This is a genomic window from Bradyrhizobium sp. SZCCHNR1051 (genome assembly GCF_032489615.1).
GTDB lineage: Bacteria > Pseudomonadota > Alphaproteobacteria > Rhizobiales > Xanthobacteraceae > Bradyrhizobium.
On sequence record NZ_JAUEYJ010000005.1, the window covers coordinates 227775 to 338444 of the forward strand.

Annotated in this window: 90 protein-coding genes and 4 pseudogenes (1 of these 94 cut by a window edge); 40 read left to right on the forward strand and 54 right to left on the reverse strand. The window is 63.4% G+C overall.

Annotation, left to right across the window (positions count from 1 at the left end; genetic code table 11):
- A protein-coding gene (locus tag QW868_RS07980; RefSeq protein WP_315715101.1) for a DEAD/DEAH box helicase crosses the window boundary here: on the forward strand, positions 1 to 2256 show its 3' portion. Its footprint begins 747 nt before the window's first position; the window shows 2256 of its 3003 coding nt (coding positions 748–3003); its start codon lies beyond the left edge, outside the window; it ends in the stop codon at positions 2254 to 2256.
- Positions 2257 to 2296: 40 nt separating this feature from the next.
- On the opposite strand, the gene QW868_RS07985 is transcribed toward QW868_RS07980, so the two are convergent.
- The 3 genes from QW868_RS07985 to QW868_RS07995 all read right to left on the reverse strand — a co-directional run bounded on the left by QW868_RS07985 (position 2297) and on the right by QW868_RS07995 (position 5281).
- Positions 2297 to 4345: a 3'-5' exonuclease gene (locus QW868_RS07985; protein WP_315768071.1), complete on the reverse strand. Its 2049-nt coding sequence runs from the start codon at positions 4343 to 4345 to the stop codon at positions 2297 to 2299.
- A gap of 341 nt (positions 4346 to 4686) precedes the next feature.
- The gene (locus QW868_RS07990; RefSeq protein ID WP_315715099.1) at positions 4687 to 4953 is read right to left on the reverse strand and encodes a conjugal transfer protein TraD; all 267 of its coding nucleotides are present in this window, start codon (positions 4951 to 4953) and stop codon (positions 4687 to 4689) included.
- A 1-nt stretch (position 4954) separates the two neighbouring features.
- A complete protein-coding gene (locus QW868_RS07995) occupies positions 4955 to 5281 on the reverse strand; it encodes a conjugal transfer protein TraD (RefSeq protein ID WP_315715098.1) in 327 nt (108 codons plus the stop codon).
- A 171-nt stretch (positions 5282 to 5452) separates the two neighbouring features.
- Between QW868_RS07995 and traA the strand changes: the two genes are divergently transcribed.
- The 3 genes from traA to QW868_RS08010 all read left to right on the forward strand — a co-directional run bounded on the left by traA (position 5453) and on the right by QW868_RS08010 (position 10011).
- On the forward strand, positions 5453 to 8464 hold the full coding sequence (gene traA, locus QW868_RS08000) for a Ti-type conjugative transfer relaxase TraA (protein WP_315715097.1): 3012 nt from the start codon (positions 5453 to 5455) through the stop codon (positions 8462 to 8464).
- A 128-nt stretch (positions 8465 to 8592) separates the two neighbouring features.
- Entirely contained in the window at positions 8593 to 8808 is a 216-nt protein-coding gene (locus tag QW868_RS08005; protein WP_315715096.1) for a helix-turn-helix transcriptional regulator, read from the forward strand.
- A gap of 921 nt (positions 8809 to 9729) precedes the next feature.
- Entirely contained in the window at positions 9730 to 10011 is a 282-nt protein-coding gene (locus tag QW868_RS08010) for a hypothetical protein (RefSeq protein WP_315715095.1), read from the forward strand.
- Between the two features lie 218 nt (positions 10012 to 10229).
- Here the strand turns inward: QW868_RS08010 and QW868_RS08015 are convergent, their stop codons facing one another.
- A complete protein-coding gene (locus tag QW868_RS08015) occupies positions 10230 to 10823 on the reverse strand; it encodes a hypothetical protein (protein WP_315715094.1) in 594 nt (197 codons plus the stop codon).
- Positions 10824 to 11164: 341 nt separating this feature from the next.
- Here QW868_RS08015 and QW868_RS08020 point away from each other — a divergent pair, with 341 nt between their 5' ends.
- The 4 genes from QW868_RS08020 to QW868_RS08035 all read left to right on the forward strand — a co-directional run bounded on the left by QW868_RS08020 (position 11165) and on the right by QW868_RS08035 (position 15956).
- Positions 11165 to 12559: a hypothetical protein gene (locus tag QW868_RS08020; RefSeq protein ID WP_315768075.1), complete on the forward strand. Its 1395-nt coding sequence runs from the start codon at positions 11165 to 11167 to the stop codon at positions 12557 to 12559.
- Positions 12556 to 13101: an adenylyltransferase/cytidyltransferase family protein gene (locus QW868_RS08025; RefSeq protein WP_315715092.1), complete on the forward strand. Its 546-nt coding sequence runs from the start codon at positions 12556 to 12558 to the stop codon at positions 13099 to 13101. The genes QW868_RS08020 and QW868_RS08025 overlap by 4 nt, the downstream gene beginning before the upstream one ends.
- Before the next feature lie 79 nt (positions 13102 to 13180).
- Complete coding sequence (locus QW868_RS08030) at positions 13181 to 15088, forward strand: PEP-utilizing enzyme (RefSeq protein WP_315715091.1); 1908 nt, start codon at positions 13181 to 13183, stop codon at positions 15086 to 15088.
- Positions 15054 to 15956, forward strand: a complete 903-nt coding sequence (locus QW868_RS08035; protein ID WP_315715090.1) for a DHH family phosphoesterase — start codon at positions 15054 to 15056, stop codon at positions 15954 to 15956. The genes QW868_RS08030 and QW868_RS08035 overlap by 35 nt, the downstream gene beginning before the upstream one ends.
- Here QW868_RS08035 and QW868_RS08040 read toward each other — a convergent pair.
- Positions 15949 to 16260, reverse strand: coding sequence for a LexA family protein (locus QW868_RS08040; protein ID WP_316230325.1), 312 nt, complete (start codon positions 16258 to 16260; stop codon positions 15949 to 15951). The genes QW868_RS08035 and QW868_RS08040 overlap by 8 nt on opposite strands.
- Positions 16261 to 16301: 41 nt before the next feature.
- Here QW868_RS08040 and QW868_RS08045 point away from each other — a divergent pair.
- Both QW868_RS08045 and QW868_RS08050 read left to right on the forward strand, forming a co-directional pair.
- Positions 16302 to 17464, forward strand: a pseudogene (locus QW868_RS08045) (IS630 family transposase).
- Positions 17465 to 17701: 237 nt separating this feature from the next.
- A complete protein-coding gene (locus QW868_RS08050; protein ID WP_315715089.1) occupies positions 17702 to 17980 on the forward strand; it encodes a hypothetical protein in 279 nt (92 codons plus the stop codon).
- Positions 17981 to 18658: 678 nt separating this feature from the next.
- Here the strand turns inward: QW868_RS08050 and QW868_RS08055 are convergent.
- From QW868_RS08055 to QW868_RS08155, 21 genes and pseudogenes are all read right to left on the reverse strand, one after another.
- On the reverse strand, positions 18659 to 20017 hold the full coding sequence (locus QW868_RS08055) for a tyrosine-type recombinase/integrase (RefSeq protein WP_315715088.1): 1359 nt from the start codon (positions 20015 to 20017) through the stop codon (positions 18659 to 18661).
- A 430-nt stretch (positions 20018 to 20447) separates the two neighbouring features.
- Positions 20448 to 21164 (reverse strand): annotated as a pseudogene (locus QW868_RS08060) (transposase); the annotation flags it as partial.
- A gap of 111 nt (positions 21165 to 21275) precedes the next feature.
- Positions 21276 to 21611 (reverse strand): annotated as a pseudogene (gene tnpA, locus QW868_RS33525) (IS66-like element accessory protein TnpA); the annotation flags it as partial.
- A 325-nt stretch (positions 21612 to 21936) separates the two neighbouring features.
- A complete protein-coding gene (locus QW868_RS08070) occupies positions 21937 to 22716 on the reverse strand; it encodes a GntR family transcriptional regulator (RefSeq protein WP_315797241.1) in 780 nt (259 codons plus the stop codon).
- Positions 22717 to 22728: 12 nt separating this feature from the next.
- A complete protein-coding gene (locus tag QW868_RS08075) occupies positions 22729 to 24006 on the reverse strand; it encodes an MFS transporter (protein ID WP_316161359.1) in 1278 nt (425 codons plus the stop codon).
- Positions 24007 to 24288: 282 nt separating this feature from the next.
- A complete protein-coding gene (locus QW868_RS08080) occupies positions 24289 to 25647 on the reverse strand; it encodes a sigma-54 dependent transcriptional regulator (protein WP_316230300.1) in 1359 nt (452 codons plus the stop codon).
- An 18-nt stretch (positions 25648 to 25665) separates the two neighbouring features.
- A complete protein-coding gene (locus tag QW868_RS08085) occupies positions 25666 to 27525 on the reverse strand; it encodes an ATP-binding protein (protein WP_316230301.1) in 1860 nt (619 codons plus the stop codon).
- A gap of 162 nt (positions 27526 to 27687) precedes the next feature.
- A complete protein-coding gene (locus QW868_RS08090) occupies positions 27688 to 28401 on the reverse strand; it encodes a GntR family transcriptional regulator (protein ID WP_315735411.1) in 714 nt (237 codons plus the stop codon).
- Positions 28402 to 28660: 259 nt separating this feature from the next.
- Complete coding sequence (locus QW868_RS08095) at positions 28661 to 31567, reverse strand: helix-turn-helix transcriptional regulator (RefSeq protein WP_316230302.1); 2907 nt, start codon at positions 31565 to 31567, stop codon at positions 28661 to 28663.
- Between the two features lie 814 nt (positions 31568 to 32381).
- Entirely contained in the window at positions 32382 to 37892 is a 5511-nt protein-coding gene (locus tag QW868_RS08100) for a hypothetical protein (RefSeq protein ID WP_316230303.1), read from the reverse strand.
- A 284-nt stretch (positions 37893 to 38176) separates the two neighbouring features.
- Positions 38177 to 39226: an EscU/YscU/HrcU family type III secretion system export apparatus switch protein gene (locus QW868_RS08105; RefSeq protein ID WP_316230304.1), complete on the reverse strand. Its 1050-nt coding sequence runs from the start codon at positions 39224 to 39226 to the stop codon at positions 38177 to 38179.
- A complete protein-coding gene (gene sctT / locus QW868_RS08110; protein ID WP_315751851.1) occupies positions 39223 to 40041 on the reverse strand; it encodes a type III secretion system export apparatus subunit SctT in 819 nt (272 codons plus the stop codon). Before sctT ends, QW868_RS08105 begins: the two co-directional genes overlap by 4 nt.
- A 51-nt stretch (positions 40042 to 40092) precedes the next feature.
- Entirely contained in the window at positions 40093 to 40362 is a 270-nt protein-coding gene (sctS, locus tag QW868_RS08115) for a type III secretion system export apparatus subunit SctS (protein WP_315715074.1), read from the reverse strand.
- Positions 40363 to 40386: 24 nt separating this feature from the next.
- Positions 40387 to 41034, reverse strand: a complete 648-nt coding sequence (gene sctR, locus QW868_RS08120) for a type III secretion system export apparatus subunit SctR (RefSeq protein WP_316177741.1) — start codon at positions 41032 to 41034, stop codon at positions 40387 to 40389.
- A 9-nt stretch (positions 41035 to 41043) separates the two neighbouring features.
- Complete coding sequence (sctQ, locus tag QW868_RS08125; RefSeq protein WP_315735423.1) at positions 41044 to 42111, reverse strand: type III secretion system cytoplasmic ring protein SctQ; 1068 nt, start codon at positions 42109 to 42111, stop codon at positions 41044 to 41046.
- Positions 42108 to 42560 carry a hypothetical protein gene (locus tag QW868_RS08130; RefSeq protein WP_316230305.1) on the reverse strand — a complete coding sequence of 151 codons (453 nt, stop codon included), beginning with the start codon at positions 42558 to 42560 and terminating at the stop codon, positions 42108 to 42110. The genes sctQ and QW868_RS08130 overlap by 4 nt, the downstream gene beginning before the upstream one ends.
- A 32-nt stretch (positions 42561 to 42592) precedes the next feature.
- Positions 42593 to 43936: a FliI/YscN family ATPase gene (locus QW868_RS08135; RefSeq protein WP_410051284.1), complete on the reverse strand. Its 1344-nt coding sequence runs from the start codon at positions 43934 to 43936 to the stop codon at positions 42593 to 42595.
- Entirely contained in the window at positions 43936 to 44553 is a 618-nt protein-coding gene (gene sctL / locus QW868_RS08140; protein ID WP_316230307.1) for a type III secretion system stator protein SctL, read from the reverse strand. The genes QW868_RS08135 and sctL overlap by 1 nt, the downstream gene beginning before the upstream one ends.
- A complete protein-coding gene (locus QW868_RS08145; RefSeq protein WP_316230308.1) occupies positions 44550 to 45212 on the reverse strand; it encodes a SctK family type III secretion system sorting platform protein in 663 nt (220 codons plus the stop codon). Before QW868_RS08145 ends, sctL begins: the two co-directional genes overlap by 4 nt.
- A gap of 63 nt (positions 45213 to 45275) precedes the next feature.
- Positions 45276 to 46088 carry a type III secretion system inner membrane ring lipoprotein SctJ gene (gene sctJ, locus QW868_RS08150; protein WP_316230309.1) on the reverse strand — a complete coding sequence of 271 codons (813 nt, stop codon included), beginning with the start codon at positions 46086 to 46088 and terminating at the stop codon, positions 45276 to 45278.
- A gap of 47 nt (positions 46089 to 46135) precedes the next feature.
- Complete coding sequence (locus tag QW868_RS08155; RefSeq protein WP_315812127.1) at positions 46136 to 46573, reverse strand: hypothetical protein; 438 nt, start codon at positions 46571 to 46573, stop codon at positions 46136 to 46138.
- A 351-nt stretch (positions 46574 to 46924) separates the two neighbouring features.
- On the opposite strand from QW868_RS08155, the gene QW868_RS08160 reads away from it, so the two are divergent.
- From QW868_RS08160 to QW868_RS08195, 8 genes are all read left to right on the forward strand, one after another.
- On the forward strand, positions 46925 to 47512 hold the full coding sequence (locus QW868_RS08160; RefSeq protein ID WP_315735438.1) for a nodulation protein NolW: 588 nt from the start codon (positions 46925 to 46927) through the stop codon (positions 47510 to 47512).
- A gap of 61 nt (positions 47513 to 47573) precedes the next feature.
- Positions 47574 to 47786 carry a hypothetical protein gene (locus tag QW868_RS08165; RefSeq protein ID WP_315715064.1) on the forward strand — a complete coding sequence of 71 codons (213 nt, stop codon included), beginning with the start codon at positions 47574 to 47576 and terminating at the stop codon, positions 47784 to 47786.
- Positions 47787 to 48049: 263 nt separating this feature from the next.
- The gene (locus QW868_RS08170) at positions 48050 to 48565 is read left to right on the forward strand and encodes a hypothetical protein (RefSeq protein ID WP_315775768.1); all 516 of its coding nucleotides are present in this window, start codon (positions 48050 to 48052) and stop codon (positions 48563 to 48565) included.
- A gap of 516 nt (positions 48566 to 49081) precedes the next feature.
- Positions 49082 to 50071: an FHA domain-containing protein gene (locus QW868_RS08175; RefSeq protein ID WP_315784308.1), complete on the forward strand. Its 990-nt coding sequence runs from the start codon at positions 49082 to 49084 to the stop codon at positions 50069 to 50071.
- Between the two features lie 69 nt (positions 50072 to 50140).
- Entirely contained in the window at positions 50141 to 52141 is a 2001-nt protein-coding gene (locus QW868_RS08180; RefSeq protein ID WP_316230310.1) for a flagellar biosynthesis protein FlhA, read from the forward strand.
- Between the two features lie 76 nt (positions 52142 to 52217).
- A complete protein-coding gene (locus QW868_RS08185) occupies positions 52218 to 52910 on the forward strand; it encodes a tetratricopeptide repeat protein (protein ID WP_316177761.1) in 693 nt (230 codons plus the stop codon).
- 62 nt (positions 52911 to 52972) lie between these two features.
- Positions 52973 to 54259, forward strand: a complete 1287-nt coding sequence (locus QW868_RS08190) for a type II and III secretion system protein family protein (RefSeq protein ID WP_316230326.1) — start codon at positions 52973 to 52975, stop codon at positions 54257 to 54259.
- 23 nt (positions 54260 to 54282) lie between these two features.
- Positions 54283 to 54903, forward strand: a complete 621-nt coding sequence (locus tag QW868_RS08195; protein WP_316177765.1) for a hypothetical protein — start codon at positions 54283 to 54285, stop codon at positions 54901 to 54903.
- A 288-nt stretch (positions 54904 to 55191) separates the two neighbouring features.
- On the opposite strand, the pseudogene QW868_RS08200 reads toward QW868_RS08195, so the two are convergent.
- A pseudogene (locus QW868_RS08200) lies at positions 55192 to 55613 on the reverse strand (tyrosine-type recombinase/integrase); the annotation flags it as partial.
- A gap of 216 nt (positions 55614 to 55829) precedes the next feature.
- Between QW868_RS08200 and QW868_RS08205 the strand changes: the two are divergent.
- Positions 55830 to 56504 carry a hypothetical protein gene (locus QW868_RS08205; RefSeq protein ID WP_316177767.1) on the forward strand — a complete coding sequence of 225 codons (675 nt, stop codon included), beginning with the start codon at positions 55830 to 55832 and terminating at the stop codon, positions 56502 to 56504.
- Between the two features lie 13 nt (positions 56505 to 56517).
- Here the strand turns inward: QW868_RS08205 and QW868_RS08210 are convergent, their stop codons facing one another.
- The 4 genes from QW868_RS08210 to QW868_RS08225 form a co-directional block, all read right to left on the reverse strand.
- A complete protein-coding gene (locus QW868_RS08210) occupies positions 56518 to 57714 on the reverse strand; it encodes an acyl-CoA dehydrogenase family protein (protein ID WP_316177769.1) in 1197 nt (398 codons plus the stop codon).
- A gap of 105 nt (positions 57715 to 57819) precedes the next feature.
- Positions 57820 to 58833 (reverse strand): formamidase, encoded by a 1014-nt coding sequence (locus QW868_RS08215; protein ID WP_315735457.1) that lies wholly within the window; start codon positions 58831 to 58833, stop codon positions 57820 to 57822.
- Between the two features lie 133 nt (positions 58834 to 58966).
- On the reverse strand, positions 58967 to 59530 hold the full coding sequence (locus QW868_RS08220) for a TetR/AcrR family transcriptional regulator (protein ID WP_316177771.1): 564 nt from the start codon (positions 59528 to 59530) through the stop codon (positions 58967 to 58969).
- A gap of 13 nt (positions 59531 to 59543) precedes the next feature.
- Positions 59544 to 60005 carry a nuclear transport factor 2 family protein gene (locus QW868_RS08225; RefSeq protein WP_315756784.1) on the reverse strand — a complete coding sequence of 154 codons (462 nt, stop codon included), beginning with the start codon at positions 60003 to 60005 and terminating at the stop codon, positions 59544 to 59546.
- A gap of 275 nt (positions 60006 to 60280) precedes the next feature.
- On the opposite strand from QW868_RS08225, the gene QW868_RS08230 reads away from it, so the two are divergent.
- Both QW868_RS08230 and QW868_RS08235 read left to right on the forward strand, forming a co-directional pair.
- Positions 60281 to 61870, forward strand: a complete 1590-nt coding sequence (locus QW868_RS08230) for an ATP-binding protein (RefSeq protein WP_316177773.1) — start codon at positions 60281 to 60283, stop codon at positions 61868 to 61870.
- 89 nt (positions 61871 to 61959) lie between these two features.
- Positions 61960 to 62520, forward strand: coding sequence for a hypothetical protein (locus tag QW868_RS08235; protein ID WP_315775777.1), 561 nt, complete (start codon positions 61960 to 61962; stop codon positions 62518 to 62520).
- A 27-nt stretch (positions 62521 to 62547) separates the two neighbouring features.
- Here QW868_RS08235 and QW868_RS08240 read toward each other — a convergent pair whose 3' ends face one another.
- Together QW868_RS08240 and QW868_RS08245 are read right to left on the reverse strand one after the other, a co-directional pair.
- Positions 62548 to 63909 carry a UDP-N-acetylglucosamine-peptide N-acetylglucosaminyltransferase gene (locus QW868_RS08240; RefSeq protein WP_316230311.1) on the reverse strand — a complete coding sequence of 454 codons (1362 nt, stop codon included), beginning with the start codon at positions 63907 to 63909 and terminating at the stop codon, positions 62548 to 62550.
- A gap of 153 nt (positions 63910 to 64062) precedes the next feature.
- Positions 64063 to 64326, reverse strand: coding sequence for a hypothetical protein (locus QW868_RS08245; protein WP_315775779.1), 264 nt, complete (start codon positions 64324 to 64326; stop codon positions 64063 to 64065).
- A gap of 331 nt (positions 64327 to 64657) precedes the next feature.
- Between QW868_RS08245 and QW868_RS08250 the strand changes: the two genes are divergently transcribed.
- Positions 64658 to 65479, forward strand: a complete 822-nt coding sequence (locus QW868_RS08250) for a porin family protein (protein WP_315773282.1) — start codon at positions 64658 to 64660, stop codon at positions 65477 to 65479.
- An 80-nt stretch (positions 65480 to 65559) separates the two neighbouring features.
- On the opposite strand, the gene QW868_RS08255 is transcribed toward QW868_RS08250, so the two are convergent.
- From QW868_RS08255 to QW868_RS08295, 9 genes are all read right to left on the reverse strand, one after another.
- Positions 65560 to 66684, reverse strand: coding sequence for an ABC transporter permease (locus QW868_RS08255; protein WP_316230312.1), 1125 nt, complete (start codon positions 66682 to 66684; stop codon positions 65560 to 65562).
- A gap of 3 nt (positions 66685 to 66687) precedes the next feature.
- Positions 66688 to 69447: a ribosome-associated ATPase/putative transporter RbbA gene (gene rbbA, locus QW868_RS08260; protein WP_316230313.1), complete on the reverse strand. Its 2760-nt coding sequence runs from the start codon at positions 69445 to 69447 to the stop codon at positions 66688 to 66690.
- Positions 69444 to 70544 carry an HlyD family secretion protein gene (locus QW868_RS08265; protein WP_316158643.1) on the reverse strand — a complete coding sequence of 367 codons (1101 nt, stop codon included), beginning with the start codon at positions 70542 to 70544 and terminating at the stop codon, positions 69444 to 69446. The genes rbbA and QW868_RS08265 overlap by 4 nt, the downstream gene beginning before the upstream one ends.
- Positions 70545 to 70700: 156 nt before the next feature.
- Positions 70701 to 72644, reverse strand: a complete 1944-nt coding sequence (locus QW868_RS08270) for a tetratricopeptide repeat protein (protein WP_316230314.1) — start codon at positions 72642 to 72644, stop codon at positions 70701 to 70703.
- A 69-nt stretch (positions 72645 to 72713) separates the two neighbouring features.
- Positions 72714 to 73457 (reverse strand): di-trans,poly-cis-decaprenylcistransferase, encoded by a 744-nt coding sequence (locus QW868_RS08275; RefSeq protein WP_315756775.1) that lies wholly within the window; start codon positions 73455 to 73457, stop codon positions 72714 to 72716.
- A 36-nt stretch (positions 73458 to 73493) separates the two neighbouring features.
- The gene (locus QW868_RS08280) at positions 73494 to 73874 is read right to left on the reverse strand and encodes a transcriptional regulator (protein WP_315735483.1); all 381 of its coding nucleotides are present in this window, start codon (positions 73872 to 73874) and stop codon (positions 73494 to 73496) included.
- Positions 73861 to 74478 (reverse strand): hypothetical protein, encoded by a 618-nt coding sequence (locus tag QW868_RS08285; protein ID WP_316230315.1) that lies wholly within the window; start codon positions 74476 to 74478, stop codon positions 73861 to 73863. Before QW868_RS08285 ends, QW868_RS08280 begins: the two co-directional genes overlap by 14 nt.
- Positions 74479 to 74619: 141 nt before the next feature.
- A complete protein-coding gene (locus QW868_RS08290; RefSeq protein WP_315735488.1) occupies positions 74620 to 74913 on the reverse strand; it encodes a DUF3551 domain-containing protein in 294 nt (97 codons plus the stop codon).
- A 201-nt stretch (positions 74914 to 75114) separates the two neighbouring features.
- Positions 75115 to 76089 (reverse strand): tripartite tricarboxylate transporter substrate binding protein, encoded by a 975-nt coding sequence (locus tag QW868_RS08295; protein ID WP_315773292.1) that lies wholly within the window; start codon positions 76087 to 76089, stop codon positions 75115 to 75117.
- 112 nt (positions 76090 to 76201) lie between these two features.
- Here QW868_RS08295 and QW868_RS08300 point away from each other — a divergent pair, with 112 nt between their 5' ends.
- Positions 76202 to 76612 (forward strand): VOC family protein, encoded by a 411-nt coding sequence (locus QW868_RS08300; RefSeq protein WP_315775782.1) that lies wholly within the window; start codon positions 76202 to 76204, stop codon positions 76610 to 76612.
- A gap of 18 nt (positions 76613 to 76630) precedes the next feature.
- Here QW868_RS08300 and QW868_RS08305 read toward each other — a convergent pair whose 3' ends face one another.
- Together QW868_RS08305 and QW868_RS08310 are read right to left on the reverse strand one after the other, a co-directional pair.
- On the reverse strand, positions 76631 to 77959 hold the full coding sequence (locus tag QW868_RS08305; protein ID WP_316230316.1) for a DUF2330 domain-containing protein: 1329 nt from the start codon (positions 77957 to 77959) through the stop codon (positions 76631 to 76633).
- Positions 77956 to 78780 (reverse strand): RnfABCDGE type electron transport complex subunit D, encoded by an 825-nt coding sequence (locus tag QW868_RS08310; protein WP_316161273.1) that lies wholly within the window; start codon positions 78778 to 78780, stop codon positions 77956 to 77958. Before QW868_RS08310 ends, QW868_RS08305 begins: the two co-directional genes overlap by 4 nt.
- Positions 78781 to 78935: 155 nt before the next feature.
- Between QW868_RS08310 and QW868_RS08315 the strand changes: the two genes are divergently transcribed.
- Positions 78936 to 80510, forward strand: a complete 1575-nt coding sequence (locus QW868_RS08315; RefSeq protein ID WP_316230317.1) for an AMP-binding protein — start codon at positions 78936 to 78938, stop codon at positions 80508 to 80510.
- Between the two features lie 22 nt (positions 80511 to 80532).
- Here the strand turns inward: QW868_RS08315 and QW868_RS08320 are convergent, their stop codons facing one another.
- From QW868_RS08320 to QW868_RS08330, 3 genes are all read right to left on the reverse strand, one after another.
- Entirely contained in the window at positions 80533 to 81642 is a 1110-nt protein-coding gene (locus QW868_RS08320; RefSeq protein WP_315735500.1) for an HD-GYP domain-containing protein, read from the reverse strand.
- A gap of 218 nt (positions 81643 to 81860) precedes the next feature.
- Positions 81861 to 84143 carry a xanthine dehydrogenase family protein molybdopterin-binding subunit gene (locus tag QW868_RS08325; protein ID WP_316230318.1) on the reverse strand — a complete coding sequence of 761 codons (2283 nt, stop codon included), beginning with the start codon at positions 84141 to 84143 and terminating at the stop codon, positions 81861 to 81863.
- Positions 84140 to 84628, reverse strand: a complete 489-nt coding sequence (locus QW868_RS08330) for a (2Fe-2S)-binding protein (RefSeq protein WP_316230319.1) — start codon at positions 84626 to 84628, stop codon at positions 84140 to 84142. The genes QW868_RS08325 and QW868_RS08330 overlap by 4 nt, the downstream gene beginning before the upstream one ends.
- A 256-nt stretch (positions 84629 to 84884) precedes the next feature.
- Here QW868_RS08330 and QW868_RS08335 point away from each other — a divergent pair, with 256 nt between their 5' ends.
- Together QW868_RS08335 and QW868_RS08340 are read left to right on the forward strand one after the other, a co-directional pair.
- Entirely contained in the window at positions 84885 to 85241 is a 357-nt protein-coding gene (locus QW868_RS08335) for a hypothetical protein (protein WP_315812147.1), read from the forward strand.
- 32 nt (positions 85242 to 85273) lie between these two features.
- Positions 85274 to 85945 carry a dienelactone hydrolase family protein gene (locus tag QW868_RS08340; protein ID WP_315812148.1) on the forward strand — a complete coding sequence of 224 codons (672 nt, stop codon included), beginning with the start codon at positions 85274 to 85276 and terminating at the stop codon, positions 85943 to 85945.
- A gap of 161 nt (positions 85946 to 86106) precedes the next feature.
- Here QW868_RS08340 and QW868_RS08345 read toward each other — a convergent pair whose 3' ends face one another.
- The 3 genes from QW868_RS08345 to QW868_RS08355 all read right to left on the reverse strand — a co-directional run bounded on the left by QW868_RS08345 (position 86107) and on the right by QW868_RS08355 (position 88162).
- Positions 86107 to 86823, reverse strand: coding sequence for a polysaccharide biosynthesis/export family protein (locus QW868_RS08345; protein WP_315735510.1), 717 nt, complete (start codon positions 86821 to 86823; stop codon positions 86107 to 86109).
- Between the two features lie 180 nt (positions 86824 to 87003).
- On the reverse strand, positions 87004 to 87660 hold the full coding sequence (gene msrA, locus QW868_RS08350; protein ID WP_315735512.1) for a peptide-methionine (S)-S-oxide reductase MsrA: 657 nt from the start codon (positions 87658 to 87660) through the stop codon (positions 87004 to 87006).
- Between the two features lie 184 nt (positions 87661 to 87844).
- Positions 87845 to 88162 carry a hypothetical protein gene (locus tag QW868_RS08355; protein ID WP_315715027.1) on the reverse strand — a complete coding sequence of 106 codons (318 nt, stop codon included), beginning with the start codon at positions 88160 to 88162 and terminating at the stop codon, positions 87845 to 87847.
- Positions 88163 to 88520: 358 nt separating this feature from the next.
- Between QW868_RS08355 and rpsT the strand changes: the two genes are divergently transcribed.
- Positions 88521 to 88787, forward strand: a complete 267-nt coding sequence (rpsT, locus tag QW868_RS08360) for a 30S ribosomal protein S20 (RefSeq protein ID WP_315715026.1) — start codon at positions 88521 to 88523, stop codon at positions 88785 to 88787.
- Positions 88788 to 89326: 539 nt separating this feature from the next.
- Here the strand turns inward: rpsT and QW868_RS08365 are convergent.
- Entirely contained in the window at positions 89327 to 89647 is a 321-nt protein-coding gene (locus tag QW868_RS08365; protein WP_315735518.1) for a hypothetical protein, read from the reverse strand.
- 489 nt (positions 89648 to 90136) lie between these two features.
- Here QW868_RS08365 and dnaA point away from each other — a divergent pair, with 489 nt between their 5' ends.
- The 10 genes from dnaA (at position 90137) to QW868_RS08415 (ending at position 102925) form a co-directional block, all read left to right on the forward strand.
- Positions 90137 to 91576, forward strand: a complete 1440-nt coding sequence (gene dnaA / locus QW868_RS08370) for a chromosomal replication initiator protein DnaA (RefSeq protein WP_315735520.1) — start codon at positions 90137 to 90139, stop codon at positions 91574 to 91576.
- 324 nt (positions 91577 to 91900) lie between these two features.
- Positions 91901 to 93019: a DNA polymerase III subunit beta gene (gene dnaN, locus QW868_RS08375; protein WP_315735522.1), complete on the forward strand. Its 1119-nt coding sequence runs from the start codon at positions 91901 to 91903 to the stop codon at positions 93017 to 93019.
- A gap of 69 nt (positions 93020 to 93088) precedes the next feature.
- Positions 93089 to 93376 carry a GIY-YIG nuclease family protein gene (locus QW868_RS08380; RefSeq protein WP_316230320.1) on the forward strand — a complete coding sequence of 96 codons (288 nt, stop codon included), beginning with the start codon at positions 93089 to 93091 and terminating at the stop codon, positions 93374 to 93376.
- Between the two features lie 62 nt (positions 93377 to 93438).
- Entirely contained in the window at positions 93439 to 94575 is a 1137-nt protein-coding gene (recF, locus tag QW868_RS08385) for a DNA replication/repair protein RecF (RefSeq protein WP_315735526.1), read from the forward strand.
- A gap of 542 nt (positions 94576 to 95117) precedes the next feature.
- Positions 95118 to 97553: a DNA topoisomerase (ATP-hydrolyzing) subunit B gene (gene gyrB / locus QW868_RS08390; RefSeq protein ID WP_315735528.1), complete on the forward strand. Its 2436-nt coding sequence runs from the start codon at positions 95118 to 95120 to the stop codon at positions 97551 to 97553.
- A 173-nt stretch (positions 97554 to 97726) separates the two neighbouring features.
- Entirely contained in the window at positions 97727 to 99022 is a 1296-nt protein-coding gene (murA, locus tag QW868_RS08395; RefSeq protein ID WP_315715017.1) for a UDP-N-acetylglucosamine 1-carboxyvinyltransferase, read from the forward strand.
- A 179-nt stretch (positions 99023 to 99201) separates the two neighbouring features.
- Entirely contained in the window at positions 99202 to 99693 is a 492-nt protein-coding gene (locus QW868_RS08400) for a DUF2867 domain-containing protein (protein ID WP_316230321.1), read from the forward strand.
- A gap of 214 nt (positions 99694 to 99907) precedes the next feature.
- A complete protein-coding gene (locus tag QW868_RS08405; protein WP_315784365.1) occupies positions 99908 to 100303 on the forward strand; it encodes a DUF5071 domain-containing protein in 396 nt (131 codons plus the stop codon).
- Positions 100304 to 100344: 41 nt separating this feature from the next.
- A complete protein-coding gene (locus QW868_RS08410; protein WP_315784367.1) occupies positions 100345 to 100803 on the forward strand; it encodes a hypothetical protein in 459 nt (152 codons plus the stop codon).
- Between the two features lie 736 nt (positions 100804 to 101539).
- The gene (locus tag QW868_RS08415) at positions 101540 to 102925 is read left to right on the forward strand and encodes an MATE family efflux transporter (protein ID WP_315773303.1); all 1386 of its coding nucleotides are present in this window, start codon (positions 101540 to 101542) and stop codon (positions 102923 to 102925) included.
- A 5-nt stretch (positions 102926 to 102930) separates the two neighbouring features.
- Here the strand turns inward: QW868_RS08415 and QW868_RS08420 are convergent, their stop codons facing one another.
- Entirely contained in the window at positions 102931 to 104073 is a 1143-nt protein-coding gene (locus QW868_RS08420; RefSeq protein ID WP_315812153.1) for an FUSC family protein, read from the reverse strand.
- Between the two features lie 121 nt (positions 104074 to 104194).
- Here QW868_RS08420 and QW868_RS08425 point away from each other — a divergent pair, with 121 nt between their 5' ends.
- Positions 104195 to 105565: an MmgE/PrpD family protein gene (locus tag QW868_RS08425; protein ID WP_315797200.1), complete on the forward strand. Its 1371-nt coding sequence runs from the start codon at positions 104195 to 104197 to the stop codon at positions 105563 to 105565.
- Positions 105566 to 105573: 8 nt separating this feature from the next.
- Here the strand turns inward: QW868_RS08425 and QW868_RS08430 are convergent, their stop codons facing one another.
- A complete protein-coding gene (locus QW868_RS08430) occupies positions 105574 to 106971 on the reverse strand; it encodes a serine hydrolase (protein WP_316230322.1) in 1398 nt (465 codons plus the stop codon).
- Positions 106972 to 107112: 141 nt separating this feature from the next.
- Positions 107113 to 108189, reverse strand: a complete 1077-nt coding sequence (locus tag QW868_RS08435; protein WP_316230327.1) for a helix-turn-helix domain-containing protein — start codon at positions 108187 to 108189, stop codon at positions 107113 to 107115.
- A 140-nt stretch (positions 108190 to 108329) separates the two neighbouring features.
- Between QW868_RS08435 and QW868_RS08440 the strand changes: the two genes are divergently transcribed.
- Together QW868_RS08440 and QW868_RS08445 are read left to right on the forward strand one after the other, a co-directional pair.
- Positions 108330 to 109247, forward strand: coding sequence for a pirin family protein (locus QW868_RS08440; RefSeq protein ID WP_315735540.1), 918 nt, complete (start codon positions 108330 to 108332; stop codon positions 109245 to 109247).
- Positions 109248 to 109289: 42 nt separating this feature from the next.
- Positions 109290 to 110204: a phosphoribosylaminoimidazolesuccinocarboxamide synthase gene (locus QW868_RS08445; RefSeq protein ID WP_316230323.1), complete on the forward strand. Its 915-nt coding sequence runs from the start codon at positions 109290 to 109292 to the stop codon at positions 110202 to 110204.
- The last annotated feature ends 466 nt before the right edge of the window (positions 110205 to 110670 follow it).

Consider the following 110670-nt stretch of genomic DNA (forward strand, 5'->3'; position numbering starts at 1 on the left):
CGTGATCCCCTCAGCGACGCTTTGCTCTCCTCCGAAGACCATCGAGCTTTCCTCGAGCAGGCAATCAGAAAATCAGGTGCTACGAAGGACGCCTATGTGCTGGGAAAAAACCGTTACGTTCTAATCGATGCCGCGTTGAAACGCGCGCTCGACGTCGTAAAAGCCAAACGGAGTGGCCCTCAGGAAGAGCGCCTTGCGTTCCTACGCAATCCGCGTGCAGTCCTCTGCGAAGCTCTCGGGTCGGACACCGACGAAACTTCGACGGCCATCCTTTTCATCGACACAAAGAACTATTCCGACCGCGTCGATAGTCTGGGCATTTGGCAGCGGCCGTACCTGCCATGGCTCACGCGGGCACCAAATCAATGGCTACCCGAAGCCGGCTGGGTCGCCGACGGATCGCCGGTCGATCCGCCGCCGCTCAGCGTCGATGAGCTCAAGAAACTCGAAGACGAGGTGGAAGCGGCGGAGGCAAGGGGCGATCCACACGTCGTCATACGCGGCATCCCCATCCCCCTGGACGCAGCCCCGAAAGTCCTGGAGGACGAGCGACGACGGACCGCGACCGCAACGGATCACGTCAAAGTCGGTTCGGCCAAGGCCGACTCCAAGCCAGCGGAGCGGCTCGTACTGGTGATCAAGAAGACCAATTTCGATGGCAAGGACTATTTTCTAGCCTTGAGGCGCCGCGAAGCGCTGATTGAACCAACTCCGCCGACGGATCGTATGGGTCAAACACCGCTAAAACTTCACCAACACGAGGGTTTCCGCTGGCTGGTGAGTGCTTGGCGGGCGGGTTGGCCTGGTGTGCTCCTCGCGGATGATATGGGCCTGGGCAAGACTTATCAGACACTCGCCTTCCTAGCGTGGATCAAGAGCAATTCTCGGAACGCGAGACGACGCGGCATCGGGTCGGTGGCCGACGGGCCTTTACTCGTGGTCGCGCCCACGGCACTTCTCAAGAACTGGGAAAGGGAATGTGCCGAGCGCCTGTCGGTCGTTGGCCTCGGCCAGCGGATCGACGCGTACGGCCATGCGCTGCGAAAGATCAAGCTCGACCCTTCGCATCGCGACGAGCCGGGGGAGACACTCGATGTGGCGAAGCTGCGCGGCTCGGATTGGATATTGACAACCTACGAGACGCTGACCGATCACGAGCGCGCGTTTGCGAGAATACCCTATGCCGTCGTCGTGTTCGATGAAATGCAGAAGGTAAAGGCGCCGGACACGCTCAACACCAAGGCAGCGAGAACACTCAACGCCGACTTTGTCTTGGGATTGACTGGAACACCGATCGAGAACCGGATGGAAGACCTGTGGTGCATCTTCGACCGCCTTGTTCCGGGCTACCTTGATGACCTCAAGACCTTTTCGAGGACGTACCGTGAAGATGCGCCCGACAAGCTGACCGAGCTCAAGAAGGCGCTCGACACGCCAATTGACGGGGCTCCCGCGGTGATGAAGCGGAGGATGAAAGTCGACATTCTAGACGGCTTGCCCAACAAGCGCGAACAGAAATACGCCACCCCGATGCCTCCGGAACAGGCGCAGGCCTATCGCGAGCTGATCGCTGAAGCGCATAAGGGCGACAAACGGGCGCCCGGATTCATGCTTCGTATTCTGCACGAGATGCGCGGAATCTCCTTGCACCCGCACGATCCTGCCGGCGCCGACACGTCCGAGAGGCTGCGATTCGAAGCGTTCGCTCGCCAGTCGGCCCGATTGTCGACCACGATGCAGATCTTGCGAGAAATTGCGCAAAGACGCGAGAAGGCGCTGGTATTCATCGAAGATATCGCCATGCAGGAGGTCGTCTCGAAGGGCGCCGCAAGGTTATTCGACCTCGAACGTAGGCCAGCGATCATTAACGGTGGAACACCTGGCGAAAAGCGTTTGGCAATCGTCGATGCTTTCGAGCTATCGCGGGACGGTTTCGGTTTGCTCGTACTCTCACCGAAGGCAGCCGGCGTCGGTCTGAACATCGTCTCCGCCAACCACGTGATCCACCTAAGCCGGTGGTGGAATCCGGCCGTCGAAGATCAATGCAATGATCGTGTCTATCGCATCGGCCAGACAAAGGCTGTCACGATCCATCTGCCTATGGCGGTCCATCCCGACTTTCCGGGGGGATCGTTCGACGAGGCGCTTGATCGCCTCATCGAGAAGAAGCGCCAGCTTTCACGGCATATGCTGGCACCGCCAACGAGCCAAGGCGACGTCGAGACTTTGTTCGGCGGAGCGGTTCCGGGGTCGTAGACGCACCCCAGTGGGTGGAAACGCGGCGCTGCAGCGATGGCTACTTTGTAACGTGGCGGATGAAGCGTGAGGGCTCGTCTGACCACGAGACGAGCAGTTGGTCGCGCGCCCGCGTGCAACCGACATAGAGAAGGCTCAGCTCGCGTTCTTCGATTAGCCGTTTCGCCTCTGGCTCCTTCGCCGCGTCAAGCGCCTGGTGCAAGGGCAGTTGCGCGTCGTTGCACGACACGACGGCTACCGCTCGAAACTCGAGCCCTTTCGCAGAATGAAGCGTGGCCAGCGTTACGGTTCCCCCCTCAATCTCCTGATCCACCGACAGCCAGGCGCAGTTCAGGCCGACGCGGGCGAGTGCCGGTCTAGCACGCTCCTCCAGCGCTTTCCGGGTGCGGGCGAATATCGCGATCTCGGCTGGAGCGATGCCTCGCTCGCGGGCCGCCGCGAGCCAAGTTGCCAAAATTTCGATCTCGCCGGAAAGATCTGCCGCGCTCCTGATTTCCGGGTCCGGACCGCGCAACAAAGACAGCGTCTCGCGTTCCTCCGCTACGTCGTCTACCTCAGTCACGTGCGCCGGCAGAAGACCATTCGAGAAGCGGTGGATTTCGGCGCTGGTTCGGTAATTGACTTTGAGACGCTGCGCACGGCCGCGGACGTCGACACCAGCCGCAAACCAAGAGAACGGCCACCGAAAAATGCGCTGCCCGACATCTCCGGCGAAGAACAGTGCCCGTGGGCCCGGCGTCGCGAGCGCCGCAATGAGCCGCAACTCACGCGGCCCGAGATCCTGTGCCTCGTCGACGACCACATGCTGAAATGGCCGCGTACCCGCGGCATCGATGCGCTCCCGCAAGCGGTCGCAAACCTGGCCGAATGTGTGCAAGTTACGGGCTGCCAAGCCGCCAATCACGCCGGCGAACACGTCCCATAGTCGCCTCCGGATCCGTGACGACAGCGCCATACCACGCCCTATGCGTGGTATGTCGCGATAGCCCTCAAACGACGAAATGCCCCAGAAGTCGATCACCGTATCCCATTCGGCACGGAGAAATGGGTCGTCGAACGCGGCGTCTAGATTGCCGCGAGACTCGGCGATCAACTGATCGATCGTGCGGTCATCCGCGATGGTCAGTTTTCCGAAGCGTGACGCATGCCCATGCGCGTAGGCGTGAAGGTGGGCGACATCGACCCGAGCGCGCGCGCTGGAAGCAGGACCGAGCAATGTGTCCATGCCCTCCGACAGCCGCGAGGCCAGCACCTTTGAGAAGGTCGTTAGCAGGATGCGGCCGCCTTGCGACTGATGGGCAAGATTCGCGGCACGATGCATTGCCACGACGCTCTTGCCGGTGCCGGCGGCACCGCATACGCGTGCCGGTCCATTGAAATTCCGGACGACCGCTGCCCGCTGCGACGGGTGGAGAAACACCAGCCATTCGGCCCAAGGCTTTTCCAGCGCCTGCGCAAGTGCCTCCTCGTCAGTCGCCACCCAAAAACGGCGCTGCGCATCGGGATGGGAGAACGGATCAGCGATACTAAGGTCGGCCGGACGGGCAGCTGGCCGTTGTCCCGTTGCCAGCGCCCAGAGCGCCTCGCGAGCCTCCTCCGGCAAGCGAGGCAGCAGATCGAGGAAGCCGTCATCGTCGACACCGCGCAGGAGATCGAGATAGCTTGCAGGAACCCCAAGACTCAGCAGGTAGGCCGGATCCTCGTTCGCAAGAATGCCTGGACGTGGTACTTCTCGCGTGACGACCCGGATCTCCTCGCGGACAATCTCCGCGATCTCGACGATCTGCGCGGCGCCGGTGGTCGCGTGCACCTCGAACTTGCGTCGCTCCGCCCACGCATAGGCATCGTCATGATGCCCGACGTAGCAGAATATTGACCGACCGCCGTCCTTGAAAACAACGATCCTGAGATCGCGGTTGACCCGAACCGTCCAAAATCGCTTGTCGCGCGCCCGGTCAATCCGGTGCAGCGAAAGACCGGGCCGTGTCGCATCGGCCAGGTAGTCGAACGCAACCTGCTTCGCTGCCGCCTGCTCGGCGGCCGGCAGACGATCGAGGCTGCGATTGAATGTCAGGGCGAGCTCGAGCATCACACCGCAAACACCTTGAGCACCAAATCCCTATAGTGGTTGATCAACTTGACGGCAATCTTGCCTGTCTATCGGCACCCTCCGACGGTTGCTTTTAGGCTGGCGTGAAACAGTGTTCGACATTTGTTCCGGAATTATTGATCTCGGCTTCGCGAGCCTGCGCCGGACAGAGCAACGCCAAAGCGGATCGACGGCAAGAGCGGATTCCTTCTGCTGCGATCGCATTCGCAGATGAGTTTGGCGCATCGTGAATTCGGCCGCCGCCGCTTCCCGCACCAGTCGCATTATCCAGTGTCGCTCCGGGCGTGCAGTCGCTCAGCTGATATGCGATTTGTGGCGCGTCAGCGACGAACTGCTGGAACACTTCGATCTGTCTCCTTGTATGTTGCCGGGTCGGCCTCGAACGCCTGCTTCCCCTTTGCGGCCCACAGCGCTCGCGCCCGTTCGCCATGACTGCCTCTGAGCTTGTCGGCCATCCAAAGCAACGCGCCGAGGACGGTGGCCCGATCATCGCCGGTCAGGTCCACTATGCCGGCTTTGACGACGAGCCCGCCGAGTTCGATGAGTTGCCGCGTCCGCTTGCGGCGCTCGACCTGCCACGTGCGCATGTCATGCCGCGCCCTTGCGGACTGATGCCGGTTGCGCGCTGCCCGGTTGCGCCAGAGGGCCGTCCGTGTCGCGGACAGTTGCCGGTGCATTTCGCCGCGCTCGTCCCTGAAAAAACATGGCCCCGCGCCTGGCCCAAGCCTCCTTCTTTCCGGCATCTTTCGTCTCAGTCAGCACGATCAGGCCGCCCGCCAGTTCATCGACGCTGAGGCCATCTGCCCCGGTGGCGATGACCAGTTCACCGAGCTGCTGCACTTTACGGCTCTTGAGGTCACGCGCCTTGTCCCCAAGCGCCTTGAGTTCGGTATCAAAGTCCCGTGGTTTGCGCATCGTCGTCTCCGTCGGTGTGAATGGAAAAATGATAGTCGAGCATCCGACGCAATGCTGTAGGGTTGCCAGGATGGGCTGAGACGGTGCGGTCCCTCCTGAGATTTTTTCGAGGGAGGGCGCGCTTATACGTCGTTCCGACGTTCGCTTCGCCGTGTAGATGATCCGGTCGCGATGGCGATCTATCATCTTCACGTCAAGGTCATTGGCCGCAAGGCCGGGAGCAGCGCGGTGGCTTCGGCGGCCTACCGCTCAGCGTCGCGGCTGCGCGACGAACGGCTTGGCCGTGATCAGGACTTTTCCGGCAAGCGCGGCGTCGTCCATTCCGAGGTGTTGCTGCCAGAGTACGCGCCGGAGGCCTGGGCCGATCGCGAGCGGCTTTGGAACGATGTCGAGGCCTGCGAACTCCGGAAGGATGCCCAGCTTGCCCGCGAGGTCGAGCTCGCCCTTCCGCGCGAGATGAGTCAGGCGCAGGGCATCGAGCTCGCCCGCGACTTCGTTCGGGGCGAGTTCGTCGGCCTCGGCATGATCGCCGATCTCAATGTGCATTGGGACAGGGCCGAGGACGGACTGGCCAAACCTCATGCCCATGTCATGCTGACGATGCGCGCGGTCGACGAGAACGGCTTTGGCCGGAAGGTGCGGGACTGGAACCGCGCCGAGATGGTCGAGCGCTGGCGCGAACGCTGGGCCGAGCTCGCCAATGAACGGCTGGCCGAGCTCGACATCGATGCGCGGGTCGACCATCGGAGTCTGGAGGCCCAGGGCATAGCACTGGAGCCGCAAAGCCAGATCGGCGCCCCCGCCAAACGCATCGAGGTTGGGGGGATTGATGGCGAACGGATGGAAGCCGACCGCGCTGAGATGCACCGCGAGATCGCACGGAACAATGGCGCGCGAATTATCGCCGATCCCTCGCTTGGACTGGACGCCATCACCCAGCAGCAATCGACCTTCACACGCCGCGACCTAACAAGGTTTGCGCACCGGCACAGTGACGGCCTCGACCAGTTCAACCAGGTCATGAGCGCGATGCAGCGAGCGCCGGATCTGGTCGAACTCGGCAGGGACGGCCGCGGCGAGGATCGATTCACCACCCGCGGAATGATCGCGGCCGAACAGCGCCTGTACCGGGCTGCTGAACGGATGGCGGAACGAGAGCGCCATCAGGTTCGCGACGTGAACCGCCGAGCCGCTTTGGCGCGAGGGGGATCGCGCGGCCTGGTGCTTTCAGGCGAGCAGGCAGACGCGCTGGCACTCATCACGAACGGACGTGATCTCAGCGTCGTGGTCGGCCATGCCGGGACGGGAAAGAGCGCGATGCTGGGGGTAGCGCGGGAGGCGTGGGAAGCAGCCGGCTTCGATGTCCAGGGCGTCGCGCTGTCCGGCATTGCCGCAGAAAACCTCAAGAGCGGATCGGGCATTGCGTCGCGCACAATCGCCAGCCTGGAGCATGGCTGGGAACAAGGCCGTGATCTGCTCAGGTCGAGCGATGTGCTGGTGATCGATGAGGCCGGCATGGTCGGCACGCGCCAGCTCGAGCGCGTGCTGTCCCATGCTGCCGAGGCTGGCGCAAAGGTGGTGCTGGTCGGCGATCCGCAACAATTGCAGGCCATCGAGGCAGGCGCAGCGTTCCGCTCCATCCATGAGCGTCACGGCGGCGCTGAGATCGGTGAAGTACGCCGTCAACGGGAGGACTGGCAGCGCGACGCCACACACGATCTAGCGACCGGCAAAGTGGGCCATGCGCTCGAAGTCTACCGCGCTCACGGCATGGTGCACGAGGCCCAGACCCGCGAGCAGGCGCGCGGCGATCTGATCGAGCGCTGGGACCGCGACCGGCAGGCGTCACCGGACCGGAGCCGAATCATACTCACCCACACCAACGACGAAGTCCGCATCCTCAACGAGGCGGCGCGGGAACGGATGCGGGCTGCCGGCGATCTGGGCGACGAGGTGGGTGTAACAGTCGAGCGCGGTGCGCGAATCTTCGCGAGCGGGGACCGCGTCATGTTCCTGCAGAACGAGCGCGGCCTTGGCGTGAAGAACGGCACGCTCGGGACGGTCGAACAGGTCAGCGCGCAATCCATGACCGTACAGGTCGACGATGGTCGGTCTGTGCGCTTCGAACTCAAGGATTACGACCGGATCGATCATGGCTATGCCGCGACGATCCACAAGGCGCAGGGCATGACGGTTGACCGCGCCCATGTGCTGGCGACGCCCGGGATGGACGCCCATAGCAGCTATGTCGCCCTGTCGCGGCACCGCGATTGGGTGGAGCTGCACTATGGCCACGATGATTTTGCCCGTCAGGACCGGCTTGTCCGTGCCCTGTCGCGCGATCGCGCCAAGGATATGGCCTCGGACTACAACCGCCCCAATCCGGTCCAGAGCTACGCCGAGCGGCGTGGCATCACGCTCCGAGAGCGCGTGGCCGAGATCGTGCGCAAGGTCGTGGACGTGAAGCTGCGCGACATGTTCGACGGCCTGCGCGTCCTTGGAGACGTGCCCGGCCGGGATAGCGGGCGAAGACCCGAGCAGGGATCGCCGGAAAGGGAAAACAGCGCTACAGCCGCCGGCCGCCGCGGAGCCGAAATGCCGGCAAGGAACGTGGCGCAAGATCCCGAAGTGGAAGCGCGTCGCGGCCGGACCCGGGCGCTCGTGCGCCATGCCCGCGCCGTGGACGCGATCTTCAAGGCACAGGAGACGGGTGGCAGGGCCAGTCCCGAGCAGGTGAAAGAGCTGCAGAAGGCCCGCCAAGCCTTCGAAGAGGTGCGTCCGTTTGGCTCGCGCGATGCCGAGGCCGCCTACAAGAAGAACCCGGAGTTCGCCCGCGACGCGGCGGACGGCCGGGTCAATCGCGCCATCCGCGCGCTCCAGCTCGAAACCGAACTCCGAAGCGATCCGGGTCGTCGCGCCGACCACTTCGTCGAGCGATGGCGGAAGCTCGACCAGGCCAGCCATCGCCTGTACCAGGCGGGCGACTGGTCTGGCTACAAGGCCAACCGCTCGGTAATGGGCGACATGGCCAAGAGCCTCGAACGCGATCCGCAACTGGAATCTATCCTCGCCAACCGCAAGCGGGAACTCGGTATCGCGTTCGAATCAGGCCGCAGGCTCGGTCATGAATTGGCTTTCGCCCATGGCATCGACCTCGGCAGGGGCCGGGGCCTAGGAATTTGAATCATCTCGTTTGCCGCCGGCTCTACGCTATACCTAGCAACTTGCGAGATCCTCTTGTCCGTCCGCAGCCGCTAGGCCTCTCTGGTCTCATAAGCCCTCAACAACAGCCAGCAAGAGGCAGCGCGGCCATGCGCGAACCAGACCGTATCATTCGGCTAAAGACCGTCCTCACCAGGACTGGTCTGTCCCGATCTACCATCTACCGCAAGATCGCGGAGGGCACCTTCCCGGCCCAGCTCAAAATCAGCAGCAACGGCTCGGGCTGGCGTGAATCCGATGTCAACCGCTGGATCGCAGATCCTCTTGGGTGGCGTCCCGAGGGCGGGTCTCCAAGAGCCAGGTGACCCCTACGGCCCGTCCTTTAACCGGCGGCACGGCGTAGAGACTGTCGCTCACGCATCGTTTCTTCGTCCGCCCTTAATTCCGATCGCGAACCCTTCCTGCGCCAGTGTATCCGAAACCCCGAGTTCATCCCTGACGCTCTTCCATTTCCGCATCGACTACCACTCAGCTGTGCCTAGGGGAGCGGTAGTCTCTAAGTTCAGACCGAGCAACTTTGGAAATATTCGCCTCCGATCGGAGAAAGCGATCGAAAGGCCTCCAAGGATGCGCTGCTCGTCTTGTAGCCTGATAGGAAGTCAAGTGGCCAAAGATGCGATCAAAGTCGGCGGCACGACCCGTACGAGCTCTATGGTGAGTGATTGGGCTGTCACTATCGGTTGCAGCGACGCCGAGGTCAGGTACCACTTTGAGCGGAAATTGACCCAGGGGACGCGCACTTTCGATGGAAACGCTTCCTCCGGCTTTCGCGACAACGACTGCAACCGCCCAGACGCTACACCAGATTGTTTCCATATCCTTATCTCGTCCTACATCGCGCGCGTCGGTCGGATTGCCGATACCTACGGCCCTTACCTGCATGATGTCCGCCTGCGATCCACCTGAAAGCTCGACCCCATACCCTGGAGTAGCCAGCTTTCGGGGAACGCCCCGGCCGCCCGCGACCCACGCCGTCATCATTCCCTCGGAGGCCTCATAGCCGAGGCTCGCGAGCCCGTCCAAGACGGCGCGTCGCCGCTCCTCCGCGGCCATAGAGCGGACCTCCGGTCGGGCCACGCCCTCCCTTCGTCCCGCTCCCGCCGGCGCTCTCTCATCCTGATTGTCGCTGGGTTCTCACCTTGATTGTCGCCGCGCGCGCCTAGGCCGGTTTCATCTCCGACAGCTCGACATGGTCCCCAGCAAGGTCCCGTTAGAGGCGCTAGCTCGTGTCCGACTTTAATCGCAGCGCTGAGATCGAGAAGCAGACTGTCAGCACTAAGTGCCCGCCGGGCGCGTGGCTCAGCCTCGAGAGCCGCAATCCGGGCGGAAAAAGGACTCTGCTCGATCCCAAGGCCAGCAAGTTCGCCGAGGAGCTTGTCCACCTTCAAAAGAGCTTGGTCGTCGCCTGCGCCGCCTTGCTGGGCAGTCCACTCCTCGAGCGTGATACGATGGCCGGCGGCACCGGACCGATCGGCGAGCGCCCGCTGACGCTGGGTGACGCTGGGTGACGCCTTCGGAGCGATCCGCTGGCTGATGCAGCATTAGCCCCTTGTTAGCCGCCTTGTTCAGACTCTCAGTGATGCTGCGGGAGCCGTAAGCTCGCATCGAAGATCGACCGGAATTTCGATGTGTGAAGTTCCCCACCAGTGGCAGGGAAGCGGACTCGGCACGCCTCTGATCACCCTTGCGCTTCACTTCAGATTCCGTGGCCCTTTCGGCGCGTCGCTCAGTATTGGCGTTCAAATACGAGATTTCCGCAATAGCTTTCTGATTGAAGGTTCGTGAGCCTATCCGCGTCGAGCGCGCGGCCAGTTTCGCCGCGCCCGCCGATTATCCGATCGATATCCGACTGATCAATCGTCCCACTACGTTTGCAGGTCGAAGTCCAAATTTCGATAGTCGTCTCGAGGCGGGACAGGCTGCGGCGGCACATTGAGACAACTCCTGCACGGATAACCATCCGATTGACGACGGCGCCGCGCGACGCGTCGACCGTCTCCATGTACTGCAACAGAGGTCCGGCGTGTTTCCGCCGGTCGGCGGCGGTTGGCGCGACATAGCACTTCGAGTCAAACACGTCAGGGGGACGGCCCTGAGCGATTACTCCGGCGCCTACACGTCCGGCCATAAGGATCTCGCCAACAGCGTGGGCGCTGTAACGGTAAATCTCTGGTACCAGCCCAGCCCAATGTTCTGCAACGCCCGGCGGACTTACGGTTTTCAAGACGTTCGTGGCCAATTCCGCCAGATCAGGCAAAAATCCCGATTCAGATGGTCCACCCTGCGCGAGAAGCGACGAGATATGACTATTAGAAATCATCACAACTTCAGGTGTTTAACTTGCATCCCGGTTTCGCAAGACTTGACACTGCGTGCGTTCCGTATTGAGGTCGAACTTTCTCGGAATGCGTGTGTAAGGATATTTAGCCACGTTCAATACTAGGTCAGTGGGGACTGCCGCCAAACGTTTCGTCAGACACCGGCTAGGTCCAAATGGCTCCATGAAGCTCTGCAGCTCAGGCTAATGGCCAGCCTGCTGCTATGGCAATCCGCTCGAGTTCGTTGGAGCGTTGGACATTTGTGTGCTTCTGCCTGGTGAATCGCACGAAATCCGCACGCAGTTCGCATAGCCCCAGCACATAGATGGAGCATGATCGGACAATGGACCAGAAAATAGAAATCATGCGTGCTGACCCGGTGGTCGTCCGCAACGGGCAGAAAATAGAGATTACAGGACGGCAAAGGGAATTATTTCGTCTACTCATTCTCAACGACGGACGTACGGTTTCCAATGAATTGATCGCGCAATTGCGCGATACCGATATCGATTCTGCTCGCGGAAAAATCCGCGATCTACGTGAACAATTGCGCAAGATCGGTAGCGATGACCTGATACACAATGATCGATCCGCAGGCTACCGAGCATTGGTGAAGGGTTGGCACGTGGACGCCCATGAATTCCGGGATACCATTGATCCGATGCCCGGCGCGTTCGACGGCCAACTCGGCCAGAATATCGATTCCGAAAATGCCCGGCTCGATATTCCCAAACTGAAGCGCGTCCTTGCGTTCTGGCACGAGAACCCAGCGATTCATCTTCCGGTCGAAACCAATCTTGAATCCCGATTTGACTCGTTGAAAAAGAAGGCCGAAGACCGGCTCCTCATTTCTCAACTTTGTTCACAGCAGCAGGGATTGATACACGAGGCAATCCAAGAGCTAGAGCACAGGAGTCGGCGAGCTGCCGATGATATTACGTGGGAGCTACTGCTTTTGGCATATCATGCCACTGGCAAAAACTCACAGCTCCACTCGACGTGGCAACGCATAGTTGAACACTACGAAGGGCGGACGCCAAAGGCGCTCAGTAGCCTCAGACAGAGTATCGGAAACGGAAAATTCAAGAATCCCTTCCGCTCGAATGTAACGAGTCCTAACGAGTCGACTCAAGACGATGATGTCGCCGTGCAGGATAAAAACGCACAGACGCTTCAATCCCTTTGCTCGATGCTGGGAATTACCACAGCATCACAAATGCGTCTCCTTGACTCGCATTTGACGCCCCTAGCCTGCATCCGCCGCACGCGAAGTCGCCTCTATTTTTCCGGCGTTCTCGCCTCCAAGTGGGTTATTGAACCCGCGGTGCGCAGCAAATTCAACGAACTGCTGACACGGCTCGACAAGGATGAGGGTGACGTTCGGTTTCTCATGATCAACCCGAATGGAGACGGCTTTCGGCGACTGAACGAACTGCGCGAAGGCAACATATCGGCGGAGTCAATCGCACCAATGAAGATCCTGGCCGAAAGACACCGCAGCTTACAGGTTCGACTATATAACGGCCTACCGTCCTTTCGCATCGTTGTGATTGACGACGACGTGGTAAGTTTTTCGCCCTACCGGCTTGCAGCAGACGCCTATCTCGCAAGCAACCACGGCTGGGAGGCGCCTCACGTCGTTCTTGACCCTATGGCCACCTATCCGCTGGCTGAAGCATTTCTTCTTCTCTTCAATGAAACCTGGGCAAATGCGGTCCCCATCGGAGATGTCCTATGACGCACTATGGACTAGTTCTCGGTCGATTTCAGCCGCTGCACATCGGTCACATGGAGTACCTGGAGGCCGCAAAGCGTTCATGCGATCGCCTGGTGGTTGGCATAACCAACCCTGATACCTCGTCTCTAATTCATCACCAAGCTGATCCCAATCGTTCCAAGAACGAGAACAATCCATTCTCGTATTTCCTGCGATACGAAATGGTCGATCAGTCCCTTCGTGACGCTGGATGGCCGCCGGATTCGTTCGCAATTGTACCGGCCGATGTCGCTGACCTCTCAAAAGTCACGGCCTTTCTTCCGACTGCTACGCGAACGACCGTCTTCATCACGATCTATGATGCTTGGGGCGAGGAGAAAGCCCGCCGCCTCGAAGACCTCGGCTATAAAGTTGAAATTCTCTGGCGTCGCAGCATGTCTCAACGTGTCACATCGGGAACGGAGCTCCGCCGTCTGATGCAAGAGAACCGCCCCTGGCGCCAATTCGTCCCACCAGGGGTTGCCCTACATATCGATCGATCGGGTTGGCTTCCTTCTTCCTAAGAAGCTGCTCAAGCGTCCGAGAACACGAGCAAGCCGAACGAGGGACATCGTCACTAAAACTAGTATGTAAGGTGCTACAATGTACGAACTCGATGGCAGGACGCATTTACAACGCGAGCTGATAGGCGGCAAGGCCTTCTACCTAAATGAACTGATGTCTATCCGCGTGAGGGTGCCTCCCACTCTCGTGGTTCCTTGCGCGGACCGCGTTGTCGATCTCGATGCCATCGTAACCTGGCTAAGATCCAACGTCAGTCGAACAGTCGACGCCTGGCCTCTTGCGGTTCGCAGTTCGTCGGGGATGGAGGATTCCGAGAGCGAATCCAGGGCGGGGCATTATTTGAGCTTGCTCGGCACCTTTGATCGCGATGCGTTGTCCGATGCGATCGCGCGCGTAAGGCAATCGGGCCCTGCTATGTCTGTCATCGTGCAGCCGCTTCTCGCTCCCATCATTGCGGGCGTTGCATTTTCTTGTGATCCCCTTTCATATACGCGAAATGAAACTACCGTTGTTTGGACCCAGGGACTTGCAGATCGATTGGTGGCCGGCGATGAGACGGGTAATACGGTTATCATAAGTGCAGAGGACGAGATTCAAGTTGGCAGCTGGCCGATTGCGGTAGGCTTGCTCAGGCAGATCGCAGAATTTATTCGACGGATCGCGGACCTTCATCGAGCTCCAGCCGACATTGAGTGGGCCATCGACCAAGACCACGAACTCTGGCTGGTTCAGGCGCGCCCCGTGGTCTTGCCAAGTGACATTCACCTCTCGCTCGATAATTTGGATAGCTTTGCTCGCTTGCCAAATCTCGTGAAGCAGCATCCCAAGATTCGACTCCGAAGGCAGGCTTTCGAGCGAGGTGTCTTGATGGCACCCGCCATTGTCGAGTCATGGTCATCTTGTCCACCTCAAAGTCCACTTGCCGCGAATGACGATCTCGGCGAGCCGGCCGGCGTTAGCGTAGTTCTGCTACATCCCGAGCGCGTCCAGAGCCAAGTTGTACGCGAGTTCGCTTCCGTGCGGGGATCTGATGTGGACTTCTTTACGCGCGGTTGCCGGCGCTATTCTATTAGGCGCTATCCTCGTTCTATAGGTGTTTCTGCCGCAAAGGAGTCAGTGCTCAAGGCGGGTTTGGAGACTTCCTGGCTTTCAGTCGCCATTGTCCAAGCGGTATGGGACGCATTCGCGACTGGCATCATTCGACGCACCAATGATGGATACTTGATCGAGCTTGCACAGGGGCACTTCGTCCCCAAGGGAGTTGTTCCAACTTCGACGATCGTTCTTGACCACGAGCGCCACGTGATCTCGACGGTATGGCGGGAGCAACCGGCGGCCTATCGCTTTATCGATGGCCACGTTGTTACCGAAGCGCCACCGGAACACCAATTAAAACTTGATGGCACCGCACTAAGAACCATTGCTGCCGCCTTTGACCCACTTTTCGAATTGTACGGAGATGCAGCCTTGGAATTTGGGCTTTTAGAGGCGACGGATGGATTACGACCATACCTGATCGATGTCGCTGAGGGCGACACAGCTGGGTTGTCACTGGACATAGAACTAATCCGCTCTGGGGTTCTTTCGGTAGGAAAGTGCCGTGGCCGGATCCGCCGCGTCACTCTTTCCGCCATCGGCGCACTCGACAGCCACCTTCACGATCGACCCGAGGCGGCTCCCGTAACCGGGGATAACGTCGTCATCGTAGCAGAGCGCGCCTCAGTAGACTTGTTGCCGTTCGTCGGAGCCCCGGGAGTATCTGGCTTCATTTTTGAAAGAGGCTCTATACTTGCCCACCTTGCAGTCGTCTTGCGCGAGAAGGGAATTCCGGCCGTGGCGCTCGAGGACAACTTGTTGATCGGATCATTGCCAGACGAAGCGGTTGTCGAAATTGATGCCTCAGATCGCTCTTTGTCGAAAGCCGCAAGAGTAACCCTGCTCGGAGCTTCTCATGAATGCGATCATAGTTTCGTACTTCAATCCTGATCTAGATGGTGTGGCTTGCTCCATAGCCTTGGCGGCCTTAGAGTATCCGGCTTTGGCGGCCCGAGTTCTTGGAAATTTGGACCGCGAGACCAGGCTCGTGTTGGATACCCTAGACCTTCCTATACCACTTACCTTGACGGACTGGTCCAACGTCGAGGTCATCTGGCTCGTGGATACCCATCACCCCAAGCAGCTACCAGCGGGCTTTCCCGCACATTTGGTAACGCAGATCATAGATCACCACCCCGGCGGCAGTCCGGAGACCTATCCACACGCTGAGATCCAGAATGAAGCAGTGGGTGCTGCCGCCACGCTGGTTGCTGAGCGTTTCGAGCGCCGCAGTGTCAATATGCCAGCTGAAATTGCTGTTCTCCTGCAAGCGGCCATTCTATCAAATACGCTTGAATTTAGCGCGCCGGCGACCAGCAACAGAGATCGACGAGCGAACGAATCCCTTGCGCGGATTAGACCTCTTGATCTTCGGCTTCTTGACGGAATGCGGCAGATCCGACGCGAGAAAGTCTTGCTTGCTACGGATGTCCTTTTAAACAGCGACGCCAAGGTTTTCGAAACACGGCACGGACAGGTCGTTATTGCTCAGGTTGAGGCGCCCGGCGCTCTTCAGATACTATCGAGGCCAGACTTGATACCGGCGATGAGACAATTCGCTGCTTCTCGGAACACTGCGAGCGCAGTGCTCAATCTAGTTGATACTGAGGCCGGAAAAAGCGCGGTGCTAGCCACTGACGAGCAAGTGCTCGGCATCATCGCCAGCGCGCTTCGTTCACCCATAGACGCTCGAGCAGTCGTGAAGATGGATCGCATCCTGCAGCGCAAGACAGACATCATTCCATTCATCGTCAGCTAGCCATTTGTATACTAGTACCTCGACACAGAGGTTTTGACCGGTGATCGGGGTCCTGCAGGATCGGCAGGTCTTCGGGTGCGCGTAGGACTTGGATGCTGCGTGGGGTTCCCGGGGTTCTGCGAATGAAGCCGGCGCGCTCAAGTGTAAGGATCATTTGGTGCACGGTCGCCGGCGTGACGCCGAAATAGCGCTGGATGTCGCGTTCGGCCGGCGGCTGCCGGTTGACGCGGGTGTAGGCGTCGATGAACGCTAGATATTGGCCCTGCTTGGGAGTGAAGCCGGGCGGCTTTGCCAGACATTTGATTCATCGGCCGATTCAGCTCGGCCTCCAAGACGGAGGCCGCGATGAACATACGCTATCATGTCGATATGAGCAGCGCCGAGCGGGCGGAACTGGAGCTCTTGCTGGCTGGCGGCAGCCAGGCGGTCCGCAAGCTCAAGCGGGCGCAGATCCTGCTGGCAGCCGATGCCGGGATGAGCGACGACGACATTGCCACTAGCGTAGGCGTCGGTCATTCGACGGGGTATCGGACCCGACGGCGTTTCGTCGAAGGCAATCTGACTGCGGCCCTGAGTGAGGAGCCACGGGCCGGTGCGGAACGCAAGCTCACCGAGAAGCAGGAAGCGCTGCTGGTGGCCACCGCCTGCTCGAGCCCGCCTGCGGGGCGGGCGCGTTGGACGCTGGAGCTTCTGGCCGACGAGATGGTCAGGTTGACGTCCCACGAGAGCCTGTCGCGCGAGACGGTGCGGCGGGCGCCTAGCCGAGAACGATCTCAAACCATGGCGCAGGTGCATGTGGTGCGTGCCAAAGGTCGACGCGGAGTATGTCGCGCGCATGGAGGATGTGCTCAATCTGTACGCCGAGCCATCCGATCCGCGTCAGCCTGTGATCTGCTTTGATGAGAGTCCGGTCCAGCTCATTGCCGGGACCCAGTCACCGATTCCGGCAAAGCCTGGACAGATCGAGCGCTACGATTACGAGTACCGGCGCAATGGCACGGCCAATCTGTTCGTGCTCATCGACGTGAACCGTCCCTGGCGCAAATGTGAAGGTCACCGAGCACCGCGCCGCAACCGACTTCGCCCAATGCATGCGCGAACTCGTCGACGTGCACTATCCCAAGGCCGATCGCATTCGCGTGGTGCTCGACAATCTGTCCACCCATACGGCCGGCGCGCTCTAACAGGCGTTCCCGGCTGACCAGGCGCGTCGGCTGCTGCGTCGCCTGGAGTTCCATCACACCCCAAAGCATGTCAGTTGGCTCAACATGGTCGCGATCGAGATCGGCGTCCTCGTCCGCCAGTGCCTCGACCGGCGCATCGACAGTTACGCCGGCCTCGTCAGAGAGACCGCCGCATGGGAGAAACGTCGGAACGCCGAGCTAGCACGGATCAAATGGATGTTCACGACCGAACAGGCTCGTGCCAAGCTAGGCCACGCCTATCCCAAAATCTCCGCGGCAGCAGCGAGAAAGCAAAGAGTCAAAATCTCTGTGTCGAATTACTAGCCCTGACTTTGCAGAGCTCCTCCGAAGCACAATCAAGCGGCGCTCCAGTCCGCTCCGGATAGCGTGCGAACTCCGTGCAGCTACCGCGCGGCCATTGACTGTCGGCTGCACTCTACACTCACCTAGGAAACCCGCTCCAGCACCCGGCTGGCCACGGTTGCGCGCGCCTAATGCGCGTGCCGCAGCCGAGCACTTTCGGCAGTGGCCTAACGCCAGACGTAACTTAGGAGAAGAAATATGGACCTGTTCAGTTTCGACCTCGTCGCTGGGGCCGTCGTGGGCGCCATCTTGCTCGGGGGCACCGCATTCGTCCCGCTAGCGAGAAACGTGGCACTTGCTGCAACCAACGGAGCAATCGTCGCAGCTTATTTGCGCGGCGGCATCGACGAAATCCTTAATCTCGCAGATGTTGTACAACAACAGATGCTCGCACACCTACCTTTTTCTATCGGCGCACTCTTAGGGGCCATCTTGGTCAGCATCATCGCAGCCCAGAGAGCTCATCTGATACAGTAACTCAGATGCGTGGGGATAGCCGGTGGTGACGCCTAAGTTCGCCACCAGCTCCTCAACTTACCCCAAGGTAAAGCGAGCGGACATCTGCAGTCTAACTCAGACCGAGCGGTACGCGACTTCGTCAGCAACGCTGTAGTGCATGGCAGCAGTGGCAAGACGTCTGATCGGGTCACTCCGCGCGAGCGACCTTATTGAGCGATCACCCACACACCACGCGTAGCGCGGAGATCGCCACAATTTGATGCCGTCGCGGCGAGTGTTAAATCGGGTTTCTTGATTAGATCCGTCGTTGAAGCCCAAGCCTTACCAGGGATCTTGCTGACGAAACCGTCAAACACTCGCTAGAATGTCGGCAGCCACGTCGTCAAAGCGTTCCCGTTCTTCCGCCGTCAACAGTGGGTGAACATCCGAGAGAAAGCCACGACGATCGAGTCTCTCGAGGTCCCTCCCTTTGTTCCTCTGTAGAAGACCGCAAAGCTTCTTTGAAAGACTACGTCGGTTGAAGACGCTGGAATGCTGGCAGTGCCGGATAACTATGGAATTCACCTGGAAAGAAAACAATTTTGGAGGGTAGAGAGCTACAATCCCCACTTCGTTTACCTTGACCTTGAGACGAATATTCGCAGAATGGTCTTTCGCTGCGACGTCCGCCCCTCAGATCTGCAGATCGCAGGCACGCTAGCCAGCAGGGCTCTCCGAACCCTCGACCCGGGCGGCCCGCTCACCAACAGCTTGGGCTAAGAAGCGAGCTAATGCTGCTTGCCGCGAATCACGATCGAGTGCGTAGGCAGTTTGCTTGAATTTCACTCCGTCGAGAAGTCCCTGAATGTAGCCCGAAATCGTATCGGCGGCCATGACGAGCGCGGTGTCGAGTGTATGGATGTACTTGCTGGTGACAGAACCCTTCGAATGACCAACCAGCGCTGCGATCGTAACCTCGGTGAAGCCGAGGTCGTTCGCGATGCTAGCAAAACTGTGACGCAGCACGTGAGGCGTGAAATTTGAAAGCGACGATTTGCTGAACAACTGTTCCCAGTGATTCGGGAAGCTGCCGAATGCGTTATCGTCTCTGTACCCCGGGAAAACGTAAGAGCCGACTTTCTTCCGTTTTCGGGCGTCCATGAATTCCACCACAGGAAGCCCAATCGGTCGGATTGAGGCACCCTCCTTGCTGTCCGCTAGACGCAGACAGCTCGACTCGGTATCCACTTCCGACCACCTCAGGCCGATGATTTCACTGCGACGGCAGCCGGTCAGCGCTATCTGGCGAATGATGTCGACCGTTATGGCGTACTTTTCGTCCTTTGCTGCTTCCTCCAGCATCTCGCCCAGCGTCCGGTACTCGGCCTCCGTAAGCCGACGATTGCGGACATTGTCCTTCGGCTTGCGAATGCCGTGGGCTGGATTGTGCTCGATGATCCCAGCCTCGACCGCGTAGGTGAGAATGCCCCCGAGGAGACCGACGGTTCGCGTTGCCGTGCCGACGCCGCCACGTACATTGGCCCTGCCACGAAGCTTCTTGGTCTTGACGCTGGCACGGGTCTTCCCGGCCATGATGTCCTTCAGGACCTTGTTGACGTCTGCTTTGACGAGATCCTTGACGCGTCGCGTGCCAATCAACGGAATGATGTGGCGATTGATGCGTCCAGTGTCCGTCACCAACGTTGTCGACTTCTTCGGGCGTCCGCCCTTGCCTAGAATAAGGCCCGCTTCGAAGTCTTTGAGGTAGAGTTCGCAGAGCTCCTTGACCGTGACCGCCTTGTGGTCGAGCTGCCGCTCCTCGGCCGGGTTGTCGCCTTGTGCCACCCGCCCCAACTGGATCTTGGCTTCCTTACGAGCAAGCTCCGGCGTCCAAACGCCGTGAACACCGATACTGTAGCGGCGAGAGCGGCCGGCTGAACGGTATTGAATCAGGTAGCTGCGCTTGCCCGATTTGAAGACGCGCAGACCAAAGCCAGGCAGATCGTCATCCCAGATGACGTAGTCCTTGTCTTGCGGTTCGGCGCCATCGACAACGCGTTTACTGAGCTTAGGCACGGATTTTCTCTCCTCCGAAGCCCGTCTCCCGCGTAAGCACCACGTAAGCACTTGGAGGAAAACCGGGGCGTATCGCAGGATAGAGCCGGCGGACGCTCATTCGAGATTTACTAATGGTTAGAGTAGGATATCGTAGCATTGGATGTCCTGGCGTTTCCTTGCGCAGGACAACTTAAAATACTCCGAAGGCAAAGGTCACACGTTCGAATCGTGTCGGGTGCGCCACTCAATCAATAGCTCTCTCGGAAGTCGGGAAGAGCCCGCGACACATCCCCCGCAGCTACTGACCGTATTTTGCGTTCAGCGCCAAAGGCGCCTTCGCCCCGATTGGATTTGGTCGTCAGAAGCCAAGTGATGTGCTTGAATTGCGTAGGCGTCCGGTGAAGGCCACGGGCCGAGCGACTGCTCTGGACGGTCTGGAGCGGCTCGATCAGGCGGCGGCCGATGTCTGGGCGGCCTGCCAGCTCCAGGGAAGCAGATCGGCGAGCTTGCTGGCCGGATGATCGGGTAGCTTGGCGAGGACGTCGGCGAGCCAAGCCTGCGGGTCGACGTTGTTGAGCTTGGCGGTCTGGATCAGCGTGTAGATGGCGGCAGCGCGGCGGCCGCCTTCGTCGGAGCCGGCGAAGGTCCAATTCTTGCGGCCGAGGGCCACGGCGCGCAGCTCGCGCTCGGCCGTATTGTGAACACCTCCCAGCGCTTGAAGCTGTAGTCGATTGCTTTTGCGGTCTCGCTCTTGCCGGACAGCTTGGTACGGCGTTCGCGCAGGAAGCCGTGGAGCTCGTCGACGAGTGGGCAGCTGCGTGCGTCGCGCACGGCTTTGCGTTCGTGGGCCGGTAGACCGTTGATCTCGCGTTCGATCGCAAACAGCGCGTCGATCTTCGCGATCGCTTCGATCGCGATCGGCGCCTTCTTCAGCCGTGCGATCTCAAAGAACTTGCGCCGTGCATGCGCCCAGCAGCCGACCTCAATGATCGGGCCCGGCTTGCGCGCAGCCGTGCAGCCCGTATTTGGCGAACAGGATGTGCGCCAACAGGCGCGGTCCCGCGCGTCCGCGCGAGATCGGATGGAACGGCGCCGGCGGCTGCGTGATCGCCTCGCAGGCGCGGCAGGAGAACTTCTCCCGTACATGCTGGATCACCTTCCACTGAGCGCCAGACCGTCGAAGCCCTTGCGCATGTCGGTATGGCCTGTCGCAAGCCAGACCCGGGTGCCGGAGGGGATCGGGATCGTCATCGCGAACCGCCTGGAGCGCCGCGATCACCGCGGTCACCGTCGCGACATCCGCCGCGCCGCTGATCCGGATCTTGGCCTCCGCCCCGAGCTCTACTTCGATCAGCCCCTGCGTTGGAGCTGCCGCCGCGTGAGGATCGGCTGCGATCGTCAAGGCGGCGAAACCCGGCGCGGCAGCCTCCTTGCCGCATAGCTGCTGGCGCCAGCGAAACACCTGGCTGGAATGCACCCCGAACGCTCGCGCCACCTCCAGGATCGTCGCTCCCGGTTCTAACGCTGCAGCAACGACACGCTCCTTATCGGCCCGCGACCAATGCCGCCGTCGCCGCTCCGACGTGATCACTTCCACTTCCGCTTTAGCCATAGGACTGGCTCCAGGACTAGTCCTATGGCTTCAACAAGCGTCAGCTCCGACGCAAGGCGGCCGTCGCCGGGGGCTTACCTTGCTCGCGGAAAACCGCGGCCGCTGCTCGCCGACCGTGAACGGTTCGAGCGCAACTATCAGGAGTGGCTCCTTGCGGTCGGCTGCACACGTCCGCAAACGTCGAGTTAGGTCGGCACGAGACTGCAGCTGAAGACTAGTTTGCCAGTCCACACGAACGCAAACGACCCACCAGCTCGATCGATGGCAACGATCGACCATCGAACTTCGCGGGCGCCGTGAGTGCGAGACCATTAGGTGGGATGGTTCAGCCTGCAGCGGCGGCAATGGCCCAGCGAGATCTGGCTTCCCGTATCAATTCTGGCAAATTTGCAGTCGTTCGGTGCATGTGGGCTTCCAGGCGTGCGCACGCGCGCGCGGCGTTCTGGCTGCGGACGCCGTCCGCGATATCAAGACAGTCACGGAGCTCGGAGTCCGGATCGGCGTCTCGGGAGATGACGAGGCATCGAATATACCGGCTGCGGTCGTTGAAGTTTTTTATCATTCGCAGCATCTCCTCGTTCCTCGATATCTGCGCGATCTGCTCGAACACCCCCTCGATAGCGGCAGCATAATGCTTGGCGCGATTCCTTGCCGAATTCGCGGGCGGAAGCGCCGCCATTCTCATCGCGCTTCGGCCAAAGCGTACGGCCGACGATGGCTCCAAAGCCTTCCTGAGATTATGCGCGAGCACCAGCCGAGCAAACTCATAGAGGTCCTGCAGCTCCGCTGCGTCCGGGACCCTCGAGAAGAAGCCTCGCTTCGGAACGATATCAATCAGCCCCTCGCCATGAAGACGCTCGAGAGCTTGTCTCACCGGTGTCGCGCTCGCCCTGACATAGTCAGCAAGCTGTTCGATGCGCAGGTGCTCGCCTGGCAAAATGATCTTCGACTCCGACGTCAACTCGTAATGTGTGACCAATTCCTTGATTCGGGCGTAGGCAACATCGACTCGATTGAATTCGCTGTCCATATCGATACCTGCTGCGCGAGGATTGCTGATCCGGCGGGCTTGAGCCGAAGGCTGCGCGGCGCGTCGCGCGCTCATGCGACGCGTCGCTCATCGCGCTTTCTGCTCACGATCGATCGCCGAGTGCCGCCGGGTGTCGCGCATGGTGAGATAGACGACGAGAGAGGTCGCAATGCAGCCGGTGAGGTAGAAATAGAACCAGCTTTCGTGACCGATCGACTTGAACCAAAGCGCGATCGACTCTGCCGTGCCGCCGAAGATCGAAACGGTCAATGCATATGGCAGCGCTACGCCCGTTGCTCGAATTGCAGTTGGGAACAGTTCGGCCTTGACCACCGCATTGATCGAGGTATAGCCGGATACGATCAACCACGCCGCCGCGATCAGGAGGAATGCGGTGAACGGGTCGTGGACTCCCTGCAGCGTGTTCAGAAGCGGAATCGTGAACAGAGTTCCGCCCAGTCCGAACCCGATCAACAGCCATTTGCGTCCGATGCGATCGGAAAGGGCGCCATAGAGTGGCTGCAGCACCATTGCGAAGATCAGGCTACAGGCCGTGACCATGGTCGTTTGATCATCGGTCAGCTTGACGGATAGCTTCAGGTATTTCTGCATGTAGGTGGTATAGGTGTAGAAGGCCGCAGTCCCCCCCATTGTTAGTCCAACAACAAGCAAGACTTCGCGTCGGAACTGACCCAGCGCGCGCAGCGAACTCCCCTGTCTTGCCGACTTCGCGCGGGTGAATACATCCGTTTCGTGCAGGTTGCGGCGCATGACGGCGGCCACGACGGCCAGCAGCGCGCCGATGACGAACGGAATACGCCAGCCCCATCCACGAAGCTGCTCCTCCGTCAGAAGCACCTTCTGCAGGACCAAGAGAACGACGATCGCGCAGAGCTGGCCGCCAATCAACGTCACATATTGGAAGCTGGAATAGAATCCGCGGTTCTTTTCGTCCGCGACCTCGCTCAGGTAAGTTGCGCTGGCGCCATATTCACCGCCTAGGCTAATTCCCTGCACGATTCGCGCGAAACCAAGCAGGACCGGCGCCGCAAAGCCGATCGACGCATAGGTGGGCGTCACGGCGATGATCAGCGAGCCGAAGCACATCATCAAGACCGACAAGGTCAAGGCATTACGGCGGCCATGATGATCTGCAAAATGGCCGAATAGCCAGCCTCCGAGTGGGCGGACAAGAAAGCCGGCGGCAAACAGCAGCGCGGCGTTCAACTGCTGCACGACCTCGTCGCCCTCAGGAAAAAACGATTTGGCGAAATACAACGCAAACGCGGCATAGGCGTAGAAGTCATACCATTCCACCAGATTTCCGACCGAGCCGACGAAGATCGCGCGCAAGCGGCTACCCATCCCAAGGCCGTCACGGCGTGCTTCATCGGCGGCCGCAACGAGGGTGGGGCTGATAGCTCGCTCAAACTTCATGGCGTCCTCCGAGTGCACGTTTTCTTAGGCTCTAAGGCCAATCGTGCTCATGCCTGAGCAACCCGCGTGCCAGCCGGCGGCGGCCGCCGATCGCGCCGCCAAACAAAGCCATTTCAGATGGTTGCATGCGCCTCGCGTGAAACGGGCTCGCCGCGCTAAGCGGAATTCCGCCGATCCGCGTCGGCGCGTGAGCGGGAATCCGCCTCGTGCCTAGCAGGAGGTTCGGCTGGGTCGCAGCAAGCCGTATCTTGCCATTTTTTCGTTGAGCGTCCGCCGTGGCACGCCGAGACTTTCCATAACCGCTACAACCGACCAGTTGTGCTCCAGCAAAGACGCCTCGATCAGCATGCGCTCATAAGCTGCGACACGCTCAGAGAGCGAGCGCCTTGCGCCCGCTCCCTGGGCTCGCCGCAGAATTTCCGCGACGCGGCGACCCGTTGCGGCCAAGCCGAGCGCGTAGCGTTCGGCCACGTTCTTCAGTTCTCTAACATTGCCAGGCCAGTCATGGGTCAGCAGTGCATCGAAATCCTCGGCTCCGAGTGGCGTCAGGCCACGGCCGCTGCGCCGGGCAGCTTCCCCGGCAAAATGCTGGAATAGCAGCAGCACGTCGTTGCCCCGTTCGCGCAACGGCGGGAGACGGATCTCAGCCGCTGCCAGGCGGAAGTAGAGATCGGCCCGAAAGCGGCCGCTGCGGCTGTCCGCGGCGAGATCGGCTTTCGCGGCCGCGATCACACGGACGTCGACCGGGATCAGCCGGTTCGATCCCACCCGCTCGACCACGCGCTCCTGCAGAACGCGTAGGATCTTGACCTGGAACGCGTGTGGCATGCTTTCAATTTCATCGAGCAGGAGAGTTCCGCCGCTGGCATGTTCGAACTTCCCGATGCGAGCCCCGCGTGCACCAGTGAACGCGCCTGCCTCGTGACCCAGCAACTCGCTCTCGAACAGCTCGGCGGGTATAGCCGCGCAATTCACCGCAACGAATGGAGCTCGTGCCCGCGGACCAAGGTCATGCAGTGCGCGAGCGACGACCTCCTTTCCCGTGCCGCTCTCGCCGAAGAGGATCACATCCCTGTCGTGCTCGGCGAGCTCGCCAACGGACTTTCGCAGCGTGGCCATCGCGGGCGATGTCCCGAGGAGACGTCGCTCCAGCTCACCTTCGGCGCCGAGCCGGCTCGTGAGATGCCTGAGTTGACGCTTCAATCCTGATTGTTCTGCCGCCCGTGCCAGCACGGCAGACATATGATCCGGGTTGGCAGGTTTCTGCAAAAAGTCGTAGACACCCTCGCGCATGGCCGCTACCGCGAGTGCAACGTCGCCGTGAGCAGTGAGCAGGACGACCGGAATGTCGGGATCGATTCGCTGCACGTCGCGCATGAGTTCGATGCCGGATCGATGCGGCATCCGGAAGTCGGTCAGTACCACGTCAGGCAGCTCGGCCTGAAGCATCGACAACGCCTCGTCAGCATTTCGGGCTGTGCGCGCTTCGAAGCCGCCCAGCTCCAGCCATTGTCTGATCGAGCTGCGAACGATCTCCTCGTCGTCAACGACAAGAATCGATTTGCTCATCCACACACCCCGATAAGTCTAGGCCGGCTCGGTCGGCGTCGGCAAGGTCACCCGAAACCGGCTTCCGATTTGCAGTTCACTCTCAACCGAAATCGTGCCTCCGAGCTCCCTCACGATCCCATAGCTGATTGAAAGGCCGAGGCCGAGCCCTTCGCCGATTTCCTTGGTGGTGAAGAACGGATCGAACAGCGATTTCATGTGATCCGCGGAGATTCCGCTCCCGGTGTCTGCGACCTCGATCGTAACCGTGCTCTCCGCACGCCGGATGCAACCGCTGAGAACTCGGCGCGGGCGGTCGCGCATCGACTGGACCGCGTTCGAGAGCAGGTTGACGAAGACCTGCTCGAGACGGATCGGATTCGCCTCAACGTGAGCCGGCTCCGCGGGCAAGTCCAAGACAACCTCGATACCTTCATTTCTGATCCGGTACTGCAGGAGCCGCATCGCATTGCCGAGTGTCACACCGACATCGACTCTGCTGGTTGCACCGGTCTCCTTGCGGGCAAACATGCGCAAGTGACCGATCAGTGCCATCATTCGCTCGGCTATGGATGACATCAGGTCGAGGTTCAAGGCCGTTCGTTCGATCTCGTTGCGTTGCAACAAGACTCGGCTGCTTGCGATGTAAGTGGTGAGCGCCGCGAGTGGCTGGTTGATTTCATGCGCCACCCCTGCCAGGGCTTGTCCAAGACTGGCAAGCTTCGCACTCTGCACCAGGCTCTCGTGGGTTTGTCGCAATTCCTGCTCGGTGCGCGTTCGTTCCAGGACTTCACTTGTCAGTTGACGATTGGCTTCGCGCAGCTCCATCGTGCGCTCCGCAACACTTCGTTCCAGCAGCTCGTTAGCTTCGCCCTTGGCTTTCATCGATTGCCGCCATTGATGAGCGACAAGCCCAAGCAGCTGTACCGTGAGAACGGCAAAACCGGCCGTGACCGCGATGGTCATTGCATGCCGACGAGCCTCCCCGATGTCCGAAAAAATGAGCAGCTGCCATCCATGCGCCGGCAGAGGCCGCGCACGCAGCGCATATTCGTGGACGCCATCGTCGTCGCCCAGTTCGACCGATACCTCGCCCGATTCGGCCGACGAACCGAGGATCGGAGCATTCTCGATCGTGTCGCCGAACTGCCGGGACGCGTTCAGACGCGCGACCGCGGTCGAGGGTAGCCTTCGCAACGGATGATATTTCCACTGCGCGCGGCTGGCTAGGATGAGCACGCCTCCTTCATCTTCCATGGCCACCAGATCACCGGCCCTGACCCAGTCGGCTTCCAGCGGCGTCAAATCGATCTTCACGACGGCGACCCCGATCGTAAGCTCGCCTTCGGTGATCCGTTGCGACAAGAAGTAACCAGGCAAGCCGGTCGTCACCCCAACGGCATAGAACTGCCCTTCCCCGTCACGGATTGCGCTCTGGAAATAGGGGCGAAAGTCGTACGCATGCCCGACGAAGCTCTTTGCTCCATCATAGTTGCTTGCTGCCAGCGTCACCCCGGCCGTGTCCAGCACGTAGAGCTCGGCCGATCCCGCGGCCTGATTTAGCGACTTAAGATAACGGTTGGCAGCTTCGACAACTGCCCCATCGCCCGGTGTCCGGAACAGCCGGCGCACCGGATCGGCGAGTGAAAGAACCGTGGGCAGATATCGGAAGCGGGCAACGGTTGCATCGAACGTGCTGGCGATCAACGTAAGCCGATCGTCGGAGTCGCGGCTCATCTGCGCGAGGCCAGCGCTCAGGGCCAATCGGTAGGACAGCAGCGCGACTCCCACGATCGCCAGGACAGCAATTGCGGCGATAGCCGGCCAAGCCCTTGAGAGCCCACCCGGCAAGCCTAGTCGGCTCGAAAACCACGCCGACATCGCCACCCTCTCGCTCACGCCAGGGCTCAAATGATGGGCCTGATTTTGGCTTCGGTCGCCCCGCGAATTCTCCCCGCGCATGCCGGATCCAGAGCTTCACTCGCAACCGGGGTCTTGGACCCTCTCACAGGTCGAAGGTCGATGTACCCATGGGCATTACAATCAAACGTCAAACGAGATCTATATGGCCGCGGCCATCGTCCAGCGTGACCTAGCGTCCCTGATGAGCTCGGGCAGATCGACGATCATCCGACACATGTGCGTTTCCAATTTAGCGCTTGCACCTTTCGGATCTTGATCGCGGAGCAATTCGATCAGCTCGAGACATTCTCGTACCTGCGCGCCGTGATCCGGGCTTTGCAAGATCGAGAGGCATCGGACATACCGGCTGCGATCATTGAAGTTCCGCATCATTCTCAGCATCTGCCCGTTTCGCGACAGCTGCGTGATCTGCTCGAAGACGCTCTCGATGGTCATCGCATGATGCTTGACACACTTCGTTGCCGAGTGGCCCACTGCAACGGCTTCCACTTTCATCAAACCCCGGCCGAGACGCGCAACCGAGGACGGATCGAGTGGCCTCGTAATATTGTGCTCAAGAACCAGCCGGGCAAATTCATACAGATCCTGCAGCTCGGACGCGTTCGGAACCTTGGAGAAGAAGCCTCGCTTCGCGATGCTGTCGATCAGCCCCTCGCCTTGTAGGCGCTCCAGCGCTTGGCGTACAGGCGTGGCGCTCGCATTGACGCGATCCGCCAGATCGTCAATATGCAGATGCTCTCCCGGAAGCACCCGGACTTTGCCGTCAGGGACCAGATCATAGTGGATGACGAGGTCCTTGAGCTTAGTGTAAGCGGTGTCTACCTTGCTGATATCCCCGTCTGTATCACGCATGCCACGTCCCCTTGAACCACCCTAGGCGGACGCAACTTGCCGGCCGCAGACGTAGCTCCCGAGAGGCGTATAACTTGTTCCCGGAATGCTCCGACAGCGCCGACGAGCACGCACGAAGGGATTCGACGACGCCCGACGTCGACTCCTTGCCCTGCTACTCGTTGTCCGCCCATGACTTTCATTTTTTTACACACCGTAAGCTTACGCACTCATTGCAGCCGTCACCATCATAAAAACTATGCAATCGATGTGTACTGCTTCACTGGAGCATGCTGAGACGGTGTCTCATCGCGTAAGCGGTTGCTGCGGCGCGCGAGCTCACGCCGATCTTCATATATATGTTCGCAATGTGCCGATTGACGGTCGGCACACTGAGGCGTAGTTCCGCAGCAATGGCCTTGGAGCGGCTGCCGGCAGCGAGCTTGCTGAGGATCTCCATTTCTCGTGGTGAAAGATCATCCGGACCTCGCGCGTATAAGTTGCGTGACTCCGCCTCGACTCCCTCTATCCGTGCTCGATCAACGCGCTCCTGCCAGCTTCGCATGCCGAGTGCTACGAACTGCTCGCGTCCCCGCTGCAGCAGCGCACGCGATGACGGCTTGTCCCCTGAGGTTCCCGCAACGGTCGCCTCATCAAGATCGACGAGCGCTCGGAGGCAGACTTGGCCTGCCCGTTCAAGGTCGCCGCGGGCCTTTGCGAAGTGTGTGCGTGCCGCAACCGTGTGATCCTGAAGGGCCGCGAGGCGTCCGAGGATGAATTCACGGCATTCACCGGCTGCACCGATCGTGCTCCCGTGCTTTGGAGCGCGGACCAACGCTTCGAACCGGCGGGCACGTTTGACGTCCTCACGCTGCCAGGCGGCACAGACACCGAGCCCAAGCGCATCATCCGACAGCTGTCTGTCGGAATTTGTGTTCTCCAGGGATCGGAGCAACGCCTCAATGCGAACGTCGTATTCGTTTTCGCCAGGCAGGAATGCTTCGGTGAGAGCGGCGAAGCCAAGCACGATTTGCCCAAGGCGCACCGGATGATCCTTGACGATCTGTAGCGCACGCGAAGCGACTCGGCCAATCGCCGGCCAGTCGCCACCATACAAATAGGCACGCCATGCGACCGCGGAAAGCTCCAGGGCAATATGCAACCGGTGCCATGGTCCCAATCGGACGGCCAGCGCACGCGCGTCGCGCAGCGCCGCGTCTGAGCTTGCCAAATGACCCAGGCTCGCCTCGGCAATCGCGAGAGAGGTTAAAGCCTCGATCCGACCAGGAAGCGACCCGAAACACTTGGCATCCCGCAACAGGTCGTGCGCTGTTTCGACCCCCAGGGCGAGTTGCCCATGCCGATAGATCCAATCATGGGTCACGACCTCTCGAGCCCGGATGATGGCCGCCGGATTCTGCCATTCGGCGGCCCAACGTTGCACCTGCTCTGTCTGTTCGATGGATCGCGGAGCATACAGGTCGAGCGCCGAGGCACGATCCTCTTCATCTCCAAGCTGACGAACGAGATCGAGCGCACGCGGATCCGGCGCGTGGTAGATCGCCTCAAACGTCCCGTCATTCCATCGGCACCGCCAGTCCTGTCGGAGCACCTCCAATCGGGCCCAGTGCAAATCTCGGCGATCATCGCAGGCTTCCAGTCCGCGCTCCACCAGAGGCTGCCACATCTCAGCGGGAGCGCCGGCGTCCCGCAGCCTGCGGACAATCGCCACCAGGAAACTCATGGTCCATGATGGCCGCCGCTCCCAGCATCGGCTGAACAGAAAGCGCGTCGTCGCATCGGCGGCTTCGACGTCGAGTGATGCAGCCTGCGCAAGCGCGAGATCACGGAGCATCTCGTCCGAGGCAGCATCGCCTGCGAGATCGCAAGCGATCCGAAGGAATACAGCTTCGTGCTCGCTGATATAGTTCGCTCGCGCGCGCTCGGCTGCGTTCAGTGCGAAGACCTCGCCGATTTCAGCACCCGGGATGCGCTGCGAAGCGTGATACTGATGCGCAATCTCTCCAGGATCGGCATCGAGCTCAGCGAGACGCGTCGCCGCGCGTCGATGCAAAATCGCTCTCCGATCGGGGTTCAGCTGGTCGTACAAGGCGCGCCGCAACAACGCATGCGCAAAGACGTAGCCATCACCGCGAACGACGAGTACCCCAGCCCTCATCGCCTCGTCGATATGGTCCAGAATCGTCTCTTCGGAATCCGATATCAGAAGCTGCAATCGGCCGAGATCGAACCCTTCGGGAAATATCGCAGCGATCCGCAGCATTCCCAAGGTCGGCCCCGAGAGCCGCGCGAACCGTCGCGACAGCAACGGACGCAGTCCGGCCGGGATGCCGATACCGTTGTTCACGAGATCGGCGGGCCATTGGCCCTGGCGCCCAGCAAGCTTTCCCTCTTCGACAAGGTGGTTGAAGAGCTGGCGCACATAGAACGGATTGCCGCCAGTCTCACGGTGAATTGCCGTGGCAAGCGATGCAGGCAGCCGCTCGTCTGCCAATGACTCCAGCATGCGCATCGTGTCCGCCGGCTCGAGCGAGCGAACCGCGATCCGATGAAGCTCGCTCTCGCGCATCAGCGCATTGAGTTCCAGAGGCTCGCCGCCGGTCTCGTCGGGACGGAGAGTGATGACGGTCAGCAGCGGCAGAGATCGCGTCGAGCGTAAGCAATGCAGCAACATCGACCAGGATTCGCGATCGGCCCAGTGCAGGTCCTCGAGCACGAGCAGTAGTGGAGACTCGACTGCAACCGCATGAAGCAGATGAACCGCGGATTCGAACAGTCGAAACCGCTCGTCCGGTCCGGAGAGTCCTTTGAGAGCAGGAAGATCCGCAGCGGCCGCGAACGCCGGCACCACGCGAGACAGCGGCCGAATCATGTCATTGCGAGCATGGTTGAGGAGTGTCGGCTGCTCGCGAGCCCATTGGGAGAACGTGTCGGCAAACAATCCATATGGCAGAGGTTCGGCCATCTCGTAGGCGGCCCCCCTCGCCACACAGAAGCCGCGCTGCTTCGCAGTTTGGGCCAGTGCCTCGACCAGACGGCTCTTGCCAATTCCAGCCTCTCCTACCAGGACCGCACCAACAGCGCGTCCATTCTTGTCCGGGAGAAGCCCGCGAAGCCGGTTCGACTCCTGGTCCCTTCCTATAAGCGGAACACCGCTATCCCTCATGCGCTAACCAATAGCCAACCTACACGATACTCTTTCATGGCTGCGGCAAGACGCACTGCCGCCTGTGCGATTCAACCGCCCACGAAACTTAAGATTGCGTTGAGAAAATATCAGCTCGGCACGATAATACCAAGCGGCAAATCAATGTTGCGCTGCGCACATTGGGCTCATCTCGCGAAGACTGTCGCGCAATGGCGACCAGCGAGAGTCGAAGGATCGAGATCGATGACGATCTCCATGTCAACTTCAGCCAATGATTGCCTGCTCCGAAGGTCCACAACCCTTACGATCTTCAATAAATCGACTCAACTGAGGTTCGAACCATCATCGAGTCGCTTTCTTGACGATGCCTGCTTCGCGTCTCGCGTTTGTGGCGAGATTTAGCGCCCTCGCCTGCAGATGCGATCATGGCTGTTGTTGTCAAAGTGAAGTTCCGAAAGGTTGCCGGGAGGATACGACTGCGACGCTTGGTGAGAGTCGGCTAAAGCAATCTTACGAGGGCGTCGCTCCCCTACGCGGCACACGTCGACGTACTGCGGTCGCCGGCAAGGTGTGGTCGATCGAAACCTGCCAGCCGCCGGGGCTGGGCGCTCCGGGCGGACTGTGCATCTCTCCCATTACAGAACCATATACACGAATCGCCGCGCTTCGAGCGCGCCAGAATTGCTCGTGCGTCTGTACCGACGTCGGCGTCGCCAGCTTGAGGTCGCTTAGGCCGAGGGTGCTCGACGTATGTCAATGTTGCCGAGGGCGCGTTGTCGCCACGACGTCCCGCCACTCGGCGCCCCTGCAGAGAGGAGACGCATGGGATTCGTCACCTCTGTAACCAACTCAGTCCTTCCAGCCCCTTATCTTTGACGAAGGTCACAACGACATCGCTGACGTGCCCGAAAGCGGGCCAAGCGCGATTGAGCCCCTTCAGCGAGAACGAAACAGACGTTACTACTTGATAGTTCGCCGGAGCCCTGCGGCGCAGCATCGCGTAGATCGATAAGCCGGATCCAACCGCGACGCCGACCGCGCCTGGGATAGCCCCGATATTACCGTGAATATCGTAGACGAGCTCAGCAACATTGCCAGCAATCAAACCGGCACTTCCGGTTATCTGCATGCGGCGAGACAGTCGAGTCGTGTCCCAGGACGATGCTGGAGGGATATGTACGATTTCGGGAGCCGTCTCTCTGCTCTTGGTTCCGCTGGCCGCCCCATTAAGGGATTTCAACTGCTGCGCAGAACGGCCGGTTCGCCAGGCGATTCCTGTCCAAGATAGGCCTCGCGAGTTGTCAAACGACCCGGGAATCCTCAACCCCGCGCCGGTCCAAACTGCATGCGAATCGGGATTGCTTGTATACGTGCTTGGAATCCGATCCCGATGCGCCTTGATGATCGCCCGCGCGGAGGAGCCATTTCTCGCTGCAAAGGCATCCAGGTCCTCGCCTGATTTGATCCGAGCAGTGATCTGCCTCCCCTTAGACGTGAATCGCCCGGGAATTGCCAGTTTCTCGCGACGCCCGACATCCTCGAGCACCTTCCTGACGGACTTATTTTCCTTTCTGGCGATCTGGCGGAAAGTGAGCTGCTCATCGTTGCTCTTGATGGAGATCGACTTATCTGGATTAATTAGTTTAAGCGGATGCGCGGGATCTCTCGCATTGACGCGTCCGATCACCTCGTCCGGTACGTTATTCCTGTCCGCGATTTCGCTCAGACTGGTGTCGGTTGACCGGACCGTATCGGTAGCTCCACGCGATCTAAGCGCGCCATAGCCACTGAAATAGCTCCGCGCTCCCAAGACGATTTGCGCGGAGCCGATGACAGCTGCTCCACCATATTGGAAGCTCAGCAGGTGGCCGCTCGTCACACTGACGATGTCGTTTGCCATGCCGTTGGCAATGAAGCTCACACCTGTTGCGGTTCGCAAATACGGGGCTGCTTTTTCGGGTATTCTCAACTTGGCAGCCAATTTCGGCTTGAGCTGAACGATGTTCAGCGGTCCACGAACTGTGGCGTTCCAGGCCGCCAGCATGCCTAGAGATCCGAACCGCGCGGCTGCTGCAAGGGCAACCGCATCGGAGGCCACTCCTGCAGCAACGGGCAGAGCCTGTCGGAGGCCTGACCTGCGCGGTGCCACTTGTCGATCGCCCACTCCCGTGTAGGGCTGATCCGTGACCACGACACGAAAATCCTTTTTCGGCAGATCGTAGCGTCGGCTGTATGTCTTGGCTGATTGCGGCGGACTTCCGCCCCAGTCAACAAAGCGGTCTGTTGCTCCGATCACTCCTCGCCGTGTGATGTTTGCGTCGTTCATGGCGAACGGTCGGCTTGGCTTGTTTCCTCGTGTCTCCACAACGTAGATATACCTGTCGGCGCTACTGCCGTATTTGGAGGGTTGGAGAGCGACCCGGTCCTGAAATCGTTCGAATGCCTTCGGGCTGAGCACAAGAGTCAAGCCGCTCGAGGCCGGCGGGGGCGAGGCCGGAGAGACCGCACCACCGCCGCTCGCGGGCGGCTTGCCGCCACCACCACCCGCGGGCTGGGCTGCCGTCGAGGCGGCTAGGGCCCAATTTGCAGCCGAGTCTTCGCTGACAGGTCTTTCGTGCAACGCCAAAGCGGTCTGCCGGAACGATGCGAGTGCCGCTGGATCGCCTCCGAAAACCGCCTTATGGAAGTCGGTCTCCCCCATCCGGTCGCGAATGGCCTCCGCGATCTGTGCCTCCGTCGCATAGGGCGATGTGCCACGGCGCGGCACGACCTGCGAGGCGAGAAGCTCGGTCACACCTTCATTCAAGTTCGAATGCGGCCGGCTTGAATCAATGACCAACGTGCTTGCGAGCTTCTTGAACGATTCCGAGGTCAGTGCATGCACGGCCTCGTGTGCGACCACGTCCGGGCTCAATCTATCGGTCCGTACATAGACGCGATGCCCCTGATCCGATAAGATGCTGAAAGCATCGACCGCCACCGGATCGTGCTGGCCGCCGGCTTTTTGATATGCACGGGCGAAAGCGGCGGGATCCATGGCCTGCAGCCGGATGCCATTCGGCGATGTCCCGCTCGCCTGACCTTGATAGGCGTCAAACACCTTCCTTCCCGCGTCGAACGCGGCGGGCTGACCGGCAAGGCCCGTTTCGGCCACGGTGCGGGATCTGCTCTGCTGATAGTGATGAGAAGCCACACCGGAAACCGTATTGAGACCGATGGACAGATAGTCTTGGGCGGTCGGCGCCTTGCCGGAAAGGAGCCCGGGGCCGGCAGTCAACATGGTGTTCGCGCCCAATTGGGAGGCCGTCTGATAGAGCGGGTTCGACACGAGTCCATTCGGCCGTGCCGCGCTTGCGGTCCGCACGGCGACCTTGCCATCGACAAACTTCGTCAGACCTCCCGTCACGCCGGCCACCGCGAGATTCTTGAAGTATCCGGAGAACGCATCCTTCATCTGCGCCTGGGCTTCGTCCTGCGTGAGCCGTCCCTCCGAGAGCTGATATTGGGACTCGACATACGTCCCCGCCACGTTGCCGAGACCCATCACCCCCTGATTGGCAACCATGACCGTTGATCCGGTTGCGAGCTTCGAGACGACCGAGCTTGCAGCCTGGTCGAGGCCGCGCGTAAGGAAGGCCTCCGTGGCTCCGCCCGTCAACGCCCCCCCTGCTGCGCCGAGGGATTGCACGCCCGATACGGTCGCATCAACGCCCGCCTGCTTCACCTCATCCCAGCTGCCGCCACCCTTGAAGAAGTTGTTGGTCAGCGCTGCGTCGAGTGAGATGTGAGGATCGCTGTGAATGTCGCCGCCACCGAACACAGTTGCTGCATTCTGGGCCGTGTCAATGGCTTCGGCCGTTCCCGTTCCCACCAATGTGCCCGCCGCAAGGGCGGCCAATACCGGCGCGCCGGCTCCGGCCGTGGCCATCGTAACCGCGGTCGCAGCCGCGGCGATCGCGACGTCGCGCACGACTTCCTGTGCACTCGACCAATTGGCGTCGGTCTTGCGCTCGTTCTCGAACATCCGATCATTCTGGGTGGCCAGATTACCCATGATGTTCAGATACTCGCCGTTGACCTCCTGGGCAGTCATCCCTCCCTGATTTTTCTGCAGGGCCGTGAGCGCCTCTTTCTTGTCCTGCAGATCCGACTCGAGCTCAGACCGGTTGGCACCGAACAGCCCCCCGACCCAATCGCCGCCCTTCTGCAGAAGGCTGCGGTTGCCGAGCGCTTTGTCTTCCCTGTCGATGGCATCCTGCAGCTCATGTAGCCCTTGACCGATATCCACTCGCGCGTTCGCGTCTTTGAGGCTCGCAAGCTGCTCAGCGACCGCGCCATCGCTCAAGGCGCCCGGATGCTGCGCAAAGAATGTATTGTACGCATGCGAGAGCGCGCTCTGGTCAGAGGCCGTTTGCGGATCAAGTAGATTTTGCGGCAATGTCAGCCGAAACTGGGAGTCCAGCAGCTGATATTGAGCCAGCTTCTGTTGAAGTTGTGCATATTGAAGCGATTGCTGAGCCGTCGTCAGGGCGCTGCTCGCTTTGGTGAAACCCACAGCCTGTACATTGCCAGCTTGTACCGAATCAGTGTTGGCGGACTGCCGCGCGGTTGCGACCGCCGCCTCGCTCTGTGTGACACGATAATCCTGAACCAGCCTGTTGGTCGTTGCAGCCAGCTCTTTCGTGATCAGGCCGGCCGATGCCGCGTCAGTTCTTGCCTGCGCGATCTGCTGCAACACCGGCGAGTTTGAGGGCAAGGGAACATGGCTATAGGTCTGCTCCAGATTAGCCAATGTCGTATTGCGCTGGTCGGCGTAGGCAAGCCCGGTTGCCGACTTGAAGCCCGCCGTCGCAATGTCGGACATTGTCGAGAGCTCGCGCAACTGATGCTGCGCTTGGTTCAGCTTGAGCTCCGTGGCGGCCGTCGGATTCTTGATATAGGCGGCCTGCGCATCCGAGACGGCCTGGTGGCCCTTGATCAGGGCGAGGTCGGTCCCGACTTTGTTCTGATAGGCGCTTGCCTGATCGTATTCGATCTTCGCCGTGGTAGCGGTCTGCCGGGCTTGCGGGGACAATTTGGCAAGATCGGAGTCCTGCGCTGCCTCAAGATCGGTCTGCGCTGCCGCCGCAAATGCCACCCGGTGCTGAGCTGCGGCCCAGCCTGCATTCTGGTAATCAGCGTTCCCGTTCGCGAGCTTGAGATCGAGCGATGCCTGCTGCGGATCGCTGCCGCGCGTTGCACGTATGGTGTACCCCAATGGATGCAGAGCGTCGTTCACCCGATCCTGGGCATCCTTCGCAACCGTCCCGTATTTCTCGGAATTCGAAGCATAATACTGGAGCTGGGCCTTGCCCTGCGCGACCATGCCGACATCGGCGTTGAGCTTGCTCCGCGCGACGGTGAAGTCGTCATAGGCGCGCAGCTGCGATGGCGTCAAATTCGCCTGGGTCGGATTGTCGTTCTGGTCGATCGTGACACCGGCTTTCTTCAGCGCTGTGGAAGCGCTCTCGAGCTCTTTCTTGTCCGCCGCGGCCTGCTGCCCGTAGACGACGCTTTTCCCTGCCGCAAGGTCGGCGCTCGCGGCATCAAGCTTGCGCTGGTCCGTCGCCAGCTTGTGTTGCTGCGCATCCTGCTGCTGATTCAGCAACGACAGACGGTGCAATGTTCCGGCGCTGATCCCCCGGTCCATCTCGGTGTCCAGACGGCCGAGCTGCGATTTGGTCTGTTCGAGAGCAGCCGTATCGGCGGTGACCTTGGCCTTTCCCGCGGAAACCTGGGCCGAGGCCGCGTCGACGAGCGGGACAACTTTTCGCGCGACCGGATCTTTCACGGTGACCGGCGGCGGTGCCGGCTTGTAGTTCGCTGCGGCGGCGTCGATGCGTTGTGCGGCACTCAGATTGCTCCTGGCCGAACTCAACACCGCCTGGTCGGCGGTGACTTGCTGCTGAGCGGCCGCAACCTGCTTCTTCAGATCGCTGATATGGGCTTGATGCGCAGCCACCGCGGCGCCCGCGCCGCGACCGTACCCGATCGGAGCCTTCGTTCCCTGTGCATCATTCAGTTCGGTCTGCAGTTTATGCAGCTTTCCAGCATCACCGTCGAGAGTGGTCTGCGCTTTTGTCTGAACAGATTTTGCCTGCGAAACGGCGTCCGGGACCGGCGCCGCCGGCGCCGGGGCGGGAACTCCCGGACATGTTGCCGCCGCCTTCGGCGGAGCAGGCGGGCCAAGCAACACAGGCGTCGGCTGCAGAACCGGACCTATGAAAGGTCGAAGGGGCTGAAAGAGCGGCGAAGGTGCGGTCGATGATGATCCAACGCTGCGCGCCGAATTGCGATCGAGCATGCCCGACGACGATGCCGCGGACTTCGGCCGCGGCGGTGGCGGGGGAGGAGGCGGGGGTGGGGGCGGCGGCGGAGGAGGAGGCGGACTGGCGACAACCGAGCCACCTGCGTCATCTATCCGCATTCGTGCGTCTCCCCGTTAGCGGCGGCGGCTCTGCTCTGGCAGACGCAGTTCGTCAGCCATGCAGCCCGCTCGGCGATCATGTCCGAACGACAGTTTAGGACATCAGCCGGCGGCCGATCCGAAATATATTGTGAAAATACTGTGGGGCAGCACGGCTACACTCAGGACATGCCGCACGCGCGCAAGGCCGACACCACCGGCTGGAAAAACTCCTCGGTGATGTAATGGTCCTGAGCGATACGGCGATCGAGTTCCTCTGCGAGGTCTGGATTGCGGAAACGAGGAATGCCAAGCTCAGCCGCAGCTTCGGTGAGATTGTGCGCACGGACGGAACGTCCTTTGCACACGAGCCTTGGGACCTGCGTCTCGCCCGGAACATAACGCAGCCCAACCATCACATCGTCGCCCTCGATGACCACTGTTGCGCTTTCGATTCCTCCCCGCCCTCCACCGTGCGCCAGCGATTGCCGCTGACGGCGTTGCGCAGAGCGCACCTCCGGCAGGCCTTCCTGGTCTCTCCGCTCGCGCTTCGCCTCGCTTCGTGTCATCCGCATCTCGCGCATGAACAGTCCGCGCTGCACCAGAACGTCGATAAGGCCGCCCACCATCAGCATGACTATTGCCGCGACGAGGAGCGGTGCCATGATCGCCCCGGTCACTGGCACGAGGCACGAAAGACCGCATCCTGGCGTGTGAACCAAGGAGTTGAGCGACATCTCGAGGACGAAAACCGAGATCGTGACGAGGAGGGTCGTCTTGACCAGACTCTTCACCAACTCGATCAGGCTCTTGAGCGCGAAAATCCGCTTTAAACCCTTTGCGGGATGCAAGCGCTCCGCGCGGGGCTTGATAGGGTCAAGGCTGAAGACGATCCCCTTGGTGACGGCGACGTTGACGACGAGGGACATTAGGACGGCGATGGCCGCCCCCTTTGCAAGGTATGGCACGGCGGCTTCGTACATCATCGTTCCGATCGTGCCCGCAGCTTCCCGAAACGGTTGCCCGCCCGCATCGCCCACGAGCATCATGGCTCCCCGTAACCGCGCGAAAAGCTCCGGCAAGATCAGCCAGAGATAGAGCAGCATGGACGACAGGCATGCACCGGCGACCATATCGGTGCTGCGAAAGACCTGTCCCTTTTCGCGCGCCTTACGCAACTTCCGCTCGCTCGGAGGCAGCGTCCGCTCCTCAGTGCCGCCATCCTCACTCATCGCAGGAACTGCCCTAGTTGGTCCAAGATTCCGGTCAACTCTCCAAGCTGAGTACCGAAGTGATCGAGCAGAAAGGCCGCATAGAGCGGCAGAACCAGGAAATAGACCAGGTTGCGCGCCGCCATCGAAAGATCGAACACATTCAACTGCGGTGCGAAACGGGCAATCACCATCAGCGCGAACATCGCAACGAACATGGCCGCCAGCACTGGAAATGCCAGGATCAATGCCAACTGCAGCACGCGGACGAGCATTTCCAGCGCCAATAGGCCGCTCTCCGCGCGCAGCAACGGCGCGAGCTCAATGACCGGCCAGAGCCTGTAGCTGCCATAAAGGGCTTCGACGACGCTATGAAAGCCGTCGGCTGCGACGAACAGAACCACCGCAGCGAGCATAAAAAGCGTACCAGACGCGGTGGACTCGGTCATGGCGTTGGGATCCTGAAGCTGGGCATCGGGCGCCTGACGTTCGTAGTCGAGCAGATCGCCCGCGACCTCGGCGGCCCAGAACGGGATCCCAAGCAGCAGACCAAGGAGCCCTCCGATGATCGCTTCCTTGAACCCGACCGCGACCAATCGCAATGTTTGCGTGCCGATCGGAGGAAGCACCTCAACAAGTCCGGTCATGACCGGTAGCGAGATCGCGACCACGAAGGCACCACGAATCAAGCCGGTCAGCCCGAGGCGAACAAACACGGGAAAGGTCATGACGAAGGCGCTGGGACGCGCGATGGCGAGCGCCAACGAAAGAAGATGACGGAAGACGAGATTGGCCCCCGCCTCGATGCTGTCCAACGGCATGAGGTCAAGCCCCATCGCCACTCCGCGTCGCCCATGCCCCTCCGAGCACGATGAAGGGAAGGCCCGTCAACGCGTCAGTGCAGGAAAATCCGCAAGGATCTGATCGGCATATTGGATCAGCGGTGCCGCCAACACTGCGCCGAACACCGCCAGCGTGGCCACGACGGCAATCAGCTTGATCGTCTGCGGCAGCACCTGATCCTGAATCTGGGTTGCGGCCTGAAGAATTGAGACGAAGAGGCCAACAACCATCGCCACACCCAGGGGAGGCATGGCAAATATGAGGACGACCGTCAGACCCCTGACCAGATGATCGACGATTGTCGCTTGGCCCATTGCTTCCCCTCCCCATCTCGCAGGCTATCCGTAACTCAACACCAGGCCATGCATCAGCTTGGACCAGCCCTCGACCATCACGAACAAGAACAACTTGAATGGGACGGAGATCGTCGATGGCGGCACCATCGACATGCCAAGGGACATCAAAACCGCGGACACCACGAGATCAATCGCGATGAAGGGCAGATAGAGCAGGAAGCCGATCTCGAAGGCGCGCTTGAGCTCCGAGCTCATGAAGGAGGGAACGAGAATAACGAGATCTTCGCTCGACAGCTTGGCCCTGCTGCTATCGGGCCATAAGCTGCCGGTGGCAGTGACGAAAAACTCTCGCTCCGCGACCGTCGTGAACCGGCTCAGATGTTCGCGAATTGGCTGGCCTGCCCGCTCAGCAGCATCTTTCCAGTCGGTAAAGGTTTGAAACTCGCTGGGACGATCATTGACGCGCTCATACACGGTCTGCACTAGCGGCGCGCTGACATAGGCCGTCAGAACTAGCGCAATGGCATAGAGCACGAGGTTTGGAGGCGTCTGCTGCACTCCCAGCGCGTTCCGGATCAGGAACAGGACCACGGCGATCTTGACGAACGATGTCATCGTCACGACGACAAAGATGACAACGCCAAGTCCGGCGATGACCGCGAGAACAGCGAACAAATTGAACTGGGTCACGGCTTCAGCTCATTCGTGATTGAACAATCTGTTGATCCGCACGCCGATTGCCTCGCCGATCCTGACGATCTCGCCCTGCCCGATCCGCCGATTCCCCGCGTGAATCTCAATTGCATGTCGCGGATCCCGACCGAGATTGAAGACATAGCCGGGCGCGATCATGCGCAACTCGCCGAGAGGTATCTCGAGCTGGCCGATCTCAAATAGGAGCTTGATCTGGAGGTCGTCCAGGCTCACATCGTCTGCGCCTGTATCGACGCTTTCATGTGCCGTCATGTCCACAGCCGTCCAATGATGATGAAGATCGCCTCTGATCTGGTGCAACGTGTCCACCACTGTCGCGTCGCCTCCCTCGAAGCGGCATGAGGTGAGACGACGCTCGCCGAAGACGGCGGCGACGCGTCCACCCGGCATCGCGTGTTCGATGATCACGACGTCTCCCGGCCGTAAGCTCGCAAGCAAGCGGGCGCTGACGCGCGTAGCACCAAGCCGGAAGGCCGCGCAGATCGGAACTCCGGCGGCAGCAGCCGGACCCAATGCTTGAACTTGATTTGCCAAACGGGATTCGTATGGCTCTGCTAAAGACAGGTAAGCACTGAACGATCGTTCGCCAAACCTGCCGCGACACGGGATTCCGATCGAGTCCGGAACGCTGCCATCGAAGGAAGCATGCGTGAGGATGACGGGGAGGCCGAGCGTCTCCTCGATTGCATCAAGTATGGCGGCGCAGGCGAACTCGATCAGAAGCAGCAGATCGGGCTCGGCGAGCGTCGTTCGAGGCGGACCATCAATCGCCTGCAGCGTTGCATCGATCACCTCTACAGGCAGACTTACGGCGCATGGATCACCGCCGATCGTAAAATGCAGACGACACGCCGGCCGGCTCGAAACGCCCGAGGAGGCGCCCGAGAAGGAAATCCGCAGCGGCAGACCCGCCAACTCGCAGGTGAGTTCAGCCAGTCGCCGACACCAACGACGGGCACGTAGAACATCAGCAATGGATAGCACGTCCGGATGAAATTCGGTGATCTCACCGTCAGGCGCTCCGCGCCCGCGAGCGGGGAATGGCGCGTTCATGCTTGCCGCCCCGCCGCCCTGCCGTCCGAATTAGCCATCTCCTCTAGCCACGTCTCACGGCTCTCGCGACGGCGACGTGATTGCTGCGATAACTCATCCCACTTGCGACGCCTCCGATGAGCCTTCACGAATTCGAGGCGTAGACCCTGAACTTCGTTACGCGCCTGGTCGAGCGTACGGATGCTCGCAAGGCGCTGCTCGGCAAGCGCCATTGCCAGCGACTCAAGGCGCCTGAGTTGCGCGTCAAGTTGGGTGATCTCCCGCGCGGAAATTGGACGCCCTACCATCTGCTGGTAGATCTGACGTTCGCGTGCGCCACGCGCCGCTGCTTGCAACGCAACCGCATGATTGATCTGCGTCAGTTCTGCAGCCGCTTCGACCTGTGCCTCCACGCCGCGCTGAAGCGCGGAATTCGCCCGCCGCTCCCTCTCTCCGAGAACGATCCGCATCCTGCGTATGCGCGTGAGCAGTGGATCGTACCTCATGACGCGAGCTGCTCGAGTTGATGGATCGTGCGATCCCACGGAACGGCCTCGCCGAGGCCCTGCCGCAGAAAGGACTTGATAGCATCCTGCTTGGCGATCGCCTCATCGGCGATCGGATCTGATCCGGCCTTGTACTCCCCAACCTGCAGCAGGAACTCAAGCTCTGCATAGCGAGCTATGAGTTCACGCACCCTCCTGGCTGCAGAGCGATGACGGCTCGTCACGACCTGATCCATGACGCGGCTGAGGCTGGACACGATGTCAATCGCAGGGAAATGCGCCGACTGTGCGAGCTTAGGTGACAACGCGATGTGCCCGTCCAGAATGCTGCGCGTCTCCTCCGCGATCGGATCCGCGGTACCATCCCCCTCAACCAGCACGGTGTAAAATGCAGTGATCGAGCCGGCGACTCCGGGACCGGACCGCTCGAGCAACTCGGGCAATGCCGCAAACACCGACGGCGGAAAGCCCCGGCGCGTCGGCGGCTCGCCCGCGGCCAGTCCGATCTCACGCAATGCCCTCGCAAAGCGAGTGACACTGTCCTGCACCAGGAGCACGCGTGCGTTGCAATCCCGGAAATACTCCGCGATCGTCACGGCGACATAGGCAGCCGTGACGCGCTCCGTCGGCGGCCGGTCGGAGGTTGCGACAATCACGACTGATCGCGCCCGAGCCGCTCCGGCCAGGCAGCGCTCGACCATTTCTCGAACTTCGCGCCCACGCTCGCCAATCAGTGCGACAACGCAGACGTCGACGTCCGCGTTCTGGACGATCTGGGCGACAAGCGACGATTTGCCCGCGCCGGGTTCGCCATAGATGCCAATCCGCTGCCCCTCGCCGCAGCTGAGCAGACCATCGATCGCCCGGATGCCAAGTGACAAAGGGCCGTCAACGAGCCGCCGTGCCAAGGGCGCCGGCGCAGCTCCGCGGACTCGTCGAATCTGGTCGAACTCGGGCCATCCTCGTTCCTGAACGTCGAGAGGGCGCCCGAGCCCGTCGACGACGCGGCCGAGCAGCGCTGGCCCAACCATGATGCCGAAGGCCTGCCTTGTCGAGACGACTTCCGTTCTTGTTGAGAGACCCGCCACGTCTCCGAGAGGCGTCAGCAACGCGACACCGCCTTCGATGCCCACGATCTCGGCCTGCAGATCAGCCGAGGCGTGGGCAGAACGGAGCAAACAGATATCGCCAACACGCGCATCGGGAACGATCGCCCTGATGAGGGTCCCCGACACCTGAATCACGCGCCCGCGGATCGGGCGCAGTTGCGAACGGCCTGCAGCTTCACGCAACTGCGGCAGGATTCGCGCGAGTCGGTGCGTGGCAGAGCCTGCTGGCATCATCGCTCCACCCCCTCGAAACCGGCACGCAGCGCCAAGGCGAGCTGCTCCAGTTGAGCGTCAACGGAAACATCGATCTGCCCGAACTCGCTCCAAAGCATACAGCGCCCCGGCGCAAACTGCGGGTCCGACACGATGGTGAGTTGGTCGGCCCCATCCTCCAGCAGCGTGGCCACTCGTACACGGATGGACTCCATCTCCTGCGGCGCAGTCATCAGCACGAGAGCCGTACCGGAACGCATCTCTTCGAGTGCTCTGGTGATGGCGCGCGCGGCGAGATCGTCCGGCTCAAAACTTCCGAGGATCTCCCTGATGATCTCGACGACGAGCGTGATAAGTTCGTCTTGCAGATCGGCGACCAAATCATCAACCGTGACCTTCGTTTCCGCAATCAGGCGGGCCGCCTCCTCAACTCCCGCGAGACGACCATCCTCGAAGCCTCTCATGCGCTGCTCTTCGAACGCGAGCCGGGCCTGCGCGGCGATCTGCTCGCATTGCCGCCGGGCGTCGGCAAGAGAGGCAGCCGCGGAAAACCAGGTCTCCGCCTCTTCGGCTCGAACCACGGGTCCGAGCGGATGGAACGTGCCGGCAGGCTTGTCACTCTCGGGGACTTTCACGGCACCATCCCATCGGCTAGAACGCGATCAACAATCTCCGGACCAAGCTGTTGGTGTCGCCGCGAGACCGAGGAGCCCAGCGGCGAGTCAATCGGAAATCGAAGAAGGATGCGGCTGCGCAGGGTGGCGGGGAGTCGCCAGATTGCGGCATTGAGACATTGCATCCCATCACCTCGGATGACGTCCGCAAGCGCAGATGGATTCGGGGGGCGATCGGGTTTAGGCGACAGATCGATATTGGCGAGCGCGACCTTGTGGAGTCGGGAATCGAATTCTCCGAGATGCTCCCGGAGCGTAGTCTTGAGGACCGTGGAACGAATTGCGTGGGCATGCCAAACACCGCCGGCCAGCTCACCGACGCGGCATAGCTGCTCGCAGTCGAGAAGCGCAATGCGACTGCGCGTGTCAGCGACGTCGGCTGCCGTGCAGCAATCAAGCTCATGATGCACAACGATCCGCTCTGAGATATCTCGGTGGAGTCGGTCGCAGGCGAGTATCCGTGCGGCAAGCCCGGGCGAAACGCCCGGTACGCACGCGAGAAATCGTTCAACGTGGATGTAGCGTGCCGGCAATCGGCAAAACGTGTCCATATCGATCACCGGCCGATGCCCCACCGGCGCGCCGGGTTCGCAGCCACCGCCGACCTTCGGATCACGCAAACCAAGGGATGCTCCAGGTTGCACAAGCCTACTCATTTGCCGGCCAAGCCCACTTCAATCGCACTAGGATACGACACGCAGCGGATCACGCGCCGGCCTTCGCGCCTCCCGACGCGGCGCGTTGCGTTGCGCATATCCCACGCGTGCCCGGCGCCAGAGCTGGAAGATTCCGATCGATCCCAGCAGCCCCACCCCTACCGCGGCTGACACCTGCAGGATGAGCGGACCGTCACGCAGGGCAGATCCGTCGTGAGATAGAACGGATGCCGTCGTCTCGATCGACGTGGAAGGGCTGACCTCGACGGGATCCGAACTGCCACGCACGAAAACCACGGCCACCCTATCGTACGTCAGTCCTTCGACACTATTGGCAATGAGGGTCTTGATCTGCGGTAGGAGCACGGCGATTTCGGCGCGCGCGTCATGCTTGATGAACACCGATGCCGCCGACGACGGAACCTGATCGTGACGCAACGGGTCTATCTTAGGCAGCACCACGTGGACTCGGGCAGAGATGACTCCGTCGATCTCCATGATCGTCCTTGCCAACTCTTGATTGAGCGCGTGAATCAACCTGACTCGCTCCTCTGTGGGTGACGACACCAGACCATTGCTTGAGAATATGCTGCCCATGTCTTCGAACTTCGCATGCGGCAACCCGGACGCATTCAGCAGCGTCACAGCGTCGGAAAATCGCTCCTGCTCAACCCTGACGGTATTGCTACCGTCCTTTGCCTGGAGCCGGTCGGCGGCGATGCCGTTGCGCAGCAGAAGGGCTATCATCAGATTAGCCTCCTTCTCGCTCAAGCGGCTATAGAGCTCACCCTTGCAACCGCTCAGCATGAACGCCAAGCCCAGCACCAGCGCCAAATTCAATCCGCGCCCTCGAGCGGCCAGCCATTGTTTGCCGCAACCGACCATTCTCATTGTCCCTTCAAGAACGTGTTGAAGATTCGGGTCGACTCGGTCGAGATTTTCGACATCAGCGTCGCCTCAATGGCAAACGAGAATGCGTGCTCCAGCATTTGCAGGGCCTGACGGCCCGCGTCTGGCTTGTCCACTCCCAGGGCCGCTCCGCCAATGTTGGAAGATGCTGGACCGGATGCTGCCGGCTCCGGCATGAGATTGAGCTCGGGCGCGGCATTGCGCTGGACCCGCTCGTACGAGCTCTCCATCCACTCCATCACCTTGCCGCCGAGTTGGTCGACGGCGTGCTCAGGCTCCATAGGCAGTTTAGTGACCGATCTATGCAGAGCGTCCTGAAACGACTGCTGGGCGGCCGCTCCGGGCTCAACGGCTCCGAAACTGACACCAACTGTTCCGGAAGCTGTGACGCCACCCAACGGCGCAACCGTCGTCATGTCGCCGCTCCATGCCGTCTCAGGACTCCCCGTGCTTTCGCCATTGCTCACTCCAAACAAATAATGACTCACAAGGACAGCCGGGCCATGGCTTGCACAACAGATCAGACAGAGCTTTGCACAGCACCCGGCGGGGCAGAGCATAATATTTTCCTAATATATTCTCCGACGCACCCGCGACCGCTGTGATTGAATGAGACGAGCTGATAGCAACAAGTACATGTGAGTCTGCTCGTGGGTACGCGCGATCAACTACACGATTGCCACGATTGTTCCGCGACAAGGTCGCACGAAGGCCACGTTTTTCCATGCGACCATTTGGCATCTCGGGTTCTGGTCCCATTGCGCAGCGTGGCTGCGATCGCGACCGTCTGCCTGACGCTCTCGGCGACTGCAATCCACACCACGTCCGCAGACGCGGGTGAACCTGCTTGGCCGACCGAGTCCTACAGGTACACCATCGTCGACCAAGACCTTGGCAACGTTCTTCAGGAATTCGGACGGAATACCGGCCTGCGGTTAGAGGTGAGCCCGGACGTACGGGGACGTGTGCGCGGGCCTCTGCCTGAACTCAAGGCCAGAGAATTCATCGAGCATCTATCCCGGAACTACGGACTCGACTGGTATTTCGACGGCTTCCGGATTTATGTCACCAGCAACAAGGAAGCTTCGAGCAGGCTCGTTCAACTCGGTGCCGTGCCGCTCCAGCGTCTCGAAGCCGCACTTCGCGATCTCGCGCTCTCCGACGCGCGATTCTCACTCAGATCCATCAAGCAGGCCGACATGGCCCTGGTCTCGGGTCCCCCGCAATACATCCAAGCGGTGGAGCGTACGCTCGCAGCACTGCAGCCTCGAGCTGACCAGCCATCGTCAGTCACCGTCTATCGCGGGGAGCACGTCCAAGTGGTCAAGCTCAACGCCCCAGGCGACGTGCCATGACGCAAATCAACGGGTTCGCAAGTCCTGCCAGATCGACCGGACGGATCAAAGGAGTGTCAGAATGGCCGTAGAAGCATCGAGCATGACGACCGCGACGGCAAGCGCCCCGAGCAGCAGCGAGGCAGTCTCGGCTGAGGATCAAGCAAAGTTCGAGGAGGCGTTTCTCAGCGCAATGCCGCAGGCGGCCGCGTTCATGCTCATGACTGTTGCTCAGGACGGCATTCAGGAGATGGCATCCGTCGGCGACGAGAATAGTGCAACCCCGGATCCGTGACGGAGCATGCCGACCGACGCCTCGTTATGCCCTTTGCTCAGAACAAGACAGATAAGACATCGGATCGCAAACAAGGAGAGAGTTGCATGTCTAGGGTCAGCTCCCACGCATCATCCTCACGTGAAGCTCACACCGGTCACATGATGGGTCCGCACGGACACGCGTCGTCCTGGCCCGGCTTTGCAGGATTTCAGCCCACGTCCGGCGGGTCGTCAGCTCATCCGGCTCATCGCTGTGATGCGGGGGATTGGTGGCCGTCGTCGATGCCGCCCGCCTCGCAGCAGCAAGATCCGCGGACGTCTTCCATAGCATCGGACGTTCTTGGATTGGTCGCGGACGCAAAGACACCTGCAGACAAGGCGGCTCTGATCTCGGCGGCCATCAGCATCCTGAGGGGCGGACCGGGCCAGTGCGACGCGCGGAACAACGGCCGCGTTGCCAAGATCCTTGGTGACCTGACCCATCAGATCACGAATTCCACTGGGCCCAGCGATCCCGCCAAAGGTCAGCTGCTCGACGGGATCGCGAAGATCCTGAAGCAACTCGTGTCCGGCCCATCCCATCAACCCGGCGCGAACAGCTCGATACTCAAGACGCTGAATCAGCTCGTCAGCCAAGTCTCCGAGGCAAAGGGCCTTGACCAGGCGACGAAGAACAACATCCTCGACAAGCTTTCCTCGATCATTCTGCAACTCGCGGATTCAAGCTCGGGATCGCCATGCGACCGCTCCGCGGGACACCTCTCGGCCGACAACCATATCACCGACAGAGCTGAGTAAAGCAACGCGGCCTCATTCTCGCAACGCGACGAGGGCGATGAGACCAGGACGTTGAAGGAAGCGCGAGAGGCGCACCTCGCAAGGTGCGCCTCGGGACGGGATCCAAGCCGCCGCTTCAGCCGAGAGGTGATCAGCGTGGACAACGCTAACGATCACTTCCCGGCTGGAGGGCATTCCCCGACAGCCCAATCCTCAACGCAACACAAACATAGAGAGATAAAGCGATGTCCCATTCAACAGGCTCCGTTTCTTCGACGACGTCATCGAACTCGAGCATCGATAGCGCGATCGCGAAGATGAAGAGTGCCTTCGACGAAGCGATCAAGACGAATGCCGAGATCACGACCAAGAAGACGCACTGGGGATCGATCGAGACGGTCGCGCAGCAGCGCCCGAACGTCGGCTGATCCAGCGATCGCCCTCGGACAGCTACCAACCGCTTACGGCACGGGGCGTTCGTCGTACCGAGCGCTCCGCTGCCAACATGGCTGCTAGGTCCTGATGGAGAGGCAGAGAATGCCGGCATCACCGTCCCCATTCGAACTCACGATCCGATCGGGCCTTCATGCCGGCGTCCGGCAAGAACTCGACGCCGGGACCTATCTGGTGGGTCACTCGATGGACGCCGATGTCGTTCTCATGGATGACTGTCTGGCTCCTTTGCATGCGCGGTTCGCGCTAGAGGCGGACTGTTGCGAAATCGAAGGCACCGCAGATAATGTTCTGCTGAACGGCACCCTGCTCGGTGCCGGAGAAGCACGGATCAGTCGTTATCCGGCCGATGTCGTTCTGAATGGAATTCAGCTCCGCTGCACCCGCAAGCGCAGAACGACCCGCTATACCTTCTTGAGGTATGGACTCGGCACCGCCGCGATCCTGGTCTGTCTAGCCCTGCTTCTGCAGGGATTTCCCGCTGGTGCGGACAAGGTGCCCGGCGATGGCGGCTATGCCACAGCTGAGCGGCTGAGATCCCCGCGCTGCGACTCCGACTGTTCGACGAAATATCCGAGCAGGCACGCGCCCAATTCGCCCGCCCCCACCCTTACCCCCGCATTACTGCCCGGCCAAGACAGAACGGGACGGGCCGGCGCGGAGCCCGGCGCGCCGGTGGCGGATTTGAACGGCGCGGCGGACGCGCTGCGCCAGCGATTGCTGACTGCAGGCCTCACGACCGTCGAGATTGTCAGCGACTCAAACGCCATCACGGCGAGAGGAAACATTGAACCCGCGGCGTTAGGCAAGTGGCGCGACATTGAGCGATGGTTCGACGGCACGTTCGGCATTGCCATCGTGTTGACGAGCCAGGTTGAGGCGAAATCTGTAAAGCGTAGCGCCCCTTTGACCGTTCAGGCGATTTGGGCCGGAAATGGGCCGTATGTCATTGATGGACGCGGTCAGAAACTGTTCGCAGGCGCCGTTATCAGCGAAGGGTGGATCGTCGATCGAATCGAACAAGACCGGGTCGTATTGCGTCGCGGCGCAGACCTGCTCGCCGTGAGCTTGTAAGACCATGCCGCTCTGCGTTTCGATCAATGTGACGAAGGTTTCGATCCCGCTCGGATGGAACCGCAGACTATGACGGCCATTGTCGAGAGCTTGACCCGCTGGTCGAACGACAAGCGCGAGCTTCTCGTCGTCCTCCTGATCGTCACCACGATCATGGCGATGATCCTGCCGATTCCGACGGCGCTCGTCGACGTCATGGTGTCCGTCAACATCGGCGCGTCGATTCTGTTGCTGATGGTGGCGTTCTACTTGAACGCCGCGGTCGAATTCTCCGCACTTCCGGCAATCATTCTCATATCCACGGTGTTCCGGCTCTCGATTTCCATCACCATTACGCGCCTAGTGCTCAGCCAGGCCGATGCCGGATCCATCGTTCAGACCTTTGGCGAGTTCGTCGTTTCCAGCAACGTCGTGGTTGGGCTCGTGGTGTTCCTGATCATCACGATCGTCCAGTTCGTCGTCATCACCAAAGGATCTGAACGGGTCGCCGAAGTTGCTGCCCGATTCACGCTCGATGCGCTGCCAGGTAAGCAGATGAGCATCGATGCCGACCTTCGCAACGGCGACATCAACCAGGCCGAGGCCCGGCGTCGCCGACGCCGGCTGGAGCGCGAGAGCCAGCTCTACGGAGCGATGGACGGCGCCATGAAGTTCGTCAAAGGTGATGCGATCGCCGGTCTCATTATCATCGCCGTCAACCTCGTTGGCGGCATCGTTGTCGGCACCGTGCAGCACAGGCTGCGCATCAGCGAAGCGATCCAGCTCTACTCGTTGTTGACGATCGGCGACGGCCTGGTCTCCCAAGTCCCGGCGCTGTTCGTGTCGATGGCGGCGGGAACGGTGGTGACCCGGGTTGCGACAGAAGCGCCGAGCAATCTTGGTTCCGAGATCATGGAGCAGATCACGTCGCAGCCGCAATCCCTGCAACTGGCCGGTCTCATGATGCTCGGGCTGGCGTTCGTACCGGGTTTTCCGGCGCCGATTTTCCTTTTTATGGCCACCGTGTTCGGCGGCTCCGGCGTTGCGATGCTCTTGGCTCGGCGGCGCGCACAACGAACCTCCGGCACGGCGCAACGGTCCGACCCGTCAGAGCCCGCGAGAAGTTCGCGGATCGCTATCCCGGTGGCTAAGTCTGCACCGATCATGATCCTCGCGGAAGCCGCCTTGTGCGATGAACTGCGGAGAGCCGGTATTCATGATCGGATCAGGCGGACACGACAGGACGTGGCAGACTGGCTCGGATGCGCCTGTCCAGGGGCGGCAGTCGACGAAAGCAGCGCCCTGGCGCCCGGTCATTTCAGGATCGAGCTGCATGGCGTGCCTCTTCTGCTCTCGTCAGGTGAACTGGATCAGCCGGCAACCCGAACGGCGGGGGGACCGGCCATCTCCGCAGTCGATGCCGAGCTGCGGCGCGTTCTTGTCCGCTATGCGCCGGAGTTCCTCGGCATACAGGAGACCAAGCGCCTGCTCAACCAGTTAGAGGCTGACTACGCCGACTTGGTGCGCGAGGCCTTGCGTGTGGTCCCTACACAGCGCATCACCGATGTCCTTCGCCGGCTGCTCGACGAGCGGGTCTCCATCCGCAATCTGCGGCTGATTCTTGAGACGCTGGCCGAGTGGGGAATGCGGGAGCAGAGCAGCGTCATGCTGGTCGAGCACGTGCGGCTGGCGCTGCGCCGGCAGATCTGCTTCGAAAGCTCAGGCTTTGATCGGACCTTGCGCTGCTTCGTGCTTGATCGACGGACAGAGGAAGCGATCCGAACGGCCGTGCACGCCCTCGATGAAAACGCTCAGACGTCTCTCGATCCTGCCGTCAGCACGCGCCTGCTTGATGCGTTGACCCGGCAGCTTGCCGACGTCGATCACCTTGCCGCATCGCCGAGTATTGTACTGGCCTCCGCCGACCTGCGCCGGGTGGTCTGGACACTGCTTGCGCCGTCCGGTCTCAATGTGGTCGTGCTCTCCTATCAGGAAATCTCAAAGGACTTTCGGGTCGAGCCGATCGCCGTCCTTGGATTGGATGAATCACGCGAGCAGACTGAACCTTCCCCGATCCCGGCGATGCAATGAACCAGTCAACCCGCGACGACACCTGCGAGGTTTCGAGACCTGAACTATAAGACAGTGCAATATCCGTAGGAAGTACATGCGTAGCTCTGAAGGCCGGGAAACCGCGTTCAACAACCATCTGAAACCAAGTGCCGGTGTTTGCAGGCGAATGGCGCTGGCTGGCAGCATCGCCGGTCTGCTCTGCGCCTGTTCGTCGCTGAGCCCAGACATTGGCGGACCGGTGCCGACGCCCGCGACCGCACGCGCCTCGGTCGAGGGTCGCAATCTCCCGGCCTCCACGGCAGCCGCAGAAGCTCCCGCCAACCAAGTCGCCGGGATGGAAGACAAGGACAATCGAATCAGAAAAGCGCGAAGCGAGCTCGCCAGACATCAGGCCGAGCCCGCCCTGGCAATCTTTACCAGCGTGCTCGCCTCGGACCCCGAGAACATTCCGGCGCTCAACGGCCTCGGAGTGGCTCTCGACATGCTCGGCCGCCATGACGAAGCTCAGACAGCCTATCGTCAGGTGCTCGCAATCGCTCCCGCCGACATGATCGCAAGCAACAATCTGGGCCTGTCGCTTACCTTGACGGGCCGGTACGCCGACGCGATGACGGTTCTGCGGCCGATCGCGCTCGGTGAGAGCGCCTCGCCTCGTGCACGCCAGAACCTCGTGATCGCTATGGCGCTGAGCGGAGATCGCGATGGCGCCGCCAAGCTTGCGCGGGTCGACCTTCGGGAAGAGGACGTGAGGCTCAATCTCGAGATGCTCTCGGCGATGCGGCGCTGACGATGGGACCGTTTCGAATTTCGCCATCCGCCTGGCTGACCTCGATCGTGGTGATCCTTATGATGCTGGTTCATTGCGCGCCGGCATCATCCAACGCGCGGCAACAGGTGCGGATCTACGCGTCTCAGGGCGAGATGCTGACCTTGCCCCGTCCGGCTTCCAAGGTCTTCGTCGCCGAGCCGGCTGTTGCGGACGTCCAGGTCGCGGCCGCCAACCGCGTCTTCGTTTTCGGCAAAAAGCCCGGCCATACGACGCTCTTCGCGCTCGACGATTCCGGCGCGACCGTCGCGACGTTCCGGATTGCGATTGCCTATGACGAGAGTGATCTACGGCAGCTGCTGCGAGCTCAATTCGCAGACCTCGACGTCAGGCTGTCGCGGACGCCGCGCGGCGCGGTGCTGAGCGGGCTGGTGCCCAACGCCGACATCGCCGAGAAGGTTCGCTCCACCTGCGCGCAGTTCCTCGGCGAGGACGAGGTGCTGCTCAATCAGTTGAAGATCGGCGGGAGCACGCAGGTGAACCTGCGGGTCCGTATTGCCGAAGTCTCGCGCAACGCGGTGAAGCAACTCGGCGTCAACTGGGAGGCCGCAGGCTCGGCCGGTGGCTTCAGCTTTGGGCTCTCGTCGGCCGCCTCAGGGAGGATCAATACGCCGGCAAATGGCAGCTACAGCGTGACTGCCATCGTGGATGCGCTCGCTCAGGAGGGACTGGTTTCAATCCTGGCAGAACCGACGCTCACCGCTGTTTCGGGTCAGAAGGCGAACTTCCTGGCAGGCGGCGAATTTCCGATCCCCGTCGCCCAAGGGCTGGACCGCATCTCGATCGACTTTCGTCGCTACGGCGTGGGACTGGAGTTCACACCGACGGTGCTCTCCGATCGTCTGGTCAACCTGCAGGTCAAGCCCGAGGTCAGCGAGCTCTCGAACGAAGGCGCCCTGATCATGAACGGCGCCCGCGTCCCGAGCCTGATTACCCGGCGGGCGGAGACCACAGTCGAGCTCGGCAGCGGGGAGAGCTTCGTAATCGCCGGACTACTGCAGAACAAGTTCAACACCGGCCTGGACATGTTGCCGGGGCTGGGCGACCTGCCGGTACTGGGGGCTCTGTTCAGGTCGACACAGTTCCGGAAGAACGAATCCGAACTAATCATCATCGTCACGCCGACAATCGTTCGCCCGATCAGCGAATCGGCACGCATACCGGTCCCGACCGACTTCGTCGGGCCGCCTTCCGAGCTTGAGCGCATCATATTCGGCCGTCTTGGAACGACCCGCCCCGGGGCAGGCCCGATCGAGGTGCCGGTGCCGGGCCGGAGATTGCGTGGCGATGCCGGCTTCCTGATCGAATGACGGTCCTCCAAGGAGCGATAAACATGGCACCGATCAGAAGCGGCCTCGCCATCGCCCTCGCGGTGCTGGCTGCAGGCTGCGCTGTGGACCGGACGGCACCGCCACCGCAGCTCGCAGGTGAGACCGTTCATTACGTCTACGATGTACCTGCAGGACGCTGTTCTACGGCGAGTTCCGGCGTCGAACACTTCGTGGCCGCGACGGCGAATGGCCGCCCTGAAAGCGTCCGTGCCTGGATCGAAGGACCGCCGGGGCCATGCACGGCGGCGATCGAGCATTCCATCATCCGAGCCGGCGTGGATCGCTCCCACGTCAGGCACGACGTTGCCTCGGCAATGCACCACGCGACGCGTGTTCACATCGATCGCCTTCTCATCAGCTCCGTTCGCTGCCATCTGTCGGATGGCTTCAATCGCGGTATCTTCGCCGACAATGCTGCCGATCCGGCCCTCGGCTGCAGCACGGCTGCGGCCTTTGGCGGCATGGTTGCGGATCCGGAGGATCTTCAAGCCGGAAAAGGACGCAACCGCGCGGAAGGGGAACCGGCCACCCGCGCGGTCTCGAATTTGCGCGGGGAGCAACCAACCCGTGCCGAACCAACCGGCGAGGACCACCCGCAGACCACGGCTCATCCCGCGCAATGATTGTTCAAGCCGGAGAGCTCAGCCGTCGCCATTCCGACCTGAGAGACCTCAGCGTCGCACGTTGCTCAAGGATAAAGCGGAGGAGATGGTGCCGTTGATCAGCAGATTTCTTGATCGCAAGCCCTCGGAGAGCTCAAATATTTTCCTGCGAAAGAGGTCGGGGGCGAAGTATCCAGAGCAGGTACGCCTCCGACTTCCACGTGAAGACGCGGTCGGGTTCGAGGCAGCGGATCTCGACGTCGCAGCGTCTCGGCGTGCTGGCTCAGCTACCAAGTTGTACGTGTTGGATTACGCGGCTAAGTCGCTATCTCCCTCGGTCTCTTCGAGTTCACCGCACGAAGAAGCCCTCTGTAGGAAGCGGACGAGAGCGGCTTTCGAGAACTTCGGTCCAAAGCACGCGCCGTTTGGTTAAAATCCGTTCCGTCAAGGAGGCCTTGAATGTAGCCAGAGATTGTGTCTGCCGCGATGGTGAGCGCCGTATCAAGCATATGGATGTACTTGCTGGTCACCGAACCTTTGGCATGCCCCACGAGCGCAGCGATGGTTACCTCGGTAAAGCCGAGGTCGTTGGCGATACTCGCGAAGCTATGACGTAGAACGTGCGGGGTGATGTCCCATAGCGGGGAGTGTTCAAAGATGGGCTTCCATCGATTTGGGAAGCTGCCGAACGCATTGTCATCGCCTTGCCCCGGGAGCACGTATGTGCAGGAAGTATCTTTTCACTGGCGCGAGCATTCTGATCGTCGCGTGCCACCATCGCAGCAGCCCTAGGGCGGCATGAAGATGTGCCGCGTCGAACCATCTCGATCTTCACGGCCTGGAGCAGCGGCGATGGCGCAACGTTGCGCTCAGAACCATAGCGCAGACTCCAGTACGCGCGGCGAGAGGTTGATCGGCGCGCCGCAGTCCTGCAAGAAAGCGACACGATGACGAATTCGCCCTTGATCCTGCCGGACGCTGCCGAGGGACGCTGGCTCCTGGTCGTGGTCGGTCGTCTCGATGGAACGTCGCTGCCCCCCAAAGGACTCTTTTGCGAGCCTGTCCGCGGCTACATCGACGACATCGGCTTTTGCAGCGTCCTGGATCGGGCTTTGACGCAGCGACCGCCGCGCTACGACATCGTCCCTTACGATCACATGTGTTCGGACCGCTCCTTCTTTTTTCGGCCGGACGAGAGCGGCAGCTCACTGGGCAGCGTCGAGGTGAAGGAGGCACTGGTCTACGATCAGTACATGCGAGGCGACATCGACTTCACGGGCTTCAGGGTGACCATCTCGCTACGAGAGCAGGCCTACCAAGCCTATCTGAGTCATGTCGGCTTGATGCGGCAACCTGAGCTGCGCGATCGCGAGTCCTGGGATGGCCGCCTTCTCTTCCGCATCCCCTCGCGTCCTTTCGCGTTTCCCATGCCGCGCGGAAACTCCGATCCGTGGACGTTCGGAAAACGGGTGGTCGACCCATTGCAGGTGATCGCTCGCTTCGCCTTCGACGAGATCGAAATCCAACTGCTGCGTGACGACCGAGGCCGCCGCGTGACCATGGGCGAGGCTGCGTGCGACGGAGATCCCGGCTGGCAGGCGCCCTTGCGTCTGCGGGCCTGACGCGCAGCGCGCCTCAGCCGCGCACCACGCCGGCCCGCGCCTTCAGGAACTCGCGCGCGACGATCAGCTTCTGCACTTCGGTCGCGCCTTCGTAGATGCGCAGCGCGCGGATCTCGCGGTAGAGGCTCTCCACGATCTCGCCCTTGCGGACGCCGCGGCCGCCGAACATCTGCAAGGCGCGGTCGATGACGCGCTGGGCGGTCTCGGTGGCGGCGAGCTTGGCCATCGCCGCCTCGCGCGTGGTCGGCAGCTTCTGCACGTCGCGGCGCCAGGCCGCGCGGTAGGTCAGCAGCGCCGCGGCATCGGTCTCGGTCGCCATGTCGCCGAATGCGGCCTGCGTCATCTGCAGGTCGGCCAGCGCGCCGCCGAAGATCTGCCGGCTCGAGGCATGCGCCTGCGCCTCGTCGAGGGCGCGGCGACCGAAGCCGAGGGCCGCAGCCGCCACCGAGGCACGGAAGATGTCGAGCGTCTGCATCGCCAGCTTGAAGCCGCCGCCGGGCGCGCCGAGCCGGCGGCTGGCCGGGATGCGGCAATTCTGCAGGCGGAGCGTCGCCAGGGGATGCGGTGCGATCACCTCGATGCGCTCGGCGACGGAGAAACCGGGATCATCTGGAAACACGACGAAGGCGGAGATGCCGCGCGCGCCCGGCGCCTCGGCGGTGCGGGCGAACAGCGTGTAGACGTCGGCGATCCCGCCATTGGAGATCCAGGTTTTCTCGCCATCGAGCACGTAAGTATCGCCGTCCAGCCGCGCCGCGCAGGCCATCGCGGCGACGTCGGAGCCCGCCTCCTTCTCGGACAGCGCGAAGGCCGCGAGCCATTCGCCGGAGCGCACCTTGGGCAGCACGCTGGCACGCAGCTCCGGCGAGCCGCCGAGCGCGATCGCGCCGGAGCCGAGGCCCTGCATGGCGAAGGCGAAATCGGCGAGGCCGTCGGCATAAGCGAGGGTTTCGCGCGACAGGCAGATCGCGCGCGAGTCGATCGCGCCGGCATCCGCATCGGGCGCCACGACGGCGCTGTCGAGCAAGCCTGCGGCACCAAGCGCGCGCACGATCTTGCGGCAGGCGGTGTCGACGTCGCCGTGATCGACGTCGTCGAGGACGCCGGAGCCGACGAAGCGGTCGAGCTGGTCGCAAAGGGCGCGGTGACGCGGCTCGAAGAACGGCCAGTCGAGCCAGTCGCGGGGGATCACCTTCGCCGATGCACTCATGATGGACCTGTCCGCCAGATTATTTTAAGTATAAAATAATTGGCAATCGATCGGCTTGTCAAGGTTCCGGCAGCGTCATCCGCGACCCGCCGCGTCCGGTGCGCTTCACTCCGCCGCCTTGCCGAGCTTGCCGAACACGCGCGTCGGCGCCGGGAAGCCGCAGGACGTGCCGTCGGTGATCTTGACCTGATCCTCCCACGGCAATCGATAGGTGCCGGCGACCATGTCGTGCATGAAGGTGTAAGGGCAGTCCATCGCGCCGCCTTTCACCGCGACATAGCCGCGGTGCCAGAGCTGATAGATGTTGTTCTCGACGCCCCAGTTGATGCGGGCCTCGCGCACGAGATCGGGGCGCACCTCGGCGGTGATGATCTCGTCGGGCCGCCCCGTCGTGCCGTGCGCGAGAATGCTGCCGTCGAAATTGACGATCATGCCCTCGCCCATGGAATCGAACGAGCCATCGGAGCCGCACATGCAGACATTGGCGGTGACCATCAGGTTCTGGAACGCGTTGGCCTGGTTGGTGAAGCGCCAGCTGTCGCGGATCGGCGCGGTGTAGCCGGCGGTGCGGATCATGATCTCGGCGCCCTTGTAGGCGCATTCCCGCGCCATCTCCGGGAACATGCCGTCATGGCAGATGATGAGTGCGATCTTGGCGCCACGCGGTCCCTCGATCACGGGGATGCCGAGATCGCCGGGCTCCCATGGCTCGACCGGAATCCACGGATGGAGCTTGCGGTAATACAGCTTGATGTCGCCGTGGTCGTCGATGATCAGACCCGAATTGTAGGGGTTGCCGTCGGGGTTGTGCTCCATGATGGAGAAGCAGCCCCAGATCCTGTTGTCGATGCAGGCCTGCCTGAAGGCTGCGACCTCAGGCCCGTCGCGCCGGCACATGATCTCCGGATTGGTGTCCATCGACAGGCCGTGCAGCGAGTACTCGGGGAAGACGACGAGATCCATGGTGCCGAGATTGCGCCGGGCCTTGCCGACCATCCAGACGATCTTCTCGGTCTGCCGCGCGAGGTCCTCTTTGGTCGCGACCACGGGAAGCTGAAGCTGCACCAGCCCGATGACCACGCCGTTGTCGGATTTGTTGAGACCACCTAAGCCGTTCATGCCGGACCTCCCAGAATGTCGCCGCTGCGCGAGACGTTGCCCAAGACAACCACGATTTCACGAGAGTCGCGCGCCGATATTTCAGCCCGCCATTTGCCGCTTGCGGAGGCAGACGCCGCCGGCGTTTCGGGAGTCAGATGACAGATGATCGTTGCAGGCGCGCTTGGAACCGCGTCAGCGCGCGGCCGAAAACGGCCGCATCACCGGTCGCGCGCGCCAGCACCAGTGCGCCCTGGATGCCGAGCACCACCTCCTCGGCGCTATCGGCGGCCCGCGCCGCCGGCCAGCCGCCGCGGACCAGCGCCTCGCGCAAGGCCTCGATCCAGCGCGTGAAGTAGCTGGCGATGGCGGCCGCGAAACGATCCCGCGTCTCGTCGAGCGCAAACGCCCCGACGAGGCAGACGCGGCGGCCGGAGCGGAAATAGCCGTCGACGCCGCGCCACATCCGCGGGATCGACTGCTCCGGCGGATCATCGCGCAGCGGCGCATAGATCTCGCGCTCGAACCAGGCGTCGACATGCGCCAGCACCGCGCGCCCCATCTCGTCCTTCCCGCCTGGAAAGAAGTGATAGAGGCTGCCTTTGCCCAGTCCCGTCGTCTCGGTGATCCGGCTGAGCGAGGTGCCCTCGAAGCCGAACTCGCGGAACACCTCGGCGATCAGCGGGATGACGTCAGCGCGCTCGTTGAGCGTCCGCATGGCTCTGCCTGCTTCAAAGTCCCAATTCGGTCAGGCCGGGATGATCGTCCGGCCGGCGCCCGAGAGGCCAGTGGAATTTGCGATCGTCCGCCTTGATCGGCAGGTCATTGATGCAGGCGTAGCGGCGCTGCATCAGCCCCTGCGCATCGAACTCCCAGTTCTCATTGCCATAGGAGCGAAACCAGTTGCCGCTGTCGTCGTGCCACTCATAGGCGAAGCGCACCGCGATCCGGTCGTCGCTGTGGGCCCAGATCTCCTTGATCAGGCGGTAGTCGAGCTCCTTGGCCCATTTGCGGGTGAGGAAGGCGACGATCTCGGCACGGCCGGTGATGAACTCGGCGCGATTCCGCCACCGGCTGTCGGGCGTGTAGACCAGCGACACGCGCTCGGGGTCGCGGCTGTTCCAGCCATCCTCGGCCATGCGCACCTTCTGGGTCGCGGTCTGCAGCGTAAACGGCGGGGCGAGAGTGCTCACGGGACATCTCCTTGTGTACCAACTCGCATACTCTGTACCGATTGGTACAGATCGTCAAGCCGCTTATATCGAACGGAGCGCCCGACACAAGCTCGGCCGTACGCAATCCGCGTCAACGCGCGAAGCCTATGCCTGCGGTGCCCCTCTACCGAATGCGCGCGCCGCGACAGTCAGAACCCTTGTGTGCTCAGCGGAAATTCGATGTTCTGCTAAGGGAACCGACCGCGCCGCGGGGGCGACACGGTCCGCCGGCTACACTTTTGAGGATATCGGACATGTCGATGCTCACGCCGCACGGCGAGTGCCTGCTGTGGACACCTGAGCTGATCTGGGTGAACACGGTGTCCGACATCCTCATCTCGTTCGCCTTCTTCACCATCGCGTTCGTGCTCGCCTTCATCGTCTATCGCCGCCGCGACTTTCAGTTCAGCTACATCTTCTGGGCCTTCGCGCTGTGGGTGTCCGTGTGCGGGATGACACGCCTCATCGAGGTGCTCACGATCTGGGTTCCGGCCTACAGCCTGGAGGCGGCCACCAAGGGCTTCCTGGCCTTCATGTCGATCGGCATCGCCTCGGCGCTGCTGCTGATGCTGCCGCGGGTGCTGACGATGCCGTCCCGCGCCGAGCTGCGTAACGCCTATGCGCAGCTCGAGGAGGAGACGCGGCAGCGGCGCACCGCCGAAGCCATGGTCAAGCGCTTCCAGGAGATCGAGGCCACCGAGGCGCAGGTGCGGCAGGCACAGAAGATGGAAGCGATCGGTCAGCTCACCGGCGGCGTCGCCCACGACTTCAACAACATCCTGACCGTGATCACCGGCACCATCGAGATCCTGGCCGACGCGGTGAAGGACCGTCCGCAGCTGGTGCAGATCACCAGCCTGATCAACTCGGCGGCGGCGCGCGGCGCCGATCTGACGAAGCACCTCCTGGCCTTCGCCCGGCGCCAGCCGCTGCAGCCGCGCAGCGTCGACATCAACGGCATGGTGGTCGACACCGCCCGCCTGCTGCGCCGGACGCTCGGCGAGCAGATCGAGATCGAATCCATGCTGGCGCACGATTCGGCGCCGGCCATGATCGACCCCAGCCAGCTGTCGACCGCGATCCTGAACCTCGCGCTCAACGCGCGCGATGCCATGCCGGACGGCGGCAAGCTGACCCTGGAAACCAAGAACGTCCTGCTCGACGCCGCCTATGCGCGCATGAACCCGGAGGTGATCCCCGGCAATTACGTGATGATCGCGGTCAGCGACACCGGGGAGGGCATCCCCGCCAACCTGCTCGACAAGGTGTTCGAGCCGTTCTTCACCACCAAGGATGTCGGCAAGGGCGTCGGCCTCGGGCTGAGCATGGTCTACGGCTTCGTCAAGCAGTCCAACGGACACATCAAGATCTACAGCGAGCCGGGGCACGGCACCTCGGTCAAGCTGTACCTGCCGCAGGCCAATACCGATGCGGATGCGGCACTATCAACCGTCAGCGCCGAGGGCATGGAGCGCGGCGACGAGACGATCCTGATCGTCGAGGACGATTCGCTGGTGCGCGAATATGTCATCGCCCAGATCAAGCGGCTCGGCTACACCACGCTCGCGGCCAGCAAGGCCGACGAGGCGCTCGCCCTGATCGATAGTCCGGTCCGCATCGACCTTTTGTTCACCGACATCATCATGCCCGGCGGCATGAACGGCCGCCAGCTCGCGATCGAGGCGCTGAAGCGGCGTCCCAGCCTCAAGGTGCTGTACACGTCCGGCTATACGGAGAACGCGATCGTTCACCACGGCCGCCTCGATGCCGGCCTGCTGCTGCTCACCAAGCCGTATCAGAGCGCCGATCTCGCACGCATGCTGCGGACCGCACTGAACTCTTGACCGTGCGATGCGCGACGCATGATCCGGCTTGCGGGCACGCGCGTTTCCGGGCGGTGATGCGCACCTTCTTGCGGAGCTGAGGGACTTGAATGGCCGAGATGTTTTCACGCGGGCTGGCCGCCGTGCAGGCCTATGCGTCGGCCGATGACCCGCAGTCCGACATCGCCGCCAAGGTCGCGTTGGTCATCGTCTCCAACCAGCCGTTCTATCCGCTCTATCTCCATGCCACCGTGGGCACGGCGGCGTGGCCGGCCTGGCTGACGCTGCTCACGGCGCCATTGTTCGCCAGCGCGCCTATGCTCGCGCGGCGCAATCCGTTCGCCGGCCGCGCCCTGATGGTCCTGACCGGCACGGTCAACACGGTGTTCTCCGTCAAGCTGTTCGGCGTGCAGAGCGGCGTCGAGCTGTTCTTGCTGCCTTGCGCCCTGCTCGGCGCGCTGCTGTTCCGGCCAGCGGAACGCCTGATGTCGTTGCCTTTGTTGGGACTGCCATTCGTGTCCTATCTGCTGATCGATCCCCGCCTTGGCGAGCCGCTGATGAAGGTCGCCGACTCCAATTTCGCGTCGCTCGTCGCGATCAACGCGACCAGCGTCGGCGCGCTGACGGCCCTGATCGGGATCCTCGCTGCCGCACGCATGGCGGCGCAGTAAGGCGCAGCAAGCCCACCTCGTCCCTGCTCAAGACTTCGACGCCCAGATCGGCCCTGGCGCGCCGCCGCTGCGGCGGCGGTGCCACATCTGGTCGTAGAGATCCTGCAGCGACCGGGCATAGGCGGCAGCGTCGAACAGCGGCGCGGCCAGCCGGTTGCGCCAGAGCCTGGCCTTGGCCGCCTGCAGCAGATCCGGCTCGGCGGCGAGCGTCAGCGCCACCGCCAGATAGTCGGCCTCGTCCGATGCAATGAGCTCGGGACATCCGACCGCATGTAACAGGCTGCCGGCGACCCGCGAGGCAAACGTGTGCCCGGCGCAGCTCACGATCGGCACGCCAGCCCACAGCGCGTCGCTCGCCGTGGTGTGGGCGCCATAGGGCGCGGTGTCGAGCACGAGATCGGCGAGCTGGAGCCGGCGCAGATGCTCGCCTTGCGTCGCTTCCGGCGCGAACACCAGGCGACCGGGCGCCACGCCGCGCCGAAGCGCCTCGCCGCGCAGATTGCCCTCGGCCCGATCGGACGCCAGCAGCCACAGCACGCTGTCCGGCGTCGCGTCGAGCAGGCGGCACCACAGGTCGAACACCGCGGGCGTGAACTTGTAGGCCTGGTTGAAGCAGCAGAACACGATGCCGGCGTCCGGCAGGCCGACCTCCGCACGGGTCGGCGCCGGGCCCAGTGCTGCCCGGCCGTGCGGCTGGTACGAATGCGGCATGTAGGCAAAACTCTCCGAATAATCGGCCGCAACGGCCAGCGGTGTCATGAACGGATCGGTGATCATGTAGTCGCAGATGCCGCCGCCCAGCGTCCCGGGATAGCCGAGGAAATTCACTTGGACCGGCGCCGGATGCAGCATCAGGATTCCGGTCCGAGCACCGCGCGTATAGCCCTTGAGGTCGACCAGAATATCGATCTGCGCGGCATGCACCGCGGCTGCGGCGGCGCTGTCGTTCAGCGCGGTCACGTCATGGAAGCCGTCGAAGACGGCGTGCAGCCGGCCCCGCATGGCGCCGCGATCGTCGGCGCCGAATGAGAAGGCGTGCAGCTCGCAGCGATCGCGGTCATGCGCCTCGAGCGCTTCGATCAGCAGATGCGCCGTGGCGTGGTCGTGGAAGTCGTTTGAAAGGTATCCGACACGAAGCTTGTCGCGGAATGTCAGATCGAAGCGAAAATCCAGCCGCGCCCGCTCAGCGCCGCTGGCGGCGATCCGGTCGCGGGTCCACAACTCGGAGCAAAGGCGATGCTCGCCGGCGCTCATGCCGGGCACCGAGAGCAGCAGGAATGGCGGAATCTGCCCCGATCGCGCCTGCGCCAGCGACAGCCGGGCATCGGTCGACGACCGGGCGAAATCATCCCAGGCACACATGCCGCGGTCGCGCCCGAGCGATCTCATTCAGGTCCATCCATGGCGGAGGCTGAAATCAGACCCAGCAAGTCCTGCGCCAGACCCCGGTCGGCAGATGATATGGAGACGCGCTGTGACAACTCCCTCGCTGTAGCTCGGGCGCCGATCGCGCCGCGGGAATGACGCGCTGTGTCCGAAGAACTACGCGGCCGCCATCTGCCGGTGCGACGGCCGATAGGAGGCCCCGTGATGGCTCATATTGTAGTTGATGTTCGCCGGCGGTTGCGACGGCGCCTGGCGAGCGACGAAATAATCCTCGAGCTCGGCGACCGCACGGCTTTCCCATTCGGCGGCCTGCATCAGCAGCGAGTCGCGCTGATGCGGGCGAAATGCCGCGGTCTGGCGGTACAAGGAGGCGATGGTCCGATAGCGCCTTACGTTCTCGAGAACCGCTTCCCCGTTCATGATGCACTCCCCTCTCCGTCCTCCAGGACGCGCCGAAGGTGCACGTGCGCGCTTTGCGAAATCGTTAGCGGGCGGGACAGCGTGTCCGGATGGTTGGCGAATCGTTGCCTAACGCACTGCGGCGGATTGTCCGGTTCGTGGAAAGAGGTCGGTATCAGTTGACCGCCCATCCGGATTTACAATGACTTAAGGTTAAGACCATACGCGCAGAAAGTGACGCCGTCACAGACACCTACGATCACGAGTGTTGTAGTTGGACTACAGCCTAACAGGCCAAATTGTGAGAAAAGCTTGTCTCAATGTTGCACATTTTAATTGAGGATTGTGACCGATGAAGACCCTTGCCTCAGCCGTCTCTTTGCTCCTCGCCAGCTCGCTCGGCGCATTCGCCGCGGATCTGCCGGCCCGCTACACCAAGGCTCCTCCCCCGGCCGTGATCTACAATTGGACCGGCTTCTACTTCGGCGGCAGCGTAGGCTACGGCTGGGGCCGGTCGAACTTGAACACGACGCTGGACCAGACCAGCAGCTGGGCGGTCGAAGGCGCCGCCTTCCAGAATCAGTTCGTCAACATCAGCAACAACCGGCTCAATCCAGCCGGCGTGCTCGGCGGTCTGCAGGCCGGCTACAACTGGCAGAGCGGTGCCGGCGTCTTCGGCATCGAGGCCGACATCAACGGATCGGACCTCAACAAACGGACGGTCTACACGGCGGCCAACCCGCCCACGACCCGCACCTTCAACGAGAGCATCCGGAACGACTGGTTCATGACCCTGCGCGGCCGCGCCGGCTACGCGGTCGATACAACGCTGTTCTACGTCACCGGCGGTCTCGCCGTCGGCAACGTCAAGGGCAGCTGGGATCTGACTTCGGCGAACGGCTACACCAAGACCGCCTCGGCCAACGAGACGCGGGTCGGCTGGACGGTCGGCGCCGGTGTCGAGCATGCGTTTGCGCCGAACTGGACCGTCAAGGCAGAGTATCTCTACACCGACCTCGGCAGCATCAACTACACTTCGGCCTACGTCCCGGGCAGCACCTTCGCCCCGCCCGGCTCGAACTACGTCGAGCGCCTGTCCCAGGACTTCTCATTCCACACGGTCCGGGTCGGCGTGAACTACAAGTTTGGTGGCCCGGTGGCCGCGCGCTACTGATCGCCGTCATCCATAGCGACGCCATTCAAGGAAAAGCCTCGGCCCAGTGCCGAGGCTTTTTTGTTGGGGTCGAGGGCAGGTCAGGCCGCCGCGATCGCCGCCCGGAAGCGCCGCAAGGTCAGCGCCAGGACCACGGCGCCGATGGCGGCGACTGCAGCGAATTGCGGCCACACCACATCGATGCCGGCGCCGCGATAGAGGATCGACTGGGCGAACGACACGAAATGCGTCGACGGCGACGCCTTCATGATCGTGGCGAGCCACACCGGCTGGCTTTCCACTGGCGTCATCCCGCCCGACAACAGGTTCATCGGCACGGCGACGAGGATATAGAGCAGGCCCAGCTGGGGCATCGATCGCGCGATGGTGCCGAGAAACAACCCGACGGCGGTCGCGAAGAACAGATAGAGCACGGTGCCCACCATGAACAGCGGGATCGAGCCCATGATGGGCACGTGCAGATACCACCGCACGACGGCATAGAGCGCGGTGGCGACGGCGACCGCGATCACCAGCGCGTTGGCCCAGATCTTCGACATCGCGATCTCGAATGGCGACAGCGGCATGACCAGCAGATGATCCATGGTGCCATGCTCGCGCTCGCGCACCAGCGCCGCGCCGGCCAGGATGATCGCAAGCATGGTGACGCTGTTGATGATGCCCATCACGCCTTCGAACCAGGCGGTCGTGACATTGGGATTGAACGCGATCCGCGTCACCAGATTGACCGGGGAGGGCGAGGATGTCTCGGATCGGGCCACGAACCAGGCGACCTCGGTGTTGATGATCTGCAGCGCATAGCCGGATCCGATTCCCGCCTGGATCATCGCGGTCGCATCGACGTTCAGCTGCACCGACGGCCTCCGCCCGGCAAGGACGTCGCGCTGGAAGTTCGGCGGGATGTCGAGCACGAACGTGAAGCGGCCGCTGTTCATGAGCCGCTCCACCTCGCCCTGGCTGATGTAGACAGGCGGCTGGAAGTAAGGCAGCTGGAATACGCTGGCGATCCGACGCGACAGCTCGGAGCTGTCCTCATCGACGACGGCGATCGAGGCGCGATGCAGCTCCTGCGAGCTGCTCTGCGCCTGGCTGATCACCGCCACCGTGAACGAATAGATCACGAGCCCGATCAGCACGACGTCGCCGAACAGGCTGCGCAGCTCCTTGGTTCCGAGCCAGAACACGTTGGAGAGCGAGCGCATCATGGCTCACGCCTCCTGCTTTGGCAGCATCACCAGGCTGAACCCGGTCAGGACGGGAATGAAGATCAAAAGGATCAGGATGTCGGCGCCGACATCGGCAAAGCCCAGCCCCTTGGTGAAGGTGCCGACCGCGATCGGGCGGTAGTACGTCATCGGGAAGACCATGCCGATCAGCTTGGCCACACCGGACAGCGACGACACCGGGACCAGCATGCCCGAGAACTGCGTGGCGGGCAGCACGGTGAGGATGGCGGTCCCGAACAGAGCCGCAATCTGGGTGCGGCAGAAGGTCGAGATCAGCATGCCGAAGCCGGTGGTGGTGACGACATAGACGAACGTACCGACCATCAGCGGCAGAAGGGCCCCCTTGAGGGGCACGCGGAACAGGACCGTCGCCATCACATACATCAGCACGAAGTTCACCAGCGCGACGGCGATGTAAGGCAGCTGCTTGCCGAGCAGGAATTCGAGCCGCGTCACCGGCGTGACATAGAGATTGGTGATCGACCCCAGCTCCTTTTCGCGCACGACCGCGAGCGCCATCAGGATGGCCGGAAACAGCGCGAGCAGCAGAGCGATCGTGCTTGGGGCCATCGCGTAGATGCTGTCGAAGGATTGGTTGTACTTGAACCTGATCTCGACATTGACCGACGAGGCCGGCAACGGCTGCGTCGTCTTGACGGCGGGATCGGAGAGATAGAGCTGATGCGTGCCCTCGAGATATCCGCGAATGGTTTCGGCGCGGAACGGCATCGCGCCGTCGATCCAGGCCGACACGAAGGCCGGCCGGCCGCGCTTGATATCGACACCGAAGTTCGGCGGGATTTCGATCGAGGCCTTGATGTCGCCGCTCTTCATCCGCCGTTCGAGCTCGGCATAGTCCGCGAGCGGTGGCCTTTCGACGAAATAGCGCGAGCCTCTGAGCTCCGACAGATAGGCACGGCTCTCCGGCGACTGATCGCGATCGAGCGCGGCGAAGGTCAGGTTGTTGACGTCCGTGGAGATGCCGAAGCCGATCACGATCATCAGGAACGCCGTTCCGAACAGCGCGAACATCAGCCGGATCGGGTCCCGGATCAGCTCGAGACCTTCGCGGATCGTATAGGCGAGCAGCCGCCGCAGACTGAAGGCGGCCTGCCCCCGGTCGTCCTGCGGCCGATCGACGAGACGCGGATCGGGCTTCGCCTGGGTCAGCGTGACCGGCGGATCGGCGACGCCGGCATCCTGCTCGAGGAAGGCGATGAACGCCTGCTCCAGCGTCTGCGCGCCCTTGGCGCGGATCAGCCCGTCCGGCGTATCGGTCGCCAGCACCCGCCCCTCATGCATCAGCGACAGCCGGTCGCACCGCGCCGCCTCGTTCATGAAATGCGTGGAGACGAAGATCGTCATCTCATCCTGACGCGAAAGTTCGATCAGCAGGCGCCAGAACTGATTGCGCGCGACCGGATCGACGCCCGACGTCGGCTCGTCCAGGATCAGCAGATCGGGTCCGTGGACGATCGCCACCGCGAGCGACAGGCGCTGGCGGATGCCGAGCGGAAGATCGGCCGCGAGGCTGTCGATATGGTCGGTGAGGTCGCAGCGCTCGACCAGTTCGGCAATCCGCTTCCCGGCAGCGGCCAGCGGCAGATGGAACAGCCGCGCATGCAGCACCAGGTTCTGCCGCACCGTGAGCTCGCCATAGAGCGAGAAGGCCTGTGACATGTAGCCAACGCGGCTGCGCGATTCATGATTGCCGGCCTCCATGGAGCGGCCGAAGATCAGCGCCTCTCCTTCGGTGGGCGGCAGCAGCCCCGTCAGCATCTTCATCGTCGTGGTCTTGCCGCAGCCGTTCGAGCCGACGAAGCCGAAGATCTCGCCCTTGCGGATCTGGAAATTCACGCGGTCGACCGCGGTGAAATCGCCGAAGCGGCAGGTCAGGTCGCGCGCGACGATCACGGTCTCTTGGCTGCCGTCGAGCTCGGACTTCGCCGGCATCTCGGCCCGGTCGCGCGCCGGGCGGTCGGGCAGCAGCGCGACGAACGCGTCCTCGATCGACGCCGCCTTGGTCTGCGCCTTGAGCTCCGCCGGCGTGCCGGTCGCGAGGATGCGCCCGTCGTTCATCGCGATCAGCCAGTCGAAACGCTCGGCCTCCTCCATATAGGCGGTCGCGACGATGACGCTCATGTCCGCCGTGCTGCGCGCGCGCAGGCGGTCGATCAGGTCCCAGAATTGCCGGCGCGACAGCGGATCGACGCCGGTGGTCGGCTCGTCAAGGATGAGAAGATCGGGATCATGGATCAGCGAGCAGCACAGGCCGAGCTTCTGCTTCATGCCGCCGGACAGCTTTTTCGCCGGCCGGTCGGCGAAATCGGACAGCGCCGTCGCTTCCATCAGCTCGGCGATGCGCCACTCGCGCTCGGACCTCGACTGGCCGAACAGCCGGGCAAAGAACGCGATGTTCTCGCGCACGCTGAGATCGGGATAGAGATTCTTGCCGAGGCCCTGCGGCATGTAGGCGATCCGCGGACACACCTGGGTGCGGGCGCGCCGGTCCGCCATGTCGACGCCGAGCACGCGCGCCGGCCCGCCCTGGATCGCGCGCGCGCCGGCCAGGATCGACAGCAGCGACGACTTGCCGACGCCATCGGGACCGATGAGCCCGACAACGCGGCCGGTGGGAATATCGATCGAGACATCGTCGAGCGCGACGACGTCTCGATAGCGCTGCGAGACGTTCCTGACGATCGCGACCGGAGGCGCATCGCCGATCGTGTCAGCCGTCATGGCGACACTTGCAGACGCGCCGGCCATGCGACGTCCGGATTCCACCGGACATACGCCACGCCCGGCAACCCGCTCCTCACGGCATCGGCGTGCGCGGCCAATCTGTCCTGATCGACGCGCACACGGATGCGAAACATCAGCTTGTCGCGCTCGCTCCGGGTCTCGACCGTCTTCGGCGTGAACTGCGCCTGGCTCGCCACGAACGACACTTTCGCCGGGATCGGACGATCCGGATAGGCGTCGAGCACGATGCGCGCCTCGGTGCCGATCTTGACCTTGCCGACCTCCTCGGTCGGCAGGAACACGTCCATGTAGACATAACCGATGTCGAGCATGGTGAAGATCTTGCCTCCGACGGCGAGGACTTCGCCGACATTGGCGAGACGATATTGAATGCGGCCGGGCTTCGGCGCGATCAGGGAGTTGTCGGCGATCTGGACGGTGTAGAGCGCGACGTCGTGACGAACCGCTTCGAGCCCGCGTTCGGCTTCGAAAATTCGCGCCTGCGCGCCGGCGAGGCCGGCGGTGGCATTGTCGAGCGCCTGCTGACGCTGATCGGCCAGCTCGCGTGTGGTCCAGCCGTTCTGCAGCAGGCTGCGCGTGCGCTCCATCTCCTGCTCGGCGAGCGTCTTGTGCGCCTGCAATTGCGCGAGATTGGCGCGGGCCTGATCGACGACGTGCTGCGCCTGCTCGGCCTGGGCCTGCGCCTTCGACAGCGACTGCTGCAGCTCCTTCGTGTCCATCCGCGCCACGATCTGCCCGGCCTCGACGCGATCACCGATATCGGCGCGCAGCTCGGCGACGCGCCCGGCAAATTTGGTCGCGATGTCGATCTGGTCAGCCTCGATGCGACCGTTGCTGACGCTGATGCCGAGCGGCAGCGGCGGATGCAGCCGCTGCCACCAGACATAACCGCCACCGCCGGCGACTCCGCCAGCGAGCACGAGCAGCAGAAGCGGCCACAACGCCCACCTGCGCCGCGGCTGATGGGACACGGGAACAGGCACCGCCGACGCGGGAACGACAGCGCCGGGCTCAGCACGCACGTCCTGAACGGGCCGGATGTCGCTGACGAGCTCGGATTCCTGCTGATTCATTCCAAAAACGCCTTCGTCGCTGAAGCAGGCGTTCCGTTTGCCATACGCACGCAGAAATCCGTTGACGCAGCTCAATCGCCATCAGGCGGCACGCGCCGGCGGCTCAGCCAGCCAATCACATTTCAGTTATGGCGTTGGTCGATGCTCAAGCGTTCATCAGGGGCTGAACGTCGCGAGCTGTGCGGCGAGCGCCTCGCGAACGCGCGCGACGACGTCGGCATAGTCACGTCGCGCATCCTGGCGGAACAGCCGCACGCTCGGATACCACGGACTGTCGTCACGGCCGAGCAGCCAGCGATAGTCCGGCGTGAAGGGCAGCATGATCCAGGTCGGCTTGCCCAGCGCGCCGGCCAGATGCGCCACGCTGGTATCGACGGTGATGACGAGGTCGAGATTATCGATCAGCGCCGCGGTATCGACGAAGTCACCGATGTCGGCGGTGAGATCGAGAATATCGTCGCGCGCGGCGAGCGCGGCCTTGTCGGACGGCCGAGGCTCCTTCTGCAGACTGACGAACCGCGCGCCGATCTCGAACAGCGGCGCGAGCGTCGGCAACGGCATCGAACGGTTGTGATCGTTGAGATGCGCGGGGTTGCCCGACCAGACCAGGCCCACCCGCAAGCGGTCATGCGGACCGAGTCGCTGTTCCCAGATCGCCCGGCGCGCCTCGGGAGGGCGCGGCAGATAGCACGGCGCGGCAGGGATCGTGTCGAGCCGAGTGTCAAACGCGAGCGGCAGGCTCGACAGCGGACAGTGATAGTCGATGGCAGGCAACGCATCGATGCCGCGGGCACGACACTGCGCCACGCCATCCAGGCCGGACAGAAGCGGCTGCAGCGGCGCGTCGACCTCGAGCACGACGCGCGCGCCCTGCGCGGCCACCATTGTGGCGTAGCGCGAAAACTGGATCGTGTCGCCGAGCCCCTCGTCGCTATGGAGCAGGATCGTCTTGCCGGCGAGGGGCGCATCCGCAAGCCACAGCGGCGCCTCGAAGGTGCGCTCGACGAAGCCGACGGCGCGACATTTTCGTCCCCATTCGCGCGCCGCCCAGCCACGGGCGAAGTCGCCGGTCAACAGCCGGAACAGCGCCGCGTTCCAGTGCGCATCGGCCAGATCAGGCTTCAACGCGACGGCGCGATCGAAGCTTTCGAACGCCTCTGCGAAGCGATGCAGCTCGGCCAGCGACGTGCCGCGATGATTGTGGAAATCCGCGGTCTGCGGCCGGAGCGCGATCGCCTTGTCGAACATGGCGACGGCGTCATCATGACGGCCGAGGTTCTGCAGGATGCATCCATAGCCATTGGCGAAGTCGGGATTGTCAGGCGCCAGCACCTGCGCGCGATGGCCGAGAGTCTCGGCTTCCTGGTAGCGGCGCAGCCGCCGCAGCGCGATGCCCTTCAGGTACAGCACGCCCGCCTGATCCGGCATCACCGCCAGCGACTGCCCGAAGCGCGAGATGGCCTGCTCGTAGTGGCCAGCATCGAAATGAAGCGCTCCGGCCTTGTTGGCCGCCTCGACATGATCTGGCTTGAGCTGTGCCATCTGATCGAAGGCCAGCGCCGCCTCGTCACGCCGGCCCTGGGCTTCGAGCACCTCGCCGAGACGAAACCACGTCGCGGCACGATCGGGCGCGAGCTGCAGCAGCCGATCGCAGGCCAGCGCCGCCTCGGCGTGCCGCTCCCTCAGTTGCAGCAGTTCGCCAAGCGCATCCCAGCTCTCCACCGCATCCGGCTGCAGCTGCAGCGCGCGATCATAGGCCTTGATCGCTTCATCGACGCGGCCGGAGTCCCGCAGCGCCTGCGCCAAGCCGACGAAGGACTCCGCTGCGGAAACGTCCTGCCGAACGGCGCGGGCAAACCACTCGATCGCATCATCGGCGCGCCTGAGCGCCAGGCAGACCCGGCCCATCGCACGTAGCGCGTCGATGGAAGCCGCATCCAGCGTCAGGGCGCGGCGGCACGCATCCTCGGCCTGCTCGAGCTGTCCGGCGCGCAGCAGCCGCAGGGCGGCGGCACACAGCGCATCAGGCGTATCGCTGTGGCCCATCGATCCGGATTTGACCGGGGGCTTGCCGGCGGGCCGGCGCGGCTTGTGCTTCATCAGGGGATCTCTGCGCTCGTGCTGCAAGCGGTAGATGATTCCCCGATGCACGGAAAGATTGCGTGGGCGTCAGGAGACCGGTGCCGGCGCCAGCGGCACCGCCTCGAGGCCGCCGAAGCGACGCTCGCGGCCGCGGAACGAGGCGAGCGCCTGCGCCAGATCTGCGGCATCGAAATCGGGCCACATCCGCTGGGTGAAATGCAGCTCGGCATAGGCGCCTTCCCAGAGCAGGAAATCGGACAGGCGCTGCTCGCCGGAGGTGCGGATGATCAGGTCGACGTCGCGCAAGCCGGCTTCGCCCGTCACGAGGTCGGAGAACGCCGCACGCGTCAGGCCGTCGATCTCGCGGGCCTTCGCTGCGGCCTCGAGGATCGCGTCGCGCGCCGAGTAGTCGACGGCGATGCGCAGGTGCAGGGTGCTGCCATTGCGGGTTGCCGCTTCGGCCCGGCCGATGGCGTCGGCGATGCCGCCGGGCAGCCGGTCGCGGCGGCCGATCACCGTGAGGCGGACGCCGTTGCGCACCAGCGACTCCACCTCGCTGGCGAGATAGACCCGCAACAGCGCCATCAAGGCGGCGACCTCGGCACGCGGGCGTCGCCAATTGTCGCTGGAGAACGCATACAGCGTCAGCGTCCCGATGCCCTGGTCGGGCGCGGCTTCGACGACGCGACGGATCGCGTCGACGCCCGCCTCGTGCCCGCGCAGCCGCGACAAGCCCTTGCGCGTCGCCCAGCGGCCGTTGCCGTCCATGATGATGCCGACATGCAGGCCATCCGACACAGCAGGCGATTTCGGTTGCAGACTACTTTGCATTGCAAAGCTCCAGGTCAAAAAAATGCGATGCGCGATTCAGACGCGGCCGGGGATCAGGCCGACCGACGATGGCGTATGCTCCTTGCCGGCCGCGGCCGCGGCGTCGCGGACGAGGCGCTCGAGCACGGCGAGATAATCGAGGAAGCGGCGGCGTCCCGCCTTGGTCAGCCGACAAGTGGTGTGAGGGCGATTGCCCTCATAGCCCTTGGTGACCTCGACGAGGCCGGCCTCCTGCAGCACCTGCAGGTGCCGCGACAGATTGCCGTCGGTCAGCCCGCAGAGCTGCTTGAGGTCGGCAAAAGCGAGACCCTTCGGGTGCGCCATCAGCGAGGTGAGCAGGCCGAGCCGGGCCTTCTCGTGGATGACGCGATCGAGGCCGTCATAGGAGAACGGCGCGCTGCCGTCAGTCTTCGACATCGGACTCTCCGGTCGCAAAATACAGAATGCCCGCCATCAGCCCCTGTCCGATCGCGAACGGAAGCCCCATCGTCCATGGCGACAGCGCATGCGTGGCGCTGCCCACCAGCAGCACCGCGAAGCCGGCCAGAAAATAGAACGCGCCGGCCAGCGCCACCGTGCGCGGCAGCGAGCGCACCGACGCGAACACGCCGAGCGACATCAGGATCTGCCACAGGCCCGGCAGCATCCACAGCGCCTCCGGCGCGAACTTCCACAAGAGCACCGCGAGCAGCACGCCTGCGATGCCCGCCGGCAGGAACTGCTCGACCGCCTGGTGGATCATCGCGTCGGCAAGGCCGGAATGATGCCGGCGCGACCGCGCCCGCATCTCGAACCATATCATCGTCAGCGAGACACAGGCTGCCGCCGTCCATCCGAGCAGGAACGTCCACGCGTCCGCCGTCGGGTCGCGCAGAAACAGCTGCTGAAGCAGTGCCGTGACCAGCGCAACGGCCGAGGTCGCGGCCATCGTCGCCGGCCCGTAGCCGCGAAATGCCGTGCCCGCCGCAAGCTGGCTGCGGATCGCAATGATGTCCGCCAGCGCCTTGTCGAGGTCGCGCATGTCTCACCTGAAGCCGGGACCGGCTCGTTCAACTTTGCAATACAAAGTATATACGAACGCAAAGTCGATGCAAGCCCGCGCGAACCCGGAGCGCGCCTGCGTCAGCCGATCGGCCGCGCGTGCCGAGTTCGGTCGAGGGTGTCAGTAATACGAATAGCGGTGCACGCGGCGCGGCGGCGGCATGTCGACATAGACCGAGGGGCCGCGGCGGGCAGGATCGAACGCGACGCGCGGATTGATGCCACAGCCTGCATTGCGCCCGGAGGCGCTCGCCCGGCACTGCTCGAAGGTGTGATAGGAGCAGTCGCCGGGATAGCCGACGCCCCGGCCCTGCACACACCAGGGATAGTCGTAACCGCCTGCGGAGGCCGGCGCGATACCGCCACCAAGTGCAACGCCGACGAGGCCGGCTGCCATCATCATCACCTTGCGCATGATCTGTTCCTCTTCTGGCCGGAGGGTTGCACCACACCGGCATGGTCAAAAAACGACAAATCGGCGAAACGGATCACCAACCAAGGCAGTGACGTGTCGCATGCGCGGCACGCCGCCTTCAGCCCTCGACTCCCGTCTGGCGGGCCGGCGCCGCATCGAGAACATGTTGCGGCGGCCGACCAGCGATTGCGTCGCTTCGTCCTATTCGACCTTCAGGCCGGCGAACTCGACGACCTTCTTCCACTTCTCGGTCTCGGCGACGATCTGGGCGCCGAACTGCTCCGGCGACTGGATCAGCGGCTCGCCGCCGAGGTCGACCAGACGCGCCTTGATCTCTGGCTCGGCCAGGATGACGTTGACCTGCTTGTTGAGCTTCTCGATGATCTCCTTGGGCGTGTTCTTCGGCGCGCCGATGCCGAACAGCGCGCTCGCCTCGTAGCCGGGCACGGTCTCGGCGACGGCCTGGACGTCCGGCAATTGCGGCGAACGCTGCTGGGTGGTGACGCCGAGCGCCCGCAACGAGCCGGAGCGGATGTGCTGGATGATGGAGGGCATGTTGTCGAAGATGACCTGCACCTGGCCGCCGAGCATGTCGGTGATTGCGGGCGCCGCGCCGCGATAGGGCACGTGCTGCATCTTGGTGCCGGTCATCGCCATGAACATCTCGCCCGACAGATGCACCGAGGTGCCGTTGCCGGACGAGGCCATGTTCACCTTGCCGGGGTTCTCCTTCAGGTAGGCGATGAACTCGGCGACGTTCTTGGCCCCGATGTCCTTGTTGACGGTCATCACGTTGGGGACGCGGTTGAGCGAGGCCACCGGCGCGATATCGCGAACAAAATTGAACTTCAGGTTGGTGTAGAGGCTCGCATTGATGTAGTTGGCCGGATTGACCAGCAGCACGGTGTGGCCGTCGGCCGCCGCGTTCACGACGGCATCGGTGCCGATATTGTTGCCGGCGCCCGGCTTGTTCTCGACGATGAACTGCTGACCGAGCGCCTCGGACAGCCGCTGGCCGATCAGCCGCGCCAGGATGTCGGTCGCGCCACCCGGAGGATAACCCACCACGAAGCGGACCGGACGGGTGGGATAGTCGGCCGCGGACGCTTTGCCAACGGCAGCGATGGACGGAACGGCGGAGGCGATCAGACCAAGCGCGGTACGACGTGAAATCATGCGTTTCCTCAGGCATTATCGTTGAGCGGCGGCTAACGAGCCGCCGGGATCGACTGTAACAGAGTGCCGCGATGGCGGCGAGATCGATATCCAATCAGGAGGGAAGAGCCCCATGCCGATCAAGGTCGATGCGCTCGATCATCTGGTCATCAATGTCGCCGACGTCGACCGCACGACGGCGTGGTACCAACAGGTGCTGGGCATGACGGTCCAGGTGTTCGATCCCGGACAAGGCAAGGTGAGGCGCACGTCGTTGCTGTTCGGGAACCAGAAGATCAACGTGCGACCGAAGGACGCGGACAAGGTCGACTGGTTCACGGCTGACCATGTAGCGGCCGGCAGCGACGACCTCTGTTTCCTCACCGCCAGCACCCCAGACGAGGTGGTGGCGCATCTCACGGCGCTCGGCATCGCTGTCGAGGAAGGTCCGGTCGCCAAGCAGGGCGCACGCGGCACCCTGCGCTCGGTATATTGCCGCGACCCCGACGGCAGCCTGATCGAGATCTCCTCGTATCAGGATTGAACCGAGGCCGCCCTGAGGTCATTTCGTCACGGTCTCGCCGCTCTTGTCCATTTTCGCGACGATCTCGCTGCGCGACCATCCGGTCAGTTGCGCGAGATCCGTCGCCTGCGTGGCGAAACGTGCGGCGAGACTGTCCCGGTAGGTCTTCGCCGCGGCACAGGACGCCTCGCCGCGCCAGGGATGGTGCTGGACATAGCGGCCCTGGAAATTGCTGCGGTCCTTGGTCTCGGCGAAGACGATGTCCTCGGGGAAGGACTTCGCATCGTAGCGCACGTGCAGCCGGGTCACGAAGGCGTTGGCTCCGGCCGTGCCCCGGCGGAGGCTGAAGGCGGTGTCATCGTCGCTGCCGATCCAGCGCGCGCCGAGCACGACCAGCTCCTTGTTGCTCATCGGATCGGCGGCGCAGGGATCGCACCACGCCATGTCCCAGGCATATTCGACGAACACCGCCTGCATGTTCTCGCGCGCGACGGCCCGCTCGAACAGCGCCTTGTAGAACGGCCCGAACTCGTCCTTCACATAGAGCGGGACATCGATATCGGATGGGATCTTCACCGTGCGATAATTGGCCGCCTCGATGCGGCCACTCCTGGTGAGTGCATAGATGATCAGGTCCTGCGGTCCCCTGGCGTTGACCGTGCCGAGCCGCAGCGGCACCATGAACTTGAGACTCTGGTACCGCACCTGCAACGGCCGCAGGGTGCCGTTGCCGATGTTCTTCATCCGCTCGACATTGACCTTGGCCACGAAGAACCGCATGCCCTGCCTGATATAGCTGCCGAGCACCGCGTCCACGCCCTGCGGAATGCGATAATTGTTGTCGGTCAGCCAGCGCGTCAGCCCATCGCTCTCCTGCGCCGACAGGATCAGCACGTCGTATTCGGCGACGTCGTAGCTGGCCTCGACGGTGACGCCATAGTTCCGCCGGGCCATCTCATAGACAGCGCCTGCCATCATCGGCGCCGCCGGCATGGCCCGCGCCGCAACGACGACCGGCGCGCATGGATCGGCGTCATGATATTCGACCAGCCGCGGCGCGGTGTATTTGTCGAGATGGTCGATCGTCTTCGGCTCGACCACGCCGATCTGCTTGCGCTCGATGAAGGTCGGCACGGGGACGACGACCGCGAACTCCTTCACGTCGCCCTCGAAGTCGCTGGCCATCGTGATCGCAGTCTGCTCGCCATCGCGGGCGAGCACGACCTTCGATGACTGGTTGAACAGCTTCGCGTCGGCCTGGGCGACATAGAAGCCGCAAAACGCATTCGCCGGCGCCATCGCCGCGTTCGCCAGGATCGCGATGGCCGCGACGCCGGTGCGGAAGAGCTTGCTGTAACGCAGGATCATGTCGAACCTCCTTCGGGAACGGACGAACGCCAGGAAAAACGGGTCTCGGGCACGAGCCGATCGAGCAGCAGCGTGAGCGGCGACAGCGCGATCAGCGACACGTAGAGCGCCGGCCGCATCTGCAGGACGAAGGTGAGGTAGTGCGCAGCGACCGCAACGCTCAGCGCGAACAGCAGCCGGCCGACGCGCGAGTCCGGCGAGGTGCGCGGGTCGGAGATCATGAAGAAAGTGAAGATCAGCAGCGAGCCGCTCTGCAGCTGATGCACGGGGATCGCCAGGGGATCGCCGAGCCAGGCGGCGCGCAGCAGCAGCAGTGCGGCATGGCTGGCGAAGAAATACACCGCGATATCCACCCGGCGGGATGCACTGAGCACCAGGATCGCGAAGAAGCCAGCCAGGCTTGCGAACCAGATCTCCGTGCCCCATTGGCCGGGCGAGATCCACACGCCCTTGGAGCTGAACAGCAGCACCACGATCGCCAGCCCCGCCGGGTTGAAGACATGCTTGCCGTCGATGCGCAGCACGAATTTCGAGCCGATCGCGATCATTGCCGCCGCCGCATGCAGCCACAGCGCATCGGCGCGCAACAGCAGGCTGAGCGACAGGCCGGTGATCAACGGTGACTTGAGATCGAGCGGCGCGCCGGAGATGCGGCAGCAGACCGCCTGCGTGAGCAGCGCCGCCGCGACCGCGATCACGCTCGCTGCGGGACGCGCGCCGAAATCGATCACGGCGAAATTGATCGCGAGCAGCGTCGCCAATGCCGCGATCTGAAAATAGCGGGCATCGGGCAGCCGCCATGGTCGTGGCTCGGCCTGCATGCAAACCTCCGGGCGTGTTTTGCCGCGCCATTGGTCGCCCGCAAACGGAAACGGGTTCATTCCCGATTTGATTGCGGCGGCGCCAGGTGGCAAGAGATGACGACAAGAACGAAGCGGCCGGAGACGGGCCGCACGCAATAACGACGGGAGCGAAAATGAACGGAACGACGATCGCAGCCGGCACGGTCACGCCGTTCGACGGCATGGACGTGCCGTGGCTGTTGAAGCTGCGCAGCGAAACCCGGCGCGATCATCCGTTCCTGATCTCCGCGCCGTTCGATGCACCGGCACGCCGCTGGACCTATGGCGAGTTTCACGAACGTGTCGGCGCCTTGGCGGCCGGTCTGGTCAAGCGCGGCGTCAAACCTGGCGATGCCGTGCTGATCCATCTCGACAATTGCGTCGAGGCGATGCTTGCCTGGTTTGCCTGCGTCGAGCTGGGCGCGCTCGCCGTCACGACCAACACGCGCTCGGCGGCCGCCGAGATGGGCTATTTCGCCGGCCATTGCCGTGCGGTGGCGGCGATCACCCAGCCGGCCTATGCCGAGATGATCGCGGCGCACTGCCGCGGCATCCGCTGGCTTGCGGTCATCTCGCATGATCCGGGGCAGCCGGACACAGCAGCGGTCGGGGTGGGCGATCGCTTCGAGACGCTGTTTGCCGACAGCGCCGACCGGCCGCGGCGCGCGGTCGATCCGCTCGCGCCGTGCAGCGTACAGTACACGTCGGGCACGACGTCTCGGCCGAAGGCGGTGCTGTGGACGCATGCCAACGCGCTATGGGGCGCCAAGGTCAACGCCGCTCATGAAGACCTGCATCAGGGCGACGTGCACCAGACCTATTTGCCGCTGTTCCACACCAACGCGCTGGCCTACTCGATGCTGGCAACACTCTGGGTCGGCGCGACCTGCGTGATTCAGCCGCGCTTCTCGGCGAGCCGCTTCTGGAGCGTGGCGCTCGAGCATGGCTGCACCTGGACCTCGACCATCCCGTTCTGCATGAAGGCGCTGCTCGACCAGGAGGTGCCGAAGCATCACAAATTCCGGCTGTGGGGCACCGCGATGTCGGAGCCGACCGCCTTCGCCAAGTTCGGCATCAAGATCATCGGCTGGTGGGGCATGACCGAGACCATCACCCACGGCATCGTCGGCGAGGTCGACCAGCCGAACGCGCCGATGTCGATCGGCCGCGCCGCGCCGGAATACACCATCCGCATCACCGACGATGACGGCCGGCCGACCGAGGTCGGCGCCACCGGCAATCTCGCCATCAAGGGCGTGCCCGGCCTGTCGCTGTTCGCTGAATATCTCTACAACGCCGAAGCGACGCGCACGAGCTTCGATGCCGACGGCTTCTTCCTGACCGGCGATCGCGTCACGCGCCTGCCCGACGGCTTCATCAAGTTCGGCGACCGCACCAAGGACATGCTCAAGGTCGGTGGCGAGAACGTCGCCGCGTCCGAGATCGAGCAGGTGATCATCACCGTGCCCGGCGTGCGCGAGACCGCCGTCGTCGCCAAGAAGCATCCGATGCTGGACGAGGTGCCGGTTGCGTTCGTCATCCCGCAGGTCGGGGTCGCGCGCGAGGAGCTGCCCGAGAAGGTGCTGGCCGCCTGCCGCGCCGGCCTCGCCGACTTCAAGGTGCCGCGCGAGGTGAAGCTGGTCGACGAGATGCCGCGCTCGACCCTGGAGAAGGTCGCAAAGGCCGAGCTGCGCAAGTTGCTGGATTGAACCGAGGTTACGACACGCGGTCCTAGTGCGCGCCCATCGCGACCGGGCGAAACGCCTGCAGCAGCTGCTGGTCGAGCTTCGGGCCCATGTTCTCCATGATCTGAAACGCGCGCGCATGCGTGAAGGCCGGTCGATAGGCGCGGTGCTCGATCAGCGCGGCGTAGATGTCGACGATCGTGGTGAGGCGCACGATGTCGCTGATCTGCTCGTTGTGCAGCGCGTCGGGATAGCCGGAGCCGTCGAGGAACTCGTGGTGATGCAGGATCACGTCGAGCATCTCCGGCGGGAAGCCGCCCTGCCGCCACAGCGCCTCGTAGCCGCGGCGCGGATGCTGGCGCAGCAGCGCGATCTCCTCCGCCGTCAGCTTGCCCTGCTTGTCGAGGACGGCGACCGGAATGAACGCCTTGCCGACGTCGTGCAGCAGCGCCGCGCGGACCAGCCGGCGCTGATCATCGTCGCGCATGCCCAGATGAATCGAGAAGCCGACCGCGAGGCCGGTCACGAACAGGCAATGCCGATAGGTGTCGTTGTGATGGCAGCCGACCACGGTCATCCACTCGCGCAGCGAGGAGTGCTTGATCGCCTTCAGGATCTTGTTCTCGGCCGCGACGATGTCCTCCATCGTCAACTGGACGCCGGCGGGCAGCTTCTCGAAGATCTTGACCATGACGGCCTGCGCCGCCTCGACGCCGCGATTGAGCAGCTTGCCGCGATCGGTCTCGTCATAGCCGTCGTCGGCGGGAAGCGCCGAGCGGATGCGCTGCAGCACGTCGGCGGGGCTGAACGGACGCGCAATGGTGTCGGTGGCGCCCAGCGCCCATGCCTGCATGGTGGCATGGTGCAGCGCCTCGGCGAGCACGAACAGGCGGGGCACCTCGCTATAGGCGCGCGACGAGAGCTTCTTGCGCACCCGCTGCACGCTCTCCGGCGAGCGCAGGTTGATGTCGACGATGACGCCGGAGAAGCGGTTGCCGGGGTTCTCGGGGATCTCGGTGGTCGGCATCATGTCGACATCGCCGACCGAGCGCAGGATGCGCGCCAGCTCGCTGCTCTGGTCACCGCGATCCGACGCGAGCAGGAGATGGCGCCTGGTCGCGGTCTGGGTCACGGTCTGCTTGGCTGTCGCGCTCATACGTGCTCGCCCCCTGCGGTTTGCTGCCCATGCAAGTTACCGGCATACGGGTTCGTCGCGGCTTAAGCCGATCATTCAAGCTGTATCGTTTCAGGTGAGCGAGACGTTAAGGGAATCGTTCAAATCGTGCGGCGCGGGGATGTGACTGCGGCGCAAAAAGCAACCGCCGGAGACGGGCTCCGGCGGTTCCCAGATACAGCGATGGTCTCGCGACGACGCTACGCCTTCATCGCCGCCTTGACCGCTGCGGCGGTGATCGGCAGCGAGCGCAGCCGCGCGCCACAGGCGTTGTAGATGGCGTTGCCGAGCGCCGGCGCGACCACGGTCACCGCGGGCTCGCCGACGCCGGTCGCCTTCTCCCCATTGGCGATCACGGCGATCGCGACCTCCGGCACCTGGCTCATCCTCAGCGGCGTGTAGCTGTCGAAGTTGGTCTGCTCGATGCCGCCGTCCTTCAAGGTCGCCTTCTCGTACATCGCGAGCGACAAGCCCCACAGCGCCGCGCCCTCGACCTGGGCGCGGATGTTGTCGGGATGGACCTGCGTGCCGACGTCGGTCGCCACCGTGAGCTTCTTCACCGTGACCGCCCCCGAAGGGGCAACCGCGACATGGGCGACGCACGCCGTCCAGCTCGCGGTGGCGCGCTCCTGCGACGACACGCAGGACACGCCCATGCCTTCGCCCGGCGGCAGCTTCTTGGCGCCGTAGCCGGACAGGCCCATCGCCGCCAGCAGCGTGTTGCGCAGCCGCTGCGCGCCGCCGTCGTTCTTGCCCTTGCCGTCGAGCAGCGCGATGCGGAACTGCGCCGGGTCCTGCCCCGAGGCCACCGCGATCTCGTCGATCATGCTCTCGACCGCCCAGAACGTCCAACCCGGCGCCACCGAGCGCAATTGCCCGGACGGCGTCGCATTGTGGGCGAGCTCGTTCTTGATCGCGCGCACATGGTGGTTGGGCACCGTGTAGAAGAAGTCGGCGCCGTTGACCGTGAAGGAGTCGAGCGGCCCCTTCTTGTCGACCGAGGGCGACAGGAAGTCGGGGATGCCCCAGCGCGCCGTCGGCCACGCCGAGACGACGTCATGGCTCAGGGCGATGAGCTTGCCATTGCTGTCGAGGCCCGCCTTGACCTTCTGGTAGGTGAGCGGCCGCGAGTAGTCCATCGTCATGTCGTTCTCGCGGGAGTAGATCACCTTGACCGGCTTGCCGACCGCCTTGGCCGCCTGCACCGCCGGCACCATCATGTCGGCATCGAGCCTGCGGCCGAAGCCGCCGCCGAGCCAGGCCTGGTGCATCACGACGTATTTCGGATCGATCCCGGCGGCACCTGCCGCGATCGCGCCGGAGCGGGTCGCGAACTGATTGCCGGAGTAGATGTGCAGGATGTCGCCCTTGAACTCGGCGGTCGCGTTCATCGGCTCCAGCGGCGCATGGATGTTGATGCTGGTGGTGTACTCCGCCTCCAGCACCTTGGCCGCGCCCGACAAAGCCGCCGTGGCATCGCCGTCCTTGACGAAGAACTGCCCGGCGTCGTCCTGCGCCTGCAGCCGCATCGCCTCGGTGATGATGGTGTCGGTGCTGACATTGGCATACGGGCCCTTGTCGTAGCTGATCTTGAGCGCGTCCGCCGCCTTTCTGGCGTTGGCATAGGTATTGGCGACCGCGACCACCCAGCCCGAGGTCGAGCCGGTCTTGTCGTCGAGCGTCACTGCCTTGATGAAGCCCGGCACCTTCTTGGCCTCGGAGTCGTCGACCGCCGTGACCGTCGCGCCGAAGCGCACCGGCGGCGTGACGACCTTGCCGTAGACCATGCCCGGCAGCATCGTATCGATGCCATATTTCGCCGTGCCGTTGGTCTTGGAGGGGATGTCGAGCTGTGGCACCGAGACGCCGATCATCGTGTACTGATCGGGCGTCTTGAGCGTCAGCGCCTTCAACTCGTCGGCTGAGAAGCTCTTGGTGATCTTGCCGCTCTTGACGATCTCGGCATAGGTCATCTGCTTCTTCGATTTCGGATGCATGACAACGCTGTCGCGCACCACGAGCTCCTTGGCCGGCACGCCCATCGCGGTCGCGGCCGCCTCGGTGAGCGTGATGCGGCCGGCGGCGCCGGCGCGGCTCATGGCATCGAAGTTCATCATCGTGCTCCAGCTGCCGCCGGTGATCTGGGCGCCGAGCACGGGATCGTTGTACTTCGGATCGTTGGAGGCGAGTTGGACCCGCATGTCCTTCCAGGCGGCGCCGAGCTCCTCGCAGACGATCTGCGCCATGGTCGACGCAATGTGCTGGCCCATGTCGGCCTTGCCGCAGGTCACGGTCACGATGCCATCCGGCGCAATCGCGTACCACACGCTGGGCTCGAAGTTCGCAGGTGCCGCTGCTGCGAGTGCGCTGTCGGCGAGGCCGGCATAGCCGAGCACGAGGCCGGAGGCGGCGGTACCGACCAGGAAGGAGCGGCGGCTGAGATCGGGGGCCATCGACGGCGCTGCTTTCACGTGCTGGTTCATGTCGCCCTCCGGTCGCTCGTGTTGGACGCGGTGCGCATCTCGGACGCGGCGCGCAGGATCGCCTTCTGGATCCGCGAATAGGTCATGCAGCGGCAGAGATTGCCGTCCATATGCGCGACGATCTCCTCCTTGGTCGGGCTCGTGGTCTTGGCGAGCAGCGAGGCCGCCTGCATGATCTGGCCGGACTGGCAGTAGCCACATTGCGGCACCTGCTCGGCGATCCACGCCTTCTGCAACGGATGATCGCCCTTCTGCGACAGCCCCTCGATGGTGGTGATCTTCTTGTTCGCGACGTCGCCGACCATGGTCTGGCACGAGCGCACGGCCTCGCCGTTGACATGAACGGTGCAGGCTCCGCACAGCCCGGCGCCGCAGCCGAACTTGGTGCCGGTCATCTGCAACTGCTCGCGGATGACCCATAGCAGCGGCGTGTCATGCGCCGCGTCGACGGACATGGTCCGCCCGTTGATGGTGAGATTGGGCATTTGGTTTCTTCCCCGCCCGGCGTGCGACTTCGCTTAGGGCGAAGTTCGGTTTTATCGATTCGCTGGGACCCACCGGATAGATGCCAGCCATCATAAGAATGATCGCGTTGCCACGACGACGCAACGGGATTTGACCGCCGGCTTGCGAATTGAATTGGCATTTTACGTTGTGCAGCGCGAACGATGCTGGGCTGATGGCGCCGGGCACGCTAGGAAGAGGTGCAGCCAACGCGACAGCGAAAGGAGATTTCAGCCCATGAGACCATCCGCACGTATGACGCTGTGCCTGGCTGCGGCCATGCTGCCGAGCCTGTCGGCCGTTCCCCCTGCCGCGGCAGGGCAGACGCTGAGCGTCGCCGACGCGCCTTTCACAGCGACGTCATCCAACGTCACGCCGCTTGCCTTCGGCATGGATGTCGGTGAGACATCGCGCGTGCTGGAGCAGCCGTTGATCTATCTGAACGGCACGCCCGGCAACGAGACCTTTCTGGCACTGCGTAATCTCGGCGGCAGCGGACTGGTCTCGCACCATCACCGCCTCTACCTGAAGTTCCGCAGGGGACGGCTGACCGGCTGGAAAGAGGACTACGGCACCAACTGGATGTGGCGCTGACACGCGCCTGACGACCGCAAAGAGGACAGAACGTGGGACAAGACATCAAGCTGACGGCATCTGATGGCTTCCAGCTCGGCGCCTACCGCGCCGATCCGACCGGAACTGCAAAGCGCGCGCTGGTCGTCATCCAGGAGATCTTCGGTGTCAACCATCACATCCGCAACGTCTGCGACCGCCTCGCCGCCGAGGGTTACGTTGCGATCGCGCCGGCGATCTTCGACCGCGTCGAGCCCGGCTTCACCTCAGGCTATTCGCCCGACGAGATCGCGGTCGCGCGCAAGTTCGTCGCCAATCCGGATTGGGCGGCCTTTTTGCGCGACACCCAGGCCGCAATCGACGTCGTGAAGAATGTCGGGCCGGTCGGCATCATCGGCTTCTGCCTCGGCGGCAGCATCGCCTATGCGGCTGCGACCAAGCTGTCGGGCCTCCGCGCCGCCGTCGGCTATTATGGCGGCGCTGTCGCGCGGTTCGCCGACGACAAGCCGACGGTGCCGACCCAGCTACATTTCGGCGAGAAGGACGCGGGCATTCCCTTGAGCGACGTCGAGACCATCAAGGCCAAGCGGCCGGACGTCGAGATCTTCATCTACCCCGGCGCCCAGCACGGCTTCGGCTGCGACGAGCGTGCCAGCTATGACCAGCCGAGCGCCGACCTCGCCTGGACGCGCAGCCTGGCGTTCTTTGCCCAGCATCTGCGCTGATCACCGCACCACCGTCATTGCGAGGAGCGAAGCGACGAAGCAATCCAGAGCGTCGCGTGCGACTCTGGATTGCTTCGCCTCGCTCGCAACGACGAAAGAAGAGGGGGGCGCATCGTTCTGCGCCGCGCGTCATCGCGAGCGTGCAGCGATTCCTATGGAGGTCAGAACCAGCGCTCGCCGACCTGGATGGTGTCGCCCGGCTTGAGCGAGGTGCCGAGCGGCACCTCATAGCGCGCGGCGCCGGATGCATCGGTGTGGGTCAGGGTGACGACGTCGCGCCGCGCCCGAGGCGAGAAGCCGCCGGCGATCGCGATCGCGCTCTCCACCGTCATGTTGGGCACGTAGGGGTATTGGCCGGGCGCCTGCACCTCGCCGAGGATGAAGAACGGGCGATAGGCTTCGATCTCGACCGCCACCGAGGGCTCGCGGATGTAGCCGTTGCGCAGCTTGGCGGTGATCTCGGCGGCGAGGCCGGCGGTGGTGCGGCCGCGCGCCGGCACGCTGCCGATCAGCGGCATCGTGATCGATCCGGACGCATCGATCGCATAGGTGTTGGTCAGACCCTCCTGGCCGTAGACGACGACGCGCAGCTTGTCGCCGGCATCGAGATGATAGGCGGAGTCGCGGCGCGTCGGCGCATAGCCGGCGGGAACGACATAGGCGTCTGCGCGGGTGGCGGCAGCGAACGAGTTGCGCAACGTAGGGATCGCTCCACCCTGCCCGGTGGCGGCAACCGGGCCGGTGGAAGGCGTTCCATAGGCCATCGCGTCGAGATCGCTCTGCGGCTGGACGGCAGCGACGGGGGAGATCGTCTGCATGCAGCCCGACAACAGGATCGCGGACAGGACGGTAATGACCGGAACAAACAACGCGCGCACTCGAACAATCCTTGAATGAGGATGTGAGCTAGTCATGCGCGGTTAAGGTTAACAAACCGTTGGCGCCTGTAGTCCCCCGTCGCAAACGGGCCGCGGTGAAAGCGGCCCGGAAAAAATCCCCCTCCCACGGCGTGGGAGAGGGATCCGATGTTCACCGTGATCCGGCGCGCTCAGCCTGACCTATGCGCTCACGCCGACACCGATCGGGCACGCGACGCCAGTGCCGCCGAGGCCGCAATATCCGGCCGGATTCTTGGCCAGGTACTGCTGGTGATAATCCTCGGCGAAATAGAACGGCCCCGCCGGGACGATCTCGGTCGTAATCGCTCCGAGCCCCTTGGCGCGCAGCGCCGACTCGTAGGCCGCCTTCGACGCCTCGGCCGCCTCGCGCTGCGCATCGCTGAACGTGTAGATCGCTGAGCGATATTGCGTGCCGACGTCGTTGCCCTGACGCATGCCCTGGGTCGGGTCGTGGCTCTCCCAGAACGTCTTCAAGAGGCGCTCGTAGGACATGATCTTGGGATCGAACACCACCAGCACGACCTCCGTATGCGCCGTCTGCCCCGAGCACACCTCCTCGTAGGTCGGGTTCGGCGTATGGCCTCCGGCATAGCCGACGGCGGTGACGTGGATGCCGTCACCGAGCTGCCAGAACTTGCGCTCCGCGCCCCAGAAGCAGCCGAGCCCGAACACGGCCTGCTCGAGGCCGTCCGGATAGGGCGGCAACAGGCGGCGACCGTTGACGAAATGCGTCGCGGCGGTCGGGATCGGCAGGGCGCGGCCGGGCAGCGCCTCGGCGGCAGACGGCATGGCAGGGGCTTTGCGCATGAAGAACATGGGATGTCTCCGCTCATGGCCAGCGCCCGCGGGACGGCCCACGGCACGATGACCTCTTGTCAGGGGAATATATAGGGCTCTACGGGACGAGCAGTAGCGCCGTTACGCCGCGCCAGCGGTTCCCGCGTCACGCTCCGAGCGGAATCCAGTACTGCTGCCGGCGCGGCGAGACGAACCGCCGCGCTCAGTCGCGTCCATAGCCGATCAGCGGCTTGCGCGGCCGGAACAGCAGCATCAGCAGGATTCCGAGCAGGCCAAGCACCGCAAACACCGGCTGGTCCAAAAACACCTTGACGATCCACTCCCACAAGAACGGGGCCTTGGCCTCGATCCAGGCCTTGAAGGCGGCTTGGCTCGCCTGGTGGACGTCGTTCCAGAGCTGGCCGAACCGGGTGAACTGCAGGGTCTGGTCGGCCACCCAGCGCGCGCCGTCATAGACCAGGAAGATGAAGCTTCCGGCCAGCAGCAACAGCCCCACCAGACGGAAAAAACCGCGGATCATGCCTCACCTGCCCTCTCTCGCACGCCCTCTCGGGCAGCAAGGCCATAGCGGGGGCCCCGCAGAAATTCAACCTCGTCAGGGGCTTAGAACCGGGTTTTGGCCGATTCCAGCCGCGGCGGGGCGCTCCGAGACCGTTGACGCTCGCCAGGCCTGCCCCTATAAGGTCGCCAATGGCGGTGGGCGCAATCCCGCCGCCGCTGTTCTTTGAGCAGCGCCGATCCGCCGAGCAACTGCTCCGGTCATGGCATTCTCAGAGAGGCGTCCGAACAACCCACCGCGTCGATGGGGCCGCGTCAAGCGGGCCGCGCGCGTACCCGCAAGAGCGGCGACTGCTCGCCGCCGAAGGATATTTGAGAGCATGGCCAACACGACTTCCGCGAAGAAAGCGACGCGCAAGATTGCCCGCCGCACCATCATCAACAAGTCGCGCCGCACCCAGATGCGCGGCGCGGTTCGCTCCGTCGAGGACGCGATCAAGAAGGGCGATCGCGACGCCGCGCTGAAGGCGATGGCCAATGCCGAGCCGCAGCTGATGCGCGCCGCACAGCGCAACATCATTCACAAGAACAACGCGAGCCGCAAAGTGTCGCGCCTCACGCATCAGATCGCCAAGCTCGCGAAGTGACGCGATCGCGCGGCTGACGAACTATCAAGATGCAAACAGCCCGGCTCGCGCCGGGCTTTTCTTTTGTGCCATCTTCAATTGCGCGTTCCGCTGTCGCGCATCCCTCCATCGCTCGCCGCGCCTTCTCCATTTGATGGTCACATCTTGATGGTGATATCGCATCGCGAATACGATCTTCGCGCGTGGTGGAACCCGCGCGATATCGTGCGCGCCTGACACAGGTTCCGTCGGAACTACGTGAAGTTCCGTATTTTTACGCAGTGACAATATTGTCTCATCTGAAACAGCTGCGAATCTGCGCGCCGCGCTTGCGCATCGCTGTCAAGAGCGCGCGATGCGCCGCTCACTTTGCGCACCGCGCATCGCGGGAGTTACCCGCTTCGAGCAATCGCGAAAAACATCGTTTCGAAAATGACTTAAGTGCATAGCGCGACCAAGTGATTGGAAAAGCGGGTGAGGCCGGTCGAAACATAAAAAAATTATGAAGAAATTTTGGGCAGACGATGTTGTTTGTCACATCCGAGATTCCTCGCGATGATTCAAAACGTTGCTTTCTTAACGCGCAACACCGCGTCGCAACCGCCGCGAAGACTCGTAACGCGTGCTCCGATCTTATGGATTGCGAGTCCCGACGCATCGTGTATTTCTTTAATCACTCGCGGCGCCCACGATCTTGAGACCAGCGCGGTTTTAGAAACGGGGCGGACGTGCAAATCGGCGGCGGTGTGCGCGTTGGCGACGCTTTCCAAAGCGATGGCCGGATCTGTACCCATAGCAATATGGGGAGCGACTGAACTTTGTCGAAATTTCTCGGGCGCAGCATCATCGTTGCGCCGCTTTGAACAAGAGAAATACGACATCGGTCGACCCGGCTGAAGCTCGTGGCGGCTTCGCTCACCGAGTGGACAAGTTGGACGGGATGTACGGCGGTGCGGCTGAATCTTGGGGTTCAGGCGCGACGGCGTTGGGATGACAACTTGCCGTGAGCAATCACGGCAGGGCGGGGAGGTTGCATGTTTTACGGACACATTGCGGGCACACACCATAGGCTGGTTCCGGATAACGCACCCTTGGCGGTCAACACTGAAGTGATCGACATCTCCAGCCCGGCCATTGCCAGCACGGCAATCGGCCCTCCCGCGTCCATCGCGCATCTGAGTATGCGCTGACCTCGCGGAGAAGCTTCTTCCACCAGCATTGATGGCCCGACGGCGTCCGCGCCGAACGGCGAGCCATGTCTGGAGTTGAGCCTCCGCTCGAGGTCTCGCTGCGGCACACGTGTCCTTTCACGAGACGTCTGCCCGGCGATCACACGACACCACCACTCAATTCGAAAAGTTGCGACTGCCATGACAAATTCGGAACAGGATCGCTGGTCTCGCGTGAAGGGGCGGCTGCGCTCGACCGTCGGCGAGGACGTCTATACGAGCTGGTTTGCCCGCATGGACCTCGAGGCCGTTCAGAACGAAAGCGTCCATCTGTCGGTGCCGACGCGTTTCCTGAAGAGCTGGATCCAGGCGCATTATGCCGAGCGCGTGCTGTCGTGCTGGCAGGCCGAGATGCCGGAGGTGCACCGCATCGATCTGTCCGTTCGCACCGCAATGCGCTGCGCGACGCCGGTCAAGGAAGCCCCCGTCGCCGTCGAAGCCCGCCGGGCCGAGCGTAACGACAACCGGCCGGCGACGAGCGCCGACACGCGAACTGCGTCGGCTGCGGCTTCGCTCGCCACGAGCCATGACGCGCTCGGCGGCTCGCCGCTCGATCCGCGGCTGACCTTCGCGAGCTTCGTCGTCGGCCGCGCCAACACGCTGGCCCATGCCGCAGCGCGCCAGGTCGCGGACGGCCGCCGCGGCGACCCCGTGATGTTCAACCCACTCTACATTCATGCCGGCGTCGGGCTGGGCAAGACGCATCTGCTGCAGGCCGTCACCTGGGCCGGCAATGCCGGCGGCGAGCGCAAGGTGCTGTACCTCACCGCCGAGAAATTCATGTACGGCTTCGTCGCGGCGCTGAAATCGCAGACCGCGCTGGCCTTCAAGGAAGCGCTGCGCGGCATCGACGTGCTCGTGATCGACGACCTGCAGTTCCTGCAGGGAAAATCGACCCAGGCCGAGTTCTGCCACACGCTGAACGCGCTGATCGACGCGGGGCGTCAGGTGGTGATCGCCGCCGACCGGCCGCCGTCCGACCTCGAAAGCCTCGATGATCGCGTCCGCTCGCGGCTTGCCGGCGGCCTCGTCGTGGAGATGGGCTCGCTCGGCGAGGATCTGCGCCTCGGCATTCTCAAATCGCGCGTCGCCGCGGCCCGCGCGCATCATGCGAGCTTCGACGTGCCGGAGCCGGTGCTCGACTATCTCGCCCGCTCCATCACCCATAACGGCCGCGATCTCGAAGGCGCGATCAACCGCCTGCTGGCGCATTCCAAGCTCAACAACCAGCCGGTCACGCTCGACATGGCCGAGCGCGAGGTGCGCGACCTGGTGCGGCCGCAGGAACCGAAGCGCATCAAGATCGAGGACATCCAGCGCGTCGTGGCGCGGCAGTACAACGTCAGCCGCTCCGACCTGTTGTCGTCGCGCCGCACCGCCAACGTGGTGCGTCCGCGCCAGGTCGCGATGTACCTCGCCAAGACGCTGACCCTGCGCTCGCTGCCCGAGATCGGCCGCCGCTTCGGTGGACGCGATCACACCACCGTGCTGCATGCGGTGCGCAAGATCGAAGCGCTGGTCGGCAAGGACATCGCGCTGAACGACGAGGTCGAGTCGCTCAAGCGCCAGTTGCAGGACTAGACGGCACGCACGGCCAGGGGAGCGGACAGAAGGTTCGCCCCCAGCCGGGCCGTTGTCCCGGCCCTTCGACGCTGTCCTTCGGACGTCATGCTCGGACGTCGTTCTCGGACCCGGCCTGCGGATCGCGGAAGCACCTGCCGAAACGTGGGAAATCGGCCCGCCATCCCTTGCGCTCGGGCCTCATCCGCGCCACTTTACGCCTCCCCCTCACGCTCCTGGACGCTGGCCAAGCGCCGTTCGGGCGCGAGGTGCCATCGGCCGCGGCGCTGCTCAGCCCGCCGGCATTCCAGGACAAGCTCAGTTGGAACGGGCGGGTATAGTGCAATGAAGGTGACCGTCGAACGCGCACAGCTCCTGAAGTCGCTGGGCCACGTCCATCGTGTGGTCGAGCGGCGCAACACCATCCCGATCCTGGGTAACGTGCTGGTCCGCGCCGAGAATGCCCGGCTGTCGCTGCGCGCGACCGATCTCGATCTCGAAGTGACGGAAACCCTGGCCGCCGAGACTGCCACCGCGGGCTCAACCACCGTTCCGGCGCACATGTTCTACGACATCGTCCGCAAGCTGCCGGACGGCTCGCAGATCGTGCTGGAGAGCGACGGCGAGCGTGCAGTGCTCGCGATCCGCGCCGGCCGCTCCAAGTTCACCTTGCAGACGCTGCCGGAGAGCGACTTCCCGGATCTCGCCGCGGGCGACATGACGCATGCGTTCGGGGTTCCCGCCAAGGACGTCAAGAGCCTGATCGACCGCACGCAGTTCGCGATCTCCACCGAGGAGACGCGCTATTACCTGAACGGCATCTATCTGCACGCCGGCGGCACCGCCAAGCAGCCGACCCTGCGCGCGGTTGCAACCGACGGCCACCGCCTCGCCCAGGTCGACCTGCCCCAGCCTGCCGGCGCCGCCGAGATGCCGGGCGTGATCGTGCCGCGCAAGACCGTCGGCGAAGTGCAGCGGCTGATCGAGGACAATGACAGCGAGATCAGGATCGAGCTGTCGCAAGGCAAGATCCGCTTCACGCTGGGACAGGTGGTGCTGACCTCGAAGCTGATCGACGGCACCTTCCCGGACTATGGCCGGGTCATTCCGCAGAACAACGACAAGGAGCTGGTCGTCGACAAGGCCGATTTCGCCGCCGCCGTCGACCGCGTCTCCACCATTTCCTCCGAGCGCGGCCGCGCCGTGAAGCTCGCGCTCTCCCCCGGCAAGCTGGTGCTCTCCGTCACCAACCCGGATTCCGGCAGCGCGACCGAAGAGCTCGAGGTCGAGTACGCCTCGGACGCGCTCGATATCGGCTTCAACTCGCGCTATCTGCTCGACATCGCCGCGCAGATCGAGGGCGAGGTCGCCGTGCTCCGGCTCGCCGATCCGGGCTCGCCGACCCTGATCCAGGACCGCGACAACCGCAACGCGCTGTATGTGCTGATGCCGATGCGGGTGTGAGGCGAGTCTGCTGCGAGATCGAGTTTAACCCGTCATGCCCGGGCTTGACCCGGCCATCCATCCTTACAAATGGCCTACTGGGTTTACATTCTCGCGAGCAAGCCGGGCGGCACGCTGTATGTCGGCGGGACCAATGATCTCGTCCGGCGCGTCTATGAGCACCGCGAAGGTCTCGCCGAGAGCTTTATGCGCCGCTATGGCATCAAGCGCCTCGTCTACTTCGAGACGCATGAAACAATCGCGGCGGCGCTGCAGCGTGAGAAGAATATCAAGCACTGGTCGCGTGAATGGAAGATCGACCTGATCGTCGCGAGCAATCCTGACTGGCGCGATCCATATGATGAAATAGTCCGCTGACGCGGACGATGGATTGCCGGGTCAAGCCCGGCAATGACGAATCAAGGTCCCAGCTCCTCCCGATGACCCCCTCCCGCATCAACCGCCTCGCGCTGACGCATTTCCGCAGCTATCGCGCTGCCAGCGTCAGCGTGCAGGCGGACATGGTCGCGCTGGTCGGGGCCAACGGCGCCGGCAAGACCAATTGCCTGGAGGCGATCTCGTTCTTCGCGCCGGGCCGCGGCCTGCGCCGTGCCACCCTGGAGGACGTCGCCGACAACCAGGGCGACGGGTCGTGGGCGGTCTCGGCGGAGGTCGAGGGCGCGCTGGGGCTGACGACCTTCGGCACCGGCATCGAGCCGCCGCGCAGCGATGCGAACACCACGCGCCGCTGCCGCATCGACCGCGAGCCGGTCGGCTCGGCGGCCGCCTTCGGCGACCACATCCGCATGGTGTGGCTGACGCCGGCGATGGACGGCCTGTTCATGGGCGCGGCATCGGAGCGACGGCGCTTCTTCGACCGCCTGGTGCTGGCGATCGACAGCGCGCATTCGAGCCGGGTGTCGGCGCTGGAGCGCTCGTTGCGCTCGCGCAACCGGCTGCTCGAGGTGCGCAATTTCGACGACCATTGGTGTGACGCCATCGAGCGCGAGACTGCGGAGCTCGCGGTCGCCGTCGCTGCCAGCCGCGGCCAGACCGCGGTGAAGCTCGCTGCGATGCTGCGTCAGCGCGGTGCTGCCTCCGCGTTCCCGTCCGCCGAGATCGCGCTCGACGGCTGGATGGAGAATGCGCTGCTGACCGAACCCGCGCTCGCGGTGGAGGACCGCTATCGCGCTGTCCTGCGCGACAATCGCGCGCGCGATGCCGCCGCCGGCCGCACGCTCGACGGCCCGCATCTCACCGATCTCCATGTCGTCTATGCGCCGAAGAACATGCCGGCGCGCGACGCGTCGACCGGCGAGCAGAAGGCGCTGCTGATCGGTCTCATCCTTGCGCATGCGACGCTCGTGGCCGAGACCACCGGCATCGTGCCGATGCTGCTGCTCGACGAGATCGTCGCCCATCTCGATCCCGGCCGCCGCACCGCTTTGTTCGCCGAGCTGGGCACGCTCGGTGCCCAGGTATGGCTGACCGGCGCCGATCCCGCGGCGTTTGCCGAACTACGCGAGCTCGGCGAGATCTTCGACGTCGAGGCGGGGCGGATCAGCGCGCGGCGGTAACTCGCTCCGCCGCTGAACCTGTCAGTTCGCCGGTTCAAGGAGCTGTCGTTGGACGGCAGGCACCTGCCGGCGCCCAAGCGCTCGGCGACGAGCCCCACATCCCTGCCGAGAGCCAGAGCGACGCCCGTGCTCGGCAAGGTCGGCGACTGAAGATCGCCCGGCGGCCCGCCGTGATCGACACGCTGGAGCTCGCCGCCGGAGATGCCTGGGGCCTGATGGTTGGCCCTGGTGGCACCGCCCTGCCGCTACCGCTCTACTGAGGAGGCGCCTGCCGCGTCACGCGTGACTCGTGCCTTGAATCGCACGCGAAAGCGCCCCGCTGCACGCCTCAAAACCAGCCGCGAGAAGGGCCTGAATCCGGCTTTCGGAGGGGACGAAAACGACCCTCGCCAGGCCTTGAAAAACCGTTAAAAAGCGCTATCTCTTCAATGTCTTACGAAGTACCACTTTGCGCTAGGCGCGTGGCTTCTTTCGTGAGAGAAAGAGCGCTCTCGGCATGCGATCTGCGATGCCGATTCGACCACCCCTTCCGAAGGCCCCACATGACCGAACCCGCCCGGCAAACCATCGCCGACAACGAGCCTGCAACCGCGAACGAATACGGCGCAGAATCGATCCGGGTGTTGAAGGGCCTGGATGCCGTGCGCAAGCGCCCGGGCATGTATATCGGCGATACCGACGACGGCTCCGGCCTCCATCACATGGTCTACGAGGTCGTCGACAATGCGATCGACGAGGCGCTGGCTGGTCACGCCACGGCGGTCGAGGTGGTGCTCAATCCGGACAATTCGGTCACCGTGCGCGACGACGGCCGCGGCATTCCGGTCGACATCCACAAGGGCGAAGGCGTGTCCGCCGCCGAGGTCATCATGACCCAGCTGCATGCCGGCGGAAAGTTCGACCAGAACTCCTACAAGGTGTCCGGCGGTCTGCATGGCGTCGGCGTCTCCGTCGTCAACGCGCTGTCGAGCAAGCTGCAGCTGCGGGTCTGGCGCGACAACAAGGAGCATCTCATCGAGTTCGCCCATGGCGACGCGATTGCGCCGCTGAAGGTGGTCGGCGAGGCCAAGGGCAAGCGCGGCACCGAGGTGACGTTCCTCGCCTCGACGGAGACGTTCAAGAACGTCGAATACGACTACGCCACGCTCGAGCATCGCCTGCGCGAGCTCGCCTTCCTGAATTCCGGCGTCAACATCGTGCTCTCCGACATGCGCCACGCGGTCGAGAAGCGCGAAGAGATGCGCTACGACGGCGGCGTGGAGGAGTTCGTCAAATATCTCGACCGCAACAAGAAAGCGATCGTCCCGGCACCGATCATGGTGCGCTCGGAGGTCAACGGCATCACGGTGGAAGCTGCGCTGTGGTGGAACGACAGCTATCATGAGAACGTGCTGTGCTTCACCAACAACATTCCGCAGCGTGACGGCGGCACGCATCTCGCCGGTTTCCGCGGCGCGCTGACGCGCCAGGTCAACGGCTACGCCGAGGCCAATGCGAAGAAGGAAAAGATCGCGCTGACCGGCGACGACTGTCGCGAGGGTCTCACCGCCGTTCTTTCCGTGAAGGTGCCGGATCCGAAATTCTCGTCGCAGACCAAGGACAAGCTGGTGTCCTCGGAGGTGCGGCCCGTGGTCGAGAACGTGTTGAACGAGGCGCTCGCCGCCTGGTTCGAGGAGCATCCGGGCGAGGCCAAGACCATCGTCGGCAAGGTGATCCAGGCCGCGGCGGCACGCGAAGCCGCGCGCAAGGCGCGCGAGCTGACCCGCAAGAGCCCGCTCAGCGTCTCCTCGCTGCCGGGCAAGCTCGCCGACTGCCAGGAGAAGGATCCGGCCAAGTCGGAGCTGTTCATCGTCGAGGGCGACTCGGCCGGCGGCAGCGCCAAACAGGGCCGCAACCGCGAGTTCCAGGCGGTGCTGCCGCTGCGCGGCAAGATCCTCAATGTCGAGCGCGTGCGCCCGGACAAGATGCTGTCGAGCGAGCAGATCGGCACCCTGATCACCGCGCTCGGCACCGGCATCAGCGACGAGTTCTCGATCGACAAGCTGCGCTATCACAAGATCATCGTAATGACGGACGCCGACGTCGACGGCGCCCACATCCGCACGCTGCTGCTGACCTTCTTCTACCGGCAGATGCGCGAGATCATCGATCGCGGCCACCTCTACATCGCCCAGCCGCCGCTCTACAAAGTCACGCGCGGCAAATCCGAGCAGTATTTGAAGGACGAGCGCGCGCTCGAGGACTATTTGATCGGCACCGGTCTCGACGATTGCGTGTTCAAGACGGCGGAAGGCGAGGAGCGCAAGGGTCGTGACCTCCTGGCGCTGGTCGAGGAAGCGCGTCTCGTGCGCAACATCCTGCGCAACCTGCACACGCGCTACGACCGCAAGGTCGTCGAGCAGGCCGCGATCGCCGGCGTGCTGCGCCCGGACATCACCCGCGATATCCCGACGGCGGACGCCGCGGCCGCCTACATCGCAAAACGGCTCGACGTGCTGGCCGACGAGGTCGAGCGCGGCTGGATCGGCCACTTCGTCGAGGGCCAGGGCTTCACCTTCGAGCGCACCGTGCGGGGCGTCAAGGACGTCGCAGTCATCGACGACGCATTGCTCGCGTCCGTCGATGCCCGCAAGCTGGACGAATATGCGGCCCGCCTGCAGGAGGCCTATGCGAAGCCCGGCGCCTTGCGCCGTGGCGACGTCCAGACCGTGATCCATGGCCCGGTCGATTTGTTCGAGGCGGTCACCGATGCCGGCCGCAAGGGCATCAACATGCAGCGTTACAAGGGCCTCGGCGAGATGAACCCGCAACAGCTCTGGGAGACCACGCTCGACACCGACGCGCGCACCCTGCTGCAGGTGAAAGTCAAGGAGGTCGACGAGGCCGACGACATCTTCACCAAGCTGATGGGCGACGTGGTCGAGCCGCGCCGCGAGTTCATCCAGGACAACTCGCTTTCGGCGAACGTGGACGTGTAGTCGCGACGTCCAGCCCGAGGATACCTCGCACTGGCGCGATAGACGACCAGGCGTACCCTGAGTCTGCGGAGCAGTGGCCTGCCCGTCCCTTCCGTGTTAATTCCGTTGAAGATCGATGTTCCGCTTTCGCCGGTCCCGGGGCGAATCACCATCTCAGAACGGACTTTTCGCGCATGGCGCCCATTCAATACATCGTCGAGGGGGGTCACCGGCTCAAGGGCGCGATCGAGCCGTCCGGCAACAAGAACGCCGCCCTGCCGATCATCGCCGCCGCGCTGCTGACCGAGCATCCGGTCACGCTCGACAACGTGCCGCGCATCCGCGACACCGAGACGCTGGTCGAGCTGGTGCGCTCGGTCGGCGCCTCCGCCGAATGGCGCGGCCGGAACAGGCTCACGATCCATGCCAAGGAGATCCGCGCCGCGGACCTCGATCCGGACCTCTGCGCGCGCATCCGCGCGTCGATCCTGCTGGCAGGGCCCCTGCTCGCCCGCTGCGGCGAAGTGGCGCTGCCGCCGCCAGGCGGCGACGTCATCGGCCGCCGCCGCCTCGACACCCATTTCCTCGCCTTCGAGCAGCTCGGCGCCACCGTCACCGCGACCGACAAGATCGAGCTGCGCGCCTCCGGCCTCAAGGGCGCCGACGTCTTCCTCGACGAGCCCAGTGTCACCGCGACCGAGAACGCGCTGGTGGCCGCGGTGGCCGCCCACGGCACGACTTACTTGCGCAACGCCGCCTCCGAGCCGCACGTTCAGGACCTTGCGCATTTCCTGGTCGCGCTCGGGGCCAACATCGAGGGCATCGGCACCAACACGATGGTGATCCATGGCGCCAGCACGCTGGGCCAGGCGAGCTACTCGATCCAGCCCGATCACATCGAGGTCGGCTCGCTGATCGGCCTTGCCGCCGTGACGCGCTCTCCCTTACGCATCGTGCGCGCCGGCACCGAGCATCTACGCTCGATCCGCATGGGCTTCGAGCGGCTCGGCATCGTCTGCGAGGTTGCCGGCGACGACCTCATCGTGCCCTCGGAGCAGACGCTGCGGATCAAGGACGATTTCGGCGGCCACGTGCCGAAGCTGGAGGACCAGCCCTGGCCGGCCTTTCCCGCCGACCTGATGTCGATCGCACTCGTCACCGCCACGCAATGCGAGGGCGTGATCCTGATGTTCGAGAAGATGTTCGAGTCGCGGATGTTCTTCGTCGACAAGCTGATCTCGATGGGCGCGCGCATCGTGCTGTGCGACCCGCACCGCGCCATCGTCGCCGGCCCGAGCCGCCTGCGCGGCGCCCGCGTCGTCTCCCCCGACATCCGCGCCGGCATGGCCATGCTGCTGGCCGCGCTGTGCGCCGAGGGGACCTCGTATATCGACAATGCCGACCAGATCGAGCGCGGCTACGAGCGCATCGACGAGCGGCTGAACGCGCTCGGCGCCAAGATCACGCGCGTGCCGGAACGCGGGCGGTAGCGCCATTCACGCGGCATTTCTCCGACGTCATTGCGAGCGAAGCGCGAAGCGAAGCAATGACGAATGACCGGCCGTAGCGCTATGCCATTCGTGCGCTGGCTTCGCGAACATGAGCGTGCGATGATGCTCCGCATCGCGCACAGCGCGGGCACAACCGTGACATGTGAGGCTCACTGCACATGGCCATCAGCGAGATCACTCCCAACATCGACCGTACCAGATGGCTCGCGGGCGCAGAGTTCGCCGATGCCTTTCGCATCACGATTGACGAGCCGGACATCGATGCCCGCACGGCGGCCGAGCGCATGCTCGGCCGCGCGCCTTGGTGGATGGCGGCGCTCCTGAAGCTCCGCAACCTGCTGGTCAGGCCCTTCGGTCTGAAGACCTCGGGCGCGGACCCAGACATCCCACGTCCTCTGATCGGGATGTTTCCGGTCGTCGACGAAACGCCGCAACGAATCGTGCTCGGCTTCGACGACAAGCATCTGGATTTTCGTGTCGTGGTCGACGTCAGGTCCGAGGTCAGCCCCATTGGCAAGGCCTCGCAGGTGACCGCGACCACGTTGGTGCACACGCACAACACGCTCGGCCGCTTCTATCTTGCCGCCATCATGCCGTTTCACCGGCTGGTGGTGAAGACAATGCTCCGGCAGGTCGCAGCGCCCGCCTGACCCCGCGGCCTCCTGGCGCAAATCGATCCCGAGAGCCAAGACCTGCTCGGCCACCAGCAGCACATGTAGCACGGGTGCGATCTGGTTCAGCGAGGCCTGCACATACTCCAACTCGCCGCCCGTGACTCTCGCGAAGCGCGCGCCAGCATAGCGCGATCATCTTCGCCAGAACAGCCCGCAGAAGTTCATCAATCTGTCTTTACCGAGACTCATCATGGACGATATCCATCAGCTCACCCCAAAGGGAAAGGCCGACCTCGATCGTGCGCGGGCAGCCGTGCAGGCCGGCTACCCGGCCGTCGCCCCAATCCTTCCCGAGCTGACGGCGTGGCTAAAGGACTACAATTGGCCGGTGGCGCACATTCTCGCCCCCTTCCTCGCTTCGATCGGCGCGCCGATGGCACCGCACATCTGGCATGTCTTGAATTCCGACGATGCCGTTTGGAAGTATTGGATACTCCAGCTGCTCATCCCGTTCCTTCCCGAGGACGTTGCTCTCCAGTTTCTCCCTGAGCTCAGGCGGCTTTGCAGCACGCCGAGCGAGGACGAAAGACGGGAAGGACTGGATCAGCAGGCGCGCGATGCTCTTGCGCAATTCGGCTTGCTTTGAAAAATGAAGGCAAGGCGCATTGTGCGTCAGGGGGCGATCAGATGGGCCTGATACGCAGGCTGTTCAGCGAACTGATCATGAGGCGGGTTGAAATTGACGACGCGTTCTTTGGACATCTCGTCTCGATGGGATCCTACTGGGAAGCAAAGCGGCAGTTCTCACCAACGCAGACCGAGATCGAGATCTTCATTGATGCGCCTGGCGAGCGGCTGGCGCCCGACCAACAACAGCGCGAGTTCTTCGCCTGGGTTGAACGCGACTACACCGACATCATCCACAACATCGATCATGTCGCGCGCGCGACTTACGAGCATTGGTTCGGCAAACCGCTCGAAGCTTCGTTCGACACGGAATTCGTACTCAACAGCTTTTCGGTTCCGCTGCTGAACGCAGGACCTGCTGATTGGGATATGTCGTTCGCTTCGCGAACCGACCAGGAGCACATCTTGATCGTGGAGCTCCGCGGCTCCAAAGCGCTCCGCGCCCACATGGACGGCTGACGTGTGCGCTACACTCGGCTCGTCAGCTGAGAGCGGGCCGCGTGCAAACATTGATTTCGATAGCCACCTCAGACACATGGTCCGATCGAGATCATCTGGCCTAAACTTTCCGCTTGCTTTACTTCCGAAAATCGGAAATACTACACCCATCCCGTCCTCATGAGAGGGGCGCTTCGCGATCGTCACGGACGTTGAGGGTGGGATGCGATGGATGCGGCAGCTCACAGCGCGCACTTGAGGTTTCCTCGAGGCTGGCGCGTGGACGAAGGAGCGGCCGCGTACGGCGAAATCGTATGGTCCTGGCCTCCCGATGCTGAGGTCAAGCCGGCGGGCGATCCGCAAGGTGACGGGGGCAAACAAGCTCGGTCCCCGGGGAGAGTACGTATAAGCCGTTCCAACCATGGCGCAGGGAAGGCCGGATGTGCGGCCCACCTGTGGTGACTGCCGCCTGCTACTTCTTTTGCAGGCGGGCCATGGGTGTGGTCAAGCACCCGGCCTTCCCTGCCCCTCTTCCTGTTCGAGGGGAGCAAATCGAGCATCACCCGGGCACGCCGTGCCGCGGGAACGTGTGTGGCCGTCCGATCCGATCTGGTTCGGCACGAGAGCAGTCCGCGATGGCCGACGTCGCGAACCCAAGCTCCAACGATGATGTTGCCGCGACGCTCGCATCTCGCACGGCCCATGACGACGACGGCGTGATGTGCACGACACTGCGGGGACTGCTATAGCCTCGATCATGACCTCCACAGCCGGAACCGACCACGCGCCGCCGCCGGCGGCGCCGACACCTTCTCTCGCGCTCGAACTCTGGGAGACGGTCCGCCTCGCCGCGCCGATGGCGCTGACGCAGCTGTCGCAGATTGCGATGATGTCGACCGATCTCGCCTTCATCGGCCGTCTCGGCGGCGATGCCGTTGCAGCGGCCGCGTTAGCGGGCACCGTCTACTTCGTCGGCTCCACCTTCGGCATGGGTCTGATGTCCGCGGTGGCGCCGCTCGCCGCGCAGGCGTTCGGCGCGGCCGATGCCGGGCTGGTCCGGCGCGCGCTGCGCGTCGGGCTGTGGGCCGGGCTGTTCATCGCGTTGCCGATCATGCTGATCGCGCTGAACGGCGAGGTCATCCTGCTCGCACTCGGACAGGCGCCGGGCGTGGCGCATCTCGCGCAGGACTATCTGGCCGGCCTCGCCTGGGGCATTGCGCCGATGCTGTGGTTCCTGGCGCTGCGCAGCTTCATGGGCGCCGTCAACCGCCCCGAGCCGGTGCTTTGGATCACCTTGGCCGCGATCCCGCTCAACGCGCTGCTGGTCTATCCGCTGCTCTATGGCCACTGGGGTTTTCCGCAGCTCGGCCTGACCGGCGTCGGCCTCGCCACCTCGACCGTCAACCTGGGAACGTTTCTTGCCGGTCTGTGGTTCGCCGCGTTGCGCCCGCCGTTCCGCGACTATCATGTCCTGGCCCGGCTCGGGCGCATCGACTGGCGGCTGATGCGGCAGCTCCTGATCATCGGCGCTCCGATCTCGCTGTCGTTCCTGCTCGAATATGGCTTGTTCTCGGCGGCGGCGATCCTGATGGGACTGATCAGCACGGCCGCTCTCGCCGCGCATCAGATTGCACTGCAGATCACGGCGATCCTGTTCATGGTGCCGTTCGGCATCAGCATGGCCGCGACCGTGCGCGTCGGCCATGCGGCCGGCCGCAACGATGCGCACGGTGTGCGCCGCGCCGGCCTGATGGCGATGCTGCTCGGCCTCGTCCTTGCCATGCTGTTCACGCTCGGCATCATCCTTGCGCGGTTCGAGATCGTGCAGCTGTTTCTTGGCGCCGGCCTCGCCGATGCCGCGGCGACTGCGGCACTCGCCGCCACGCTGCTCCTGGTCGGCACGACCTTCTTCATCACCGATGCGCTGCAAACCATCGCGGTCGGCGCGCTGCGCGGCATCAAGGACACGCGCGTGCCGCTGCTGCTCGCCGTGCTCGGCTATTGGCTGATCGGCTTTCCCGCATCCTACGTGCTTGGCCTGCACACCAAGCTCGGCGCGATCGGAATCTGGATCGGGCTGTCGATCGGCACCGCCATCTATGCGGCCCTGCTGGTGCTGCGCTTCCTGCGGTTGTCGCGATGAGGAGATCAGGCCCCCGCTGTATCCGGCGTCTCGTCGCGCTCCGGTCGATGCGGCTTCCCGGTCGACGCGCCCGCCCATTCGGCAACGACGCGCTCGAGGTCGATCAGGTTCTGGCGCATCTGCTCCAGCGAGAAGCCGAGCGCGAAGAAGCGCTCGGCGGCGTCACCCGGCAGGCCCCGCGTGAGACCGTCGCTGCGGACGGCGGCGACCTCTTCCGCATAGGCCTTCACCGCGACGTGGATCGGCCAGATCGCCGGCGGGCCGGAGCCGTTGCGGATGGCCGCGGCACAGCCGCGCAGATAGCTCGCGATGGCATCGCTGACGCGCGACACTGGTCCGGACAAGCGCGCCTGCAGCTCGGATGGCAGCGGCACCACGCTGGCACGGCCGATCATCACGACGTCGTGGCGCAGGCGCAGGATCGTCCGCAGCAGCGGGCCGGTATCGGCGCCGGAGGACAGCCGCGCCGAGCGCTCCCGCTCGGCCTCCGCTCCTGTCGCATTCAATTCGGTGAGCGCGGTACCAATGCCGTCCTGGATCCGATGCAGCGCGTCGTTGTCGCGGCCGCGCGACAGGCCGGCCAGCAGCTCGGTGAAGGCAGCTGCAATCAGTTCGAGCAGACGCCCCGCCGCGGCACGCATCTGCACATGCGCGCGCGACGGCAACACGATGAACGATACGGCGAGGCCGGTCAGCGCGCCGACCGCGACCTCGAACACGCGGTCGATCGCGGAGCCGAGCGGATCGAGATGGCCCATCGTCGGCACCAGCAGCACGATGACCGCCGTCACGGTGGCGGCGTTGAGGCTGGGATTGATCGCGGCGACGAAAGCGAGCGGCGTCACCGCCAGGATCAGCATGCCGAGCAGTTGCAGCTCGCCCGAATGCGGGATGAAGACCGTGATGGCGCCGCCATAGATGGCACCGCCGATGGTACCGAACATGTAGTCGCGCGTTGCCTTCAGCGAGCGCCCGACGCTGCCTTGCGTCACGATCAGCGACGTCAGCACCGCCCACAGCGGCAGCTTCAATTGAAAAGCCGTGGCGATGGCGAAGGCAAGCGTCGCCGCCACCGTGCCGCGAACCGCCAGCGACATCGGCGCCTTGCGGGCGCGCAACCGGCCAAACAGCCGCTTCAAGGACATCATCAGTCGCTCACCTCGAACAGCACCAGCGCGATCCCGGCATGGCAGCTCCCCACCCGGCCGAACCGGCTTGAAAGGCGGAATCGGCTTGCCTACGGTCATTGCAACGATGCGAGGAAACACGATGGCCCAGGAAACCGCAACGCTCGCCGCCTATGTCGCGGAGCTGAAATATGACGATATCCCGCCCGAGGTGCTCGACCGCGCCAAGGTGCTGACGCTCGACTTCCTCGGCAGCGCCATCCGGGCCCGGCGCGAGGCGGAATCGACGCCGTCCATCGTCAAGATGCTGGCGGCGCTGAAGCTCGATGCGGCGGGCGAGGCGACCGTATTCGGCGACGACAGAACCTGGACGCCGGCGGTGGCGGCGCTGCTCAACGGAACGATGGGCCATTCGCTCGATTTCGACGATACCCACGCCGATTCCTCGCTGCATCCGAGCGCGCCGGTGGTGCCGGCCGCGTTCGCCGTCGGCGAGCTGGTCGGCGCGTCCGGCCGCGAGGTGCTGACCGCCATCGTCGCCGGCTACGAGGTGTGCTGCCGGCTCGGCAACGCGCTCGATCCGACCTCGCATTATGCCCGCGGCTTCCACCCGACGGCGACCGCCGGCACCTATGGCGCGGCCGCCGCGGCCGGCAAGCTGTTCGGCCTGTCGGAGCAGCAGTTGATCTACGCCTTCGGCGTGTCCGGCAGCCAGGCCGCGGGCTCGCTGCAGTTTCTCGTCAACGGCGCCTGGAACAAGCGCTATCAGGTCGGCGCGTCGGCAATGAACGGCGTGATCGCGGCGACGCTCGCCAAGAACGACTTCGTCGGCGCGATCGAATCCGTCGAGGGCAAGCACGGTCTTCTGGTCGGCTACACCGACGCGCCGCATCACGACAAGGCCGTCGCCGGGCTCGGCTCCACCTATGAGACGATGAAGATCGGCGTGAAGCCGTATCCGAGCTGCCGCTATACCCATGCAGCGATCGACGCCATCATCGCCTTGCGCCGCGAGCACAATCTGACGCCGGACCAGGTCAAGCGCGTCGAGGTCGGCCTGCATCGCAACGGCATCACCCTGACCGGTGACGCCGCGACCAAGCGGCATCCGACCTCGATCGTCGGCGGCCAGTTCTCGATGTTCTTCACCGGCGCGCTGGCGCTCGACCAGGGCCGCTTCGGCTGGGACGACTACGTCAGGCTGGGTGACATCGCGATCAATGCGCTCGCCGACAAGTTCGACGTGGTGCAGGACGACAGGCTGGAGGTCGGCCGCAGCCATCCGTTCGGCGCGCGCGTCACCATCACCACGGAAGACGGCGTGCACGAGCGGCTGCACGACGATCCCTCGGGCGAGCCGACCTCGTTCCCCTCGGCGCAGGCGATGAGCGACAAGTTTCTGACGCTCGCCCGGCCGGTGCTGAGCAACCGCGCGCAGAGCTTCGCCGATGCGATCCTGTCGCTGGAGCGGTTCGAACGTGTCGCGCAGGCCACCGCGCTGGGGAGAGCGTAGCGCATGCGTCATTCCCCATGGGTCGCCGCGATCACGTCGCTCACGAGCTGCGCCACGCCGTCGGCCTCCGGCGGCCAGTTCACGGTGCGCCCGAAACGCGCAATGACGAGACGCTCGGAGGGGATGACGATGACATATTGGCCGAGCGTGCCCTTGGCGAAGAACGCGTCGCGCGGCCAGCCATGGGAGCTGCGGTAGTTGGCGCCAAAGCTGTCGCCACTGTTGGTCCAGAAGCCGGCGCCGAGGCCGACGAACGCGCCGGGTGTCGGCGCGCTGACATACGCGACCCAGCCGGCGGGCAGGATGCGGCGGCCAGCCACGACGCCGTCGTCGAGATACAGCTGGCCGAGTCGCGCCCAGTCGCGCGCCGACGCCAGCATCTGGCTCGATCCGTCCGGCGTGCCGGCGGCGTCGAATTCGAGGGTGACGCTGGTCATGCCGAGCGGATCGAACAGCTCGCGATGCGCAAAACGCAGCACATCCGCAGCGCTGCCGCCGACGGCGTCGCGGATGAGATGAGAGAGGATGACGGTGTTGCCGTCGTGATAATTGCTGACCGCGCCCGGCGTGGTTTCGAGCGGCATGGTTTCGGCGAAGGCGGCGCGGTCCGTTTCGACGAATTTCATCCGGTTGACCGGCTCGAGCGCCGAGAACAGCGAGGCCTGCAGCGAGCTGCCGAGCGCGAGGCCTGCGGTGTGGCGCAAGAGGTGATCGACGGTGATGGCGTGGCGCGGATCTTTGTCGTCGCGCCACGCCGCGATGGGCGCGGGCGCATGCAGCGCGAGCTTGCCCTGGCGGACGAGAATGCCGATCAAGGTCGCGGTCATCGACTTGGTCGCGGAGAAGCCGAGCAGCGGCGTGTCGACCGCAAAGCCCGGCGCGTAGCGTTCGGCGATGACCTTGCCGTCCGTCATCACCACGACGGCATGGGTGCGCCGGAACGGCGGCACCTCCGGCTCGGCAAAGGCGCGATCGAGCGCCGCAGTCAGCGCCGGTGTCACCGGCGCCACGCCGTGCGGCAGAGCGGTGCCGGGCAGCAAGGCCGGCTGGGACGGCCGGATGGCCGGCCAGTCCGGACTCTCGCCATGATCCATATGGCAGCCGAGCCCGTCGCGAAACACTGCACGGCTGCGGCCGAGCCCGAGCAGCGTCACGGTGACGTCCTTGGCGGCGCGATCGACGCGGATGTCCATCGCCCAGCTCAGCAGGCCGGCGCCCGGCATCGCGGCCCGTGTCTCGGAGAGCGTGCGGTCCGGGTCGAGACCGGAGACGAAGGTCTCCGAGCACAGCACGCTGGCGATGAAGCCTGTCGCGATTTTCGGCACGTCGCGGGCCCGGGCGCTGCCGACAGCCAGGGCGGTCAGCGCGGTGGTGGCAACGAGAGCGATCAGCAGGCGGCGAGTCATGAGGAGCTCCGGCAGTTGGATCTGCCGGACCGGACTGCGGCTGCGGCCCGGACGCTCGCCGATTTTGGAAATCATCCCAGCCGAGAATCGCCGGGATCTCGCCGATTTTGGAATTCCTCTGCAGTTTCAAGGCTGAACAGATCACGCCGCCGACAGCCTCATGCGCCGGTACTCGGTCGGCGTCACCCCGGTCACCGCCTTGAAGGCGCGGTTGAACGGGCCGAGCGACTGGAACCCGGCGTCCATCGCGATGGTGATCACGGGCACCTCGGCCTGGGCGGGATCGGCCAGCGCGGCCTTGGCCTCCTCGATGCGGTGGGCGTTGAGGAAGGTATTGAAATTGCGGTAGCCGAGCTCGCCATTGATCAGCCGCCGCAGCCGGTATTCAGGAATGGAGAGCCGCGTCGCCAGCATGCCGATGGTGACGTTCTCCTGGCGGTAGATCCGCTCGTTCGCCATCAGCCGCATCAGTGCGTCGACCAGCTTGCGGTTGGCCGCCGTCTCCGCCCCTGGGACGACCACGGTAGCCGCTGCCACGCTCGGCGTCTCGACCTGCGGGGTCTCCGGCGCGAGCACGTCGCCGGCACCGACCTTGAGCAGCATCAACGCAACGGCGCCGACCACGCCCAAGAACATCGCCGCATTGATGACATTGGCGAGCTCCGACGGCCCGCTGCCGGCGGACGCGATCTGCAGCAGCGCGTTGACGCCGCCGTAGGCCATCGCCGCGATGACGACGAAGGCGCGGATGCGCCGCCGCCCCTCGACGAGATCCGCCGCCCAGGAACGGATGGTCTGCGCCAAGGTCAGGCCAAGGAAGCCGAGAGCCAGCACATTATTGGCGACGATCACGAGCCGTCCATGTCCGGCAGGCCCCAGCACGAGACAGCTCAGCAGGCTGAAGCCGAACACCGCGAGCCAGATCAGGCCGTGCAGCCAACGCAACGCAAAGCCGTCGTCGAACAGCGCGCGGCAGAACAGCCAGAGCACGACGATATCGGCGGTCGCCAGCGCAATCAGCGGCGCGGAAGCGAGCGATGGCGCAGCCGTGCCGCCGATGTTGAAGGTCGCGGCATGCGCGGCCGAGCCCAGCGCCAGCGCGATCGCGAGCCGGCCGCGCCATTGCCTGCCGAGATCGCGTCCCAGCGAGACGGCGAGCACGGCCAGCAGCGCGATGGCGGCGGCGCGAAGCGCGAGATCGAGGCTTTCGAGCGTCATCGTCATGGGTCCGTTGTCAGCGCCGGAACTCTAGGCCGGAGCTTCGCTTCGTTCAAATCGCGCCGCCACCGCGACCTCCTGCCCTGCCGTCGCCTCAGCAAAGCTGCTAAGCTGGCGCGACCACATTGCAGGAGCGCCCCATGAGCTGGCAGCCATCGATCGATCCCGAGTTCGGCGATCCCACCTCGTGCGATGCGCTGGAGCACGTCATCGTGCCGCGCACCCGCGATCTCGGCGACGGCTTTGCGGTGCGTCGCGCGCTGCCGCATGGCCGCCGGCAGATGGTCGGGCCGTTCATCTTCTTCGATCATTTCGGCCCGGTGCAGTTCATGTCCGGTAAGGGCATGGACGTGCGGCCGCATCCGCATATCGGGCTTGCCACCGTCACCTATCTGTTCGACGGCGCCATCATGCATCGCGACAGCGAGGGCAACGTGCGGGAGATCCAGCCCGGCGCGATGAACCTGATGACGGCGGGCCGCGGCATCGCGCATTCCGAGCGCACGCCCGACCTGCAGCGGCAGAACGGGCAGAAGATGCTGGGCCTGCAGAGCTGGATCGCGCTGCCGGTCGAATCCGAAGAGATCGCGCCGAGCTTCCAGCATTATGCGGCCGACGCGCTGCCGACGGTCAGCGACACCGGCTTCTCCGCGCGCATCATCGCCGGCCGCGCGTTCGGCGCGGTCTCGCCGGTGACGATGGTCTCGCCCTGGTTCTATGTCGAGGTCACCGCGCAGGCCGGCACGGTCGTGCCGCTCGATCCCGACCACGAGGAGCGCGCGATTTATATCGTCGACGGCGAGGTCGAGATCGCGCGCGAACGCCACGAAGGACCGCGGCTGCTGGTCTTCCGCCCTGGAGACGCCATCAGCGTGCGCACGGTCAAGCCGACCCGGATGATGTTCCTCGGCGGCGACGCGCTGGAAGGGCCGCGCCACGTGTGGTGGAATTTCGTCTCCTCCAGCAAGGAACGCATCGAGCAGGCCAAGCAGGATTGGAAAACCGGCCGCTTCGCCGCCGTTCCCCAGGAGCACGAGTTCATTCCGCTGCCGGAATAGGCTATTGAGAGCGCAACGCTCCCGTTTCGAAAGCCCCGCACGATGACCACGCTCCTCACCAGCAATCTGCCGCTCCCGAAAATCGGCCGCGGCAAGGTCCGCGACATCTATGCCGTCGGTGACGACCGCGTGCTGCTGCTCACCACCGACCGCATCTCCGCCTTCGACGTGGTGATGAACGAAACCATCCCGATGAAGGGCGCGGTGCTGACGCAGATCTCGGCCTACTGGTTCAATGCGCTCGAAGGCGTCGTGCATCACCACATGATCTCGGCCGATACCGACGAGATCATCGACCAAGTGCCTGAGCTCAAGCCGCACCGGCAGGAGATTCTCGGCCGGGCGATGCTGTGCAAGCGCACCAATGTGTTCCCGATCGAGTGCGTGATCCGCGGCTATCTGTCCGGCTCGGCGTGGAAGGAATACGCGGCGAGCGGCACGCTCGCCGGCGAGCAGCTGCCTGCAGGCCTGGTCGAGAGTCAGAAGCTGGAGCCCGCGATCTTCAGCCCGGCGACCAAGGCCGAGACCGGCCATGACGAGAACATCACGATCGCGCGGATGCGCGAGGTGGTCGGCGACGAGACGGCCTACACGCTGGAGAGCATGACGCGCGCGGTCTATACGCTCGGCGAGGCGCTCGCCCGCGAACAGGGCATCATCATCGCCGACACAAAATTCGAGTTCGGCCGCGACAAGGATGGCCACATCATCCTGATCGACGAGGTGATGACGCCGGACTCGTCGCGCTTCTGGGCGGTCAATGCCTATCAGCCGGGCCGACCGCAGCCGAGCTTCGACAAGCAGCCGCTGCGCGACTATCTCGACGCCGAGCGCAAGGCCGGCCGCTGGAACGGCGAGGCCCCGCCGCCGCCTTTGCCGCAGAGCGTGGTGGATGCCACCAGCCAGCGCTATCTCGAAGCGTTCAAGCGGGTGACGGGGAGTGAGCTGAAGATCTGAGGATCGCAGGTTCACGCGTCGACGTTCGCGCTTGGGGTTGAGCTATCTCGTAGGAGCTCATAACTAACAGAGTGCTTCGGGGACCCCCGACCCCTCCCCGCAAGGGGGAGGGGCCAATCCGCGGCCGCGTTCTTCGCTGACACGATACTTCTCCGCTCTTCTGCGAGTGAATTTGGCGAGAGGTTCGCTCTCTCTTCTCCCCTCCCCCTTGCGGGGAGGGGTCGGGGGTGGGGGCCCACTCGACGAGACCATCATGATGCGCACAGACGCATCAACACGTCCCGCGGCGCCATCGCGCCCGAGTTGATCGCATCAAGACCCTCGAAAATGCCGAGGGCGCAGGGAAGGCCGGGAGCTGGCTGCTCCCATGGCCCGCCTGCTCAAAAAAATGCAGGCGGCAGGTACCACAGATCCTATGGGGCGGCGGGTGGTCAAGAAGGGTTAGGATTGGATTTCCGAACCATCC

What these genes read in the sequence shown, in the direction of transcription:
- QW868_RS07985 (WP_315768071.1), bottom strand. Translation starts at nt 4,345, where the DNA reads ATGCTCGAGCTCGCCCTGACATTCAATCGCAGCCTCGATCGTCTGCCG.
- QW868_RS07990 (WP_315715099.1), bottom strand. Translation starts at nt 4,953, where the DNA reads ATGCGCACGTGGCAGGTCGAGCGCCGCAAGCGGACGCGGCAACTCATC.
- QW868_RS07995 (WP_315715098.1), bottom strand. Translation starts at nt 5,281, where the DNA reads ATGCGCAAACCACGGGACTTTGATACCGAACTCAAGGCGCTTGGGGAC.
- traA (WP_315715097.1), top strand. Translation starts at nt 5,453, where the DNA reads ATGGCGATCTATCATCTTCACGTCAAGGTCATTGGCCGCAAGGCCGGG.
- QW868_RS08005 (WP_315715096.1), top strand. Translation starts at nt 8,593, where the DNA reads ATGCGCGAACCAGACCGTATCATTCGGCTAAAGACCGTCCTCACCAGG.
- QW868_RS08015 (WP_315715094.1), bottom strand. Translation starts at nt 10,823, where the DNA reads ATGATTTCTAATAGTCATATCTCGTCGCTTCTCGCGCAGGGTGGACCA.
- QW868_RS08020 (WP_315768075.1), top strand. Translation starts at nt 11,165, where the DNA reads ATGGACCAGAAAATAGAAATCATGCGTGCTGACCCGGTGGTCGTCCGC.
- QW868_RS08025 (WP_315715092.1), top strand. Translation starts at nt 12,556, where the DNA reads ATGACGCACTATGGACTAGTTCTCGGTCGATTTCAGCCGCTGCACATC.
- QW868_RS08030 (WP_315715091.1), top strand. Translation starts at nt 13,181, where the DNA reads ATGTACGAACTCGATGGCAGGACGCATTTACAACGCGAGCTGATAGGC.
- QW868_RS08035 (WP_315715090.1), top strand. Translation starts at nt 15,054, where the DNA reads ATGAATGCGATCATAGTTTCGTACTTCAATCCTGATCTAGATGGTGTG.
- QW868_RS08050 (WP_315715089.1), top strand. Translation starts at nt 17,702, where the DNA reads ATGGACCTGTTCAGTTTCGACCTCGTCGCTGGGGCCGTCGTGGGCGCC.
- QW868_RS08070 (WP_315797241.1), bottom strand. Translation starts at nt 22,716, where the DNA reads ATGAGCGCGCGACGCGCCGCGCAGCCTTCGGCTCAAGCCCGCCGGATC.
- QW868_RS08075 (WP_316161359.1), bottom strand. Translation starts at nt 24,006, where the DNA reads ATGGGTAGCCGCTTGCGCGCGATCTTCGTCGGCTCGGTCGGAAATCTG.
- QW868_RS08080 (WP_316230300.1), bottom strand. Translation starts at nt 25,647, where the DNA reads ATGAGCAAATCGATTCTTGTCGTTGACGACGAGGAGATCGTTCGCAGC.
- QW868_RS08090 (WP_315735411.1), bottom strand. Translation starts at nt 28,401, where the DNA reads ATGCGTGATACAGACGGGGATATCAGCAAGGTAGACACCGCTTACACT.
- QW868_RS08095 (WP_316230302.1), bottom strand. Translation starts at nt 31,567, where the DNA reads ATGAGGGATAGCGGTGTTCCGCTTATAGGAAGGGACCAGGAGTCGAAC.
- QW868_RS08100 (WP_316230303.1), bottom strand. Translation starts at nt 37,892, where the DNA reads ATGCTCGATCGCAATTCGGCGCGCAGCGTTGGATCATCATCGACCGCA.
- QW868_RS08105 (WP_316230304.1), bottom strand. Translation starts at nt 39,226, where the DNA reads ATGAGTGAGGATGGCGGCACTGAGGAGCGGACGCTGCCTCCGAGCGAG.
- sctT (WP_315751851.1), bottom strand. Translation starts at nt 40,041, where the DNA reads ATGGGGCTTGACCTCATGCCGTTGGACAGCATCGAGGCGGGGGCCAAT.
- sctS (WP_315715074.1), bottom strand. Translation starts at nt 40,362, where the DNA reads ATGGGCCAAGCGACAATCGTCGATCATCTGGTCAGGGGTCTGACGGTC.
- sctQ (WP_315735423.1), bottom strand. Translation starts at nt 42,111, where the DNA reads ATGAACGCGCCATTCCCCGCTCGCGGGCGCGGAGCGCCTGACGGTGAG.
- QW868_RS08130 (WP_316230305.1), bottom strand. Translation starts at nt 42,560, where the DNA reads ATGCGGATCGTTCTCGGAGAGAGGGAGCGGCGGGCGAATTCCGCGCTT.
- QW868_RS08135 (WP_410051284.1), bottom strand. Translation starts at nt 43,936, where the DNA reads ATGCCAGCAGGCTCTGCCACGCACCGACTCGCGCGAATCCTGCCGCAG.
- QW868_RS08155 (WP_315812127.1), bottom strand. Translation starts at nt 46,573, where the DNA reads ATGACGACGGTTGCGCCGTTGGGTGGCGTCACAGCTTCCGGAACAGTT.
- QW868_RS08165 (WP_315715064.1), top strand. Translation starts at nt 47,574, where the DNA reads ATGGCCGTAGAAGCATCGAGCATGACGACCGCGACGGCAAGCGCCCCG.
- QW868_RS08170 (WP_315775768.1), top strand. Translation starts at nt 48,050, where the DNA reads ATGCCGCCCGCCTCGCAGCAGCAAGATCCGCGGACGTCTTCCATAGCA.
- QW868_RS08175 (WP_315784308.1), top strand. Translation starts at nt 49,082, where the DNA reads ATGCCGGCATCACCGTCCCCATTCGAACTCACGATCCGATCGGGCCTT.
- QW868_RS08180 (WP_316230310.1), top strand. Translation starts at nt 50,141, where the DNA reads ATGACGGCCATTGTCGAGAGCTTGACCCGCTGGTCGAACGACAAGCGC.
- QW868_RS08185 (WP_316177761.1), top strand. Translation starts at nt 52,218, where the DNA reads ATGCGTAGCTCTGAAGGCCGGGAAACCGCGTTCAACAACCATCTGAAA.
- QW868_RS08190 (WP_316230326.1), top strand. Translation starts at nt 52,973, where the DNA reads ATGCTGGTTCATTGCGCGCCGGCATCATCCAACGCGCGGCAACAGGTG.
- QW868_RS08195 (WP_316177765.1), top strand. Translation starts at nt 54,283, where the DNA reads ATGGCACCGATCAGAAGCGGCCTCGCCATCGCCCTCGCGGTGCTGGCT.
- QW868_RS08205 (WP_316177767.1), top strand. Translation starts at nt 55,830, where the DNA reads ATGACGAATTCGCCCTTGATCCTGCCGGACGCTGCCGAGGGACGCTGG.
- QW868_RS08210 (WP_316177769.1), bottom strand. Translation starts at nt 57,714, where the DNA reads ATGAGTGCATCGGCGAAGGTGATCCCCCGCGACTGGCTCGACTGGCCG.
- QW868_RS08215 (WP_315735457.1), bottom strand. Translation starts at nt 58,833, where the DNA reads ATGAACGGCTTAGGTGGTCTCAACAAATCCGACAACGGCGTGGTCATC.
- QW868_RS08220 (WP_316177771.1), bottom strand. Translation starts at nt 59,530, where the DNA reads ATGCGGACGCTCAACGAGCGCGCTGACGTCATCCCGCTGATCGCCGAG.
- QW868_RS08230 (WP_316177773.1), top strand. Translation starts at nt 60,281, where the DNA reads ATGTCGATGCTCACGCCGCACGGCGAGTGCCTGCTGTGGACACCTGAG.
- QW868_RS08235 (WP_315775777.1), top strand. Translation starts at nt 61,960, where the DNA reads ATGGCCGAGATGTTTTCACGCGGGCTGGCCGCCGTGCAGGCCTATGCG.
- QW868_RS08240 (WP_316230311.1), bottom strand. Translation starts at nt 63,909, where the DNA reads ATGAGATCGCTCGGGCGCGACCGCGGCATGTGTGCCTGGGATGATTTC.
- QW868_RS08245 (WP_315775779.1), bottom strand. Translation starts at nt 64,326, where the DNA reads ATGAACGGGGAAGCGGTTCTCGAGAACGTAAGGCGCTATCGGACCATC.
- QW868_RS08250 (WP_315773282.1), top strand. Translation starts at nt 64,658, where the DNA reads ATGAAGACCCTTGCCTCAGCCGTCTCTTTGCTCCTCGCCAGCTCGCTC.
- QW868_RS08255 (WP_316230312.1), bottom strand. Translation starts at nt 66,684, where the DNA reads ATGATGCGCTCGCTCTCCAACGTGTTCTGGCTCGGAACCAAGGAGCTG.
- rbbA (WP_316230313.1), bottom strand. Translation starts at nt 69,447, where the DNA reads ATGACGGCTGACACGATCGGCGATGCGCCTCCGGTCGCGATCGTCAGG.
- QW868_RS08265 (WP_316158643.1), bottom strand. Translation starts at nt 70,544, where the DNA reads ATGAATCAGCAGGAATCCGAGCTCGTCAGCGACATCCGGCCCGTTCAG.
- QW868_RS08270 (WP_316230314.1), bottom strand. Translation starts at nt 72,644, where the DNA reads ATGAAGCACAAGCCGCGCCGGCCCGCCGGCAAGCCCCCGGTCAAATCC.
- QW868_RS08275 (WP_315756775.1), bottom strand. Translation starts at nt 73,457, where the DNA reads ATGCAAAGTAGTCTGCAACCGAAATCGCCTGCTGTGTCGGATGGCCTG.
- QW868_RS08280 (WP_315735483.1), bottom strand. Translation starts at nt 73,874, where the DNA reads ATGTCGAAGACTGACGGCAGCGCGCCGTTCTCCTATGACGGCCTCGAT.
- QW868_RS08285 (WP_316230315.1), bottom strand. Translation starts at nt 74,478, where the DNA reads ATGCGCGACCTCGACAAGGCGCTGGCGGACATCATTGCGATCCGCAGC.
- QW868_RS08290 (WP_315735488.1), bottom strand. Translation starts at nt 74,913, where the DNA reads ATGCGCAAGGTGATGATGATGGCAGCCGGCCTCGTCGGCGTTGCACTT.
- QW868_RS08295 (WP_315773292.1), bottom strand. Translation starts at nt 76,089, where the DNA reads ATGATTTCACGTCGTACCGCGCTTGGTCTGATCGCCTCCGCCGTTCCG.
- QW868_RS08300 (WP_315775782.1), top strand. Translation starts at nt 76,202, where the DNA reads ATGCCGATCAAGGTCGATGCGCTCGATCATCTGGTCATCAATGTCGCC.
- QW868_RS08305 (WP_316230316.1), bottom strand. Translation starts at nt 77,959, where the DNA reads ATGATCCTGCGTTACAGCAAGCTCTTCCGCACCGGCGTCGCGGCCATC.
- QW868_RS08310 (WP_316161273.1), bottom strand. Translation starts at nt 78,780, where the DNA reads ATGCAGGCCGAGCCACGACCATGGCGGCTGCCCGATGCCCGCTATTTT.
- QW868_RS08315 (WP_316230317.1), top strand. Translation starts at nt 78,936, where the DNA reads ATGAACGGAACGACGATCGCAGCCGGCACGGTCACGCCGTTCGACGGC.
- QW868_RS08320 (WP_315735500.1), bottom strand. Translation starts at nt 81,642, where the DNA reads ATGAGCGCGACAGCCAAGCAGACCGTGACCCAGACCGCGACCAGGCGC.
- QW868_RS08325 (WP_316230318.1), bottom strand. Translation starts at nt 84,143, where the DNA reads ATGAACCAGCACGTGAAAGCAGCGCCGTCGATGGCCCCCGATCTCAGC.
- QW868_RS08330 (WP_316230319.1), bottom strand. Translation starts at nt 84,628, where the DNA reads ATGCCCAATCTCACCATCAACGGGCGGACCATGTCCGTCGACGCGGCG.
- QW868_RS08335 (WP_315812147.1), top strand. Translation starts at nt 84,885, where the DNA reads ATGAGACCATCCGCACGTATGACGCTGTGCCTGGCTGCGGCCATGCTG.
- msrA (WP_315735512.1), bottom strand. Translation starts at nt 87,660, where the DNA reads ATGTTCTTCATGCGCAAAGCCCCTGCCATGCCGTCTGCCGCCGAGGCG.
- QW868_RS08355 (WP_315715027.1), bottom strand. Translation starts at nt 88,162, where the DNA reads ATGATCCGCGGTTTTTTCCGTCTGGTGGGGCTGTTGCTGCTGGCCGGA.
- rpsT (WP_315715026.1), top strand. Translation starts at nt 88,521, where the DNA reads ATGGCCAACACGACTTCCGCGAAGAAAGCGACGCGCAAGATTGCCCGC.
- QW868_RS08365 (WP_315735518.1), bottom strand. Translation starts at nt 89,647, where the DNA reads ATGTCGTATTTCTCTTGTTCAAAGCGGCGCAACGATGATGCTGCGCCC.
- dnaA (WP_315735520.1), top strand. Translation starts at nt 90,137, where the DNA reads ATGACAAATTCGGAACAGGATCGCTGGTCTCGCGTGAAGGGGCGGCTG.
- dnaN (WP_315735522.1), top strand. Translation starts at nt 91,901, where the DNA reads ATGAAGGTGACCGTCGAACGCGCACAGCTCCTGAAGTCGCTGGGCCAC.
- QW868_RS08380 (WP_316230320.1), top strand. Translation starts at nt 93,089, where the DNA reads ATGGCCTACTGGGTTTACATTCTCGCGAGCAAGCCGGGCGGCACGCTG.
- recF (WP_315735526.1), top strand. Translation starts at nt 93,439, where the DNA reads ATGACCCCCTCCCGCATCAACCGCCTCGCGCTGACGCATTTCCGCAGC.
- gyrB (WP_315735528.1), top strand. Translation starts at nt 95,118, where the DNA reads ATGACCGAACCCGCCCGGCAAACCATCGCCGACAACGAGCCTGCAACC.
- murA (WP_315715017.1), top strand. Translation starts at nt 97,727, where the DNA reads ATGGCGCCCATTCAATACATCGTCGAGGGGGGTCACCGGCTCAAGGGC.
- QW868_RS08400 (WP_316230321.1), top strand. Translation starts at nt 99,202, where the DNA reads ATGGCCATCAGCGAGATCACTCCCAACATCGACCGTACCAGATGGCTC.
- QW868_RS08405 (WP_315784365.1), top strand. Translation starts at nt 99,908, where the DNA reads ATGGACGATATCCATCAGCTCACCCCAAAGGGAAAGGCCGACCTCGAT.
- QW868_RS08410 (WP_315784367.1), top strand. Translation starts at nt 100,345, where the DNA reads ATGGGCCTGATACGCAGGCTGTTCAGCGAACTGATCATGAGGCGGGTT.
- QW868_RS08415 (WP_315773303.1), top strand. Translation starts at nt 101,540, where the DNA reads ATGACCTCCACAGCCGGAACCGACCACGCGCCGCCGCCGGCGGCGCCG.
- QW868_RS08420 (WP_315812153.1), bottom strand. Translation starts at nt 104,073, where the DNA reads ATGATGTCCTTGAAGCGGCTGTTTGGCCGGTTGCGCGCCCGCAAGGCG.
- QW868_RS08425 (WP_315797200.1), top strand. Translation starts at nt 104,195, where the DNA reads ATGGCCCAGGAAACCGCAACGCTCGCCGCCTATGTCGCGGAGCTGAAA.
- QW868_RS08430 (WP_316230322.1), bottom strand. Translation starts at nt 106,971, where the DNA reads ATGACTCGCCGCCTGCTGATCGCTCTCGTTGCCACCACCGCGCTGACC.
- QW868_RS08435 (WP_316230327.1), bottom strand. Translation starts at nt 108,189, where the DNA reads ATGACGCTCGAAAGCCTCGATCTCGCGCTTCGCGCCGCCGCCATCGCG.
- QW868_RS08440 (WP_315735540.1), top strand. Translation starts at nt 108,330, where the DNA reads ATGAGCTGGCAGCCATCGATCGATCCCGAGTTCGGCGATCCCACCTCG.
- QW868_RS08445 (WP_316230323.1), top strand. Translation starts at nt 109,290, where the DNA reads ATGACCACGCTCCTCACCAGCAATCTGCCGCTCCCGAAAATCGGCCGC.